This is a genomic window from Bradyrhizobium rifense (assembly GCF_008123425.1).
Taxonomy (GTDB): Bacteria; Pseudomonadota; Alphaproteobacteria; order Rhizobiales; family Xanthobacteraceae; genus Bradyrhizobium; species Bradyrhizobium rifense.
Genome location: NZ_VSSS01000026.1, coordinates 1 through 115,343, shown reverse-complemented (window position 1 = coordinate 115,343; position 115,343 = coordinate 1). Strand labels below are relative to the sequence as shown.

The 115,343-nt window shown below is 64.4% G+C and carries 81 protein-coding genes, 4 pseudogenes and 2 riboswitches (1 of these 87 running past the window's edge); of the genes and pseudogenes, 39 read left to right on the top strand and 46 right to left on the bottom strand.

Annotation, left to right across the window (positions count from 1 at the left end; genetic code table 11):
- Positions 1 to 626 carry the start of a dihydropyrimidinase gene (gene hydA, locus FXB40_RS16630; RefSeq protein ID WP_148773264.1) on the bottom strand. Its footprint begins 844 nt before the window's first position, so the window shows 626 of its 1,470 coding nt (coding positions 1-626); it begins with the start codon at positions 624 to 626; its stop codon lies beyond the left edge, outside the window.
- Positions 627 to 682: 56 nt separating this feature from the next.
- On the opposite strand from hydA (FXB40_RS16630), the gene FXB40_RS16625 reads away from it, so the two are divergent.
- Entirely contained in the window at positions 683 to 1,345 is a 663-nt protein-coding gene (locus FXB40_RS16625; protein WP_148773263.1) for an aspartate/glutamate racemase family protein, read from the top strand.
- Here FXB40_RS16625 and FXB40_RS16620 read toward each other — a convergent pair.
- Complete coding sequence (locus FXB40_RS16620) at positions 1,342 to 2,010, bottom strand: flavin reductase family protein (protein ID WP_187436944.1); 669 nt, start codon at positions 2,008 to 2,010, stop codon at positions 1,342 to 1,344. The genes FXB40_RS16625 and FXB40_RS16620 overlap by 4 nt on opposite strands.
- Positions 2,011 to 2,015: 5 nt before the next feature.
- Complete coding sequence (locus tag FXB40_RS16615; RefSeq protein ID WP_148773261.1) at positions 2,016 to 2,948, bottom strand: N-carbamoyl-D-amino-acid hydrolase; 933 nt, start codon at positions 2,946 to 2,948, stop codon at positions 2,016 to 2,018.
- A gap of 446 nt (positions 2,949 to 3,394) precedes the next feature.
- Between FXB40_RS16615 and FXB40_RS16610 the strand changes: the two genes are divergently transcribed.
- Entirely contained in the window at positions 3,395 to 4,528 is a 1,134-nt protein-coding gene (locus tag FXB40_RS16610) for an MFS transporter (protein ID WP_148773260.1), read from the top strand.
- Between the two features lie 13 nt (positions 4,529 to 4,541).
- On the opposite strand, the gene hydA (FXB40_RS16605) is transcribed toward FXB40_RS16610, so the two are convergent.
- The 5 genes from hydA (FXB40_RS16605) to FXB40_RS16585 are packed head-to-tail and all read right to left on the bottom strand — an operon-like array spanning position 4,542 to position 9,334.
- Complete coding sequence (gene hydA / locus FXB40_RS16605) at positions 4,542 to 5,966, bottom strand: dihydropyrimidinase (protein ID WP_187436928.1); 1,425 nt, start codon at positions 5,964 to 5,966, stop codon at positions 4,542 to 4,544.
- Between the two features lie 11 nt (positions 5,967 to 5,977).
- Entirely contained in the window at positions 5,978 to 6,709 is a 732-nt protein-coding gene (locus FXB40_RS16600; protein WP_148773258.1) for a maleate cis-trans isomerase family protein, read from the bottom strand.
- 9 nt (positions 6,710 to 6,718) lie between these two features.
- On the bottom strand, positions 6,719 to 7,495 hold the full coding sequence (locus tag FXB40_RS16595; RefSeq protein ID WP_148773257.1) for an ABC transporter ATP-binding protein: 777 nt from the start codon (positions 7,493 to 7,495) through the stop codon (positions 6,719 to 6,721).
- Complete coding sequence (locus FXB40_RS16590; protein ID WP_148773256.1) at positions 7,495 to 8,346, bottom strand: ABC transporter permease; 852 nt, start codon at positions 8,344 to 8,346, stop codon at positions 7,495 to 7,497. The genes FXB40_RS16595 and FXB40_RS16590 overlap by 1 nt, the downstream gene beginning before the upstream one ends.
- On the bottom strand, positions 8,330 to 9,334 hold the full coding sequence (locus FXB40_RS16585; protein WP_148773255.1) for an ABC transporter substrate-binding protein: 1,005 nt from the start codon (positions 9,332 to 9,334) through the stop codon (positions 8,330 to 8,332). The genes FXB40_RS16590 and FXB40_RS16585 overlap by 17 nt, the downstream gene beginning before the upstream one ends.
- A 164-nt stretch (positions 9,335 to 9,498) precedes the next feature.
- Here FXB40_RS16585 and FXB40_RS16580 point away from each other — a divergent pair, with 164 nt between their 5' ends.
- From FXB40_RS16580 to FXB40_RS16555, 6 genes are all read left to right on the top strand, one after another.
- Positions 9,499 to 10,248 (top strand): GntR family transcriptional regulator, encoded by a 750-nt coding sequence (locus FXB40_RS16580; RefSeq protein ID WP_187436927.1) that lies wholly within the window; start codon positions 9,499 to 9,501, stop codon positions 10,246 to 10,248.
- Positions 10,245 to 10,997 carry an aspartate/glutamate racemase family protein gene (locus FXB40_RS16575; protein ID WP_148773253.1) on the top strand — a complete coding sequence of 251 codons (753 nt, stop codon included), beginning with the start codon at positions 10,245 to 10,247 and terminating at the stop codon, positions 10,995 to 10,997. The genes FXB40_RS16580 and FXB40_RS16575 overlap by 4 nt, the downstream gene beginning before the upstream one ends.
- A gap of 69 nt (positions 10,998 to 11,066) precedes the next feature.
- Complete coding sequence (locus FXB40_RS16570) at positions 11,067 to 12,161, top strand: ABC transporter ATP-binding protein (protein WP_148773252.1); 1,095 nt, start codon at positions 11,067 to 11,069, stop codon at positions 12,159 to 12,161.
- Between the two features lie 30 nt (positions 12,162 to 12,191).
- On the top strand, positions 12,192 to 13,238 hold the full coding sequence (locus FXB40_RS16565; RefSeq protein WP_148773251.1) for an ABC transporter substrate-binding protein: 1,047 nt from the start codon (positions 12,192 to 12,194) through the stop codon (positions 13,236 to 13,238).
- A gap of 9 nt (positions 13,239 to 13,247) precedes the next feature.
- Positions 13,248 to 14,111 (top strand): ABC transporter permease, encoded by an 864-nt coding sequence (locus tag FXB40_RS16560; protein ID WP_148773250.1) that lies wholly within the window; start codon positions 13,248 to 13,250, stop codon positions 14,109 to 14,111.
- The gene (locus tag FXB40_RS16555; RefSeq protein ID WP_187436926.1) at positions 14,111 to 14,926 is read left to right on the top strand and encodes an ABC transporter permease; all 816 of its coding nucleotides are present in this window, start codon (positions 14,111 to 14,113) and stop codon (positions 14,924 to 14,926) included. Before FXB40_RS16560 ends, FXB40_RS16555 begins: the two co-directional genes overlap by 1 nt.
- On the opposite strand, the gene FXB40_RS16550 is transcribed toward FXB40_RS16555, so the two are convergent.
- Entirely contained in the window at positions 14,927 to 15,262 is a 336-nt protein-coding gene (locus FXB40_RS16550; RefSeq protein WP_187436925.1) for a hydroxyisourate hydrolase, read from the bottom strand.
- A gap of 26 nt (positions 15,263 to 15,288) precedes the next feature.
- Here FXB40_RS16550 and FXB40_RS16545 point away from each other — a divergent pair, with 26 nt between their 5' ends.
- Positions 15,289 to 16,485, top strand: a complete 1,197-nt coding sequence (locus FXB40_RS16545) for an MFS transporter (RefSeq protein WP_148773246.1) — start codon at positions 15,289 to 15,291, stop codon at positions 16,483 to 16,485.
- The gene (locus FXB40_RS16540; RefSeq protein WP_148773245.1) at positions 16,466 to 17,833 is read left to right on the top strand and encodes an amidase; all 1,368 of its coding nucleotides are present in this window, start codon (positions 16,466 to 16,468) and stop codon (positions 17,831 to 17,833) included. The genes FXB40_RS16545 and FXB40_RS16540 overlap by 20 nt, the downstream gene beginning before the upstream one ends.
- Before the next feature lies 1 nt (position 17,834).
- On the opposite strand, the gene FXB40_RS16535 is transcribed toward FXB40_RS16540, so the two are convergent.
- Complete coding sequence (locus FXB40_RS16535) at positions 17,835 to 19,268, bottom strand: PepSY domain-containing protein (protein ID WP_148773244.1); 1,434 nt, start codon at positions 19,266 to 19,268, stop codon at positions 17,835 to 17,837.
- Between the two features lie 12 nt (positions 19,269 to 19,280).
- Positions 19,281 to 21,635, bottom strand: coding sequence for a TonB-dependent receptor (locus FXB40_RS47935; RefSeq protein WP_187436924.1), 2,355 nt, complete (start codon positions 21,633 to 21,635; stop codon positions 19,281 to 19,283).
- 117 nt (positions 21,636 to 21,752) lie between these two features.
- A riboswitch (cobalamin riboswitch) is annotated at positions 21,753 to 21,954 on the bottom strand.
- Positions 21,955 to 22,026: 72 nt separating this feature from the next.
- Between FXB40_RS47935 and FXB40_RS16520 the strand changes: the two genes are divergently transcribed.
- Entirely contained in the window at positions 22,027 to 22,599 is a 573-nt protein-coding gene (locus FXB40_RS16520) for a histidine phosphatase family protein (protein WP_148773242.1), read from the top strand.
- Here the strand turns inward: FXB40_RS16520 and cobT are convergent.
- From cobT to cbiE, 7 genes are read right to left on the bottom strand one after another with little or no spacing between them, the layout of a single operon-like run.
- Complete coding sequence (gene cobT, locus FXB40_RS16515; protein WP_148773241.1) at positions 22,596 to 23,648, bottom strand: nicotinate-nucleotide--dimethylbenzimidazole phosphoribosyltransferase; 1,053 nt, start codon at positions 23,646 to 23,648, stop codon at positions 22,596 to 22,598. The two genes, FXB40_RS16520 and cobT, sit on opposite strands and share 4 nt — an antisense overlap.
- Positions 23,649 to 23,658: 10 nt before the next feature.
- Entirely contained in the window at positions 23,659 to 24,408 is a 750-nt protein-coding gene (gene cobF, locus FXB40_RS16510) for a precorrin-6A synthase (deacetylating) (protein ID WP_148773240.1), read from the bottom strand.
- On the bottom strand, positions 24,405 to 25,136 hold the full coding sequence (gene cobA, locus FXB40_RS16505) for a uroporphyrinogen-III C-methyltransferase (protein WP_148773239.1): 732 nt from the start codon (positions 25,134 to 25,136) through the stop codon (positions 24,405 to 24,407). The genes cobF and cobA overlap by 4 nt, the downstream gene beginning before the upstream one ends.
- Positions 25,133 to 26,443 carry a cobyrinic acid a,c-diamide synthase CobB gene (locus FXB40_RS16500; RefSeq protein WP_148773238.1) on the bottom strand — a complete coding sequence of 437 codons (1,311 nt, stop codon included), beginning with the start codon at positions 26,441 to 26,443 and terminating at the stop codon, positions 25,133 to 25,135. Before FXB40_RS16500 ends, cobA begins: the two co-directional genes overlap by 4 nt.
- Complete coding sequence (gene cobM, locus FXB40_RS16495) at positions 26,443 to 27,225, bottom strand: precorrin-4 C(11)-methyltransferase (RefSeq protein ID WP_148773237.1); 783 nt, start codon at positions 27,223 to 27,225, stop codon at positions 26,443 to 26,445. The genes FXB40_RS16500 and cobM overlap by 1 nt, the downstream gene beginning before the upstream one ends.
- Positions 27,222 to 27,590: a cobalamin biosynthesis protein gene (locus FXB40_RS16490; RefSeq protein WP_187436923.1), complete on the bottom strand. Its 369-nt coding sequence runs from the start codon at positions 27,588 to 27,590 to the stop codon at positions 27,222 to 27,224. Before FXB40_RS16490 ends, cobM begins: the two co-directional genes overlap by 4 nt.
- Positions 27,587 to 28,768 (bottom strand): precorrin-6y C5,15-methyltransferase (decarboxylating) subunit CbiE, encoded by a 1,182-nt coding sequence (cbiE, locus tag FXB40_RS16485; protein ID WP_148773235.1) that lies wholly within the window; start codon positions 28,766 to 28,768, stop codon positions 27,587 to 27,589. Before cbiE ends, FXB40_RS16490 begins: the two co-directional genes overlap by 4 nt.
- On the opposite strand from cbiE, the gene FXB40_RS16480 reads away from it, so the two are divergent.
- The gene (locus FXB40_RS16480) at positions 28,767 to 29,513 is read left to right on the top strand and encodes a cobalt-precorrin-6A reductase (protein WP_148773234.1); all 747 of its coding nucleotides are present in this window, start codon (positions 28,767 to 28,769) and stop codon (positions 29,511 to 29,513) included. The genes cbiE and FXB40_RS16480 overlap by 2 nt on opposite strands.
- Here the strand turns inward: FXB40_RS16480 and cobJ are convergent.
- Genes cobJ through FXB40_RS16445 form a run of 7 tightly spaced genes read right to left on the bottom strand, consistent with a single transcriptional unit; the run spans position 29,489 to position 37,390 of the window.
- The gene (cobJ, locus tag FXB40_RS16475) at positions 29,489 to 30,223 is read right to left on the bottom strand and encodes a precorrin-3B C(17)-methyltransferase (RefSeq protein WP_148773233.1); all 735 of its coding nucleotides are present in this window, start codon (positions 30,221 to 30,223) and stop codon (positions 29,489 to 29,491) included. The genes FXB40_RS16480 and cobJ overlap by 25 nt on opposite strands.
- Complete coding sequence (locus FXB40_RS16470; protein WP_148773232.1) at positions 30,220 to 30,951, bottom strand: precorrin-2 C(20)-methyltransferase; 732 nt, start codon at positions 30,949 to 30,951, stop codon at positions 30,220 to 30,222. Before FXB40_RS16470 ends, cobJ begins: the two co-directional genes overlap by 4 nt.
- 2 nt (positions 30,952 to 30,953) lie before the next feature.
- Positions 30,954 to 31,583, bottom strand: coding sequence for a precorrin-8X methylmutase (locus tag FXB40_RS16465; RefSeq protein ID WP_148773231.1), 630 nt, complete (start codon positions 31,581 to 31,583; stop codon positions 30,954 to 30,956).
- Positions 31,583 to 32,740 (bottom strand): precorrin-3B synthase, encoded by a 1,158-nt coding sequence (gene cobG / locus FXB40_RS16460; RefSeq protein ID WP_148773230.1) that lies wholly within the window; start codon positions 32,738 to 32,740, stop codon positions 31,583 to 31,585. The genes FXB40_RS16465 and cobG overlap by 1 nt, the downstream gene beginning before the upstream one ends.
- Positions 32,737 to 35,985 carry a cobaltochelatase subunit CobN gene (gene cobN / locus FXB40_RS16455; RefSeq protein ID WP_148773229.1) on the bottom strand — a complete coding sequence of 1,083 codons (3,249 nt, stop codon included), beginning with the start codon at positions 35,983 to 35,985 and terminating at the stop codon, positions 32,737 to 32,739. The genes cobG and cobN overlap by 4 nt, the downstream gene beginning before the upstream one ends.
- Positions 35,985 to 37,019 (bottom strand): cobalamin biosynthesis protein CobW, encoded by a 1,035-nt coding sequence (cobW, locus tag FXB40_RS16450; RefSeq protein ID WP_148773228.1) that lies wholly within the window; start codon positions 37,017 to 37,019, stop codon positions 35,985 to 35,987. The genes cobN and cobW overlap by 1 nt, the downstream gene beginning before the upstream one ends.
- Positions 37,016 to 37,390 carry a DUF1636 family protein gene (locus FXB40_RS16445; protein WP_148773227.1) on the bottom strand — a complete coding sequence of 125 codons (375 nt, stop codon included), beginning with the start codon at positions 37,388 to 37,390 and terminating at the stop codon, positions 37,016 to 37,018. The genes cobW and FXB40_RS16445 overlap by 4 nt, the downstream gene beginning before the upstream one ends.
- Before the next feature lie 96 nt (positions 37,391 to 37,486).
- A riboswitch (cobalamin riboswitch) is annotated at positions 37,487 to 37,706 on the bottom strand.
- Between the two features lie 39 nt (positions 37,707 to 37,745).
- Here FXB40_RS16445 and cobO point away from each other — a divergent pair.
- Both cobO and FXB40_RS16435 read left to right on the top strand, forming a co-directional pair.
- The gene (gene cobO / locus FXB40_RS16440; protein ID WP_148773226.1) at positions 37,746 to 38,381 is read left to right on the top strand and encodes a cob(I)yrinic acid a,c-diamide adenosyltransferase; all 636 of its coding nucleotides are present in this window, start codon (positions 37,746 to 37,748) and stop codon (positions 38,379 to 38,381) included.
- Between the two features lie 7 nt (positions 38,382 to 38,388).
- Complete coding sequence (locus tag FXB40_RS16435; protein WP_148773225.1) at positions 38,389 to 39,837, top strand: cobyric acid synthase; 1,449 nt, start codon at positions 38,389 to 38,391, stop codon at positions 39,835 to 39,837.
- Here FXB40_RS16435 and cobD read toward each other — a convergent pair.
- Both cobD and cbiB read right to left on the bottom strand, forming a co-directional pair.
- On the bottom strand, positions 39,826 to 40,791 hold the full coding sequence (gene cobD / locus FXB40_RS16430; RefSeq protein WP_187436922.1) for a threonine-phosphate decarboxylase CobD: 966 nt from the start codon (positions 40,789 to 40,791) through the stop codon (positions 39,826 to 39,828). The two genes, FXB40_RS16435 and cobD, sit on opposite strands and share 12 nt — an antisense overlap.
- A gap of 11 nt (positions 40,792 to 40,802) precedes the next feature.
- Positions 40,803 to 41,756, bottom strand: coding sequence for an adenosylcobinamide-phosphate synthase CbiB (gene cbiB, locus FXB40_RS16425; protein WP_187436921.1), 954 nt, complete (start codon positions 41,754 to 41,756; stop codon positions 40,803 to 40,805).
- A 121-nt stretch (positions 41,757 to 41,877) separates the two neighbouring features.
- Between cbiB and cobU the strand changes: the two genes are divergently transcribed.
- From cobU to bluB, 3 genes are read left to right on the top strand one after another with little or no spacing between them, the layout of a single operon-like run.
- Positions 41,878 to 42,381, top strand: a complete 504-nt coding sequence (gene cobU, locus FXB40_RS16420; protein WP_148773223.1) for a bifunctional adenosylcobinamide kinase/adenosylcobinamide-phosphate guanylyltransferase — start codon at positions 41,878 to 41,880, stop codon at positions 42,379 to 42,381.
- Positions 42,378 to 43,163: an adenosylcobinamide-GDP ribazoletransferase gene (cobS, locus tag FXB40_RS16415; RefSeq protein WP_148773222.1), complete on the top strand. Its 786-nt coding sequence runs from the start codon at positions 42,378 to 42,380 to the stop codon at positions 43,161 to 43,163. Before cobU ends, cobS begins: the two co-directional genes overlap by 4 nt.
- Positions 43,164 to 43,166: 3 nt before the next feature.
- Positions 43,167 to 43,799 carry a 5,6-dimethylbenzimidazole synthase gene (gene bluB / locus FXB40_RS16410; protein WP_148773221.1) on the top strand — a complete coding sequence of 211 codons (633 nt, stop codon included), beginning with the start codon at positions 43,167 to 43,169 and terminating at the stop codon, positions 43,797 to 43,799.
- 8 nt (positions 43,800 to 43,807) lie between these two features.
- On the opposite strand, the gene FXB40_RS16405 is transcribed toward bluB, so the two are convergent.
- The 4 genes and pseudogenes from FXB40_RS16405 to FXB40_RS16390 form a co-directional block, all read right to left on the bottom strand.
- Positions 43,808 to 45,502: a ShlB/FhaC/HecB family hemolysin secretion/activation protein gene (locus tag FXB40_RS16405; protein ID WP_148773220.1), complete on the bottom strand. Its 1,695-nt coding sequence runs from the start codon at positions 45,500 to 45,502 to the stop codon at positions 43,808 to 43,810.
- A gap of 6 nt (positions 45,503 to 45,508) precedes the next feature.
- Positions 45,509 to 61,871 (bottom strand): annotated as a pseudogene (locus FXB40_RS50395) (leukotoxin LktA family filamentous adhesin).
- A gap of 3,339 nt (positions 61,872 to 65,210) precedes the next feature.
- A pseudogene (locus tag FXB40_RS50390) lies at positions 65,211 to 65,747 on the bottom strand (leukotoxin LktA family filamentous adhesin); the annotation flags it as partial.
- Between the two features lie 173 nt (positions 65,748 to 65,920).
- Positions 65,921 to 66,688, bottom strand: a complete 768-nt coding sequence (locus tag FXB40_RS16390) for a hypothetical protein (protein ID WP_148773219.1) — start codon at positions 66,686 to 66,688, stop codon at positions 65,921 to 65,923.
- A gap of 286 nt (positions 66,689 to 66,974) precedes the next feature.
- Here FXB40_RS16390 and FXB40_RS16385 point away from each other — a divergent pair, with 286 nt between their 5' ends.
- Entirely contained in the window at positions 66,975 to 68,018 is a 1,044-nt protein-coding gene (locus tag FXB40_RS16385) for an ABC transporter substrate-binding protein (protein ID WP_148773218.1), read from the top strand.
- Positions 68,015 to 70,708 (top strand): hybrid sensor histidine kinase/response regulator, encoded by a 2,694-nt coding sequence (locus FXB40_RS16380; protein ID WP_148773217.1) that lies wholly within the window; start codon positions 68,015 to 68,017, stop codon positions 70,706 to 70,708. Before FXB40_RS16385 ends, FXB40_RS16380 begins: the two co-directional genes overlap by 4 nt.
- A 364-nt stretch (positions 70,709 to 71,072) precedes the next feature.
- Here FXB40_RS16380 and FXB40_RS16375 read toward each other — a convergent pair whose 3' ends face one another.
- Positions 71,073 to 71,984 carry a LysR family transcriptional regulator gene (locus FXB40_RS16375; RefSeq protein WP_148773216.1) on the bottom strand — a complete coding sequence of 304 codons (912 nt, stop codon included), beginning with the start codon at positions 71,982 to 71,984 and terminating at the stop codon, positions 71,073 to 71,075.
- Positions 71,985 to 72,114: 130 nt separating this feature from the next.
- Between FXB40_RS16375 and FXB40_RS16370 the strand changes: the two genes are divergently transcribed.
- Together FXB40_RS16370 and FXB40_RS16365 are read left to right on the top strand one after the other, a co-directional pair.
- On the top strand, positions 72,115 to 73,053 hold the full coding sequence (locus tag FXB40_RS16370) for a ring-cleaving dioxygenase (RefSeq protein WP_148773215.1): 939 nt from the start codon (positions 72,115 to 72,117) through the stop codon (positions 73,051 to 73,053).
- Entirely contained in the window at positions 73,050 to 73,670 is a 621-nt protein-coding gene (locus tag FXB40_RS16365; RefSeq protein ID WP_148773214.1) for an alpha/beta hydrolase, read from the top strand. Before FXB40_RS16370 ends, FXB40_RS16365 begins: the two co-directional genes overlap by 4 nt.
- Before the next feature lie 145 nt (positions 73,671 to 73,815).
- Here FXB40_RS16365 and FXB40_RS16360 read toward each other — a convergent pair whose 3' ends face one another.
- Positions 73,816 to 74,565, bottom strand: a complete 750-nt coding sequence (locus FXB40_RS16360; protein ID WP_148773213.1) for a phytanoyl-CoA dioxygenase family protein — start codon at positions 74,563 to 74,565, stop codon at positions 73,816 to 73,818.
- A gap of 640 nt (positions 74,566 to 75,205) precedes the next feature.
- Positions 75,206 to 76,189 (bottom strand): tRNA dihydrouridine(20/20a) synthase DusA, encoded by a 984-nt coding sequence (dusA, locus tag FXB40_RS16355; protein WP_148773212.1) that lies wholly within the window; start codon positions 76,187 to 76,189, stop codon positions 75,206 to 75,208.
- Between the two features lie 1,025 nt (positions 76,190 to 77,214).
- Between dusA and FXB40_RS16345 the strand changes: the two genes are divergently transcribed.
- Positions 77,215 to 82,581: a hypothetical protein gene (locus tag FXB40_RS16345; protein WP_148773211.1), complete on the top strand. Its 5,367-nt coding sequence runs from the start codon at positions 77,215 to 77,217 to the stop codon at positions 82,579 to 82,581.
- A gap of 9 nt (positions 82,582 to 82,590) precedes the next feature.
- Positions 82,591 to 86,556 (top strand): hypothetical protein, encoded by a 3,966-nt coding sequence (locus FXB40_RS16340; RefSeq protein WP_148773210.1) that lies wholly within the window; start codon positions 82,591 to 82,593, stop codon positions 86,554 to 86,556.
- 402 nt (positions 86,557 to 86,958) lie between these two features.
- Here the strand turns inward: FXB40_RS16340 and FXB40_RS16335 are convergent, their stop codons facing one another.
- The 7 genes from FXB40_RS16335 to FXB40_RS16305 form a co-directional block, all read right to left on the bottom strand.
- Positions 86,959 to 87,594 (bottom strand): response regulator, encoded by a 636-nt coding sequence (locus tag FXB40_RS16335; RefSeq protein WP_148773209.1) that lies wholly within the window; start codon positions 87,592 to 87,594, stop codon positions 86,959 to 86,961.
- 146 nt (positions 87,595 to 87,740) lie between these two features.
- Complete coding sequence (locus FXB40_RS16330; RefSeq protein ID WP_148773413.1) at positions 87,741 to 88,370, bottom strand: response regulator; 630 nt, start codon at positions 88,368 to 88,370, stop codon at positions 87,741 to 87,743.
- 89 nt (positions 88,371 to 88,459) lie between these two features.
- Positions 88,460 to 89,554: a sensor histidine kinase gene (locus FXB40_RS16325; protein ID WP_283812915.1), complete on the bottom strand. Its 1,095-nt coding sequence runs from the start codon at positions 89,552 to 89,554 to the stop codon at positions 88,460 to 88,462.
- A gap of 492 nt (positions 89,555 to 90,046) precedes the next feature.
- Entirely contained in the window at positions 90,047 to 91,309 is a 1,263-nt protein-coding gene (arcA, locus tag FXB40_RS16320; protein WP_148773207.1) for an arginine deiminase, read from the bottom strand.
- A gap of 26 nt (positions 91,310 to 91,335) precedes the next feature.
- Positions 91,336 to 92,769, bottom strand: a complete 1,434-nt coding sequence (locus FXB40_RS16315; RefSeq protein ID WP_148773206.1) for a basic amino acid/polyamine antiporter — start codon at positions 92,767 to 92,769, stop codon at positions 91,336 to 91,338.
- Positions 92,770 to 92,914: 145 nt separating this feature from the next.
- The gene (locus tag FXB40_RS16310; RefSeq protein ID WP_148773205.1) at positions 92,915 to 95,968 is read right to left on the bottom strand and encodes an efflux RND transporter permease subunit; all 3,054 of its coding nucleotides are present in this window, start codon (positions 95,966 to 95,968) and stop codon (positions 92,915 to 92,917) included.
- A complete protein-coding gene (locus FXB40_RS16305; RefSeq protein ID WP_430647508.1) occupies positions 95,965 to 97,020 on the bottom strand; it encodes an efflux RND transporter periplasmic adaptor subunit in 1,056 nt (351 codons plus the stop codon). Before FXB40_RS16305 ends, FXB40_RS16310 begins: the two co-directional genes overlap by 4 nt.
- A 371-nt stretch (positions 97,021 to 97,391) precedes the next feature.
- Between FXB40_RS16305 and FXB40_RS16300 the strand changes: the two genes are divergently transcribed.
- The 7 genes from FXB40_RS16300 (at position 97,392) to FXB40_RS16270 (ending at position 102,238) form a co-directional block, all read left to right on the top strand.
- The gene (locus tag FXB40_RS16300; protein ID WP_246207645.1) at positions 97,392 to 97,886 is read left to right on the top strand and encodes a Na+/H+ antiporter subunit E; all 495 of its coding nucleotides are present in this window, start codon (positions 97,392 to 97,394) and stop codon (positions 97,884 to 97,886) included.
- Positions 97,879 to 98,169, top strand: coding sequence for an MrpF/PhaF family protein (locus tag FXB40_RS16295; protein WP_148773204.1), 291 nt, complete (start codon positions 97,879 to 97,881; stop codon positions 98,167 to 98,169). Before FXB40_RS16300 ends, FXB40_RS16295 begins: the two co-directional genes overlap by 8 nt.
- A complete protein-coding gene (locus tag FXB40_RS16290; RefSeq protein WP_148773203.1) occupies positions 98,166 to 98,459 on the top strand; it encodes a monovalent cation/H(+) antiporter subunit G in 294 nt (97 codons plus the stop codon). Before FXB40_RS16295 ends, FXB40_RS16290 begins: the two co-directional genes overlap by 4 nt.
- The gene (locus FXB40_RS16285) at positions 98,456 to 99,400 is read left to right on the top strand and encodes an MnhB domain-containing protein (protein WP_148773202.1); all 945 of its coding nucleotides are present in this window, start codon (positions 98,456 to 98,458) and stop codon (positions 99,398 to 99,400) included. Before FXB40_RS16290 ends, FXB40_RS16285 begins: the two co-directional genes overlap by 4 nt.
- Entirely contained in the window at positions 99,397 to 99,735 is a 339-nt protein-coding gene (locus tag FXB40_RS16280) for an NADH-quinone oxidoreductase subunit K (RefSeq protein ID WP_148773201.1), read from the top strand. The genes FXB40_RS16285 and FXB40_RS16280 overlap by 4 nt, the downstream gene beginning before the upstream one ends.
- A complete protein-coding gene (locus tag FXB40_RS16275) occupies positions 99,735 to 101,513 on the top strand; it encodes a complex I subunit 5 family protein (protein ID WP_148773200.1) in 1,779 nt (592 codons plus the stop codon). The genes FXB40_RS16280 and FXB40_RS16275 overlap by 1 nt, the downstream gene beginning before the upstream one ends.
- 218 nt (positions 101,514 to 101,731) lie before the next feature.
- Entirely contained in the window at positions 101,732 to 102,238 is a 507-nt protein-coding gene (locus tag FXB40_RS16270; RefSeq protein WP_148773199.1) for a DUF1269 domain-containing protein, read from the top strand.
- A gap of 18 nt (positions 102,239 to 102,256) precedes the next feature.
- Here the strand turns inward: FXB40_RS16270 and FXB40_RS16265 are convergent, their stop codons facing one another.
- Positions 102,257 to 102,970 (bottom strand): Bax inhibitor-1/YccA family protein, encoded by a 714-nt coding sequence (locus FXB40_RS16265; protein ID WP_148773198.1) that lies wholly within the window; start codon positions 102,968 to 102,970, stop codon positions 102,257 to 102,259.
- A gap of 247 nt (positions 102,971 to 103,217) precedes the next feature.
- On the opposite strand from FXB40_RS16265, the gene FXB40_RS16260 reads away from it, so the two are divergent.
- The 9 genes and pseudogenes from FXB40_RS16260 to FXB40_RS16215 all read left to right on the top strand — a co-directional run.
- A complete protein-coding gene (locus FXB40_RS16260) occupies positions 103,218 to 103,442 on the top strand; it encodes a DUF6894 family protein (RefSeq protein ID WP_148773197.1) in 225 nt (74 codons plus the stop codon).
- A gap of 155 nt (positions 103,443 to 103,597) precedes the next feature.
- Entirely contained in the window at positions 103,598 to 105,037 is a 1,440-nt protein-coding gene (locus FXB40_RS16255; protein WP_148773196.1) for a basic amino acid/polyamine antiporter, read from the top strand.
- 307 nt (positions 105,038 to 105,344) lie between these two features.
- Positions 105,345 to 106,469, top strand: coding sequence for an AI-2E family transporter (locus tag FXB40_RS16245; protein ID WP_148773194.1), 1,125 nt, complete (start codon positions 105,345 to 105,347; stop codon positions 106,467 to 106,469).
- Between the two features lie 11 nt (positions 106,470 to 106,480).
- Entirely contained in the window at positions 106,481 to 107,074 is a 594-nt protein-coding gene (locus FXB40_RS16240) for a hypothetical protein (protein WP_148773193.1), read from the top strand.
- A complete protein-coding gene (locus tag FXB40_RS16235) occupies positions 107,075 to 107,554 on the top strand; it encodes a DUF992 domain-containing protein (RefSeq protein WP_148773192.1) in 480 nt (159 codons plus the stop codon).
- Between the two features lie 155 nt (positions 107,555 to 107,709).
- The gene (locus tag FXB40_RS16230) at positions 107,710 to 108,267 is read left to right on the top strand and encodes an HdeD family acid-resistance protein (protein WP_187436920.1); all 558 of its coding nucleotides are present in this window, start codon (positions 107,710 to 107,712) and stop codon (positions 108,265 to 108,267) included.
- Between the two features lie 523 nt (positions 108,268 to 108,790).
- A complete protein-coding gene (locus FXB40_RS16225; protein WP_246207643.1) occupies positions 108,791 to 109,030 on the top strand; it encodes a hypothetical protein in 240 nt (79 codons plus the stop codon).
- 58 nt (positions 109,031 to 109,088) lie between these two features.
- A pseudogene (locus FXB40_RS16220) lies at positions 109,089 to 110,328 on the top strand (efflux RND transporter periplasmic adaptor subunit).
- Positions 110,325 to 110,672 (top strand): annotated as a pseudogene (locus tag FXB40_RS16215) (efflux RND transporter permease subunit); the annotation flags it as partial. The pseudogenes FXB40_RS16220 and FXB40_RS16215, both read left to right, overlap by 4 nt.
- A 135-nt stretch (positions 110,673 to 110,807) precedes the next feature.
- On the opposite strand, the gene FXB40_RS16210 reads toward FXB40_RS16215, so the two are convergent.
- The 4 genes from FXB40_RS16210 to FXB40_RS16195 form a co-directional block, all read right to left on the bottom strand.
- The gene (locus FXB40_RS16210; protein ID WP_148773190.1) at positions 110,808 to 112,466 is read right to left on the bottom strand and encodes a methyl-accepting chemotaxis protein; all 1,659 of its coding nucleotides are present in this window, start codon (positions 112,464 to 112,466) and stop codon (positions 110,808 to 110,810) included.
- A gap of 86 nt (positions 112,467 to 112,552) precedes the next feature.
- Positions 112,553 to 112,873 carry a cupredoxin domain-containing protein gene (locus FXB40_RS16205; protein ID WP_148773189.1) on the bottom strand — a complete coding sequence of 107 codons (321 nt, stop codon included), beginning with the start codon at positions 112,871 to 112,873 and terminating at the stop codon, positions 112,553 to 112,555.
- A gap of 17 nt (positions 112,874 to 112,890) precedes the next feature.
- Positions 112,891 to 113,976 carry a cytochrome-c peroxidase gene (locus tag FXB40_RS16200; RefSeq protein WP_148773188.1) on the bottom strand — a complete coding sequence of 362 codons (1,086 nt, stop codon included), beginning with the start codon at positions 113,974 to 113,976 and terminating at the stop codon, positions 112,891 to 112,893.
- A gap of 211 nt (positions 113,977 to 114,187) precedes the next feature.
- Positions 114,188 to 115,162, bottom strand: a complete 975-nt coding sequence (locus FXB40_RS16195; protein ID WP_148773187.1) for a magnesium transporter CorA family protein — start codon at positions 115,160 to 115,162, stop codon at positions 114,188 to 114,190.
- Positions 115,163 to 115,343: the final 181 nt, after the last annotated feature.

Here is a 115,343-nt window from a genome sequence, read left to right as displayed (position 1 = left end):
GGCATCGTGTAGCCGCGCGCGAGCAGCCGCTTGACCATCCAGGCGATGATGCCGTGATTTTCGGCATGGGCGCACAACATCGCGCCAGACTGGCGCGCGGCGAGGAGAATATCGAGCAGCGGCTCGTCGTCGACCTTGAGCCGGTCGTACGTCATGAAGATCTTGATCGAGGCGTGCCCCTGCTTCACAAGCGCCGGAATGTACTCCTCGACCGTCTCCTTGGTCGCATCCGCGATGATCATGTGAAAGGCGTAGTCGATCACGGCGCCCTTTTTCGCCAGCGCGTGATAGTCCTCGACGACTTGTGGCAGCTTCATGCCGACGTGCTGGGCCGCGAACGGGATCACCGTGGTCGTACCGCCAAAGGCAGCCGACACGGTCGCGCTTTCAAAAGTGTCGGCATTCATGATGCCGGCGGCAGACAGCTGCTCGATATGCGCGTGACTGTCGACGCCGCCGGGCAGCACCAGCTTGCCGCGCGCGTCGATCTCGCGCTTGGCGGGCGGAAGCCCGCGACCGATCGCCGCAATGGTCTCGCCGGAGATGGCGACATCGGCCTCGAACACATCGGTCGTGGTGGCGACGCGGCCGCCGCGGATGATCAGATCGTAAGTGGGTTCAGTCATGAGGCACTCCATGATATGCCTGGGGCAAGTGATCGTAATTTCAAGGGAAGACCATCATGCCTCGGCCGCGCATTCTCGTCATCAACCCGAACTCCAATCCCATGGTCACGCAAGGGTTGGAAGATGCCTTGAAGCCGCTGGGTTTCGACGGTGGACCCGAGCTGGTCTGCCAGTCGCTGGCCGACGGGCCGTTCGGCATTGAAAGCCAGGCCGATGTCGATGGCGTCGCGATGCCGCTCCGAAAACTGGTCGAAGGCGACAACAGCTCGGCCGCCTTCGTGATCGCCTGCTACAGCGATCCCGGACTTCAGGTCTGCCGCGAAGGCACCGACCGCCCCGTGTTCGGCATCGCCGAATGCGGCGTGCTGACGGCGCTGGCCCGCGCCGAAACGTTTGGTGTCATTGCGATTGCGCAGCGTTCTATCCCGCGTCACATGCGCTATCTCAGGCAGATGGGATTGACCGACCGCCTTGCAGGCGAGCGTCCGCTCAACATGAGCGTCGCCGAAACTGCGTCCGGCGAAGGCACGCTGGCCAAGATGATCGATATCGGCCGTGCACTGCGCGACGAAGATGGCGCTCGCGCGATCGTGATGGGCTGCGCCGGCATGGCGCGCCATCGCCACCCGCTCGAAGACGCGCTCGGCATTCCCGTGATCGACCCGACCCAGGCGGCCGTCACCATGGCGCTGGGTGCGGTGCAGTTCTCGGCTCACTAGGCGTCCTTCAGCTCTTTGGCATCCTGCCGCGCCAGCCATTGCGCATGGCTCTCGCGCGCCAGCGCAAACGTGTCCCGCTGCGTCGTGTAGAGATTGCCGAACATGCGGCCGATCGGCCGGTAGGCGTCGAGATCGACATACATGTTGGCCTCGTCGACCAGGCCCTCACGCGCGTGAATCCGCAGGACCTCGCCGACCAGAAGCTCGCGATCGGGAGAGAAATTCAGCACGACATGGCGCCGACATTCGAGTGCGAAGGGCGCGGCGGCGAGGCGCGGCACCTTTACGTCGACCGAGGGAACCGTCGCGAGCCCGGTCGCTGCGACCTCGCTGTCACCGGACGGAAAGTCGACGGCACAATCGTTCATCGCCACCGACAGCGCCTCGTCCACCATGTGAACGACGAACTCGCCGTCGCGATGGATGTTGCGGGTCGTGTCCTTCGGGCTGTGATCCGGCTTGTGCTGGAGCCCGAGCACGATCAGCGCGGGGTTTTCTGAGAAGACGTTGAAGAAGCTGAATGGCGCAGCATTCACCGCTCCGCTCTCATCCAGCGTCGTCACCAGCGCAATCGGCCGCGGCACCACCACGCCGCAGAGAAGCTTGTAGCGATCGCGCGGATCGAGCTCGCGCAGGGAAATGCCCGATGGGCCCTTGTCCGCCATCGGCATCACTTCTCCGGCGGCGGTACCGCGCCGGTGCGGCTGGTGATCAGACCGTAATGCTCGATACGGCGGTGCTGCGCAAAGTTGAAGATCGTGGTTTTGCCGAAAATGGTGGCATCGAGGTCGCAAGCGTGAACCAGAACCTCGTCCTCCTCGCTCTTGGCCTCGGCGACAATCTCGCCATTGGGATCGACAATCAGGCTGCCGCCAAACAGGGGATGCTCGTCCTCGACGCCGGCCTTGGCCACCGCGACCACCCAGGTCGCGTTCTGATACGCGCCGGCCTGCACGGAGAGACGGTTGTGAAACAGGCGCTTCTCGACGCCCTCCTCGCTTCGCTCCGCATTCACCGACGGCGTGTTGTAGCCGATCAGCACCATCTCGACGCCCTGCAGGCCCATGACGCGATAGGTCTCCGGCCAGCGGCGGTCGTTGCAGATGGCCATGCCGATGATGCCGCCCAACTCGCGCCAGACGTTGAAGCCGAGATCGCCCGGCTCGAAATAGCGCTTCTCCAGATGCTGGTGCGACCGATTGGTGTCGTATTCCACATGGCCGGGCAAATGGACCTTGCGATATTTGCCGACAATCTTGCCGGACTTGTCGGTCAGGATCGCCGTGTTGAAATGATGGCCGTCGGGCGTCAACTCGGCATAGCCGAAATTCATCGCCATCTGATGCTGCGCCGCACGCTCGAACAGCGGCTTGCTCGCCGCGTTCGGCATCTCACGCTCGAACCAGATGTCGGCCTCCGCCCGATCCTCAGAATACCAGCGCGGGAAGAACGTGGTCAGCGCCAATTCCGGATAGACAATCAGGTCGGCGCCTTTGGCCTTGGCTTCGTCCATCAGCGCGATCATGCGCTTGATGACGGCCTCGCGGCTGTCGGCTTTCTGGATCGGGCCCATCTGGGCGGCGGCAACATTGACGATACGCATCAGCGAGTTCCTGATTTCTTGGCAAGTTTCCTGGCGAGGCTGGGGGATCGCAGCTTCAGGGGCGTGTCGGCGCGCGCAGCATAGCGCAGCCTTGCGCCGATTTGCCAGCCAAGCAGCTTTCATGCCGTACGCCTCCATTCCGCACCGTGCAAAAGCCGAACGGCCATGCGGAATCGTCGGACGTCATCCACACAAGTAATGGAGGCTCATTGCCTCCTCGTTATTGCGAGCGCAGCGGAGGCGACAGCGTCCCTTCTCCACACGCCTCAAACAGCAGATGCGCCTCAGTCTTTCCAATCGGGCTGCAAGCTTTCGAACGACATCATAATGATACAATTCGTCAACACACGGCGGCGGCGAAACTCTGGCGTTCACTCCTGGTTGATGTTTTAAGCACACGCCTCGCCCGCGATCGCGCGCTTCGCTTCCCTCCCGGAGCTTCACGAATGACATCAGCCGACCGGCCGGCGACGCGGCTCGCCACGCGCCTCTCGTTCCTGGTCGCCGGCTTCGGCCTTGCCTGCTGGGCGCCGCTGGTGCCCTTTGCGAAGGAGCGGCTCGCGGTCGATGACGCGGTCCTCGGCCTGCTGCTGCTCAGCCTCGGCATCGGCTCGGTCATCGCGATGACGGCCACCGGCATCTTGAGCGCACGCCATGGCACCAAGCCGATCATCATCGCGGGCGGAATCGGCCTCGCATTGGTCTTGCCCCTGCTGGTCGTCGCCGCCACGCCCCTGACATTGGCGATTGCCTTACTCGCATTCGGGGCTGCGCTCGGCTCCATCGATGTCGCCATGAACATCCATGCCGTCGAGGTCGAACGCGCGGCAGGACAGCCGCTGATGTCGGGCTTTCATGCGCTCTTCAGCATTGGCGGGTTCGCAGGCTCCGCGGTGATGACGGCGCTGTTGTCGTTTCATTTCGGACCGCTCGCGAGCGCATTGATCTGCTCCGTCCTGATGCTGATCGCGATGGCGCTTGCCTGGCCGCGCCTGCTGCGCAGGGCACAGGCGCAGGAGGGACCGCTGTTCGTGCTGCCGCACGGCATCGTGCTGTTGCTGGCGCTACTGGCGGCCATCACCTTCCTGATCGAAGGCGCGATGCTCGACTGGGGCGCGCTGCTCGTCATCGGCACGGGCCTCGTCAGCGCGGCGCAAGGGGGGATCGGTTACATCGTGTTCTCGATCGCGATGACCGTTGGCCGGCTCGGCGGCGACGCCGTCGTCGCGCGCATCGGCGATCGCGCAACGCTGGTCGGCGGAAGCCTGCTTGCCGTCGCGGGTCTTGCAGTGCTTTTGCTCGCGCCGAGCAAGGCCGTTGCCATCACCGGTTTCCTGCTCATCGGCCTCGGCGCCTCGAACCTCGTGCCGGTATTGTTCCGCGGTGCGGCGAGGCAGACCGCGATGCCCACGGGGCTCGCCGTGGCGTCGATCACCACCGCCGGCTATGCCGGTGTTCTGCTTGGCCCCGCCGGCATCGGTTTCGTCGCCCACGCCGCCGGACTGCCGATGGCATTCTGGATGCTCGCGGCGCTGATGTGCCTCGTCACTCTGTCGGCGCGGGCCGTAACCACAAAATAGAAACCATCTTCCGTCACACCAGGCTGGACTTGCCGCGGCTCAGCACCTCGCCCGCGCCCTTGTTGCCGACGATTTTGCCCTGCTCGTACACGACCCGGCCCCGCGCGATCGTCGTGACGGGCCAGCCGGTGACGTCAAAGCCTTCCCAGGGCGTGTAGTCGGAGCCGTGGTGCAGGTCGGCCTGGCGGATCGGTTTCGTGAGCTTCGGGTCCCACAGCACGATGTCGGCATCGAAGCCCACCCCGATCGAGCCCTTGCGGGGATAGAGCCCGTAGATGCGGGCATGGTTGGTCGCGGTCAGCTCGACGAACTTCTGAAGCGTGATGCGTCCTTTCGAGACACCCTCTGAGAACAGGATCGGCAGCCGCGTCTCGACGCCGGGGATGCCGTTCGGCACCCAACGGAACGAGGTGCGGGCATTCGGCGTCAGCTTGCCCTTGGGATCGTCGTAGCGGAACGGGCAGTGGTCGGACGAGAAGGTCTGGAACACGCCAGTGGTGATGCCTTCCCAGATCGCCTGCTGGTTCTCGACATCGCGCGGCGGCGGCGAACAGACATATTTGGCGCCTGATATGTCCATGTTCAGGCCCTTCATGTCGTCGGCCGTCAGCGTGATGTATTGCGGGCAGGTTTCGGCATGCACCGGCAGGCCGCGCTGCTGGGCCCAGCGTATCTGCTCCATCGCCTCGCGCCCGGAGACGTGGACGATCATGATGGGAACGCCGATCACCTCGGCATGGCTGATGGCGCGATGCGTCGCCTCGCGCTCGACGGCCTGAGGCCGGGAGACGCCGTGGTAATAGGGCGCGATATGGCCTTCACGCTCCAGCTTCGACGTCAGGAAGCGGATGGCGTCATAGCCCTCGCAATGGACCATGACCAGCGCCTCCTCGCGGCGCGCGACATCGAAGACCTCGAGCAGCTGCTTGTCGTTGAGCACGAGGTCGTCATAGGTCATGAACACCTTGAACGAGGTATAGCCGTCCTTGACCAGCGCCGGAAGCTCCTGCCCGAGCACGACGGCGGTCGGATCGGAGATGATGAGGTGAAACGCCGTGTCGATGTAGCATTCACCCTCCGCAAGCTTGCGGTAGTTCTCGACGCAGGTCCGTAGCGACGTCCCCTTCTCCTGGAGCGCGAAGGGCAGCACCATGGTGTTGCCGCCGGCGGCGGCCGCGCGCGTCGCCGAGGCAAAATCGTCGGCCATCACCACGTCGGGGCCCTGGGCCTGGGAGATGTGGACGTGGCTGTCGATCCCGCCCGGCAGCGCCAGCAGCCCCGACGCGTCGATCTCGCGCGGCGCGCCTTCGATGCCGTCGGCAATGGCGACGATCCGGCCGTCGCGAATGCCGATATCGGCGCGAAACTCGTCGCTGGCCGTCACGATGGTGCCGCCGCGAATGGCGAGATCGAGCTGCGTCGCTTGGCTCTGAAGCACTTGTGTCTCCGTCACTTCATCATTGCTGATGTCTGGAATATCCGCCCCCACGGCGCAAGGGCCCCGATGTCGCCGCCGGCGAGGCTCAGGCTCCGCCACAGCGTGACCGCGACAGAGTCGAGCACGGCGATATCCAGCTCCCGTTCGAGCGAGGCGGCAAGCGCGGCGCCGTCGAGATTGGTGCAGAGGATGACGACGGCGTCGGCGCCCTCCGCCGCCACCGCGCGGATCATGTCGGCGATCGTCGCGGGCGCGACCTCGCCGAAGGAGAAATTGTCGCGCAGGCCGAGATGTCGCTCAGCATGCGGCGCGATGCCCTCCTCAGCCCAGACATCGGCGATGCGACGCTGCACGTCATCGGTATAGGGCGAGACGAGGCCGACACGCTTGGCTCGAAGCGCGCGGGCGGCGTCGATGCAGGCGAGCGTCGAGGTCGTCGCCGGCACGTTTGCCCGCGCTGTGATCGCCTCGCAAAGGCTCCTGTCGCGGCTGATGCCGAGCCAACTCGCCGACGTGCCGTTCCAGGCGATCGCGTCGACCTTGGCATCAGCCAGCAGGTCAGCGGCCGGCAACATCACCGAGGCGTCGAACTGGCTCAGCGCCGCGGCATCGAGCGCGATCTCGGTGACGCGGAAACGGGAGAAATGGGCGGTGACATCAGTCACGCCGTGCAGCATGGCGCTGGTCGCGGGCTCCAGCACCGAATTGGAGGACGGCGTGATCATGCCGAGACGCTTGCGCATGGCCCTACCCTACGACGCCTGCGCAAGGCGCGTCGACTCCTCCCGGATCAGGGACAGGATGCGGCGCTTTGCGTCGTTGAATTCGGGGCTGGTGATGTCGCGCGGGCGCGGCAGGTCGAAATTGACGGCCTCACGGATCCGGCCCGGCCGCTTCGTCATCACCACGATCTTGTTGCCGAGCACCAGCGCCTCGTCGACGCTATGAGTGACGAACACGATGGTGCAACGGCGTTTCTGCCAGATCGCGACCAGCTCTTCCTGCATTTCGAGCTTGGTCTGGGCGTCGAGCGCGGCGAACGGCTCATCCATCAGGATCACGCTCGGGTTCATCAGAAGCGCGCGGGCGATCCCGACGCGCTGGTTCATGCCGCCGGACAGTTCGGAGGGATGATGATGCTCAAAGCCGCGCAAGCCAACGAGATCGATGAACTCCATGGCCCGATCGTACCGCTCGGCCTTGGCGACGCCCTTGAGCTTGAGGTGAAAGGCGACATTGTCGATCGCCGTCAGCCAGGGCATCAGGGTCGGCTGCTGGAACACGACGCCGCGATCGGAGCCTGGTCGTTCCACCTGCTTGCCGTCGACCAGCGTCCGGCCGGAGGTCGCCTGCTCGAAGCCGGCGATGATGTTCAGCAGTGTCGACTTGCCGCAACCTGACGGGCCGAGCAGGCAAGCGAAGTCATTGGCCTCGATGTCGAGATTGATGTTGTCCAGCGTCAGCAGGTCGCGACCGCGGCGCTTGTCGGAAAACACCTTGACGATGTTGCGAAGCTCGATAGCCGCCATCAGCCCGCCCTGCCCTGTACAGTGGTCGTCGTCTGCCAGCGCAGCGTTCGCGCCATGATCGCCTTGAGGCCGAGGTCGGAGAGATAGCCGAGCAGCCCGATCGAAATCATCGCCGCGAGCACGATGTCGTAGCGAAGGAAATAATAAGAATCCCACAAGACGTAGCCGAGGCCGCTCTTCACCGCAACCATCTCGGCCGTGACCGTCAGCATCCAGGCTGATCCGACCGCGATGCGTAACCCTGCGAAAATCGAGGGCAGCGCAGCCGGCAGCACGATGTCGGTCAGCATCTGCCGTTGGCTTGCGCCCATCATCGCGCCGGCACGCACGAGATTGTGGTCCACCGTCTTGACGCCGTGAATGCTGTTCATCAGCACGGGAAAGAAGGCGCCGAGGAAGACCAGGAAGATCGCCGGCTTGTCGGCGATGCCGAACCAGATGATCGCCAGTGGAATCCAGGACACTGGCGGGATCGGACGCAGCATCTGGAGCGTCGGCTCCAGCGTCTTCTCGAACAGGCGCGACCAGCCGATCGCGACGCCGGCAAGGATTCCAAGCAGGCTCGCCAGCGCAAAGCCGCCGAAGACGCGCAAGGCGCTGGCGAGCGCATCGCGCAGCCAGTGCCCGGAATAGGTCTGCGTGGTCTCATCGAACCCGAACACCCAATCACCGAGCGCATGCAGCACCGCGCTCGGCGCCGGCAACAATGCCGGCGGCAGAACGCCGCTGCGGGCAAAGGCTTCCCAGCCCGCGATCAACAGTGCGGGGACGACGACGCGTTCGAGCCCCTGAAACAGCCGGGTCAGCCGGAACGCCGGCTTGGCTGGAGCTGCGTCAGTAACCGAGGTCATTCTTGGCTTTTCCCGTGGCCTGCTCCAGGAACGAATAGTCCATATTCTTCTCCGCTTCAGCGGAGACGTCCTTCGAAATGTATTTGAGGTCGCGCATCATCGCCGCGATCGCGAGCGTCTGCGAACGATGGATCGCGGGATCGGGCGAAGCATTGTTCAGCGCCTCGGTCGCGACCGTCTTGTCGAGGCCGGTGAGCTTGTTGATGACGTCGATCCACGGACCCTTGTCAGCGACCAGCTTGTTGTCGAGCTCGACCACGGCGGTGACGACGCCCTGAACGCCGGCACGCTGGCTCGCGATCACGTCGGACCGGGTGACGATGAGGTTCGTGAGATTTCCGGCTGCCTGGTCGTAGGGCAACACAAAGTGCTTGCCTGCGCCGGCGAGCCGGATCTGCGAAGCAAACGGTTCGACCGAGCAGATCATGTCGACCTCGCCACGCTGGAGCGCCGCGAGGTGATCGGATGGATTTGGAATGTTGATGAACTGGATGTCCTTGTTGGGATCGACACCCTGCTTGAGAAATGCGCCACGCATGTGAATGTCCTGCGCGTTGCCGCGAGACGCTGCGACCTTGAGCGGCTGGCCATCGCTCTTCCCCTTGGCAACCATCGCCTTGAACGCGGTCCAATCATCAGGCGGAAGGTTCAGCTTCGTAGACGAGAGGCATTCCGAGCCGCCGTTGATCTGGCCGGACACGGCGACGACGTCAAAACCTTTGTCGAGCGCGGTGATGTAGTGCAGGTAGGTAACCTGCGCGACGTCGATGCTCTTCGATATCAAAGCGGTGAGGACGTCATTGCCCGAGTTGAAGCCGGTGGCCTCGACCTCGACATTCTTGGCCATGCCCGGGATCAGCGACATCGGCAGGCAATGCGCACATTTGGCGTAGCCGAGCTTTATCTTCGCGGTCTGCGCGGAGGCGAGATCGCTTCCACCAAGCAGCGCCGCCAGCATCATCAGGCCCAGTCGCAAACTCGTCCGCATCGCTTACTCCGTTTCGAAGGCGCGACATCTCGCGCATCGCGCAAGATCATCCGTCGCTCTTCGCCGCTGCGCAATCCGCTTTTGCATGCTGCATACAATTTGCGCGGTATGCATTTGTTTTCAGCCAGATGCGTCGATATTTTGGGCAAGCCAGAGAGCGGGAAATGGCTAAGATCAATTTGAGAAGCGAGGCACGCGTGCAGCCAAAATCGGAGGCGCCGAAGGGGCGAAAATCGCCCAAACTCAAGCGGATGGGCCTGCATGAGCGCGCGGCCGCGCGGATGCGCACGATGATCATTCGCGGCGAGCTGCCGCCGGGATCGCAGACCCAGGAGACCAAACTCTCGAAGTCGCTTGGCGTGTCGCGCACACCGCTGCGCGAGGCGATGAAGGTGCTCGCCGCCGAAGGATTGATCGAGCTGCGGCCGAACCGCAGCCCGCGCATCGCAAGCCTCGCGGTCGACGGCATCTCCGAATTGTTCGAGGCGCTGGCCGGCATCGAGCGACTTGCCGCAGAGCTCGCCGCGGCGCGTGCCACCGAGCGCGATCTTGCCCGCTTGCGCACGCTTCAGACCCGGATGGAGGGTCATCACCGTAGCGGCAAGCTCGACGACTACTTCGCCATCAACGGTGATATCCACACCACCATCGTCCGTATGGCCCGCAACACGCCGCTACGCGAGGCGCATGAGACGCTGATCACCCGCGCCGAGCGCGCGCGCTACCTCGCCCTCGGTGCCGACCGCCGCTGGAGCAATTCGGTCGACGAGCACGCCGCTATTCTTGCCGCGCTCGAGGCGCGCAACGGCGAGGCGGCCGGCCGCCTGCTCGGCGCTCATGTCGCACGCACCGGCACGGCGCTGCTCGAAGTCCTCGCCAAATCCCAACCCAGGCAGAAGGCGTCGCAATCATGAAGCTTCTGCTGCTCAACCCGAACACCAGCACCGAGGTCACCCGGCTGATGACGGGCGTCGGACAGCGCGCGGCGTCTCCCGGCACCGAGCTGATCCCCTGCACCGCGACGCGCGGCGTGCCCTATATCTCGACGCGCACCGAGGCCCAGATCGGTGGCGCCATTGCGCTGGAGATGCTGGCCGAGCAGCAGCGGAACGTCGACGCCGCAATTATCGCAGCCTTCGGTGACCCCGGCCTGTTCGCCGCACGCGAGACCTTCGACATTCCCGTGGTCGGCATGGCGGAAGCGGCGATGCTCACGGCCTGCATGGCCGGGCGCCGCTTTGCCATCGTCACTTTCGCACAGGCCTTGGGGCCCTGGTACGAGGAATGCGTCCGCGCCCACGGGCTATGGGAGCGCTGCGCTGGTATCCGCATGCTCGATACGCCGTTTCAAGCGATCTCCGAGGTCGGCACCGAAAAGGAGGATGTGCTCGTCGATCTCGCGCATCGTGCGATCGTCGAGGACGAGGCCGACGTTCTGATCTTCGCGGGCGCCCCGCTTTCGGGCCTCGCCGAGCGCGTCGCCGACCGGGTCCCCGTCCCGGTGGTTGATCAAGTGATCGCCTCGGTGAAGCAGGCCGAGGCGCTAGTTGCGCTGCGCCTGCGCAAGGCCACGGCGGGGACGTTCCGAAGGCCTGCAGCCAAGCCAACCATTGGTCTTGCCGAGGTGCTCGCCGCCCGGCTCGAGCATCGCGACAACGCGTGAGAAGGGTCGGACCAGAGATGCGAGGGCACGAGACTTGCTTTCTTTCCGGGAAGAAGGGGAGGCAACACCATGGCTGACACGCCAGGCGGGCGATCGCTCGTCGTCGACGCGGTGACCCACCGCTATCCAAGCGGCGCGCTTGCCGTCGAGAACATCAATCTCGACATCAAGGGTGGCGAGATCATCGCACTGCTCGGGCCCTCCGGCTGCGGCAAGACGACGCTGCTGCGCATCATCGCCGGCTTCATCGCACAGACCCAGGGGCGGATCATCATCGGCGACGACATCGTCGATGCGCTGCCGCCCAACCGCCGCGCCGTAGGCATCGTGTTCCAGAACTACGCGTTGTTTCCGCACCTCTCGATCAGCGAAAATGTCGGCTATGGCCTCGCCGCTCGCGGCGTCGACAAGGCGTCGCGCCAGCGTGAGGCACAACGGCTGCTCGAACTCGTGCAGTTACCCGCGATGGCGGAGCGGCTGCCGCGGCAGCTCTCCGGTGGCCAGCAGCAGCGTGTTGCGCTCGCCCGCGCGCTCGCAATCAAGCCGTCGATCCTGCTGCTCGACGAGCCCTTTGCTGCGCTCGACAAGAATCTGCGGCTCGACATGCAGATCGAGGTCAAGCGGTTGCAGCGCGTCTCCGGGATCACGACGCTGATCGTGACCCACGACCAGGAAGAGGCGCTGTCGATGGCCGACCGCGTCGCGGTGTTGAGCCACGGCAAGCTCGAACAGTTCGGCACACCATCTGACGTCTACGACCGTCCGCAGACCCTGTTCGTCAACACCTTTGTCGGCTCCAGCAACCGTATGCCGGGCGTCGTGGTCTCCGCGGACCGCACGGCTGCAAAGGTACGGCTCGATGCCGGCGCGGAGATCATCGCGCGGCCGGCCGGCGGCACCCTTAGCGAGGGTGGCCGCGTCACCGTGTGCATCCGCCCCGAACATCTGCAATTCGTCGGCGACGAGACCGGCTTTGCCGGCGTGGTCGGCATGTCGCTGCCGCTCGGGGCGACCGTCGTGCACGAAGTGACTACCGCCGACGGCTCCGGCGTCAAGATTTCCCAGGCGCGCATCGGCGAGACGCGCGCGCTGGAGAACGGTGCCGCGGTGCGCCTCGCGCCGCTGGCCCCGTCGCTCGCCAACGCCTTTCCCGCAACGCTTTAGATCCAGTCCATAGTCCACAGGGAGTTCGACATGATCCTCAACCGCCGAAGCCTGATGACCACCGCGCTCACCCTCGGCGCCATGAAGGCGTTTCCGGGCTTGAGCTACGCCCAGGCCCGCCCACTGGTGTTTGCGACCTTCACCGGAAGCTGGGAGGAAGCGCACAAGGCCGTGCTGGTGCCGGCGTTCCGCAAAGCCAATTCGGACGCGGCGATCGTGCTCGATCCAATGCTGTCGGTCGACCAGATCGCGAAGATCAACGCCGCCAAGGCCAATCCGCCGATCGACGTCATGCTGCACGATCCCGGTCCGGCGCTTGTGGCGATTGGCCAGGATCTCGCAGAGCCCTATCCGGTCGAGAAGAGCGCCTATTACAAGGACCTGATCACCGAGGCGCAGGAGCCGATGGGCCCCGCTCCGTTCTTCCAGGTCGTCGGCCTCACCTATAATCCGGAAGCCGTCAAGACGCCGCCGACCTCCTGGGCCGATCTGTGGAAGCCGGAATTCAAGGGCCGCGTCGGCATCACCAACCTCAATTCGACGCTCGGCACCGGCTGGCTGGTCGAGATCGCGAAAATGCGTGGCGGCTCGGAGGCCAATGTCGATCCAGGCTTCAAGGCGATCGAGGAGCTGAAGCCCAATCTCGCCGCGGTCGCCGCCAATCCCGGTGCGCTCGCCACCCTGTTCCAGCAGGGCCAGATCGACATCTCGCCCGGCAATTTCAACGCCATCCAGATCCTGAAAGCCCGCGGCGTGCCGGTCGAGTTCGTGGCGCCGAAGGAAGGCGCCATCGCCTTCAAGACCACGATCCACATCGTCAAGAACTCGCCCAATCGCGAGCTCGCCTTCAAGCTGATCGAGGCATCGCTCAGCCCGGAAGTGCAGACCGCGCTGATGAACTCGCCCTATCTGATCGTGCCGACCAATTCCAAGGTGGCGATGGGCGGCGAGATCGCGCGCGTGCTTGCCAAGGACACAGCCGAGCTGAAACAGAAGTTCGTGTTCCAGGACTGGAAGAAGATCAACGAGCAGCGCTCGACCTGGATCGAGCGCTTCAATCGCGAGATCAAGATCTAGAGGCGTCGCATGGGCACAGCACCGGCATCACGGGACGTGACGTCCTACGGAATGGGATTGGCAGCGCCGCTGGCGCTGTTCTTCCTGGTCTTCTTCGTGGCGCCGCTGCTGCAACTGCTCTGGCTCTCACTGCACAACGACACGGCCGGGCTCCATTGGGGGGTCGGCCAGTACCTGCATTTCCTCACCGATCCCTTCAGCCTCAGCGTACTCGGCTCGACGCTATTGCTGGGTGCCGAAGTGACCGCTGTCTGCCTCGTGCTCGGCTTTCCCATCGCCTGGCTCTACCAACGGGTCGGGCCACGGCTGCAGACCGTTATCATCCTGATCGTGCTGCTGCCGCTCCTGACCAGCGTGGTGGTGCGCACCTTCGCCTGGATCGTCATCCTGGGCCGCCAGGGCATCATCAACGCCACGCTGCAATCGCTCGGCATCATCGATACGCCGTTGAAGCTGCTCTACACCCAGTTCGGCGTGGTGATCGCGCTGGCGCAGGTGCAGATGCCACTGATGACACTGCCGCTGATCACCGCACTCGGCCGCATCGACCCCAATCTCGACGACGCCTCCTGCTCGCTCGGCGCCGGGAGCTGGCGCACTTTCTTCAGGATCGTGCTGCCGCTCTCACTGCCGGGCGTGATCGCCGGATGCACGCTGACCTATGCCGCCGCGATCACCGCCTTCATCACCCAGTCGCTGATCGGCGGCGGGCAGATGCTGTTCATGCCGATGTATCTCTATCAGCAGGCGTCCACACTGCAGAACTGGCCGTTTGCGTCTGCGATCTCGATCATCTTCCTGCTCGCCGTGCTCGCAGTCGTCTCCGTCTTCACCACGCTCGGCCGCATGTCACGCGGCTATGGAGGCGCGTGATGAACGGACGCAAGCGGACCCTTGAAGCGATCAGCTTCGAATTCGTGATGACTGTCATCGCGATCATTGCGCTGATCATCATCATTGCGCCGTCGCTGGTGGTGCTGATCGTTTCCTTCACCAGCGGCTTCTCGCTGAGATTCCCGCCGCCGGGTTATTCGCTGCGCTGGTACGCCGAACTGTGGGATGCCTGGCAGCTCCACTTCGCGGCAAAGAACAGCCTCATCGTGGCGCTGTGGGCGACCTGCCTGTCGATCGTGCTCGGTGTCGCGGCGGCACTCGCGATCTCGCGGTCACAGAAGCTGTCGGCGCGGCTGCTCGATTCTCTCTTCATGTCGCCGCTGGTGCTGCCGGCGCTGGCTTTTGGTTTGGCTGCGCTGATGCTGTTCTCGCTGGTCGGCCTGCCGGTGTCGCCGCTGACACTGGTGATCGGCCACACCGTGGTCTGCGTCCCCTATGTCGTCCGCAACACGGTCGCAGCTCTTGCCCAGCTCGAGCCGACCTTGCTCGAAAGTTCGGCCGTGCTGGGCGCGAGCCGCCTCTATACTTTCCGGCGTATCGTGCTGCCGCTGATCCGGCCTGGCATCATCGCAGGCGCCTTCATCGCCTTCATGTCGTCCTTCGACAACGTGCCGGTTTCGCTGTTCCTGCGCGATGCCGCAACCGACATGCTGCCGATCCGGATGTGGCAGGATCTCGAGGGCAAGCTCGACGTCACCATCGCTGCACTGTCGAGCGTGCTGATCATTGCCACAGTCGTGCTGGTTGCGGTCATGGAACGCGTGACGGGCCTGTCGCGGCGGCTGACGAACTGATCAGGCGCCGCGGAACAGCGAATAGCCCCAGCGCGTGAACTTCAGCGGCAGATGAAAATGCTCGTTGACATCCTTGATGCGGAAGCGGAACGGCGTCACCGTGAGAAAACCGTCGCTGTCGCCAAAGAACTCGCCGAGATGAAACAGCACCTCGTACTCTCCGGCCGTCACGCCCGCGCCTTGCGCGACGGGATGATCGAGCACGCCGTTGGCGCCGAGCCGCCCGTCGGCGATGCGCAGCGAATCCGGATCGATCCGCCAGATCTCGACGCGCAGCCCCTGCGCAGGCCGTCCGCTCGCTACATCGACCGCGTGAATGGAAATGCCGCCTGCCACGATGTTCCTCCCATGAGCACAGCGCCATGGTAGACGCAAACGCGCCTCTTCGGCCAGCGCCCGCATTGCTACCTGCCCTGGGGGCGATGACCTGGCTTCAGGCGCTGGTTGCGCTCGCGCTGTTTGCGCCGGGCGTGGTCGCACCGCGCGCCCATATCGAGGTCTGGCAGCTCTCGATGTTCTCATGCGCGGTGTTCGCCGTCGGCATCCCCGCCTCGTTCTGGGGCGGCGGTTTTATTGCCCGCATGGGTTCACTCCGGATCGCAAGCCTCTGTGCGGCGGCCATCGTCGTCAGCATGGCGCTGGCCTCGCTGGGATCGACGGCCGCACTGCTCGCCGCCGGCCTTTGCCTTGGCCTCGCCTTCGGGCCCGAGACGCCAGCGAGCGCAGCCCTGCTTTCGCGGCTCGTGACCGCCGAGCGCCGTGCCTTCGTCTTTTCGGTGCGCCAGACCGGCAACCAGATCGGTGCCGTCTGCGGCTCGCTGGCGCTGCCTGCGATCGCGATCGCGTTTGGCCCGGCGTGGTGCTACGCGGCGGCCGCGGCCAGCGCGCTTGTGGCGATTCTGCTGTTCGAGGGGTTGCGACCGATCTATGCCGGCAAGATCGTCCCTCCCCCAGAACTTAACCTCCGCGCGCGACTAGCGCTGGTGACTGCGGATAAGCGCATCGCGATGCTGGCGTTGGCCTCGATGCCGTTCAGTGCGATGCAGGTCTCGCTCAACACCGTCTTCGTCACGCTTGGCACAAGCGAGCTTGGCCTGAGCCATGTCGAGGCCGGCATAGCGCTCGCCTGCGCGCAAGGAGGCGGCTTGGTCGGCCGGCTCGGCTGGGGTTTTGTCGCCATGCGCCTCAATGCCCCACGCATGGTGCTCGTCGTGATCGGCCTTGGCATGGCCTTCTGTGCCGCGCTGCTCGGCCTCGACGGTGCCTCGCTTGGCCCCAGCGGCCAATTCGCCATTGCCGCGCTGTTCGGCCTCACGGCGTCGGGCTGGAACGGTGTCTTTGTCGCCGAAATCGCGCGCCTCGCACCGCAGGACAGGATCGGCGAGACCACGGGCGCCGTCCTGACCGCATCCTATGCAGGCCTGTTGGCCGCGCCGGCGCTGGTGTCGATCCTGGACGGTGCGGCCAGCCTTGGCGCGGCCTTCTTCGCCTTGGCGTGCCTCGCGCTCTGCGGCACAGTGGCGTTGATCTGGGGAGGCCATGACAAAACCGGCACATAGCGCGCGCGACATTGCGGCCGACGTCAGCGCCGGACGGATCAGCGCTGTCGAGACTGCCAAAGCCGCCCTCGCCCGCATCGAGGCCGCGAAGGCCTTGAATGCGGTCGTCACGATCGATCCCGCACGCACGCTCGCCGATGCCGCAACGGTCGATGCACGCCTGCGCGATGGCGAGACCGTGTCGCTCGCCGGCGTTCCCGTCATCGTCAAGGACAATATCTGGGTTGGCGGCTGGCGCGTGACGCAGGGCTCGCGCCTGTTCGCCGATTTCATCGCGCCGCAGGATGCGATTGCGATCGAGCGGTTGCGCCGCGCCGGCGCTGTTGTTGTCGGCATCGGGGCAACATCCGAGTTCGCCAGCAAGGGCGTCACGACCTCGCCGCTGTATGGGCCAACACGGCATCCGCAAAATCCCGCACTGACGCCCGGCGGCTCTTCGGGCGGACCCGCCGCAGCCGTCGCCGCAGGCCTCGTCCCGCTCGCGATCGGCACCGATGCGGGCGGCTCCAGCCGCAGGCCGCCGGCCCATGTCGGCGTTGCCGGCTTCAAGCCGTCCTACGGCGCGATCCCGTATGGGCCCGGTTTCGCCGAACCATTCTTCGGCCTCTCCGTCATCGCGCCGATCGCGGCCGATGTCGCCGATATCGCGCTGGCGTTCGAAGCGATGGCCGGCGTCGATGCGCGCGATCCGGATTCAGCGAACATCGCGCAAGATGCCGTTGACATCTCCGGCCTGCGCATCGCGTTTTCGCCGCGTCTCGGGCTCGACGCCGCGGTCGACGATGTCGTCGCGAATGGGCTCGCCTCCACGGTTGCGCGTCTCGCCGCGGCGGGCTTACCTATCGCACAACGCGATCCCGTCTGGCCGCCGGGTACGACGGAAGACGCGATCATGCCGCTTCAGCACGCGGGCCTTGCCGCTCTCTACGGCGATGCCTTTCGCAAGGATCCCGCCGTCTTCGATCCCGATATCGCCAAGCAGATCGAGCGCGGACTCGCCTGGTCAGGCAGCGATGTTGCCCGGGCGCTGATTGCCAGCACGTCGATCGCCCATGCGTTTGCGGCCTTCTTCACCGAAGTCGACGTGCTGCTGGCCCCGACGGTGCCCTGCGTCGCCTGGCCGTTCACGCAGCTTGGGCCCGACATGATCGGCGGCCGCCCGGCGAGCCCCCGCGGGCACGCCGTGTTCACGCCGTTCGTCAATCACGCCCGGCTGCCGGCGATCTCGATCCCCTGCGGGCGTGACAAGGCCGGACTTCCCTTCGGCCTCCAGATCATCGCCCGGCGCGGACAGGACCGCACATTGCTGTGCGCGGCGCGATATATCGAGGCGCTGCTGCGGGCGTAGTTCACGTTACGAAGGTCGCCCGCAAACGCCGCCAGCCGATCACGATGCCGGTGACGGAGAACACCAGGCCAAGCGCGCAAAGCCCGACGATCAGGACATCGCGCAGGCGCGGATGCGCCATCAGGGCAGGGAAATCGAGCGTGTGCAGCGCGCTGTAGAACCAGCGATAGGCCCGCCGCGAAGCATCCAGCCGTTGCAACACACTGCCGTCGGCGCCGTCGATGTCGAACCAGAGATCGCCGCAGCGGACGCGGTAGACCGGCGTGCCGGGAACGATGGACCGAGCGGGATAGTCATCGTTATCGGCGACCACAGACGCTGCGCCGCAACCCGCCGCCAGACGCGTCGTCAGGCTGAGAACGTCCTGCTCATCCAGGAACGCCATCTGCCGGTCGCGGGCGGGCTCTCCCGCTCCGGTCAAGGTCTGGCTGTTAAGGCCGGTCCGGTCGCGCCGAAAGACACAGCCGTTGAAGGCAAACCATTCGACCTCGCGGACCGAGGACGGTAAGGACTGTTGATCGAGGGATGGAGCCGCGCGCCAGTCCGGCACGGCATTCGTCGCGGCCGCCTCGGTCGGGGTCAATTGCCCACGCGAAAACAGCCGGCCGTGATCCATCGAGAGCCAGCCGCTGAAAATCCAGGTCAGCACGAAAGCGGTCGAAACGAGACCGATGATGTGGTGCAGGGCGTGCCAGCCGCGATAAGGCGATGAGATAAGGCCTCCTCGAATCCTGATCCTGATGATCCCAAGCACCGCCCCCAGCACCGCAGAGATCAAGGCCACCAGCGATAGTGTCGAGACGACCTGGTCCCACATCGACCAGTTGCTCCTGAGAACCGTCGGATAGATCCAGTGCAGAACGCTGCCGGCCCAATTCCATCTCCGCTCGCTGCGGATTGTATCCAGCACAATTTCGCCGGTGCGCGACGAGACATAGAGCTCTGTTCCGGCCGCATCGCCAAGCGCGACACGAAACAGGGGCCGATGTCGATCAAAGCCGTTGGGAACGCTCCATTGATCATAATCCGCGCGCGCGACGATCGTGGCGTTTGCGGCATTGAGCCCGCGTTGGCGAGCATAACCTTGCGCAATAGCGAGCGCGACATCGGGAAACTCCACCGATGCGTCGGCCCCATCTGACGCATGGACCGCCCGCACATGCGATGGACCCGACACCACATAGACCGGCCCGTCGCTGCGCTGGATCAGGCGAACGCGCGTGGCGTCCGTGATCCTGCTGGCGGCGATTGCGTCCGCGACCACCACGACCGCCTGCGTGCGCTCCACCGGCGCGAGCCCACCAAAGCGTTCCGTTTCCGTCATCGACGGAAACGGAACGAAGTGCATCACGATTCCACTCGCGAACCACATTGCGAACAGGAGGCAGAACGCGATCCCGAGCCAGCGGTGCAACAGGATGATCGCGCCCATCATATGGTCAGCGCCCTACCATTTGAACGCTGCGGAGATCTCGTAGGTCCGCGGCGCGCCCAGCAGGATCTGGTCGGGATAGAACGGATCGCCCCAGATCGCGTAGCGCTTGTCGGTGAAGTTGCGCACCCGGAAGGTTACGCGGGCCTGGTCGACCGCATTGAACACCGTCTTGGGGATATCGACGAAGGCGTAGACATCGCCGACGGTGTAGGCATTCATGGTCACGGTGTTGGCGTCACTGTTGTAGCGGTCGCCGACATGGCGGCCGGTGATGCCGACCTCGACAGGCCACGGCGTGAAGAAGCGCCAGGACGCGCCGGCATTGGCGACGATGCGCGGCACGTTCGGCGGTGTGTTGCCGGAGAACGAGCCGCCGACGAAATCATAATCGGCATAGCGCGCATCGACATAGGCGATGTTGCCCCAGAGACGCAAAGGCTCGATCGGGCGGATCGATCCGGCAAGCTCGACACCCTTGGATTCCTGCCGTCCCGCGATGTTGAGCGTCATGCCGCCGGCCGCCGCATAGACATTCGTGCGCACGATATCGTAGGCCGAGAACGACCACTCCGCCCTGTTGTCCCAGAGCACATGCTTGACGCCAGTCTCGTAGGTGCGCGCGGTCGTCAGGTCCAGGTTCTGGGTCGGAGCAAGCAGGAAGATATTGTTGGCCGAGACGTCCGCGCCGGTGGCGTATTGACTGAAGAAGGTCAGGCCCGGAACGGCCTCCCAAGTGTAGCCGATGCGTCCGGTGACAGGCGCCCAGGATTTCGAGAAGGGGAAATTCGCGTTCTCCAGACCGCTGACGTCGGTCGAGTTGCGGTCGAGCCCGATATGTTCGACGCGCAGGCCGCCAATCAGCGAGAAGGTCCGCGTGAGCTTCAGCCGGTCCTCGAACGACAGAGCCTCATTGTCGATACGCGCGGTCTGCTGCTTGGTCGTCAGCAGGCCGTAGAAGCCGCGGTTGGGATCAACGAGATCAACGGAATCGCCTGGAAAGTTGGCGGCACCCGGCCTGACGAAGTCGAGGTAGCTCGACGACAGCGTCGTGACGAGGCGATTATCGAAGCCTGCGATGTTCGCATCCCAGGTCAGGTCGGTGATGTTGCCGACCAGGCGCTGGCTGTGCGCGACATAGAAGCGGCTGCGATCCACCAAGTTCGTCGCGGCGTTGAATGCCTCGACCTCGTTGTTGAACCACGAGCGCTCCGCGCCGTAGGCATAGGCCTGGCTCTTCAGCGTCAGGTCGGGAGCAAGCTTCAACTCGAAGCCGCCGCGCAGCCAGACCTCCTGCGCCACGTTGCGATTGTCGAGCACGTTGTAATTGGTGTTGAAGGTTCGGTCGTCGATGGTGATCGGCCCGAGATTCGAATTGTTGGAGGCGACATAGGTGCCCGAGACAATGCCGGCCGTCGCATGCGAGCCGCTGAAGGCCACCGGCACCAGTGGCGCGCCCCAATAGGCCTTGGAGCGGTCCTCGCGGTACTCGATCGCGCCCCAGACCTTGAGGCTGTCGGAGATGCGGTAGTTGAGCTGGCCGGAGACGTCGAGCGTTTTGGTGTTGGTGTCGTCGGCAAAGCCGTTGAGCGTGGAGCGGCTGACGTCGAAGCGGTAATCGAGGCCCTCGACATTGGTGCTGCCGCCGGAGCCGTAATGCGCGCGGAACGAATTGAGCGAGTCCCAGGAAAAGTCCGCTTCGTTCCGGATCGCCCCGGTGTGCGGCTGCTTGGTGACGAAGTTGATCGCCCCGCCGGCGGCGCCTTCGCCCGAGATCAGCGAGGCCGGGCCTTTCAGGATTTCCACGGCTTCGAGATTGGCCGTGTCCATGATCCGCGAGGTCGTGTTCTGTGGGCCGATCTTGATGCCGTTGTAAAGCGTGTTGATCTGGCTGTTGGTGAAGCCGCGCATCGAGAATGCCGACGGCTCGGCCGGATTGTCGCCGGCGGTGACGCCAACGGCTCCTTGCGCCACGTCGGAGACGGTGCGGTAGCCTTGCTCGCGGATGGTCTCAGCGGAGATCACCTCGACAGTTGCGGGCGTCTCGCGCACGGTCAGGCCGAGGCGCGAGGCGCTTTCGGCGACCGCGTTGCTGTTGAGCGGAGTCGGCGCCGCAGCGTTCGGCACGACCGGTTTTGGCGCGGCCGCTGCCGCGGCGGCCCTGCGCGCTGCCGTGCGGCGTGCGCTTGCCGCGTCCCGGCCGGCTGGCTTGGCCTGCTTGCGGGATTGCGGCGGCGAGACCTCCACCGCAGGCAGGGGTTCGCGCGCCTGCTGCGCCAAGGCAGCTGGCATGTCGATAGCGACAAAAGGCGTGAGCGCGGCGGACGCCAGCAGGAAACGGCGTGGTCGTACAATATGGATGGAAGACACGGTCTTGGACCTCGGTGTGACGTCAGTGGCACGTCACCGCGAACCAAGGTCCCATCTTCCGGCTGATAAGCCTTCCGACGAAGCCGAATGTCTGTACTCCCCGACCGACATCTTCGCGTGTGACCACGGCTGACGGCAGGTCTCCTGGCTCGCGGGTCGTGACCACTTCGTCGCCTTCCCGGGACCGAGGACCCAGTGGCTTCTGACGAAGGATTCACCGCTTACAGTTGCGGGGGCAGCCGCGGCATTGGGGACAACATCCCCGCACCGCATTCCCTTTTCATCCCCTCTCGGGGAAACCGTCAAAGTCATCTAGGGTTACGATCAAGACAGAGTCAATGTACAAGCTGCGGCGTTATTGCCACAGCGACCAACTTCTTTGGAGATCTGCATGGAAGGTGAGACCTTCCTCTGGTTGATCCGGCATGCGCCGGTCGACGGCGTCAAAGGGACGATCCACGCCGCCGACGCGCCAGCCGATCTCACCGATCGCGCGCAGCTGGAGGCGTTGCGTCGGCTGCTGCCGCGGGATGCAGCGAGCTATGCCAGCCCGGTGCGACGCACGGTCGAGACGGCGCGCGCGCTGGGGCTTGAGCCCGAATTGGTGCCCGAATTCGGCGAGCAGGATTTTGGCGACTGGACCGGCCGGCGGCATGACGAGCTCGCTGCTCGCGGCGGCGAGGCCTATGCGCAATTCTGGAGCGATCCGGCGCGCGGACGGCCGCCGGGCGGCGAGAGCTTTGAAGATCAGGTCGCGCGCGTCCGGCTGGGTCTCGCGCGGATCGGCGCAGGTCACGCGACGCTCGTCGTGCATTCCGGCACGATCCGTGCCGCGCTCTGCATCGCGCTGGATCTGACGCCGCAAGCGGCCTTGCGCTTCGTGATCAATCCGCTGTCGCTGACCCGGATTGATCGGCTCGCGACAGGCTGGCGCGTCGTGTCGGTCAATCAGCGCGCGGCCTAGGACGGCCGATCCGGCACATTGGCCTGCGCGAACGTCGCCATGTCGTTGTGAAGGGCACAGGCCGATCGCACCAGCGGCAGCGCGATTGCGGCGCCCGATCCCTCACCGAGCCTGAGATCGAGGCTGATCAGCGGCTGCACGTTCAGCGCGCGCAGCACCAGCCGATGCCCCTGCTCCGCCGATTGATGCGATGGCAACAGGAACGGCTGGCACGACGGGTTCAGCCGCACGGCCGCGAGCACGGCAACCGAGACAATAAAGCCATCGATCAGCACGGGAATGCGCGCCTGCGCAGCCGCGATGATCGCGCCGGAGATCGCCGCGATCTCGAGGCCGCCCACGGCGCACAGGATCTTTTCGGGCGCTGCCCCCGCAACGCCATGACGCGCGATCGCCGCATCGATCACGCGCGCCTTGTGCGCACGGCCCGCCGCATCGACACCGGTACCGCTGCCCGCGATGTCCTCGGCGCCGATGCCGAGCAGGCTCGCGGCGATCGCCGCCGAGGCCGTGGTGTTGCCGATGCCCATCTCGCCGAAGATCAGCAGATCAGGCTGATGGGCCTTCGCCCGCGCCACGGCGCGCTGGCCGGCCTCGAAGGCGAATGCCAGCTCGGCGAGCGTGAGCGCAGCCTCGACGCTGAAATCGCGAGTGCCAAGGCGCGGCTTGTCCGTGACGATGCCCGGCATTGCCGCCTCGGCCAGCGTGCCGGCATCGACCACCTCGAGGGTCGAGCCGAGCTCGCGCGCCAGCACGGAGATCGCGGCACCTCCGGAGGCAAAATTCGCCATCATCGCGATGGTCACGGCCTGCGGATAGGCCGACACGCCCTGGGCGACGACGCCGTGATCGCCGGCGAAGATGATGATCGGCACGCGTGCGGCGCGAGGGCGTTCGGTCTCCTGCAGGCCGGCAAGCTCGATCGCGAGCTGCTCGAGCCGGCCGAGCGCGCCGGTCGGCTTTGTCAGTTGCGCCTGCCGCGCGATCGCGGCCTCGCGATGAGCGGCGGAGATCTCGGGGCATTTCTGAGTAACCCAATCAGGGAGCATGCTGCCTCGCTTACGGCCTGCGCTTGAGAATGTAACTGTCCATGATCCAGCCGTGTCGCTCGCGCGCGGCCTGTCGCGATGCGACGATGCGCGCCCCGACCTCGGCCAGCGCGCCGGACATGATGATCTGATCGGCCATGCCGAGATAGGCGCCCCACCAGATGTGCAGGCCTTCCGGATCGAGCGACTGGAACGCCGTACCGCCGTCGAGCATCACAACGACCGTATCGACGCCCACCGGCCAGCCGCCTTCGCGCAGGCGGCGTCCCGTCGTCACCAGAAACGGCTCGCCGATGTCGTTGAGCGGCAGCGCATGCGCCGCGCACAGCGCCTGGATCGAGGTGATGCCGGGCACGACCTCGATGTCGGGCAACGGATTGAGCCGCCGCGCAATGCGCAGCGAGGAATCGTACAGCGAGGGATCGCCCCAGATCAGCAGCGCGACCTTGCCCTCACCGCCGAGATGATCAGCGATCGTCTGCGACCAGGTCGCGGCGACAGCGTCGTGCCAATCGTCCACGCCCTTGCGGTAATCGGCTTCACCCGCCTCGCGCACGGGTAGATCGAACTCGGCGATACGCGTCTTGGCGTTGGTGAGCACATCGGCGCAGATCGTCCGCCTGAGATCGGCAAGATCGGATTTTGCCGACCCCTTGCGCGGGATCAGGACGAGATCGGCGGCGTTGATCGCGTCGATCGCAGCGCGCGTGAGCTGCCCGGGATCGCCGCAACCGATGCCGATCAGGGAGAGCGTCATCATGACGATCCGCCCTTCGCCAGCGCGCCGAACATGATCACGGCCGCCGTGGAAGCAGCACCGCCGCGCGCGAGCTGCTCGGCAAGCTCGGCAATGGTGGTGCGCACCAGCCGCTCGTCGGTACGGCCAAGCGATTCGGCGAACAGCGCCGGAGTGCTCGCTGAGAGACCATGCTCGACCAACTTCGCGACCAGCGCCGGAAAGGTGCGCCGACCCATATAAACCACGGTCGTCGCATCGGGATCGGCCAATGCCGCCCAGTTCAAATTCTGCGGCAGCTCGCCGGTGACATCGGCCCCGGTGACGAACTGCACCCGGCGCGAGGTATGCCGGCGTGTCAGGGGAATCCCGGCTTGCGCGGCGGCGACGCAGGCCGAAGTCACGCCCGGAACGATCTCGTAGCCGATGCCGGCCTCGCGCAGCGTCTCCAGCTCCTCCTCGAGTCGACCAAAAATGCCGGCATCGCCCGACTTCAGCCGCACGACGCGTGACCCCGTGGCGGCGTAGTCGATTAGCAGGCGGTTGACGTGATGCTGTTTCGTTGACGCCCGCCCTGCCCGTTTCCCGACCGCGACGAGATTGGCGCCCGGGCGCGCCAGGTCGAGGATCGCGCCCGAGGCAAGATCGTCGTAGAGCACGACGTCGGCCTCACGCAGCCGCGCGGCGCCCTTGAGCGTGAGAAGCTCGGGATCGCCGGGACCGGCGGAGATAAAGGAGACAAAGCCGCTCACCGGTCCTCCGCGATCAGATGGAAGAACGTGCCGGTGGCGTGGCCGCGCCACGATCCGGTCTCGGCGATGACGGAGCCTGTCGCATCGTGCACGACCGCCAGCGGCGTATCGGGCTGGACGACGATCGTCGAATAGTGGAATTCATGACCGCGCAGCCGCGCACCAACCTGATGGCCCGGCATGGGTGCAGCGAGCGCGACGAGACGATAGCCCAGATGCATGCGGCGCTTGGCAAAGCTCGTCTCCAGTCCGAGCAGGCCCGTCATCTCGTGACTGATACCGTCGGCATCGGTCAAAGCCGTTCCCAGCACCATATACCCCCCGCATTCGCCGTGCACGGGTCGTGTCTCGGCGAAGGCGCGCAGGCCATCGCGGAAGCGCGCATTGGCGGCGATCTTGCCGGCATGAAGCTCGGGATAGCCGCCGGGCAACCAGCAGACGTCGGCGCTTGCGTCAGGCGCTTCATCCGCAAGGGGCGAGAATGTCGAGATCTCCGCGCCCGCCGCGCGCCAGGCTTCCAGCATATGCGGATAGACGAAGGAGAACGCGGCATCGCGGGCGAGTGCAATGCGTTGCCCCGGCGGCGTCACGTTCAGGCCGTTCGCCGCTGGTTGCACTGACCACGCGGCTGCGGCTCGCAGCACCGCACCGAGATCGACATGCTCTGAGACAAAGCGCGCGGCCTCGTCGATCAGTTGTCCGATCTCGGCCTGCTCTTCGGCCTGCACCAGGCCGAGATGCCGCTTCGGCAGACTGATCTCGGCATGACGCGGCAGCGCGCCGAACACGGCAATACCAATGTCGCTCAGCGCGCGACGCACGAGGTCCTCGTGACGGGGGCTCGCGACGCGATTGAGCACCACGCCAGCGAGGCGCACGCCGGCGCGATAGTCACGAAGCCCTGCGGCAATCGCCGCCGCGGTCTGCGCCTGTCCGGAGGGGTCGATCACGAGCACCACCGGCCAGCCCAGCATCTCCGCGATGTCGGCGGTAGCGCCCGTGCCGGAAACACCGCGCGCCGCGACGCCGTCGAACAGGCCCATCGAGCCCTCAGCGAGCACGATGTCGGCATCGGTGCCACGGCTGACGAGATGTTCGATCGTGGCGCGGTCCATTGCCCAGCTATCGACGTTGACGGAGGCGCGGCCTGTGGCGGCGGCATGGAAGGCGGGATCGATGTAGTCGGGGCCGCTCTTAAAACACTGCACGCGCAATCCGCGATGGCGCCAGGCGCGCGCGAGCGCCAGCGTCAGCGTGGTCTTGCCGACGCCGGAGGCGGGCGCGGAGATGACGAGGCCCGCCGGCATCACGACGCCTCCGGAAAACGCGGCTCGGCACCAACCGGCCGGTAGCGGCGGTCGTAATCGGCGGCGTAGAGCCGGCTCTCGTCAAAATCCGCAGCGCCAAGCGTCTTGCCGACCAGGATGAGTGCGGTGCGCTCCATCTCGGCGCCAACGGCCGCATCGAGCGTTGCCAGCGTAGAGCGGACAATGCGCTGGTCCGGCCAGCTCGCGCGCCAGACGATCGCGACCGGGCAATCTGCGCCGTAATGCGGAATCAGCTCGGCAACGACCTTGTCGAGCAGATGGATCGACAGATGAATGGCGAGCACCGCGCCGGTCGCGGCGAACGCAGCGAGCTTCTCGCCCTCGGGCATCGCGCTGGCGCGGCCCGGCGTGCGCGTCAGCACCACCGACTGGGCAAGACCAGGCAATGTCAGCTCGGCCTCGAGGGCCGCCGCGGCCGCCGAGAACGACGGCACGCCGGGCGTGACCGTGAAGGGAATGCCGAGTGTGCGCAGGCGGCGGAGCTGCTCGCCCATCGCCGACCAGATCGAGAGGTCGCCGGAATGCAGCCGCGCGACGTCCTTGCCCTCGACATGTGCGGCAGCAATCTCCGCGACGATTTCGTCGAGCGACAACGGCGCGGTGTTGACGATGCGCGCGCCGGGCGGGCAATGCGCCAGCACGCCTTCGGGCACCAGCGAGCCCGCATAGAGGCAGACCGGACAGGCGGCGATCAAATCGCGCCCGCGCAGGGTGAGAAGATCGGCGGCGCCCGGCCCGGCGCCGATGAAATGCACCGTCATGGGCCGTCTCCTTCCGCGATCGCTGCGGTCGCGGTGCGATCCTGCGAGACCGCGCGCGTTGCGATGAGCCGCGCACGTGGTCCGGCCGCGGCCAGCGCTGCCGCTTCGGCGACCGATCCCGTGCCGAACTTCTCGGTGATCAGCTGCGACTGCGTCGGCGTCGCGATACCGGCCAGCATTTCCGCAGGGACGGCCCTGATCGGAACGCCAAACTCGCGCGCGAGCAACTTCAACGCCTCTGAATCAGCCTTGTCGCTGACGGTTGCCACGGCCGCGAGGCCGTCGGCACCACCGGCCGCCGCAAGCGCTTCGCGCAATGAGGCCAACGTGACATCCTTTTTGAATCCGAGCCCGGCGACCTTCATCGGACCGCACTCCACTGCACCACCGGTCGCGTCGCCTCCCAGGACCGATAGCGGCCGAGCGGAGCGGCATGTGCAATCTCGACTCGCATCAGATCCCCACCGTGGCGCTGATGCAGCTCGCCGAGCAGCGCTTCCGTCTCCAGCGTCACGGCATGCGCGACCAGCCGCGTCCCGGGCACGATGCGCGACCAGACGGCATCGAACATTGCGCCGTCGAGGCCTCCGCCGATGAACACGGCATCCGGCGCATCCAGCCCGGCGAGAGCATCGGGCGCGTTCCCCGCGATGACGGTGATCCGGTGCGCCAATCCGAACTCCGCTGCATTGCTGCGGATATTCGCCACGCGGTCCTCACGCGCCTCGACGGCGATCGCCGTCCCGCCGCACAGCGCCCATTCGACCGAGATCGAGCCGGAGCCGGCGCCGATGTCCCATAGCGTGCTGCCGGGACATGGCCACAGCGCCGAGAGCGCCAGCGCGCGTACCGGCCGCTTGGTGATCTGCCCGTCGTGAGCGAAGAGAACGTCCGGCAGGCCCGAGCTGCGAGACAGACCCTGCGCCCCCTTCGCCTCCAGCGCCACCGCGACCAGCTTTCCGGTGGAAGCGCGCGCATAGCTCTCGGCGCGATACTCACGAACGCTTTCATTTGGTCCGCCGAGCGCGGCGAGAGCCCAGAAGGTCGAGGCGCCCCATCCACGCTCGCTCAGCCACCTTGCGAGATCGCCGGCGGCTTTGCCGTCTCGCACCAGGCAAATGATCCGCGCGCCCGGCGCAAGATGCGGCACGAGGCGCTCGAACGGCGCGGCATGCAGACCGAGGCAGACGGCGGATTCAAGCCGCCAGCCCAGCCGCGCGGCGGCAAGCGAGAACGTCGATGGCGCGGAATATGCAACCCACTCATCAGCTGCCAGCTTCTCGGCGAGGCCTGCGCCGGCGCCATACCAGAACGGATCGCCGGAGGCGAGCACTGCTGTCGGCCGGCCACGGCGGCTCAACACGACCTCTGCGTCGAACGGCACCGGCCATGCGCGGCCGCGGCTTCCCACATCCGCAAGCGCGAGATGCCGTTCACCGCCAAAAACGGTTTCCGCGTTGGACAGCGCCTTTCGACTTGCATCGGACAGCCCGGCAAGGCCATCTTCGCCGATACCGATGATGGTCAGCCAGAGATCAGCCATGACGCGCGCCCTTATACTGGGCGGAATTGCCGATGCGAGCCTGCTCGCCGCGGAGATCGCGCGCGCAGGCATCGATGCCGTGTATTCCTATGGCGGCCGCACCCGCGCGCCTGCCGATCAGCCGCTGCCGATCCGCATCGGCGGCTTTGGTGGCGCGAGCGGACTTGCCGATTACGTCAGGCGAGAAGGCATCACGCATGTGATCGACGCGACGCATCCCTTCGCGGCCGAGATGAGCCGCAATGCCGTTGAAGCCTGCGCGCAAACCGATACGCCTCTGATCGCGCTCGAACGTACGCCATGGGCCAAAGCGCCGGGCGACAACTGGATTGAAGTCAGCGACGTCAACGCCGCGGTGGCCGCCCTTCCCGAAACGCCCGCACCTGTGTTCCTCGGCATCGGCCGCCAGCACATCGCGCCGTTCGCGGCGCGGCCGCAGCACGCCTACACGCTGCGCTTCGTCGATCCGCCGGAAGCGCCCCTGCCCTTCGCTGCCGATGTGATCGTATCGCGCGGACCGTTCACACTCGACGGCGAGTTGGCGATGATGCGCACGCAAGGCATCGCGTGGATCGTGGCGCGCAATTCCGGCGGCGACGGTGCGCGCGCCAAGATCGATGCCGCCCGTAGGCTCGGCCTGCCCGTCATCATGATCTCGCGACCAAAATTGCCCGAACGGCTGCGGGCGGAGAGCGTCACTGAAGTGATGCAGTGGCTCGATCATCGCACGCCCCTCGGCGCATAGACCCAGCGGCCGACACGGCGCGTCTGCGAATTGCCGACGATGACGAGCGTGCGCATGTCGGCCATCTCTGATGTCGCGTCGTTCAGCGTCACGGTCGCGATCTTCTCGTCAGGCGCGCTGATCGCGCGCGCGAAGATCACGAGGCGCTCACCGCAGCCGGCTTCTTTCAATACCGCTAGAGCGCGGCCAAATCCTTCCGGTCGGCTCGCCGAGCGCGGATTGTACAGCGCAATCGAAAAATCCGCTTCCGCGGCAAGCCTCAGCCGCTTCTCGATCACCGCCCAGGGCTTGAGATTGTCAGAGAGATTGATCGCGCAGAAATCGTGGCCGAGCGGCGCACCCGCGCGCGCCGCGGCGGCCAGCATCGCAGTGATACCCGGCAGCACGCGGATCGGCAGATCCTGATATTGCGGCGCCTGCTCGAGCGCCTCGAATACGGCCGAGGCCATCGCAAACACGCCGGGATCGCCGGAGGAGACGACGACGACCTGCCCGCCTTCGGCAGCCAAGCGCAACGCTTCGGCTGCCCGCTGCAACTCTTCCCGGTTGTCCGACGGATGCAGGGTGAGACCGGTCCGCGGCGGGACGCGCGCGACATAGGGCGCATAGCCCAGAATATCGGTCGCGGCGGCAAGCGCGGCGGAGACCTCCGGCGTCACCAACGCATCACTGCCCGGCCCGAGGCCCGCGATGGTCAGTGTGCCCTTCATTCGGCGGCGTCCGGCAGCCGGCCCTTGCCGTGCACGAGCACGATCGCAAAGTAAGGACAGTCGGCGGCGTCGATGTCGGCGAGCCGCACGACGCGCTCGCCCGGCATGGTGCCCCGCTCGACCAGCCAGGCATCGTCGAGCCGGCCGGCGGACGCAAGCGCACGGCGCACCTTTGCGAGATTGCGGCCGGTCTTCATGACGACGAGCGCATCGGAATCGCGCATGCGGCGTTCGAGCTCGGACTCAGGGAGCGTACCCATCAGCACCGTCGTCACGTCGTCGCCGAGCGCAATCGGCTGACCAACGCCATTCCAGCAGCCGACCATGCCGGGAATGCCGGCGATCACCTCGATCTCGACGCGGCCCTGCAGGCGCGTGTGCAGATGCATGAAGGAGCCGTAGAAATAGGGATCGCCTTCGCACAGCACGACGACATCGACGGCGCGCGCCAGTCGCGCCAGGCGCTCGGCCCATTCGTCGTAGAAGCCCGCGAGCAGCTGGACATAGTCAGGGCTATCGAAAGCAATCTCGGTCGTAACCGGATACTCCATGGGATATTCAGCGACGTCGCTTCCGAGCATGCTCTCGACGATGCACCGCGCCTGGCCCGGCCGGCCCTTCTTGCGGAAATAGGCGACGTGCTTTGCGCCGCGCACGGTGCGATCGGCGCGCACGCTCATGAGATCGGGATCGCCGGGGCCAAGACCGCAGCAGATGATGCGCCCCATCGCTATTCGCTCCGGCTTGCGAGCGCGTTCACGGCAGCGACCGTGATCGCGGAGCCGCCGAGGCGGCCTTCGACCGTCAGCGCCGGTACAGGCGGATCGGCCATCAGCGCTGCCTTGGATTCGGCCGCACCGACGAAGCCAACGGGGCAGCCGATGATTGACGCTGGCCGCGGGCAGTCGCGATCCTCGAGCATGTTGAGAAGATGAAACAGCGCCGTCGGCGCATTGCCGATCGCGACGATCGCACCGTCGAGATGCGGGCGCCACAGTTCCAGCGCCGCGGCAGAGCGCGTGTTGCGCATGGACTGCGCCAACGCAGGAACAGTCTCGTCACTGAGGGTGCAGATGACGGCGTTGGCCGCAGGCAATCGCGCGCGCGTAATTCCTTCGGATACCATGCGGGCATCGCACAGAATCGGCGCACCCTTCTGCAACGCCGCGCGTGCGGCGGTCGCCATGCCCTGCGTGAAGCGGATATGCGCCTCAAGTCCTACCATGCCGGCGGCATGGATCATCCGGACCACGACCTGCTCTTCGTCCGGTGTGAAACGCGCCAGATCGGCCTCGGCCCTGATGGTCGCGAAGGATTGCCGGTAGATCGCGGCGCCGTCGGTCTCGTAAGCGTGCGGCATCAGTGTCCTCCCATCAGGATGGAGGGATCGCGAACGATGTCGTCGCGGTCGAGCCCGCGCAGGATAGGCTCGTCGCGAGTCGATCCACCGCGCACGAGATCGAATCCTGCACCCGTCGCCACCAGCGTGATCGCGGCCGAACCGGAGTGAGCACAGCCCTTGGCGCAGCCTGAGACGTGAAGCCGCGAAGCCGCGCCGATATTCGGCGCGAGCGCCGCGGCCAGCGCGCGGGTGTCGGCATGGGCCTCACGGCAGCGCGGCGCGCCGCTGCAGGCAATGACGCGCAGCGCCGGATCGTAAGCCTCGGTGATCAGGCCGGAAGCGGTCGGCATCGCCCGCTTGCCCTCGCTCAAGACCATGCGCCACGGCGTCATCCGCAACGCATGTCCGCAACCGGACAAGCGATTGAGCGTCGCATGCGGCATCTGGCCGAAGGCGACGCCGACCATGGCGCCTTGCGGATAAAGGCCGGGGCGCGCGGCGGCCATGATGGGTGCCGGCTCCGCCTCGCCGCGCAGAGGCTCAGGCAATTCTGCGCCAGCCGCAAGGTGCGTTGCCATGCGGCCGCTCCTCGCGCCACCGGAGGCGGCGAACCAGCTTGCGACAGCGAGTGCGGTTGCCACGGCCTCGCCGCGCGCGACGGTGCGGCCAAGCCTTGCACCATCCGCGCGCACGAGGAGACCACCGGCAGCGTCGCGCTCGATCCGCACATCGGCGGAGTTGCCGGCGAGCACGCGCGACTTGCCGTCATCGATGGCGAAGCCAAACTTCGTCGGCACCTCGAGCATGGAGTCCGCCAGCACCTCTTCGAGCTCGGCCGCAAGCGCCTGGGTCTCGTCGCCATCGTGCCAGAACGGCATGACCAGGATGTTCCGCCGGGATTCGGTGTCGGCGTCAGGGTCGAGCAGCGTCAGTTGCGCGAGACCGTCAAGCAGCAGCCGGTGGCTGCTCTCGCTGACGCCCCTGATCTGGAGATTGGCGCGGCTGGTCACGTCGATCAGACCATTGCCGTGGCGCTCGGCGAGATGCGCAAGCCCTGCGGTCTGGGCCGCATCGAGCCGGCCGCCGAACGGCCGCACGCGGACCACGAGCCCGTCGCCCGATTGCATCGGCCGCAGCGCGCCGGGACACCAGCCCTTCACCGAAGCCGCGCTCATGACGCCTCCTTCAGCGCAGCCGCAATCGAATTGCGGCGCGTCCGCCAGAGCGAGGCCTCATGCAGGCGCGTGAAGCACATCTCCATCGCAGCCAGCGCCGCCGGATTTTCGTGGGCCATGAAGGCACGGACGTCGGCGTCACCGAGCGTCGCGTCGTAGTAGAGATCGAACAGATGCGGCGGCACGGCGCCGGCCAGATGGGCGAAGGCGGCCATGTGCTCCAGCGTCGCGGTGATCTCGGCCGCACCGCGAAAACCGTGGCGCATCATGCCGGCGATCCAGCCCGGATTGGCGGCGCGCGCGCGGACCACGCGCGAGATCTCTTCGGTCAGCGTGCGCGCGTGCGGCTCGTCGGGGCGGGTCGTGTCGAGATGATAGAGCGATGGCCCGGCAGCACCGAGATGCGCTGCAGCTGCCGCGATGCCGGCCTCATGCGCGGCATAGTCGGCGGCGAGCAGCAGATCGGTTTCCGGCAGATCCTGGACGTGAACGAAAGCATCGGCGGAGGCGAGCCGCTGCTCGATGCCGGCGCGATCGGGTTTGATCTCGCCATTGGCGGAGAACGCCCAGGACGATGCCGACAGCCAGGCTTCGCCGGCCGCATCGCGCGTCTCGGGCGTGAAGGCATCCGGGATTGCCGAGAGGCCGACGCCGTATTGTCCGGGGCGTGGCGCGAACACGCGCGAGGCGCGGTGGCGATAGGGATTTTCGTCACCTTCCTCGTCGCGCGATGCCAACGCCTCGGCGGCGGCTTCGAACAATTGCGCAAGGCCTGCGAAGACATCGCGGAACAGGCCGGACACCCGCAGCGTCACGTCGATGCGGGGACGGCCGAGCTCGGCCGGCGCGATGATGTCGTAACCGGTGACGCGGCCGGAGGCGTGATCCCAGCGCGGCGCAAGACCGGCCAGATGCAGCGCCATCGCGAACTCCTCGCCCGCGGTGCGCATGGTCGCCGAGCCCCAGAGATCGACCACGAGGCCTTTCGGCCAATCGCCGTGATCCTGAAGATGACGGCGCAGCAGCTCTTCGGCGAGTTTGATCCCTTGCGCATGCGCCGACGGCGTCGGCACTGCGCGCGGATCGACGGCGAAGAGATTGCGGCCCGTCGGCAGAACATCGCTGCGACCGCGATAGGGCGAGCCGGATGGGCCCGGCGCAACGCGCTTGCCCGCGAGCGCAGCACGCAACGCGTCCCGTTCGGCCTCGCCGCAGGCGCCGCGACTGAACACGTGCAGGCCGTCGCCGAACTGGCTTTCCTTGAGATCGCAGACGAAGCGATCGATCCGGGGGATCGCTTCGGCTGGTGCAGCCGAGGCATCGAGCCCGAGATCGTCTTCGAGGCCGGCAGCGCGCGCCTCATCGCGGATCGCGGCGATCAGGCGCCGGCGGCGGCCGGGATCGAGACCATCAGCGGTCGAGTATTCGTCGAGCAGACGTTCGAGCCGGCGCAAACCTTCCGGCACCGCGGATTGTTCGAGCGGCGGCGGCAGATGGCCAATGGTGACGGCACCGATGCGCCGCTTGGCCTGCGCGGCCTCACCGGGATCGTTGACAATGAAGGGATAGATGACGGGCAGATCGCCGATCAGCGCTTCGGGCCAACACGCGGATGACAGCGCCACGGATTTTCCCGGCAGCCATTCCAGCGTGCCATGCGCGCCCATGTGCACGACGGCATCAATCCCCTGCGCACGGAGCCAGAGATAGAAAGCGACATAGGCATGGCGCGGCGTGCGGGCGAGATCGTGGTAGTCGGCATCGCGCGTGGTCGCATCGCCACGCTCGGGCTGGACTGCGATGATCGAGTGACCGCACTGGATCGCAGCGAAGTGGATCGCGCCATCGCGGTAGTTCGGATCGCTCTCCGGCGCGCCCCAGGCTTGCGCGAGATCGTCCTGCAGGACCTGCGGAAGGCGCGATAGCGACGCCCGATAATCGGCGACGCTCCAGGTCAATTGCTGCTTGAGCAGTGTCTCGCCAAGCGCTTCAACGGGTGCAACATCGAAGCCGGCTTCAGTGAGATCGGACACCAGCGCTTCGACCGAAGCGAGCGCGTCGAGACCGACCGCATGCGCGATCTGGTGCGGGCGGCCCGGATAGTTTGAGAGCACGATTGCCAGCCGCTTCTCTGCCGCCGGCGTCTCCGCAAGCCGCCGCCAGGCCGCAACGCGCGCAGCCACTGCCCTCACGCGCTCCTCATCCGCCCTATGGGCCAGATGCGAAAATTGCAGATCGGGATCGCGCGTCGCAGCCGATTTGAAACTCACCACGCCCGCGAACAGGCGGCCGTCGACCTCGGGCAGCACCACATGCATCGCGAGATCGCCGGGCGACAGGCCGCGCAGCGACTCCGCCCAATCCTCACGCCGCGCCGATGAGAGCGCGACCTGGAACACCGGACATGACGCAGCGTCGAACGGCGTCGTGCCATCGTCGCCCATCGCCGAGAACGCCGTCGCATTGACGATCGCCGCCGGAGGATTTTTTGCGAAATACGTCCTCAGCCAATCCGAGACACCTGCGGCCTTCAGCGACGTGACGAACACACCATGAGCGTCAAAGCCCCTCTCGCGCAAAGCAGCGATCAGCGCATCGACCGGCCCCGTGTCGGCGGCCGTGAGATAGGAGCGATAGAACGCCACCAGCGCATGCGGCTTCCCTTCGCTCGCCGCCGGCGCGGCGATCACACCGCGTGCGGGATCGTAAAAGCCCATCTCGGGAACGGTTATCTCGCCGACGACCGGCCCGGCGTAGAGGCCCGAGGCAAGCGCGAGCTGCGCGATCGCGGCTTGCGCCGCAACGGGACCACCGGTGTCGCAGAGAACTTTCAGCCGGCGCAGCGTCGAGACCGGCAAGGTGGAGTATGCATCGAGCCGCGTGTCGTCGCGGCCATCGGCCGGCAGCACGGCGAGCACGATGTTGCGGTCTTTTGCCAGCTGCTGGAGCGCCGCGAGCCCATACGGCCAATAGGACTCACCGCCGATCAGCCGCACCAAAATGCCGCGCGCCCGCGACAGCGTGCGCTCGATATAAGTATCGACCGAGAGCGGATGACGGAGTTCTGCGAGGTTCGCCAGCCGCAGCGACGGCAGGCTGTTGCGGCCGCGCCGCCAGCCGGCCGCGAACGCCGCAAGATCGGAGTCCGAGTACGAGAGCACCACGAGATCGGCCGGGTCCTGGCCGATGTCCCTTGGCGTCGCGGTCTCTTCCAGACCGCGGCTCTCGCGGAAGACGACGTGCATCAGACTCCCAATCCCGCCTTGATCGCGGCCTCGTCGATATCGCCGTGCTCGCCGATCACGACGAGCTTTGATTGCCTGTTGCCCGCGCCCCAGGGCTTGTCGAACTGGTGGCGCACGCGCTCGCCGACCGCTTGCAGCAACAGTCGCATCGGCTTGCCTGCGACCGCGATGTAGCCCTTGACGCGCAGCACGTTCTGTTCGCGTGCCAGACGCTGCACCGATGCGACCAGTGCATCGATGTCAGTGACCTCAGGAAGATCGATCACGACCGAAGCAAAGTCATCGTGCTCGTGGTCCTCCTCGCCATCATGATGCGAGGGACGCGCGGCGAGATCGTTCTCGGCGGCGGCGCCGAGGCCGAGGATGACGCGCGCATCGATGGCGCCGTCAGTGATCGGCAGCATCGGCACGCGACGCGGCATCTCGGCGGTGATCAACGCCTTGGCGGCCTCGATGCCGGCTGCGCCCGCGAGATCGGCCTTGGTCAGCAGTACGATGTCGGCACAGGCAATCTGGTCCTCGAACACTTCCGACAGCGGCGTCTCGTGATCGAGATTCTCGTCCGCCGCGCGCTGCGCTTCGACCGCATCCGGGTCCGGCGCGAAACGGCCGGCGGCGACAGCCTCGGCATCGGCGAGCGCGATCACGCCGTCAACCGTGATGCGCGAGCGGATCTCCGGCCAGTCGAACGCCTTGAGCAGCGGTTTTGGCAGCGCTAGGCCCGAGGTCTCGATCAGGATGTGATCGGGCCGCACCGGGCGCGCCAAAAGCTTCTCCATGGTCGGGATGAAATCGTCCGCGACGGTGCAGCAGATGCAGCCATTGGCGAGCTCGACGATGTTCTCCTCCGGGCAATTGGCATCGGCACATGACTTCAAAATCTCGCCGTCGACGCCCTCGCTGCCGAACTCGTTGACGAGCACCGCGAGCTTCTTGCCGTTGGGATTGGCGAGCAGGTGCTGGATCAGCGTCGTCTTGCCGGACCCGAGAAACCCGGTGACGACAGTCACAGGGACTTTTGCAAGCGAGTTCATTCGGCGGCCTCCGGCAACACGGCAATGGGGGGAATGCGGGCAAGCGACTGCTTGCGGAAGATTTCGGGGCGGCTGCGCCAGGGCACGAGGCCGTCGGGCGCGGCGGCATAGGCGGCAGCGCCGGCGACCACGTCCTGCGCGTTGGCATCCGAGAGGCGGCCGTAGACATAGGACCAGCGGCCGGGCGCGCTGAGCGCGACCGAGCAGCCCTGGCTGCATGCAGACAGGCATTCGACGGGAACCACATTGACGCCCTCGGGCACGCCGGCCTCGAGGATCGCACCGTGAAGGCGCTTGCCGGGCGCGACCTCGCCTTCGCCAAGCGTCTGGCCGGCGCGGCAGGTGATACAGACGTGCAGTGTGACCGTCATCGCCTCTTCCAGAAGTATCAGCGGGAGGCGAAGAGGCCCACGAACCGTTCTTGCGAAGGCCCGTATCCCCGTCGCGGAACACCCCGTCCGCCGGTCCAAAAATCGTCCGCGCTGGCAGGTCTCCCGGCTTGCGGAGCAGGGTTTCCCCTTCGATCCCCGCCTTCCCGATCCGCAAGTGGGATCAGTGGCTTTGGGCATCTCTCCGGTCACGGTCGCGGGGGCGGCTGCAGTTTGGATCCAAATCTTGCCGATTCGGACCCTATCGCATTCCCTCTTCGCCTGTCATAGGACAGGAACCAACGCCGGGCCACCATTTGCCCCCGGCCGCCTCTTGTCAAGCCGAAGGACCCGTCAGATGACGCCTGAACCGGATACCCAAACGGCCGAGGAAAACGACGCCAGGCACGCCGCGAAAATGGCGAAAATCAAGGCCGCCCGCGACAAGATCATGGCGACCAAGAGCGGCGAAAAGGGCCTCATCATCGTCCACACCGGCGCCGGCAAGGGCAAGTCGTCCTCCGCCTTCGGCATGATCGTGCGCTGCGTCGCCCATGGCTTCCCCTGCGCCGTCGTGCAGTTCATCAAGGGCGCCTGGGATACCGGCGAGCGGCGCCTGCTCACCGGCCATTTTGGCGAGCTCTGCCAGTTCCACGCCATGGGTGAAGGCTTCACCTGGGAGACGCAGGACCGCGCCCGCGACATCGCGGCCGCGCGCGCCGGCTGGGACAAGGCGAAGGAGCTGATTCTCGATTCCAGTCTGCGCATGGTCGTGCTCGACGAGATCAACATCGCGCTGCGCTACGACTATCTCGACATCGCGGAGGTCGTCGATTTCCTGAAGACCTCAAAGCCGCCGATGACGCATGTCGTGCTCACCGGGCGCAACGCCAAGGACGAGCTGATCGAGATCGCCGACCTCGTCACCGAGATGACGCTGGTGAAACATCCGTTCCGCTCCGGCATCAAGGCGCAAGCCGGCGTCGAGTTCTGAAGACACGATGGCGCGCGCATTAATGATCCAGGGGGCCGGCTCGGACGTGGGCAAATCGCTCATCGTCGCCGGCCTCGCGCGTACCTTCACGCGGCGTGGCCTGCGCGTGCTCCCGTTCAAGCCGCAAAACATGTCGAACAATGCGGCCGTCACTGTCGATGGCGGCGAGATCGGCCGCGCCCAGGCGCTGCAGGCGCTGGCGGCAGGCGTCGAGCCGCACACCGACATGAACCCGGTGCTGCTCAAGCCCGAGACGGATGTCGGCGCACAGGTGATCGTGCAGGGCAAGCGCATCGCCACCGCGCGTGCGCGCGAATATGCGGCGATGAAGCCTTCCTTGATGGGCGCCGTGCTGGAGAGCTTCGAGCGGCTGAAGGCGCGTTCTGATCTGGTGCTCGTCGAAGGCGCCGGCAGTCCGGCGGAGGTGAACCTGCGCAAGGCCGACATCGCCAATATGGGCTTTGCGCGCAAGGCCGATGTGCCTGTCGTGTTGGTCGGTGATATCGATCGCGGCGGCGTCATCGCGCAACTCGTCGGCATCAAGACGGTGATCGATCCCGACGATGCCGCGATGATCCAGGGATTCGTCATCAACAAGTTTCGCGGCGATCCCACGCTGTTCGACGACGGCTACAGACTGATCGAAGCGAAGACCGAATGGCGCGGCCTTGGCGTGCTGCCCTGGTTCGCGCGCGCCGGCGAGCTGCCCGCCGAGGACGCGCTCGGCCTGAGCGACGCGCGAAAACCCGGCCAGTGCAAGATCGCCTGCCTCGCGCTGTCACGGATCGCCAATTTCGACGACCTCGATCCGCTGAAACTCGAACCGGGTGTCGACCTCGTCATGGTGCGTCCGGGCGAAGCGATTCCCGGCGACGTGCGTCTCGTCATCATCCCCGGCTCAAAGTCCACCCGCGGCGATCTCGCCTTCCTGCGCGCACAGGGCTGGGACATCGATCTGCTCGCGCATCACCGCAGGGGCGGCCATCTGCTCGGCCTCTGCGGCGGGTACCAGATGCTCGGGGGCAGCGTCGCCGACCCTGATGGGATCGAAGGACCCGCGGGCGACACGCCGGGCCTTGGTCTTCTGGATGTCCAGACGGTGATGAGCCCGCAGAAAACGCTGACGCGTGTTACGGCGGTGCATGCGGCGACGGATCAACCGATCCAGGCCTACGAAATTCACATTGGCCGTACCGACGGATCCGATTGCGCACGGCCATTCGCGAAACTGAACGGCGCGCCCGAAGGCGCGATCTCGCGCGATGGGCGCGTGCAAGGCAGCTATCTGCACGGCCTGTTCACGTCGGACGACTTCCGCAGGGCGTACCTCGCAAAGCTCGACATTCCCGCGGGCGAAGAGCCCTATCATGCGCGAGTCGAAAGCGCACTCGACGCACTCGCCGATCACATCGAAAAGCATCTCGACGTCGAAGGCTTGCTCGCGCTAGCGCGCTAGGACCTCGGCAAGGCGCGACCATTCGGCCTCCGCGCCCGGAAGTCCAAGGCGCAGCCATGTCGGTTTTTGCGCGAAGGCGCGGGACCAGATCTGGCCACGCGCCAGCTTTTCCTGTGCGGCAAGCGCATCGGGCGTCTCGTAGAGGCGAAACAGGGGCGCGCCGCCAACCAACCGCCAGCCTTGCGACTGCGCCATCTCGTCGAGGCGAACGCAGTCGCGCGCAAGCCGCGCTGACGTCGCCTCGGCCCAGGCATCGTCACGCAGTGCGCGGCAGCCGATCGCGATCGCAGCTCCGGAGACCGGCCACGGACCTGACGCCGCCGTGAGCTTGCCGATGTCAGCCGCATGGCCGATCGCGAAGCCGAGCCGCAAGCCGGCAAGACCATAAAACTTTCCGAACGAGCGCAGGATCAGCAGCCCCGGCCGTCTCGTTTCCGAAGCGAGCGAGAGCTCGGGAACGGCATCCGCAAAACTCTCGTCAATGACGAGGCGACCGACGCGCGGCAGCAGCGCGAGCAAATCCTTCGGCGCGTAACGGCGGCCGTCGGGATTGTTGGGATTGACGACGATGGCGAGGTTCGCCCCCGCCAGCGAATCGAGCGCCCTCACCTCCTCGACCTCCCACCCTGCGGCCGAGAGAACGGGAGCATATTCGTTATAGGTCGGCGCGAGGATGCGTGCGCGACCGCGCGGCGCAAGCTGCGGCAACAATTGAATGGCAGCTTGCGCACCGCCCATCGCGACGAGCGGTGCGCTTGTGCGATAGGCATGCCCTGCAGCCTGATGCAGGGCGTCGATCTCGGATCTCGACGGCAACGCCTGCCAATGATGCGCGTCGAGCTCGCCCACGGGATAAGGCAGCCGGTTGATCCCGGTCGACAGATCGATCCAGTCCTCCGCGCGTCCGCCAAAACGCTGCTGGGCCAGATCGAGATTTCCACCGTGCTCGCGCATGCCCTGTTCTTTCACGCGAAGGCCAGGATCGCAAGGACGCCTGCGAGCAGCAGCATGGCGCGGCGGTAGACGGTCAATCCTTCAACGATGTCGGCAGCGAGCGGATCGCGCGCGCCTTCATTGAGCCAGGGCTCGTCGGTGGTGCTGCCGTGATAGATGCGGGGGCCGCTGAGCCGCACGCCGAGCGCTCCCGCCATCGCCGCCTCGGGCCAGCCGGCATTGGGCGAGCGATGCCGACGCGCATCGCGCGTCATGCACGACAGCGCCTCGGATCGCTGCTGTGCGAGCAGCACGAAGAGAAAGCCGGTCAGGCGGGCCGGAATGAAATTCGCGACATCGTCGATGCGCGCGGCGGCCCAGCCAAAAGCTTCGTGCCGTTCGCTGCGATGACCGATCATGGAGTCCAGTGTGTTGATCGCCTTGTAGCCCAAAATGCCCGGCAGGCCGAACAGCGCACCCCAGAACACCGGGGCGACGATGCCGTCGGACGCATTCTCCGCGAGGCTCTCGATCGCCGCGCGCGCGATGCCGGCTTCATCGAGCGCGGCGGGATCGCGGCCGACGATGCGCGAGACCGCGTCGCGCGCGGCGGCGATGTCGCCGCCCAGCAGAGGATTTGCGACGACCGCGACATGATCATGCAGCGAGCGCAGCGCGACCAGCGGCCAGGCCAAAGTGCCGACCAGCACGATTCCGATCCAGCCCCCAGGAAGCAGGAACCGAAGCAAGGACTGGAGCAGCCAACCGAGCGCAACCGCGAGCGCAATCACCAGAAGCGCGCCGGCGACGCCGGCAGCGCGGCGGAGTGCCGGTGGGTCAGCCTCGCGATTCCAGCCGGTATCGACGGCGGCGATCAGCCGACCCAGCCAGGTCACGGGGTGGCCGATCCGCGCAAGCAGTTTTGACGGCCAGCCCAGCAGGGCATCCACCGCCATCGCCACAACCATCGCGCCCGCAAAACCCACACCTGCCTCCTGTCCCGCCCCTGTTGCGCAAACCGAGGGGCGAGCGCAAGCCCCCGGGTGCCCGATTTCGGCTTTGTCTTTGGCCGCGATTGGTGATTAGTCAGGCCCACAGGAGACTTTTATGGCCGTCATCTTGATCACGGGCGGAGCGCGATCGGGCAAGAGCAAGCGTGCGGAAACGCGCACGCGCGCCTTCCCCGGGCAGCCCGTCTATGTCGCGACGGCCGAGGCGCTCGATGCGGAAATGGACGCGCGCATCGCAAAACACCGCGCGCGCCGTGGGACCGACTGGATCGAGCGCGAGGTGCCGCTCGATCTCGTGTCCGCGCTGGTCGCAACCGACGGCGGCGGCGCGCGGCTCGTCGACTGTCTGACGCTGTGGCTCTCCAACCTGATGCATGCGGAGCGCGACTGGGACCGCGAGGTGACCGAGCTCGCCGCCGCCCTGCCCCACCTCGCGAGCCCGGTCGTCTTCGTGACCAATGAGGTCGGCCTCGGCATCGTGCCCGACAACGCATTGGCGCGCAGCTTTCGCGACGCCGCCGGGATCATGAACCAGACCATTGCGGCGACCGCCGACGAAGTCGAGTTCGTCGTCGCCGGCCTGCCGATGAAACTGAAATGACGCCGCGCGCCGACATTCTAAAAGACGTTGTCGCCGATTTCAGGATCGCGGCGTCCTTCGTCACGATCGTGCCGGTGGCATCGTCGAAGCCGACCGGCGACGGTGACATCGCGCGCGCGACCTGGGCACTGCCGATCGCGGGATTGCTGGTGGGCCTTGCAGGCGCTGCGGTCTACGCGCTCGCGAGCAGACTGGGACTGGCACCAGGCATGGCCGCGCTGCTCGCTCTCGCCGCAACGACCCTCATCACCGGCGCGCTGCACGAAGACGGGCTTGCCGACACCGCCGACGGCCTCGGCGGCGGACGGACGCGCGAGCGCAAGCTCGAGATCATGCGCGACAGCCGGATCGGCAGCTATGGCGTCTGCGCGCTGATCCTGTCGTTCGGCCTGCGCTGGAGTGCGTTGGCCGCAATCGCTAATCCATGGGCCGTGATGCTGGCCTTGTGCGCAGCCCACGCTGCGGCCCGCGCAGGCGTGCCGGCCTTCATGTCACTGGTCACCCCGGCGCGTCCCGACGGGCTCTCCGCGCGCGCCGGATCGCCGCCGGGCCGCAGCGTGGCCATCGCCTTCGCCGTTGGAACGCTGGCGCTCGCCCTTGCGCTCGGACCGGCCAAGGCGCTGGTCGGCCTGGTCCTGCTGTCCCTTGCCGGGCTGATCCTGGCGCAGCTTGCCATCCGTCAGATCGGCGGGCAGACCGGAGACATCCTCGGCGCTTTCGAGCAGGTCGGCGAGATCCTGATCCTGCTGGTGGCCGCAGCCTTCCTTCACGCGGGAGGATGATCGATGGTCGAGTTCGACGACACCTTCCGCCGGCAATTGCGCGAGCTGTTCGTGTGGCGCCGCGACGTGCGCCGCTTCCGCTCCGATGCGCTGCCCGACGGCGCCGTGGAGCGGCTGATCGAGACCGCCTGTCTGTCGCCGTCGGTCGGCCTGAGCCAGCCGTGGCGCTTCGTCACCGTCGATGATGCGGCACGGCGCCGCGCGGTGATTGACGATTTCAGGGCGTGCAACGCCGACGCGCTGAATTGCTATTCCGGCGAGCGCGCCGCGCGCTATGCCGCGCTCAAGCTCTCGGGCCTCGAACAGGCACCTCGCCATCTCGCGATATTCGCCGACAAGGCGAGCGACATCGGCCACGGCCTCGGCCGTGCGACCATGCCGGAGACCACCGAATATTCCGTGGTCGCGGCGATCACCGCGATGTGGCTCGCCGCACGCGCCGAGGGGATCGGGCTCGGCTGGGTCTCGATCCTCAATCCGGAGCGCATCCACGGCGTGCTCGACGTGCCCGCCTCCTGGAAATTCATCGCCTATCTCTGCATCGGCTACCCCGAAGCGGAGTGCGATCAGCCCGAGCTCGAGCGGGCGAAATGGGAGCACCGGCGAGGTGCGGACGAATTCACGCTGCGGCGGTAGAGCGCGTCCTAAGACTTGCTCTTGTCGGCAATGGCCGCCACAGGCGTGGCGCTCTTCTGCTTCTCGAACATCAGCAGCGGGCGGAAGATGACGCGGCCATAGGCCTCGTAGTGATGCTGGGTCGAGACCGCCATCTTCAGTGGCGTCGCGTAATTGGCCTCGAACGTCATGAACTGCGCATACGTCCAGGAGAAGCCGACGCCGACCGATGCCAGTTCCGTGACGCCGGGGAACGTCGAATACACCGCACCCATGTCAGTGAAGATGTAGGTGTCAAATCCCCTCAGCCATTGCGACCAGTTGTAGTGCAGCTCGGCATTGAAATAATAGCCGCTGTCGCCGGACGCGGCGTTAGTCGGATAACCGCGCACGGTGGTGGGACCACCGATCGTGAAGATCTGGTCGCCCGGCAGCAGCTTCTCCTGCGTGTACTGCCAGCTTGCGAGCACGTTGGTGCTGAAATTGGCGGGGCCAGCGGTGCTGGTCGCGAGCATCGTGCCGGTATAGGTGTTGAACGTGCGATTGTTGCCGAGCACGTGGTCTTGCCATTCGATGTAGTTGACGGCGGGCGAGACCGTGATCGAATAGGTGTTGCCGGAATTGGTCACGGAGACACCTGCCGTGGCCTTGTCGTAATGGTCGTCGGTCACCGCGACGGTCGAGAACCGGCTCACCGTCTTGCCTTCGGTCTCGGCGGCGTTGAGCAGCACCAGCCAATTCTGCGTCACCCAGACCGGCTGGCTGAAATTGACCGCGGCCTGGCTCGACCGTCCCGTGACGTCGAGCGCAACGAAGGGCCCGTCGATGATCTTGATCTTGCCTTCGGTATAGCTGACGCCGGCGCGGCCGCCCCAGGGGTTGACCGGGATGCTGTAGGCAACGTTGCCGTTGAGGTTGCCGTCGGAACGGACGCCGTAAAAGGTCAGGCGGTCGTCGACGCCGAACAGGCCGTGGCGCTTGTAGAAGGTGCCGCCTTCCCAGCGGCCCGTATTCTCCGCGGCCTGATTGTCGACGAAGAGCTGCCAGGTGTCGACCGGCGGCTCGATCACTGCAAACTGCAGGTCGGTCAGGCCGAAGCTCGCGCCGGGCTGGAGCAGCGCCTTGATCTGCACGTCGTTGGTCCGGTTGAACCAGGTCACGTCGCGATTGAGTTTGGGAACGTCGAGGACCTCGCCTTCCGGTTCCTTGACGCGCTGGAGGATGTAGTCGGTGCGGGTCTGCTTGTTGCCCTCGATGGTCGTCTTCTGGAGCCGACCTTCGGTGAGCTTGATCTTGACCGTCCCGTCCTTGGGATCCTGATCCGGCAGAGTCGCGATGCCGGTCACGATGCCGCGCTCGGTGTAGATCGCATTGATATCGGCGACGATCTGCAGCAGCGCCGCGATGTCGACGTTCTTGCCGACATATCTCTTCGCGATCTCGTCCAGCTCGGCCGGCGTGATGAATTTGGATGAGTCGAATTCGAGCTTGCGCAGGCGGAATTTCGGACCGCCCGGCTTCATCAGCGGCGACTTCTCACGTGCACCGCCGATCACGGCCGGACCGTTCAGCTTGGGTGGCTCACTCTGCTGTTCGATCTGGCGGCGTTGGCGGTCGATGTCGTTCTGGATCGCGCCGGGATTGATCGACGGCACCTGCGCGCGCGCGGCGACGATGCTCGACGCTGCAAGCCCGATCCCCAGTGCTGGCCCCAGAACCCGCATCCCGACCTACCACGCCTCCGCGAGGCGACTCACCGCCGGCTTCGTCATTGCACCAATTGCAGCATCCTTCCAGCCCGGGCGCCCCGTGCGCTGCCCCTGGTGGCGCAGCTTGCGCATGTCGCTGAGCCCTTCGACGTTCACGGCGGGACCAAACCCGATGGTCTCGACCGGCCGCGGCGTCAGCAATGCGTCGAGCCGTGCATGGCCGGAGAGACCGAGTTGGTAGAATGTTCCCGCCCCGCTCTTCTGCGCCAGCCAGGTGTCGATGCTCTCATAGCCCTCGCCATCGACGGCGACGTTGCGCGCCATGCTGGCGCCCGTGTAGCTGCCGCAGCAGGCGTGGCTCGAACCGTAATTGGAGACTGTTGCCGAGATATCACCGGTGTAGAACACCACATAGGCGTTGGTGACGTTGGCGTTGCCGACCTGGCTCAGCGTGAACACGCCGTCCGGCTGGTAGAGCTGAAGCGTCGGCCCGTTGCTCGGCGCCAGCGTACGGTTGTTCAGCAGCACCTGCTCGGTCGCGGTGGTGAGCAGGAGCTGGCCCGGGACGTAGCCGTTCAGGATCGTCACGGAGTGCGCATCGGTCAGGAAGTTCGCGTCCACCACCCTGAAGTTGTTGACGATGATGGTATCAGGATCGATCGAGATGTTGGCATACTTCGCGACGCCGCCATTGTAGCCGGTGATGTTCAGGATCAACGGAACCGGTGGGTTCGAGCGAACCTGCTCACCCCGGACGGTGATGGTGTCGGCGGCAAGGTCGAGCTCCCTGACCACGCTGACCCAGTTGATGGTCAGGTCACCCGACGAGGTCATCTTGACGACATCGCCGCTGATCCGGTCGAACGAGACCGACCCGGCTACATCGAAACGGGTATCGCCGTTGGCCGTGATCGATCCGCCGTGGAGCGAGCCGGTGTCGGACTTGACGATGAGCTCGCCGGCATCGCCCGGGATGCCCGTCGTGGTGAGCTGGCTGAAGATGATGTCGTCGTGGGCATGCAGGGTCTGCGTGCCACCGCTGATGGCGGTACCGAGGGTGATCCCTCCGGCCGTCGCAGTGATGTCGAGTGTACCGCCGACGTTGAGGTTGTCCCACTTGACGACGGTGCCCTGCAGGAGCGCGTTGCCGGTCGAGGCCGTGAGGTTATGACCCATGTTGGTGCCGGCGGCGATCAGCTTCGCCGAGCCGTTGGCCGTGACCGAACCCAGCGTCGGCACGCCGCCTGACATCACCGTCTGCGCCAGGATGAAGCCGTTGTCGGCGGTGACGTTGACGTTGCCGACGTCGCCGTTGATGCCCGTCGCCGTCAGCGCGTTGAAGGTCAAATTGTCGTGGGCGTGGATGGTCTGCGAGCCCCCGCTCTGCGCGGTCTGCAAGGTGATGCTGCCCTGGCCCGCGGTCGCGCCCAGCGTCGTCGCGACGTTGAGGACGTTCCAGTTGATCGGGCCGCCGGCGGTCAGCAGGCCTGAGCCGGTCGTCGCCGCAAGCGTGTTACCGGTGATGGTCGTGGCGGCCAGCAGCGTCGCCGAGCCGTTGGCGGAGACCGAACCCAGCGTCGTCACCCCGCCTGACGTCACGGTCTGCGCCAGGATGAAGCCGTTGTCGGCGGTGACGTTGACGTTGCCGACGTCGCCATTGATGCCCGTCGCCGTCAGCGCGTTGAAGGTCAAATTGTCGTGGGCGCGGATGGTCTGCGTGCCGCCGCTCTGCGCGGTCTGCAAGGTGATGCTGCCCTGGCCCGCGGTCGCGCCCAGCGTCGTCGCGACGTTGAGGACGTTCCAGTTGATCGGGCCACCGGCGGTCAGCAGGCCTGAGCCGGTCGTCGCGGCAAGCGTATTGCCGGTGATGGTCGTGGCGGCCAGCAGCGTCGCCGAGCCGTTGGCGGAGATCGAGCCAAGCGTCGTAACGCCGCCCGACGTCACCGTCTGCGCCAGAATGAAGCCATTGTCAGCGGTGACGTTGACGTTGCCGACGTCGCCATTGATGCCCGTCGCCGTCAGCGCGTTGAAGGTCAAATTGTCGTGGGCGTGGATGGTCTGCGAGCCTCCGCTCTGCGCGGTCTGCAAGGTGATGCTGCCCTGGCTCGCTATCGCGCCCAGCGTCGTTGCGACGTTGAGGACGTTCCAGTTGATCGGGCCGCCGGCGGTCAGCAGGCCTGAGCCGGTCGTCGCCGCAAGCGTGTTGCCGGTGATGGTCGTGGCAGCCGACAGCGTCGCCGAGCCATTGGCGGAGAGCGAGCCCAGCGTCGTCGCCCCGCCTGACGTCACCGTCTGCGCCAGGATGAAGCCGTTGTCGGCGGTGACGTTGATGTTGCCGACGTCGCCGGCATTGCCGGTGGAAGCGAGCGCGTTGAACGTCACGTTCTGGCTGGCGTGGATCGTCTGCAAGCCGCTGCTGCTGGCGGTCCCGATCACGATGCTGCCGTTGGCGGTGACGGCGCTGAAGCTGCCGCTCGCGCCCACAGCCGTGCCCGCGGCCACCTGGTCGAGCGTGAGGCCGCCGGTGCCGAGGATGTCGACGATGCCGTTGACCGCCGAGAGCAGGCTCGCCTCGGTGTCAGTGAGCGCCTTCAGGTAAACGTGGCCGGCGCTCGCGCTTGCCGAGAGCCGCGCCGCGCTGAAGATGAACCGATTCGTCGCGGTGCCGATTCCGTTCGACGCGCTCAACGAAAGTTCGGCGCCCGAGCCGGACGCGACGAACTTGGTTTGGCCGTCGCCATTGTCGAGGATCGCTCCGAGCGAGGCGACGCCGCCGGCGGTGACGATGATCGACGGCGCGTTGCCGGCCGCGGCATAGGACTGCGACGAATTCAGCTGACCGATCGTCGCATCGCCCGTGGTCGTCACCGAAATCGTCCCGGCAGCGTTGATGGCCGAATAGGCGCCCATCGACAGCGTCGCGGCCACCAGCGTCACCCCGCCGGAAGTGCTGGTCGCAACCACCGGCGCGGTGCTGGTGCCGGCGGTGAAGGTGATGCCGCGGTTGGCAAGGAGCTGCATCAAGCCGTCGCTGGTGAGGTCGGCATTGATGGTGAGCGCGCCGCGCGCCACGTTCAACGTCATCGCGCCGCCCGCCGTCAGCGATCCATAGGCACCGCTGGTGCCGACCCCCATGTCGCCGGTGACCGCGAGAAGGCTGAAAGCGCCGCCCGCAGAGCCGGTGACGGCGCCGGAGATATTCACCTGCAGCGGCTGGAAGGTCGAGCCGTTGAAGCCGATATTGCCGCCGGCGCGCAGGTCGAGGTCGGTGCCCAGAATGTGGATTGCGGTACGGTCCGAGAAACCGGCCTCGCCGTAGATGCTGCCGGTCGCGGCGAGCTGAATCTCGTTGCCGGCAGAGATGTTGCCGAGGATGAGATCGCCGGTGGTCTGCTTCACATAGATGCCCTGCCCGGACGAGACCTGGTCGAGCTGGTCGTTGGCCGGGCTGGCAAAGGCGATCTGGATCGCATTCGCGTTGCTCGCGGGATTGCTTCCGGCGGCCCCGGGCGCGCCGATATTGCCGTGCTCGGCGATCAGGGTCAGGTTGGCGATATCACCTGAGATCACGGGCACGCCGGTCACGCCGGCGGCAGCGGTGATGCCGGTCACGGCATCGAGCTTGACGTCGCCGCGGCCGGTCACCTGGATGCCGTTAGCCTGCGCCGCCGCGATCGGGCCGTAGCTCGCGGTGACGCCGCCGAGCGAGAGGCTGTTCTTGCTGCCGAGATAGATGTTCGACAACGCGTTGGCCGAGATCGCGGTCGGGTTGTCGAGGAGGACGAGGTTTTGCTGCGACAGGCTGACCGTATAGGTCACGACATGGGTCGTCGGATCCGTGGTCGCGCCGACGGTGAGCTGACCGGGACCGGCCGAGGAGAGCAAAGCCCTCTGATCCGTGGTCAGCGACGAGGAATCGACGCTGGTGAAGGTGAACGTCTGGGGCGCGGCCGAATTGCCGACCGAACCATGCGGCGCGTAGAGCATGATCTGGCTTGCGCTGATATTGGCCGCAACGTTCGTGTCGATCGGCGGCGGCGCCGCGCCGACGGCCGACGACGAGACCGTGTAGGCAAGCTGGCTCTGCGTCCACTGCGCGCCCGCGGTAATGATGCTGTAGACCGTCTCGGTCGATGCGAGCGTGTAGGTATAGTTCGCATTGTAGGCATTCAGCGCCGTCTGCAGCGCCGCGTTGCTCGGCAGCCGCTGATTGGCGGTCGCCACGCCGTCGAACAGTTTTGCGAACAGGGTCGTCGACAGCGAGCTGCCGAACACGGTCGCCAGCGGATCTGCGGGTGCCGCGCCGGGCAAGGTCGCCAGCGAGCTCTTGAGCTGGTCGGTGTTGATCTTGCCGAGCAGGAATTGATCCCTCAGGAACCGCGTCGTGGCCTCGATTTGCATGTCCGTCGTCGTGACCCTGGAAGGATCGATGCCGAGCTTGGCCGCCACCTGCGCCCTCAACACCGTCAGACCCACCGAGGTCGGGTTGTAGGTGCTGCCGTTCGCGAAGGCGATGTTCTTGAGCTGGAAGTAGTCGTTGTAGGCCGACGTGACCATGGACTGGTAGCTGTTGACGGCGGCGGTGGCGGGGTTGCCGTTGAGCAGGTCGAGATTGGCCCAGACGGACTGGAGATGCGCGCTCTCCGCCGCGGTGATGCCGGCGGCCGCGCGGCCGTTCAGGATGTTGGCCTGGTTGCCGTCGGAGCCGGCCGCCTCCAGGAAGATCGGACCGCCGGTCGACTGGACCGTGCCGAGGCGCAGATCGCCCTTGGACTGGACGATGTAGGCGCCGGTGGCCGAGGAGCTGTCGAGAACCCCGCCATCGACGGTGCCGTTGGTCTGAACCGTGCCCGTCGCCTGGATCACCAGCGGATTGATGTTGGTCAGCGTCGACGCGCCATTGACGACGCTGCTCGTCGCTCCGATCGCACCGGCGGCGGAATCGATCTCGATATTCTTGCCGATCACGACGGGGTTGGTGATGTCGTAGGGGGACGCCGAGTTGATGTCGCCGATGGCCGAGAGGAAGACGCTGCCCTGCGGCGCGTGGCCGGTGACGGTCGGGGCAACCTTCACCTGGTTGATCGAGAGCGCGCCGATCGCGGCGATCGAGATGTCGTGGTCGATCGAATTGGCGGTCAGGCTGCCGCCATAGAGCTGCACCTGGACCGGTGTCCCGTTGGCGCCGAGCGTGCCGATGCCGCCCGGCGCCGACAGGCTGACGCTGGTGCCGGAGATCACCGGGTTGTTCGCGTTCGCGCCGACCGTGATCGACGAGTTGGCGCCGGTCGCCGTGAACGAGGTCGTGCCCTGCTGGTTGTTGACCGACCCGTTGAGGACGATGCTGGAGTTCGAAGTGACCGCCACCGTGCTGGTGCTGCCGCCGTTGAACTGGATGTTGATCGGGTTCGACGCCTTGACCGTGTTGGTCAGCGTCAGGGTCAGGTGCGTGTAGATCTCCTGGTACCAGTTGAACTGGGAGTCCGCGCCGCAACACGCGTTGGAATGGGTGTTCTGCCCGTTGTTGCCCGGCCTGCTGTCGTTCGGAGTGTAATAGCTGCCGGTCGCGGTGACGACTTCCTGGTAGTTGGAGGCCTGCGTACCGGACACCAGACTGACCGTGCGGTTCCAAGGATGCGCGCCGGTATAAGTCCAGCCGTAGTCGAACTGCGTGCTGGTCGGCGAACGATCCAGCGTCGCCGTGTCGACCCACTGATAAAGCATATTGGCCTGCGGCGCGTACTGGACACCCGCCGTACCGCTGACACCGGTGAGCATCGAGCCGGTGTACTGGTTTGCATCGACGCTGTTGGTCACATAGGTCGACACCTGCTGGCCCGCCGCAGCGGTGGGATCGAACACGTACCACTTGGTCTGCTGCTTGAGCTGATCGACGATCTCGATCACGCTCGGGGTGGTGACGCCGGTGTTGATGGTGTTGGTGACGAGTTGCAGGCCGGTGCTGTTGTTGACCGTGACCGTGCCGGCGCCGCCGTTGATCACGAGCTTGCCCTGCAACTGGCCGTCCTGGGTCGAGGTCGAGATGATCTTGCCGTTCAAATAGATGTAGCCGCCCGAGCCCTGCACCACGCTGTTCAGGACGATCTGGTCGGTAAGAACGTTGTACTTCGCCCCGATCGCGGCGTCGCCAGTGCCCGAGGTCGTCAGATCGCCAACCGGGATGTCCCAATAGACGCCGTGCTGCGCATTGGCCTGGGCCTGGGCAAGGCCCGTGCCGCTCTTGAGAATGTTGATGTCCCTCAGGGCGTTGCCGCCGATGTTGACCGAGTAATTGCTGCTCGAGCCGCTCTGGAGGGTGCCGTTGATGTTGATCACGGACGCCGAGATGATGATCGCCTTGCCGATGATCTGCGCATCGTTTTGAGGCTGGACTCGCGGCGCAGCCGCGGTGACCGGCGTGATCGCGGCCGGCTGGATGTTGATGACCTGGAAGTAGGCATCGCAGTTCGCACAATTGAACGGGGTGGAGTATGTGCTCGTACCGTTGGTCGTGCCGCTGTAGACTCCCTGGCCGTCATAGTCGTGCTGATGCCACGGAGCGGTCGTGATGGTCTGCGTCGTCGGACCCTCGATGACTGCGAGCGTGGCGGGGTACGGCACGCTGCCGGCGTTCTGATTTCCGTCGCCTGGCGCGCCCTGGCCCGCCGGCAGGAAGATCGCCGAATAGAGCGAGGTGCCGTCGAAATACAGATCCAGCAGGCGCGCGGTGAAGATCGTGCTGTTGGCGGCCGTTTGCTGAACGCCGGTATTGCCGTCGACGCAGCAATAGTAGAAATACGGGTGATTGCCGCCCCCGGCGATGTGCGGGCTGGTCGCGTAATCGCCGTAGGCGCCAAGATAGGTCGCCGCCAACATCACCGCCGTCAGCGTGTCGTTGTCACCCGGCTTGAATTCCGTACTCGCCCATTGATCGGCGACGGTGCCGTTGGTGTCCTTGAAGCTCCCGAGACCGCCGAGGAAGGTGAACGAGCCTTTGGGCACCACCATCTGGATGGTCGCGGCATTCATGGCCTGCGACGCGACAACGCTGCCCGAATTGTTGGTGATCTTGAGCACGCCGTTGTCGTTGATGATGGCCCCGTCCAGATAGATGTCAGGCGTGCTGGTGAGCGCGTTGCCGTTCTGGTCGACGGCCTGGCCGGTGACGGCATCCAGGCGGTTGTAGGTGGCCGAGATGTCGATCAGCGGCGACGCGCTCGGCGTGGCGGTGAAGGTCACGTTGGAATGCGAATCCGGATCGACATGATCGATCTGGCGATAGGTGATGTTGCCTCCGCTCACATTGGTGATCGTGAGGTTGTTCAGGTCCATGAAGTCGAGACCCTTGTTCTCGATCTTGATCATCGGCGAGCTGCGCGCGATGACGGCCGGCGCAGCGGGATTCGTGCCGCTGTTCCCGGTCAGCTTCTGCGCCAGGATCGAGACGTTGCCGGCGGATACCAGCATGTCGCCGAGCGCGAAGGCGTTACCCGCAGCGTCGGTCGTAAAGGGCGCCTGCTGGATCAATGTGTTGATCTGGCGCTGGATGTCGCCGGTCGGATCGGTCCCGGAGGGCGACATCGCGGCCGGGTTCGCGATCGATGACGTCGCGAGCCTGGAGCGGATTTGCGCCGCGGTCAGGCCGGTCAGCGACACCAGCTGGTTGACGATCAGCTGGTAGGGATTGAAGCTGGGGACGACGGTGTACTGGACCGTCTGGTGGTTCCAGCTCATCACCGGATTGAAGTGATTGACGTCGGAGACGTATTCGAGAACCGATGAGCCGCCGTTGGTCAGCGACGAGTAAGGACTGGTTGTGCTCAAGGTCGGCGTGGTGGCGCCCAGCTCGATCGTGATCGTCACATCGTCGTTGATGCCCGCCACCACCAGGCCATTGAGCGCGACATCGCCGGTTCCGCTGGTGTGGCTGTGGTTGTCGCTGTTCTTGGCGCTGAAGATGTCCAGATACGGATTGTAGTTGCTGCCGTTGCCGGCGGCAGTGACCTGCGCCTGGGTTGCTCCCAGGAAGATGTTTTGCACGCCGAGCACGCTCGACGTGTTGGCGAGCGTCAGGCTCGTGGTGTCGTCGGCATTGGCCGTGCCGCGGTACAGGGCCTGTCTCTTATANNATCGGAACAGCGGTGTTGTTGTAGACGACCGTCGTCGCCGTCGCCTGCACGCTGCTGAAGACACTGCCGTCGCCGGCGAGACCCGCATAGATGGTGATATCGCCCCAGGCCTCGACCTTCGCGTTGCTGCCGACGTTCACGGCCTGGTTGGCGTGAACCCAGCTGTTGGTGCTGGCGCCGACGCCGGCGATCGCGCCGTAGAGACTGGCGTTGGCATTGTTGGCCGCCGCCATCTTCGCGGCCGTGCCGACATAGATCCTGCCTGCGCTGAAGAGCTCGCGGGCATTGATGTTGACCTGGAGCGTGGCATTCGCCGTCATGTCGGATTCGGCGCCGCCGCCGGCGAAGAAGCTCGCCGTGGCCAGGCTCACCGTGTCGTTCGTATTCAGCGTGTTGTAGGCTTCGATGTTGATCACCGCGCTCGTTGTCCGCGGATCGGCATTGAGGCTCAGGACCGTTCCGGCGTCGATATTGGTGGTCACGGTCTGGGTGACGGTCGAGTTGCTGAGCGCTGCGGCGCCCGAGAACATGCCGCCCGAACCCGAACGTGCACCGCCGCCGGCCTGGTTGACGATGTCGTTGGAGATGACATCCATGTCGCCGCCGGCCGAATTGATGATCAGGTGCGTGCCGACCTCGGCGGTCGTGTCCGTGGTGATGGTGTTTCGCGCGCTGCCGCCGGCGACGCCGGCGGTGGAGGCCTGGTAGGCGTCGCCGCTGGCGGCATAGTTCGTGGTGTGCTTGGCGCGGATGTTGAGGCCGCCGAAATAGAGCGTGTCGTCGGTCAAGTTGCCGTCCATCCGCGCCTGGGTGGTTGCGGTCGAGCTGGTGGTCGCCACCGCCGCGGCACCGGCATAGGTGCCGCCCGCGCCGACGATGGCATTGGCGACGTTGGCATCGACGCCGGTCGCGGTGATCTGGAGAGCACCGATGTTGGACGCCGACGTGATCGCGCCCGCCCCGAGATAGGCGTAGGTGTGCGCGCTGGACGATACCTGCGCGACGCTCGCGCCCAAGGCCAGGAAGCCGGTCGAAAGGCCGGTCGCCTCCGCGTACTGGGCGCTGTCGTTTTCGGCTGCAATGGTCACGTTGGCGTTGGGAAGCGTAATTCCGGTCCCGCCATAGGCGTTGACCGTCGCGTTCTCCGAAGCCTTGGCGCGGCCGCCCTCGGCACCGATCAGCGATCCGCCACCACCTGCGAGGGCCCAGGCGTAGGTCGTCGTGCCGCCGGTCGGGACCAGCGCCATGGCCGCCACGGAGATCGCGCCGCCCGAGAAGATGGTGTTGTCGCCGATATCGGCCGTGACCTGGGCGCCGACCGTCGACTGGGCGATGGCGACGCCAACCGCACCGCCGCCGACCGAGACGCCGATCGCGCTGCTCGACAGATTGGGCGTGATCGACGCCGACACCAGCGTGCCGGCCCCGGTCGCGGACGTCGCGATCGTGGAGCCCGGGCCGATATCGGCGGTCACGCTCGAATTCTCGTGGGCCTCGGCGTCGGCACCGACGCCTGCGACGATACCGCCGCCGAGCGCCGTTGCCGTCGTGGTCAAGGTGCCCGCGCCCTGTGCGCCGACCGCGAGTGTCGAGGTATTTATGTTGGCACCCTGCAGCACATCTGCCGAGACCGTGCTCGACCGGCTCGCCGTCGAGATCGAGGCGCCAACCGCCGCGGCGCCGGCGGTGACACCGCCGGTGAAGACGATCTGGGTCGTGGAATCCTGCGCCATCACGGCGACACCGGCGCCGCCCGTCCCGGTCACGGAGCCGCCGAGCTCAGCCGTCACGTGATTGGAGACGTTGCCGATCGCCACCGCGGCATCCGCGCCGAAGTAAAGCGCAGCGCCGCCGGCGATGGCCTCGGTGTTGATGGTCTGACCGGCATAAGGCCCGGTGCCGGCGTCCTTGACCACCGCCGCAACCATGACGGACGGCGCGGTGACGGCCGAGCTCAAATTGGCGGTCACACGGCTGTTGACGCTGGTGTAGCCGATGCCTGCACCGATGCCGACATTCTTGGCGAAGCCGGCGCCGAGCAGATACATCTTGGTCGCGTTGGCGCTGGTGGCGCCGACATTGACCTGCGTGCCCACGGTGGTGCCGCCCGCGATCTGCGCCGTGACGCCGTCGGCACCGCCGACCAGCACGGTGCTGACGTCGTAGGTCGAGGTGACATGGGCGTTGTTCGGATTGCCGGCGGTGCCGCTCGCCACCGCATCGCTGCCGTGCGAATTGCTGGTGCTGTTGTTGACCGCCGTGATGGTGCCGGCGTTGTGGCCGTTGTTGTCGCGTTGGTCGAGTTGCCCGGTTTCCTGGATCTGGGTGTCGGAATCGGCCGTGTTCTCGCCGATGATGATGACGCCGACCGTCGCACCGATGCCGACGCTGCCGCCGATGCCCGCGGTGACCGCGTAGGACAGCACTTCCTTGGTGCTGAGCGCGCTGACATTGATCGCGCCGGCGGAGTTCAGGCTGCTGTTGACGCTTTCCGCAATGGTCTGGCTCTTGAAGACCAGCACGTTGGCGGCCGCACCGACGCCGACGCCGGAGCCGCTGGCGCCGATCGCGAGCGCGCCGGCGATCTCCTTGATCGCGACGTCCTCGTTCGCGATGATGGTGACCGCGCCGGCCGCGCCACCCGTGGGCGACCGCAGCGTGGTGTCATAGACACCGGCGATGGTGGTGTTATTGGCGATCTCGATATTCGCCATGCCGGCGATCGCGGCCGATCCGGTCGCGAGCGAGCCGCCGACCGAATAGGCCTGGAAGCGATCGACCGTGTTGGCCTCGACGTCGAGCGCGCCGCTCAGATTGAGCGCGGTCGTGTGCGTCGTGCTGCCGCCGTGATAGTAGAACTCGTCGCCGACATAGGCCTCGGTCCGGTTCGCCGAGACCTGGACCAGGAAGGCCGCGGCGACCGCGGCCTGGCTGCCATAGGCCGCCGAGCCGCCCGCCGAGTAGATGGCGGTGGTGTCATTGGCATTCACGGTCAGCGACGACGCCGTCATCGCACCGCCGTCGACATAGGCCTCAGTGGTCGCGGTGAAGATGTTCAGAGCGACCGAGCCGGTGTTGAAGCCGATGCCGATCGAGGACGCATCCTGCTCGGCATTGGCCTTCACAGTGACCGCGCCGACCGTCGCGGACGGTGTCGCCGAAAGGCTGCCGACGGTCGCATTGGTGATGGTGGCCATCGTGGTGCGCGACATCGTCGTCGAGATGATGGTCGCGCCGCCACCGCCGTTGCCGGTTGGAGGCACGATGCCGGCGCCGAACGCGCCCGAATAAGAGAAGCTCGAGGCGGCGACGTCGATCTGCGGCAGTAGGCTCGCACTGGTGAGGCGCGTGTCGATGCTGGCGCCGTCGATGTAAGCGTTGGTCGACCCGCTCAACACCGAGGTGATCGGGTTGATCATGATCGAGATGCCGGTGCCCGCCGAGATCGTCATGACATTGGTCACGACGGCCTGGTGCGAGCTCGCCACCACGGCAAGGCCCTTCACCGTATCCTGGGTCTCGCTGAGGTTGGGCGTGCTGTCGGTCGGCGCCTGGAAGCCGCTGAGATCGCTCGCGTGCGCCAGCGTGCCGCTATTGACCGACAACGTGTCGCTCGAGCTGGTTCCGAGCGCGTCGACCTTGGTGCTCGATCCGCTGATATAGGCCGAGGTGCTGCCGGTGATCTGGTTGGTCACGATCGAGCCGGCGCCGCCGGCCGGGCCCTTGGAGATCGAGAGCGCGCCGGCGGACACGACGATGTTGTCCGAATTGTTGGCGATCACGCCGACATTGTTGTTGGCCGTGACGTCCGCCCCGCTGGTGATGCTGGCCGTGACGTTGGTGCCCAGCAGGTTGGTCGCGACCGATCCGGCGAGGCCGATCTGCGAGGACAACGCCACGCCGACGGCGACCGTCGAGATCCTGCCGTTCGAAGTGGCGCTGACCACGGCGTCGTTGCTGGCGAGCACCTTAGCGCTCGTGACGTTGGCGTTGAGCTGGTTGTCGATCTCGCTATAGACGATGGCAAGACCGCCGGCGCTGCCCTGGGTGGACGCTCCCGCGACCGCCGCAGTCGAGGTGATCGCAGAATTGTCGAGCGCCTGTACGGTGACGTTGCCCGCGCTCACCACCGTATCGGAGGTGGTCGAATTGGCGTCGCCGATGGCCGCAGACACGTTGTTCTTGATGGTGCTGATGACGGCGCCGCCCTGTCCGGCAAACTGTCCGGTCGACAGACCGAATCCGACCGCAACGGACTGGATCTTCGAGGAGTCTTCCGCGGCAACCAGCACGTTGCCGCTCGTCACGGTCATCAGGGTCTTGGTGACGTAGGCCGAACGCGTGGCGCTGATTTCGTCGACGACGATGGCGATGCCGATATTGTTCTTGCCGGCCTGGATGATGCCCGCAACCGACGTGATCGCGGCTCCGGGTCCGGCGCCGACACCGCCGTTGAGCGCGGCTCCGCTGAAGTCCACGCAAGCCTGCGACCCGCTCGACGTCGTGCAATTATCATGCGCCAGCTGGCCGTGGTTGGTGGCGCGCACCAGCGTGCCGAGCGCATCGTCCAGCGAGGCGATATCGACACTCTCGGCGCTGACGGTGACGTTTCCGCCCGAAGCCGTGATGGTGCTCGAGCTGATATAGGCCAGCACGGTCGGGCTGATCTCGCTGATGACCATCGACCCGGCCAATCCGTTTTCGGCGTAGCCGCCCGAAGCGCCGCCGGCCGCGATCACGCTGGCGTCGTCGCCGATGACTGTCAGCGCGTTGAACCCCGTCACGGTAGAACCCGAGATATGCGCATCGACGGCGTTGCTGCCGCCGGGATTGCGGATCTCGGCATAAGTCAGCGCCAGGCCGGCCGCGTTCTTGTCCCCGTTGAGGTAAAGTGAGCCACCGCCGATCGCGATATTCGAGGTCTGGTACGCGTTGACATTGGCTGCGTTCGCGGTGCCGCCGCTCACGCCGGTGATGGTCGAGTTGTCGATATAGGCGGTCGCCGAATCCGAGATCGAGCCGACCGAAGCCGATACCGAGGCAGCGAGGCCGCTGCGCGTCGCGGAGAGCGCGATCGCCACCGCCGTCAGCGAACCGCCGCTGAGCGCCCGGACGTTGACGGCCGTTTCGTCCGAAACCGTCGAATTGGCGATGTAGGCCGTGGTCGAGTTGCTGGACAGCGCGATCGAGATCGCACCGGCGATCGCGGCGCTGGTCGCGCTCCCGCCCGCAAGGTTGAGCGCGCCGGAGCCTGAGCCGTTGGTGGTGATGGTGTCGTTGAGTGCCTGGACCTGGATGACGGGCGCGTCCGTGGACGTATAGGGACTGCCGCTGTTGACGGTGACGCCCTTGACGTAGGCCGAGGTGTCGAGCGACGTGGCCGAGACCGCGGAGCTGCCGGCGATGTCGATGCTGAACTTCGAGGTGCCGTTCTTCTTCGCGGCGGCCTGCTTGGCCACTTCGAGGGCGCCCAATCCACCAAAGGGCGGCGACTTGTAGAGTGCCGTTGCCTTGCTGACATAGCCGATCTGCGCGAACGGATCGGATTCCACCGCTGCGACCGCGGCAACCGTGACCCGGCCCGCCGTCGCGGCGTTGACCTGCAGGCTCTTGGTGGTCACGTGACCGCCCGAACCGCCCAGGGCGTTCGGATCGTCGGTCGCAAAGGGCCCGCCCACGATGTCGTTGCGGTTATCTCCGATATAGGCGGCGGTGTCGGCGAGCGCCGTCATGTAGGCGGCGGAGACGCCGACGCCTGAGGTGGTGCCGAGCTGGATCGCGCCCGACAGCGAGAACAGCGACACGTTCTGGTTGGCCGATATCTGCACCGAACCCTGCGAGATGACGGTGGCCAGCGAACTGATCGAGGCGTGGGTCGTGTTGTCGATGGAGGCCATCGACAGGATGCCGTTCAGCGCCCCGCTGCCGGCCGACGAGCCGGACGTCGGCGCGATCGCGAACAGCAGGTCGGTTGTATTCGCGGTCACGCTGACGTCGGTCTGCGAATCCAGCGTGGCGCCGGAGGAAACGCCGGCAATCGTGTTGCTGGTGGACTGGATCAGGTTGAGCGTTCCGCCCGCCGCCGTTCCCGGGCTGTCGGAGCCCGGCAGCAGCACCAGCGGCCCGAACACGCCGCCGATGTCGATCGACGTGTTGTAGGTGTAGGCCGAAACCGTCAGCGCCGAGGCGAAGCCCTGCGCAATGGTCACCCCGTCGATGTTGTAGGCCGCCGTCGCCGTCCAGGCGGGCGTGCCCGTCGTACGGGTCGAATACAGTTGCGCACCGCTGCCGACCCAGGCCGTGGTGTTGTCGGTCAGGCCGAAATAGGCGAACGAGCCGGCGGCGGAAACGGTGCCGCCGCCGCTGGAGTTCGCGTTGGCATAGGTGGTGACGATATTGTTGACGACGCCGAAATTGGCGTTGAGATGGTTGAGCGTGTCGCTGAGACCGTTCCACTCCTCCCAGGAGTTGGTGTTGGGTATGGTCGTCAAGGCCGCGACGCCGATATCGGCCGCGTGGATGACCACGTTCGACCCGACATAGGCGTTCGAGTTGTGGGTGTACTCGCCGAAGGCGACTGCGACGGAGATCGCAAATGCAGGACCCTTGTCCGCGCTGCTGACGTTCACCGTCGAGGAGGAATTGTTGCGGATCCGGTCGTCGATCAACTGGCTGACCACGGCGACGTCGCCGGACGTGTAGACCTGCGGCGCCGACCCGCCGTTCGTGGCTGCGATGGCGGCGTTGGCCGATTCCGACGTCGTCGCAAGCGCCAACGATCCCGCGACCTTGAACGGCAGCTTGATGTCCGTAATCGGCGTCAGCAGCGTGCTGGCCACACTTTGGAAGCCCGTCGACGCGCCGGCCGCGCCGTTGACGATGGCGCCGAGCAATCCGGGCGATCCGAGCGTGACCGATGCGCTCGTCGCGTTCTGGGCAATGTCGGAAGCCGCGGCCACCAGGAGGTTGCCGGTCTGGTTGGCGCCGTTGCTGCCGAAATTGGCGCCCATCGTCGCCGTGGTCGCGACATTGATGTTGCTCACCGCAACGGCGCCCCCCATGCCGCCGGCGTCGCTGGTGCTCAACAGCGGGTTGAATCCGAACGCCGTCGCACTGACCGAGAAGTTGCTGAAGTTGTTCGCGGAGACCTGAAGTCCCTGATTGCCGCTGGAGATAGTCGCGCCCGAGTTGACGGTCGCTTCGGTCTTGATGTTGGCGAGACCGACCGCGGTTGACGCCAGGTATAGACCGCCTGTCGTGACTGCAAGCGATGACACGTTCAATGTGGTGTCGGTGGCTGCGCCGACCAGAATGCCCCCGCCCGCGCGGATCGAGGCGCCGGATGACACGATCGTCGAGACGTCGGCCGTCACGTTGCCGATGACGACCGCGACGCCGAGCGGCGACAATATCCCGGCTGCAATCACGGGATCTTCGGCGTCCTGGGTACCATGCGCGGAAATCAGCACGTTGCCGCTGCCGTTGATGTCGGCGTGACCCGTGATCGCGACTTTTGCGACCGTATTGGCGGCGACGTATCCGCCGTTGATACCGCCGAGGTTCGCCGCCACAGTCGCTCCGGCCACCATCACGAGATCGCCCACGATCGTGCTCGTCAGATTCGAGGTGGCAGTCGAATTGGCCTGAATGGTGATGTTGGCGCCGGTGATCTTGCCGTCGACGGTGATACCGGTGGTCGCGCTAGCCGGCCCCGACAACAGCGTCTGGCTGGCGGTCGCGATCAGGCTGACATCGCCGCTGGTGAAGCTGGTTCCGTTGTTGATGACCTGCGCCCTGATTTCGGCATTCTGCATGACCGAGATCGACGGCGCGCTCAGCGAGATGCTGTGCACATAACCCTGGGAGAAGCCGGAGCCGTTCAGGAGACGTGTATCGATGACGCCTCCGGAATCGATGGTGATCGAGTTGTTGCTGCTGATCGAGAACGTGCTGAGGCTCGGCATCGCCAGGATCAAATTGGCGATCGTGTCATTGCTGACGAACCCGGTCCTGTTCGCGTTGGCGTCGCCGGTGGGGCCGATATAGACGTCGTCCTGATCAAAGCTGAAGCCGACCGTACCCGCAATGACCTGGGCGCCGGGTGCGACCGAAAACGCCTTCGACGAAAACGCGATCTTGACGTTGCTGCCGCCATTGATCACGGCGGTGGAGCTCAGGGACGTGGTCCAGTCGCCGAGCGACGACAGGACGAACGTCCCGCCCGCCTGCATCGCCGCGATATAGCTCGCGATCACGTTGTTCGACAGAGTCCCGTTCGACCCGTTGTTGCCCGAGCTATTGTTGACGTTTTCACTGTTCCAGAAGCTGAAGCGCACGCTGCCGCCGGTGTCGACGAGCAGCGCCGCCGTGCCCGCGACGTCGATACCGCCGGCAGAAAGCGCGATTCCGCTGCCCTTGACCGTGCCATTGATCGTCAGCGCGCCGCCCGTAGGCGGGTCCGGCAGGTTGAGCGGATTGTGGATGGGATCATTGATGAAGGGAAGCGAACTGGCTGCGATCGAAACGGTGCCAGACCGGAAGGTGGTCCCACCCGCATTGGCGGCCTGGGCGTCGATCACGGCACCCGCGGCAACGGTCACCGCGGCCGCTGACAGCGAGACGTTGATACCGTTGGCGGTCGCGTGGGAGTTCGCGTCCTTGCGCGTACTGTCGATCCTGCCACTGGCATCGACGGTGAGCGAGGTTGTCGCCGAATCCGGGGTGAGCGCCGAAATCGAGATCGCCCCGACGCCGTGCAGCGCCGCAATATAGCGCGCAATGGTCGCGTTATCGATGAAGCCTGCCGCGCTCGCATTGGCGTCGGTAGACGCGTTCCCGATGTAGACGGTGTCGGTGCTGGTCAACTTGACCTGCGATGCCGTCAGTTGCAGCGGCGTCTGTGCGGTGATCGTCGCGCCGCCATTGTAAGCGGCGTTGACTGCGAGCGTGCCGGTGCGACCGGCATTGAGCAGGATCGTATTGCCAGTCAGGGTGGTATTGCCGCCGAACGAGATCAACGAGCCCGCCGTCAGGTTGACGTTACGGGCCGCCCCGGCGGCGACGCTGCCGCCGTTGTCGACGTACAGCGAATTGGTCGCGGTCAGCGCGAACGTGCTCGAACCGGCCAGCGAGGCGAGATAGTTCGCGATCGTCGCGTTGCTCAGGAATACGGTGCCGGCGGGCGGCGCGGTGCCGTTCGGATCGTTGGACGGCCCGACATAGATCGTCCCCGCCCCCGCGTTGAACGTCACGACACCACCGTTGATCGTGCCGGCGCCGGCGGTAATGTTCGATGCCGAGAGCGTGATGCTTCCCGGCGTATAGAAGGTCTGACCCGAGACGTTGCTGACGTCGGTGCGCAGGCTGGCGCCGCTCTCGATCGCGATCGTCGGCGCCACCAGCGCGATGTTTCCGGATACGCCTGACGAATGTCCGCTGGCCGCGTCGAAATGACGGAGGTCGATCACGCCGCCGTTCTTCACCGTGATCGAAGATGCAGCACTCAACTTCAGCGTGCCGACCGAGCCGCCCGCGGTCGACAGATAGCCGGCAATGGTAGCGTTGGTCAGGTTGACGGCCGCGTTGGCGGCATCGCCGACCACCATGTCGGCCGAGCTGGTGAGATTGAGGACCGAGGTGACCAGTCGGAACGACGGCGAGAGCACGGTGCCGCCGGTCACGCCGGCGTTGATGGTGACGGTGTCGCTGTTGATACTGACGCTGTTGCCGGTCACGCGGCTGTTGCCGGCCAGCGAGATCGACGTCCCCGCCGTGAGCGCCACGCCGGCAGCGCCGCCGGCGATCACACCGTGCGCATCGACCGCGAGGCTATCCATCGCCGACAGTGTCATCGCGCCGTTGCCGCCGAGGGCTGCGATATAGCCGGCGACCGTGGCGTTGGAGATGAAGCCGGGATTGGACGCATCGGCCGCATCCTGGGTGGGATCGCCGACGATCACCGCGCTGCGCTGAATGTTGTAGATGACGGAATTCGCCGAGAACTGCGCCCCGCTGGCCACACTGATGGTCGGCGCCTGCAGCTTGATCGCGGCCGTACCATCAGGAACGGAGGCACCGATCCTGGCCGCAGCTCCGACGCCGACCGAGGTGCCCGCCATCAGCGTGACGTTGGAGCCGGTGATCGATCCGTTGGCGGTCACGGTACCGTTGCTGACAGCGGTCGCATCGAAGGTGACGGCGCCGGCGACAAAGGTGTTGCTGCCGGAGTTGATTGCGCCGGCCTGGATCTGGCTGCCGGCCGCGGCCGTGATGCTGTTGGCCGTGATCGTGACGTCGCCGGAATCGCGCAGCGCATTGCCGTCGGAATCGCGATTGCGGGTGTCGATGATTGCGGTGGCATTCAGCGCCACCGAGCTGCCCGCCAGCGCGACGCTGCCGCCGGAGAGCAGGCCCGCCACCGTCACCGCACCCGGCGCGCCCGATGTCGCGTCGAGGGTGATTTTGCCGGCGCCGAACATCACGTCCGACGTATTGACCGATTGCGCCAGCACCTGACCGCCGGACGCGATGGTGATGGTCGGGGCCCTGAGCGCGACGTCGAGCGACTTTCCGTTCGACACGCCGTCGCTGCCGAGCTGGCGCGTATCGATGATGCCGGTGCCGTCGACGGTCAGGGCGGTGGTCGCGCTCACCGTGAGGTCGCCCAGTCCGCCCATCGCCGCAGAGTAGCGCGCGACGGTGGCATTCGAGATGAAGCCCGCCGCGTTGCTGTTGGCCGAACTGGTGCCGTCGCCCACGACCACTGTGCCCGTGCTGGTCAGCATCAGATGCGCTGCGATGAACTGCAGCGCGGTGTTGGTCACCATCTGCGCGCCACCATTGGCGGCAGCGTTGACATTGATGGTGCCGCTCGCCCCGGAATCCAGCAACACCGTATCGCCGCGCAAATAGCTGCCGGCCAGCAGGGTCAGCGTCGGCGCACTCAGCGTGACATTGACGCCGCCGGTGCCGCCGTCGACCCGGCCATGCTGATCGATCGTGATCGAATTGCTCGCCGACAGCGTGAAGGTGCCGGTGCCGTTCAGCGCCGAGATCGCAGCCACGACCGTCGCGTTCGACATGTTGACATTGGCATCGCCCTGGGCCGCGTCGCCGACGATGATATCGACGGGATCGAGGACCAGCGTGCCGTGCGTGCCGTTCGGCGCGGCCAGATTGATCTGGACCTTGTCGCCGATATCGAACTTGCCGTCGGCGCTGAGGTCGACCAGACCGCCATTGCCCTTGGCCGAGCTGGCATTGATCCTGGCGCCGCTCTTGACGGTCAGGTCGCCCTGGGTCTTCAGCGTGATGTTGCCGGCGTCGGCGGTCTTGCTGGCGGTTGTGAGCTTCGCGTTCTTGCCGACCTCGATGCTGTTGCCCGCCGTCACGGTGACGTTGCTGGGCGTCGTGGTCTTGCTGCGCGCGGTCAGCCGCCCGTTGACCGTGGCGTTGTTGACGGCCCCGATATGGATAGAGCCGTTGCTCACGGTGATGGCGCTGGCGCTGCGCAGGCCCTTGGAATTGACGGAGGCTGCGAACTTCGCGGCGTGATCGAGATTGGCGATGTCGCGCTGGCTTGCGCCGCCGACCAGCACGTTCTGCCCGGTGAGGCGCACGCCGTCGATGGCATTGATCCGGCCGTAGATCCTGACATTGCCGTCCGGCGAAACCGGGAACGAGCCCGCCATCAGATTTTCGACCGCCGTGCCGTTGATCGCCCCGCCCGGGCCGATCAGGCTGTCGGTGAACTCGCGCGTCGGCGTCGAGACGTTGAGGCTGCCGGTGTTCACCGTGCCGCTGCGGCCGACGATGAAGCCCTTGGGATCGGCGAAGTAGACGTTACCGCCGATGGCACCGTTCATGTAGGAGTTCAGCGTGCCGTTGACGTAGACCGGCGCGTCGCGAACGATGTTGACGAGGTTTTGCGTGCCGGTCGGCAGCTGCAGATTGACGGTGTTGCCCTGCCCGACGCTGAACTGCGAGAACGAGTTGAAGGCGTTGGCGCCCGACACCGTCGACGTCGTGACGTTGGTGACGCCGCCGGCGGTCTGCAGGGCCGTGCCGGTGCGGCCGTCCGGAACGATGACGTTCGGCGTCTGCGCCTGAAGGCGGACGCTGAACACCGGCATGAAGACCATCTGCATCGCGCAAAGCAGTGACATCGAACGGAAGCGTGCAAGTCCTTGCAGCATCCGTTCGTTGTTGTCTCGCCTCGCAGATGGTCTGCGCATTTCAGATCCTCTTCATCGGCATTGGCGCCGATCCACAACCGGGTGGGAGAATGATGTGAGACGGTCCGTGATCAGAACTGGCCGGGCGGAAGCTTGAAGACGTCGGGGCTCTTGGCGTCGGCGACGTAGAACAGCAGCAGGCTCGTCGGCGTGAGCACGCGCTGGTTGTTCTCCTTGTTCTCGAACGTGCCCTGGAGCAGCAGGATCACCGAATGATCCTTGGCGTCGCTGCCGCGGAACATCACGATGCCGCCGTTGACGGGCATGTTGACCGCGATGGAGTCGGGCTTGAAGCCCTCGCTGAGGAAGTGCGCGCGCAGGATGTTGGCGTTGGAGAACAGCTTCTCCGCCGTCATCGCCGCATCGGTCCCCTTGGACCAGACCGCACCGATCTGGATCAGCGACTTGGACTTGTAGCCGAACACGTAGGAGAGCTCGGCGGTGCCGCCGTTCGGCAGCAGATCCGGAACGGACAGCAGCACGCTGTGGGTCAGCTCGGACGGATTGTCCTGCGACTTGATCGCGTCGGCCTTCGGGTTGAAATCCTTGGTGATCGCCGCGCGCACGTCGGCCTCGTTCGTGCCGAACTTGGCGGAGCGGAAGCCGTCGATCGCCTTGATCTTGTCGTCGGCGGGCGCCGTGGCGGCCTCGCTCGACGCCGCCGGTGCCGCACCGGCAGGAGCTGCTGCGCCGGGCGAGGCACCTGCCGCGACCGCCTTCGGCGCCGCCGCGGCCTTCTGCTTGGGCGTCACGCCTTGGGCGCCTTGAGCCGCCAGCGGCCCGGCCGCAACTGTGGTGAGAAGGCCGACAAGGGCCGGAACGAGGTAGATTTTGCGCATCATAAACCTTCGAAACAAACCTGAAACAACAGCTCAAAAATCGGCAGTCACGAGATCGGCTTCCCCGAACCGCCGTCCGCAACCGAGACGGAAATGTTGCAATGCCAGAAGACCTTACAAAGCGTCACGGAGCAGACATCGACCGAAACAGCGAGTCAGGTAGCAATACGGTATTGGACTGCCCGTGGCTGCGAATGAGCGTTCATAGGCGCATTTTTTCATCAATTGTCGCCGCCAGGCTTTCGCGTTATGCACAAGGTCAGGGACAACTTTTGCGAAACATTTCATGATTGAGCGGCTCGCTCCTGCCCGCGTTGTGCCGGCGGTCGCCCGCCGCGACTTCATTCGCCTTGCGGGCGCAACTGCCGCGGGCTTCTTTGCGCTTGGCGCAACGTCGGATCGCATGCGGGTAGTCGCCTCGATCACCAGCCTGTCGCTGGACGACGAGTTGACCAGACGAAGCATGACCGAAAGCCCGACCACGCGCCTCGGTGCGCTGATCGGGGGTCTGAGACAGCGCGGCTGGGTCGAAGGGGTCAACTACCGTTTCGAGGTCCGCTCGAGTTTCGGCGGACCGGACAAGATGAAGGCCGCGGTCGCGGAGCTCATCGACCTCGGGCCCGATGTCATCCTCACCGGCTCGACCGTCGAAACCGCAGCCGTCATGGCGGCCACCAAGACCATCCCGATCGTCTTCGCGACATCAAACGACCCCATCGGCAATGGCTTCGTCCAAAGCCTCGCTCATCCCGGCGGCAACGTCACGGGCTTCACCAGCAGCACCGCCGAGATGGGCGGCAAATGGCTTCAGCTGATCAGGGAGGCCGTGCCGGATATCCAGCGCGTCGGTGTCCTGTTCAACCCGGCGAGCACGCCTCGCGCCGGGCGCTTCTACCTCGACTCCGTCGAGCAGGAGGCCGCGGCCGCAGGCGTGACCGTGGTCCTCACGCCGATCGGCACGGCCGCCGAAATCGACGGCGCTATCGGCCGCTTCGCCGAGCCGCCGAAGGCGGCGATGATCTCGCTCGTCGACAGCTTTCTGGTCGTGAACCGGCAGGCGATCGTCGCGGCGACCGCGAAATATCGCGTGCCGATGATCTATCCGTTCCACTACTTCATGGATGCCGGCGGGCTGATGAGCTACGGGCCGACGCTGGAGGTGCGCTCGGCCGATTATGTCGATCTCATCCTGCGCGGCACCAAGGCCGGCGATCTCCCGGTGCAATCGCCGCGGAAATACGAGCTCCTGATCAACCGCACCGTTGCCAATGCGCTCGGGCTGACGATCCCGTTCACGCTGCTGGTGCGCGCCGACGAGATTCGCGAGTGAACGAGGCGGTCGACCAGGGACATTCGCGGACGCCTCCCGGCCGGCTGTTTCGCAAATATCTCTACTCGATTGTCACCCTCGCCTTTGCCGCGCTCGCCATCAACACCGGCTTCGACGTCTGGTTCTCCTATCGCGAGCAGAAGCAGCTTCTCGCAGCGACCCAGCGCGAGCAGGCCGCGAGCGCGGCCATTCAGATCGGCCAGTTCATAGGCCAGATCGAAAACCAGATCAGATGGCTCGCCCGCCTGCCCGCAGAACTCTCGACCAATGAAGACGAGCGCCTGAACGCCATCCGCCTGATGCGCCTCTCGCCCGCGATCGCCGAATTGACCGAGCTCGATGCGCAAGGCCGCGAGCAGGTGCGCGTGTCGCGCCGTATCGCGGACAGGATCGGCAGCAACGAGGACCACTCCTCCTCTGCCGCCTTCCGCGGCGCCAATGAAAGCCTGGCCTATTACGGGCCGGTGTACTTCTTCGGCGACACCGAGCCCTTCATGACCATCGCCACCCGCGGCATCGGCCGCGAGCCCAACGTCGTCATAGCCGAGGTCAATCTGCGCTTCATCTGGGACCTCGTCGCCGGGATCAGGGTGGGCAACACCGGCAAGGCCTATGTGGTCGATCGCCTCGGCGTGTTGATCGCGCATCCCGATTTGTGGCCGGCGCTCCGCCGCAGCGATCTCTCCCGGCATACCGATGTGCGCGCCGCGCTCGACGGCGTCGGCCCGCCCGCCGGCGGCCTGATCAAGGAGGATTTTTCGGGACAACGCGTGCTGTCGACCTATGCCACGGTCCCCTCGCTCGGCTGGCTGGTGTTCGTCGAGCTTCCGCTCAGCGAGGCCTACGCGCCGATCTACGCCTCGATCGGACGGTCGACGTTCCTGCTGATCGCACTCCTCGCCATCGCCACCCTGGTGTCGCTCTGGCTCAGCCGGCGCATGACCGTGCCGATCCAGATGCTGACGCAGGGCGCGCGGCGGATCGAGAGTGGCGATCTCAAACTGCGGCTCGCGATCAGGACCGGTGACGAGCTCGAGGCGCTCGGCGACCAGTTCAACCGGATGGCCGCGCATTTGCGTGAATCCTATGCGACGCTGGAGCGCAAGGTCATCGAACGGACCTCCGAGCTCGAGAAGGCGCGCGATCACGCGCTTGCCGAGCACGACGCGGCCGAGCGCGCGCGCAGCGTCGCGGTTGCGGCCAACGAAACCAAATCGCGCTTCCTCGCCGTGGTCAGCCACGAGCTGCGCACGCCGCTCAACGGCGTCATGGGCGTGCTGCAGCTGCTCGACGACGGCCGCCTCGGCGAGGTCCAGCGCCGCCACCTCGCGACCGCGGCAGCCTCTGGCGAGACGCTGATCGCGCTGGTCGACGCCATTCTCGAATACGCCCGCCTCGAGGCCAGCACTGAGGCGCTCGAGACGCGCGACTTCCGTCTCGACCAGCTGATCGAGACCGCGGCCGATCTGATGCGGCCGCAAGCCTTCGGCAAGGGATTGAGCTTCGACCTCGCCCGCGATGCGACAGTCTCCACCTCCGTGCACGGCGATCCCGTCAGGCTCAATCGCATCCTGCTCAATCTGATCGGCAACGCCATCAAGTTCACCCCGAGCGGCGGCATCTCGCTGAGCGCGACAGCCGAACGGCACGACGATCATGCGCTGCTTCGCCTCGTCGTTCGTGATACCGGCATCGGCATCGCGCCCGACATGCACGAGCGGATTTTCGAGGATTTTGTGCAGGCCGACGACAGCATTGCGCGGCGGTTCGGCGGCACCGGCCTCGGACTTGCGATCGCGCGCCGCCTCACCCGGCTGATGCGCGGCGAGCTGACGGTGGAGAGCACGCCGGGCAAAGGCAGCGTGTTCACGCTTCTCGTTCCACTCGGCCACGCCGCCAGCGGCGTCGCACAAGGCGCGATCGCGCCGCCATCGCGGCAGCGCCACGTGCTGCTGGTCGATGACGACCCCGTCAATTGCGAGGTCGGCGAAGCCATCTTGAACCGGCTCGGCCACCGTTCCGCGATCGCGAGGAACGGCGCAGAAGCGGTCGCGCTCGCCGGCAACCAGCCGTTTGACGTCATCCTGATGGATCTGCACATGCCCGACATGGATGGCGTGGAGGCGGCCGTGCGCATTCGACAGCTTCCGCTGCAGCCGGTGCCGCGGATCATCGTCGTGACCGCCGACGTGTCGCGCAGCACCCGCGAGCGGCTCGCAGGCGCCGGGATCACCAGGGTCGTCAGCAAGCCGATCCTGATCAACGCCCTTCGCGAGGCGATCGAGGATGCGCCAGAGCCTGGCGCGACCGACGCACCGCTTGCGCCCAGCGCATTGATCGACCGGCACTTTCTCGACGACCAGAAGGAGCTGCTCGGCGCCTTGCAGATCACGAAGCTTCATCGTCTGCTGCAGGAGACCAGCGAAAAGCTGATAGCCGATATCAACGCGGCCGCCGCGGCCGGCGATCACAAGCAGCTTGCGCGATACGCGCACCAGCTCGGCAGCGCGGCGAGCGCGCTCGGCCTCGTCCGCCTGTTCGATCGCTGCCATGACATCGAGCTGACAGCGCCATCGATGTCACCCGACGAATGCCAGAGTGCGGCGCGCGAGCTGGCCGCGCTTCGCGCGGCGTCGATGAGCGCGCTGGACGATCTGCTCGCGCCCGCCGAGCCGCGCGCGGTCAGCTAGATATTCCCTTGGTATGACGATGCGCGAAATTGAACTCGATGCCAGCAGCTGGAAAACTGCTAAAGATTTTCCGCTAGCGCTTAAGACGGCAATAGGAGCGCCGGAATGGCATGGCGATATTGTGGGAGCGTTTCTAGACTCGATCTTTGGAGGTGGGATGCCCTCAAACCTCCCTATGTGATCATAGTCGTGAACGCGATCAATTTGGCGCCCGAAGTGAGGGAGATGGTTCACGATTTTTCATCTGCGATTGCGGAGACACGAGCGCGTAGGGCTGCGCGCATTGGTGAGGATGTTGCGGTTCGGCTCGATATCGAGAACTAAGGGAAACGCGGTTGCGCGCCAATGGGGCCGCGCCCTGTCCTCATCGCGTCTGCCCGCCCCCCTCTTCCTCATGCCCAAAACGCTCAACCAGAAAATCGATGAACAGCCGCACCTTCACCGACAGATGCCGCGTCGGCGGATAGACCGCATAGAGCGCGAGCGGCGGCGCGGAATACTCATCCAGCACCGTCCGCAGTTCGCCCTTCCGCAGAGCCTCCGCGGCGATGAATTCGGGTAGCAGCGCCAGCCCCCTGCCCTTGATCGCGACGTCGCGCAGGACCTCGGCATTGTTGACGCAAAGCGACCAGGCCGGCTGGATCCAGTGGTCGCCGTCGCGGCCTGTGAGCTTCCACTGATTGCCGGTGAGCAGGAAGCCGTAGGTGAGCGAGGCATGCTCGCGCAGATCCTGCGGATGCTTTGGTGTGCCGTGACGCGCAAGATAGTCCGGCGATGCGCAGATCATGCGCGGCACGGGCACGATCTTGCGCGCAATCAGGCTGGAGGACTCCAGCTCCGCGATCCGCAGCGTCACGTCAAAACCATCCTGGACGGGATCGAGCAGATCGTCGCTGAGCACGATCTGCAGCTGAAGCTCAGGGTATTGCTTCATGAAGTCGGCTAGCACAGGCCCGAGGCGCATCGTGCCGAACGACATCGGCGCATTGACGCGCAACAGTCCCCGCGGCGCCGACTGGGCCTGCGCCACCGCCTGGTCGGCGGCCTCGATCTCCGAGAGGATGACGACCGCGCGCTCGAAATAGCGCTGGCCATTCTCGGTCGGGCTCGCATGCCGCGTGGTCCGGTTCAAGAGCTGGACGCCGAGGCTCTCCTCGAGGTCGGCGACGTATTTGCTGATCGCCGAGCGCGACAGCCGCAATTGCCGGCCGGCCTCGGCAAAGCTGCCGCTTTCGACCACTTTGACGAAGGCCCTGAGGCTGGCGACCTTATCCAAGGCCCAGCCCCCGCGATTGTTTCCAAATCGTAGACATAGACGTCATATTTGCATGGATTGTCTCCAATCCAAAGCAGAACGATATTTCGCTCCAGAGCAAGACGGCTCCCAAATTTCTGGAGGACGACAAATGTCTGGACTGCACCACGTCACCGCGATTGCCGGCGACCCCATCCGCAATTTCGGCTTCTACACCCGTGATCTCGGCCTGCGCTTCGTCAAGAAGACGGTCAATTTCGACGATCCCGGCACCTACCACTTCTATTATGGCGACGAGACCGGCCGCCCCGGCACCATCCTGACCTTCTTCCCGTGGGCCGGCGTGTCGCCCGGCCGTCGCGGCGTCGGCGAGACCCACCAAACTGCGTTCCGCGTGCCGCAGCGCTCGCTCGGCTACTGGACGCAGCGCTTCATCGAGAAGGGCATTGCCTATGAGGCGCTTGAGAAGCGCTTCGGCGAATCCGTGCTGCCGTTCACCGATCCCGATGGCATGGCGCTCGCGCTGGTCGGCATTCCCGGCGCCGAGAACGAGCCGGGCTGGAGCAATGGCGACGTCCCGGCCGAGCATGCGATCCGCGGCTTCCACGGCGTGACACTGCTGCTCGACAGCGCGGCCAAGACGGCCGCCGTCCTCACCGACGTGTTCGGCTTCAAGGAGACCGGGCGCGAAGGCTCGGTGATCCGCTTCAAGGCGCCGGGCGATGTCGAAGGCAGCGTCGTCGACATCTACGAAGCCAAGGGCTTTCTGCGCGGCCATCAGGGCGGCGGCTCGGTGCACCACATCGCGTTCCGCGCTGCTGACGACGCCGAGCAGGGCAAGATGGCGCAAAAGCTCGTGAGCAATCACGGCTTGCACCCGACCGAGCAGAGGGACCGCAACTACTTCCGCTCGATCTATTTCCGCGAGCCCGGCGGCGTGCTGTTCGAGATCGCGACCGATATCCCCGGCTTCGCCGTCGACGAACCCGTTGCGACGCTCGGACGCGACCTGAAGCTGCCAAGCTTCCTCGAACAGCATCGCAAGCAGATCGAGGGTGTGCTGCCGAATCTGGAAGAGACCGCGTCATGACCGACTTCATCCATCGCTACGAGCCCGCGACCAACGCGGGCTCTCCACCCCTGCTGCTGCTCCACGGCACCGGCGGCGACGAAAACGATCTGCTTGGGCTAGGCAAGATGATCTCGCCCGGCTCCGCCCTGCTCTCGCCGCGCGGTCGCGTGCTCGAGCACGGCATGCCGCGCTTCTTCCGCCGACTTGCCGAAGGCGTGTTCGACGAGGAGGATGTGCGCCGACGCGCGCTCGAGCTCGGCGCGTTCGTCGCCGACGCCCGGAAGCAATACGGCATGACCGCACCAATTGCGGTTGGCTTCTCCAACGGCGCCAACATCGCGGCCGCGCTGTTGCTGCTGAAGCCGGACGTGCTGGCAGGCGCGATCCTGCTGCGCGCGATGGTGCCGCTGTCCGATCCGCCCAAGGCTGAGCTTGGCGGCAAACCCGTTCTGCTGTTGTCCGGGCAGGCCGACCCGATCGTGCCGGCGAGCAATTCGACCAAGCTTGCGGCGCTGCTGTCGGAAGCAGGCGCGCGTGTCGACCACAAGGTCCTGCCATCAGGCCATCAGCTATCGCAGGCCGACGTGACGCTGGCCCGCAACTGGATCGGCAGCGTCGCCGCCGAGGCGGCCTGATCTAACCAGGGCAAGCACAGAAACTGGCGAGCCGTGCAGCTTCTGCTGGGGCATACGAAGATCGAGAGCACTGTCCGCTACCCAGGCGCGACAAAACCGATTTGAGGAAGGACGGGCTAACGACCCGCCCTTTCCCGACAGATAGTTACCGATGGCGGTTTAGAGCCATTCGTGCAGGCTCAAATTCCAGCAGCGGATCCCGTACACAGTCTCGCCATCTCGTCCGATGGCCTTCCGCCTGAAGACGGAAATAGACGACGCGCCGGACCACCGCAGAAGTGTTTCCACCCATATTGTGGCCGAGCAGGTAGTTGCCAAGAAAGAGATCGCCGGCCCGTCCCAAGACCTGTTCGGGCGACTCCATTGGGTAGGTCGGGTGTTCGATATCGAACAGCGCGTCGGGCCCGTGCTTGCAGAGATAGGACGCAGCAACGTTGTGCGAGCCGGGCCAGATCCAGAGATTGCCCATATCGGACGCGGTTTGCTCGGTCAGGAATATGCCAGCCAGCAAGGTGAACGTTCCGGGGCGTCCGCTTGGCTCAGTGATTTTGAGCCCATCGATATGCGGCCCACCGGGTCGATGATTCCAGACCGGAATATTTATCGAGACCTGAAGTTGCTCGAGCTTGGCCAGGGCCAGCGGCGCGATCAGGCTTTGGACGATCTCCCGGGCACTCGTCTCTTGCAGCAGAGCGACCAGCGGATCGGTGTCGGCCGGATTCTGTTCCCAATAGAAGTGAAACCCGCAACGGTCAGCCGGAGGCGGATTTTGTTCGACCAACCGGTCGATCCGCTGCATCGCCGTTTCGACCAGTGTCGGTGGGACGACGTTAGGAATAACCACAGAGCCGCGTTCTGCGAATCTGCGCAGATGGTCGTCGTTTAAGGGGGACATGACAGAGCTTTCTCTACGTGCCAGCACCTACGGCCCGTCGTGCGGGACAGCGAGGTGTGGTCGATTCGATCGGGAAGACGCCGCTCGCAAGCACATGGCGCGCGAGGACGATCTCCAATTCCTGCCCGCAAAGGCGCGGACGAGCCGTTAGCGGCCCAACAGGAAGAAAACCGAAGCGATGTTGAGAGTGCTGATCATCATGGTCCGAACATTATCAAAGCGGCGCACCGACGCAAGCCCTCGACGTCTCGATCAAGCTTGCGGCCCGAAGGGCCTCCTCACACTCAACCCTCATCACAATCGCAATACCAGACGACGATAACTCGCGGCTGGAATCGCGACTGCGATCATTCTCGCATAAGCACCCGTCGGTGGCACCCAAGCGAATGGCCGGGCGCACTTGGCGTCCTGCCACAGTGCCGTTTCGAGAGCATTCTGATCACAGAATGAATGTTCGCCCCAGTGCGACCCAAGGCTCAGAATGTCCGCTTGGCGTCACTGGCACACTTCGTGCGCAATAGCGCCAACGTCAGCTAAGGGACCCAACAGGCGACATGGCTGAGGCGGTCAACAAGCGAAGGTCCAACGTTCAAAGTTTCGCCGGTTATACTATTTTCGCATCGGTTTGTAGCAACCCCAGCTAGGCAGCCCGCGCTTCGCCGATTTTATCAATGGCGTCCCTCAAAACACTTCCGCCAGCTTCTGGACGCGTGCCCTGTTCGGCGAGATAGCGTCGGAAAGCGCGCGCGCCTGGCACGGCATGGAACGCACCGACGAAGTGGCGTGTGATGGCATGCAGCCGCGTGCCGCGGGCGAGCTGCGCCTCGATATAGGGCATCATCGCCTCGAACGCGTCCTGCATGGTCGCGTGCGGTGCCGCCTCGCCGAAGAGGTCGGAATCGATCGAGAGCAGCCGCCACGGCTCCTGATAGGCGGCGCGGCCGAGCATGACGCCGTCGACATGTGCAAGATGCGCCTTCGCTTCCTCGATACTCAGAACGCCGCCATTGATGATGACCGGCACGTCGGGCATCGCACGCTTGAGCCGATAGACGCGATCATAGTCGAGCGGCGGGATGTCGCGGTTCTCCTTCGGGGACAGACCGTTCAGCCAGGCCTTGCGGGCATGCACGATCAGAGCGTCGCAGCCAGCGGCCACGACAGCACGCGCAAGTGTATCGAGCGCGATTTCGGGGTCCTGGTCATCGATGCCGATGCGACATTTCACAGTGACGAGAATGGACACCGCGCTCTTCATCGCGTTGACACATCTCGCAACGAGCTCCGGCTCCGCCATCAGGCAGGCACCGAAGCGACCATCCTTCACGCGATCAGACGGGCAGCCGACATTGAGATTGATCTCGTCATAGCCGAACTCTTCGCCGATCCGCGCAGCTTTCGCGAGCTCGCCCGGATCCGACCCGCCCAGCTGAAGTGCCACCGGATGCTCGACCGGGTCGAACCCAAGCAGCCGCTCCCGATCACCATGAATGATGGCGCCGGTCGTCAGCATCTCCGTATAGAGCAGCGCCCGCTTCGTCAGGTGACGGTGGAACACCCGGCAGTGCCGGTCAGTCCAGTCCATCATGGGTGCGACGGAAAAGCGATAGTCTTGATATTCCAATTACTTATCCTATCCTTACAATGGACTAGAGCAGGAACAAGTGCACACGTGTGCACTCCAAACTAGCCAAAATTGCACACGTTTGTACCGCATTTGATCTGTCGGTGCACACGTGGCGCACACGAAATCCGGGAGGAGTGCACACGCAATGCCGACCTTTACGAAACTAAAGTCAGGAAGCTGGGCGCGTTCAGGTCAGGAGAAAGAACGAGTATGTCGCAAACACCTTTATCCGGCGACGGGACGCCGAGGAGTGGGCCATTGACGTTGAACGCTCGATCGACCGAGGCACTCCGATACAATGCGGCCGCGATATCGCTGGACACAATGCCCAATGCCACAGGCCCATGTTGAACGGCACCAACGGCCGATCGAGCAATGACGCAAACACGAATCCTTGCGCATTCAGCCTGCCGCTCACCGTGATTATTCCCAGACGTCAATCGTCGCGGGCTGGATACGCGACGAGATCAGGATGATCTAACCGGCTTTCTATCTCGGGCAGATGTTTGGCGAGAAGAAGCGCCTGTTTCATTCCTCGCTGCAGTTCTGACGTCGGGGCAGACAGACGCTCTTGGCCTCGGCGCGAAGAGACAGGGAGTACAATCAGTTCAATTCCGCTTTGGCCCGGGAGCCGCGTCTCTGTCGATGTAGCTCGCTTGCCACAGTCGGGAGGATTTCGATCACGGCGGCATTTTAGCCATTATTGAGCATCAATCGTCGAACACAATTTGTGCGTTACCTCGGCAAAGAGTTCTATCGTGATAGTCGGCACCTGCAATGGGCTTCGTCACCAATCGGCAAAGGCAATTGTAACTTTGGCTTCTATGGCGGTGCTCGCTGTTTGCAAAGAGCTGGCTCGGCCTTACGTTTCTCAGCCTTTCAGGACGGGCTATGTTATCGCGGGTTGTTTGAGTCAATAATTCATCGTGTTCACCGTCAGTTCTTTACGATTCACTTGATACGACCAAGCGCTCCCGGCCCGGTTCCGTTCTGCATTTTTCGATTATTCGAAAGGGTGACAAATGGACAAGGACGCTATCCTGACGCGGCTGCACAGCCTCACGGGAAGTCTCAAACCGGCGCCCGGCTCGAGGTCAGACGAGCTCCCGTTGCTCCAGCGCAGCCTGCTCGAACAGCTCGCAATGAATCCCGACCTCGCCGTCTCCGGAAACCGCACCCGCCAGGAATTTACCCAGCCAGCCGCGCACGCGGAGACTTCGTCAGACTTCAGTCGTTTGCTCGATCAACTCACCGCCCAGGCCGCCACGCAGGCTCCAACAGTCACACCGCTCGTCTTTCGCCGCGAAACCGTCTTCAAGAGCAGCCTCCTCGGAAACTCGGTTCCATCGTGGGGTTCCGGCCTTGCTCCAACCCGAACCTACGGACCCTTTCTCGATGAGCGCGGCCTCCAGATCTGGTTCGATTTCTTCTTTCCCACCCGCGCAGTTCAGGTCTTCCAGCAGGGCAGCACCACGCCCATTCTTGTGCTGCCAATTCGCGGCCTGCTCGCCGGGCGGCAATCCTTTAACGTCGAGGCCGGCAGTGCGTGGATCGCTTCCGGTCTGATCGCCACGACCCCAGCCCTCGCCGGCTATTACACCGGTCTCAAAATTCGCGGCGGGACACTCGACCTCTCCCAGTCCGCCGCCATCACCGCCGGGCACATTGTCATCCCGGCTTTGGCCGCGCTGAACCTACATCTCGATCTCGACCAGAACGCCGCGCCTACGGCGCCCGCCAATGCCGGCCTTGATGCAGCCCATACCAAGGTCAGCATGCCGCAAACATTTCAACTCCGGGTTCCGTCGGCAGGCAACAGCATCACAGCCAGTAACGCCTCCTGCACGGTTTTCGGTTGCGAGGTCGACTTTCAGATCCGCAGTACGCCTTCGGCCTGGATCGCTTCGATCGGTCAGATTCTGGTGTCTTATTCAGCGAAATGCAACAGCGAAACGCCGGACACCTTTAACGTCAACACCTCCGAATCCACCCTGTGCTCGCTTTCCGGCCGCGCGAAGTTCGACGTTTCCTGCGGCTGGCTTCTGCCGGCCGCCAAAATCGATCCGGCGCAACTTGGCCGGGCCGCCGGCACCGGCGCTATGTGCATCAGCCTTGCCAAGGGGCTCTCCGCCGTCTGGCAAGGCCTCACCGGCCCCGGCACGTCTCTCGTTCACCCTGTCATCATTGTCGAACCCGGCCTCGTCACCACAGTGGATTTCTTTGCCAGCAACGTCTACGGCAGACAGAAATGGCTCCTCTGGAAGAACGCCCGTGGCAGGCACCACTCCGATGTCACGCTCCGCTTTGGCAAAGCCTTCCCGTTTATCTTCATTAGCTCCGCGCTGAACAGCGAAAGCGTTTTCTGCTTCTGCAGCTATACCTCCGCCTTCGATCGTCCGGTTGATGCCAACGGCGCGCCCTTCCGCCTCGAATCCTCCGTCGCCTTTGCCGGCATTCTACAAACCGGCAAAGAACTTCAGGCCCTGTTGCTCGACACCGACACGCTGTTCGACGGCAATACCAACAAGCCCGATGCGTTTGACCACTTCTCCCTCGCTCTGCGCAACGCTTTCTTCGATGTCAGCCGCCCCTACAGCTTCTTCCTCACCGGCAAACTCGAAAACGAAAGCCAAATCACCAAAGGCGCAGTCACGTTGCATTTTGGCGTCTATCGCTATTACCCGACTTTGCCTGACCCCTACGTGGCCAGCTTCACCGCAGCCCTGTTTGCGCGGCCCGGCACTCGTACGTTCAGCGCTCGTGGTTTCAACGAACTAGTGAGCGCCCTGGCTGGCTTTATCAAATGGCCCAACCCCGACGTGACCAGCCGCGCCGCCGAGAACGAAGCCGGCGCTCCGGATGATCCTGCCAACGTCTATTTCCGGATCGTTCCGCTCGATCACCTAGCAGTCGTATCAGCACTCGAAGCCGGCCCGCCCGATCCACAAGTCGAGTTTTTCGGCACGACAGTCCCTGTCGCTGAGGCGCCCCGCAATTTCCAGACCGGCGTCCGCACCTTCAACGCACCTCTTAGCGCCGTCGAAATCGCCCTGGAGCCGATCACAACCCTTGCACCCGTCACCCAAGCGGCGCCTCTTCAATCGCGTGCGAACAGTTTTACCGCGCCGGCCCTGCTCCCGATAACGTCAAATACCATAACCGCGGAACAAATCGGGTCGGCAGTGGCCCGCCTCGAAGCCAATCCATTACTCGCGCACATTCAGGACAAGGCCTTTCAAGTCAACCAAACCCTCAACGTCGCCGCGCCCAATCAAGCGTTCGCAGTGGAGGCCGCGTTCGCCGCCACGGGAACCAGCGGCACCTTCACTAATTTCCCGGATCGCACACTCTTTGGTCGCAGCCTCTTCCTGCTGCTCGACGTCTCAAGCAACGCCGACCAAATGGGCGTGAGCTTCGGCACTTCCATCCACGTCGACCGCGATCCTAACGGAGAAACCAGCTTCCGGACAGTCGGAACCAGGGCGCCCGCCGCAAGCATTGGCAACAGCTTTCCACTGCAAATCGACAACATGGACGTGGTCGCCAACGCGCAAAACCTTCGCGTCGTCACTCTACCGCAAATCTCCTGGGAGCCGCTCTTCAACATCCCGCTTGCCGAGCCGTACGACGCCACCGATTCCATCACCACCGCCCCTGGTCCGGTCGTATTTGACAACGACGGAATTCCCACAATCATTGCATCGACCAGCCCTTTTCAAGCGCCCGTCGCGCCGTTACCCGCAACCCGTCACTTTCTGAAAGAGTTCAACGACAAGAACGTGCCGCGTTCGATATATGCTGCGTTCACGTTGCCCTTCGGAATGGAAGCCGAGGCGAGCTTCAGCCGCAGCACAAAAGGCCATCCTGAAGATTGGTCCCGGCTTCACTTCAACCAGCCGTACTTTCCACAGCTTCACGGTGGGTTCCAGATCAAGGCCCAGGCGCCCGCGTCATCTTCCACCAAAATGAGACCCTTTTTTCCCGGCGCAACGATCCAACTCGGCGACAACCTGAAATGGGGATTCTTCGGCGTGTCTCTCACCGGCGGCGCGCTGGGAAAGACCGTCGGCGGTATCTTCAATCGCGAATTCGCCCCCTCCGGCAATAAGCCGCGCGTGCCCGTCGAACAGATGGAAATCTCCGGCTACGGGGCCTCCATATTCAGCCATTGGCTCGATCAGGATGCGGCCATCGCCCAAGTCAGCCAGGCTTCGTTCGATGTCCTGGTCGGCCGCACCGCGCACGAAGTTGTGCAGGTGCGAAGCATCCTCTTTCCATTCGGCGTCCATGTCGTCCGCACCATCACGTTCACAAGGTCGTCCAACGGCTACGTCTTCCGCTCCGACTCCGGCTGGAAGGCCGAAAGCGATGGCTTCTACGACTTCAGCTACAAAATCGGCTTCGATTCATTCCCGGAAGTTGACGTCCCCAAGCCCTATGTCGTGCACAAGCAGCCGGTAAAGGGTGTCTCGAATGTTCGGGAAATCAAAGACAATCCCGATGCCGGCTCCTTTACTTCGTCGTTTAAACTGAACGACCCCGGCCTGCCGCCACAAGTGACAGGGCTCGACTTGGCCCACCTGAGAGAAATTTTCAAACAGGTCAACAGCAACAGCGACACGCTCGGCGTTGAGATGCAGGCCGTGCTTTTCGACGCGGACGTGCACTTCGACAACGTGGTCAGTGGCGGCGTAAAAGATCCGGTCTACGGCGATTTCAAGGTGCAGTCCCGCAAGATGCTGGGCTACGTCCAGGTCGCTCCATCCTCGATACTCATTCCCGCCCGCGTTTTCGCCGACCTCCTGAACTTCCAATCCGGTTCGCTCGGCGGCCCGGTCGACTGCATTGTCGATATCGCCCAATCCGGCCAACGGATGCGGATCACACGGGCCGACGTCAACCCCGCAGTCGATGGAGCCGGAGTCCCCAATTTTGCCAGCGCCGCGCGCGGCTCCCTGATCCTGCCCAAAGACGGCTCGTGGTCGGTGACGAAGCAACAGACCAATACCGGCGACGTGAAGCCGGTCGAAGAAGGGCAGAGCGTTCCTCTCATCAAGCCGGACGGTTCGGCCAACTACAAAATCGCCAACCCCGCCGACATCGTCGTGCCCACAGCCTCCGGAGTGAACTTCGGCGTCCTGCAATCCACTGGCACCCAAAAACTGCTGTTCAACCTGCCGCAGTTCTCGCCCGGCGACGCCAAACTCAAGAGCGAAGAGACCTATTTCGCCGATGCCTACAAGCTCCTCAACTCGAAAAGCGTTTTCCCCAACATCGCCAACGCACTCCAGCTGACCAACGCCGAGAAAGAAGTCAATATCGTCGGCGAAGGCCTCATGAAAATGTCCGATCGGACGGTCGATCTCGGCTCGCTTCTCCCCAGCAGCTACGAATACGCCTTCATTGATGAACCGAACATCCTGAAAGTCTACGCGCAGTACAAGAGCACCGGCGGCGCGAACGGCAAGCTCAAGCTGGGTATCGATTCAACGGCCGCCCTGGCCGACCAGTGGAAAGCCGCGCTTTCCAGTATCCGCGTCATTGTCGATCTCGGCCCTTTCAAAGAGCTGATGTGGGTCGATGGCAATTTCAATGCTTCCAGCGGCGTCGATTCGCAGTACGACAAACCGAATCTGCAATTCGGCCCCGTACTCCAGCCCGTTGTCGACATCCTCCAGATTCTCGCCACTCTCACCGGCAACGACTTCGACAAAGGCATGGATGTCGGCATGAGCAACTCCCCCGATAACTGGGAGTACAAGTTCAGTTGCTCAAAGGAAATTCCGGTCATCCAGTTTCCCAGTCCGGAGGAACTGACCCTCGACCCGACACCGCCGCTGAAACTCGAAGCGGGTTTGAAAGTCGGCTTCTACTTCAACGAAGTCTTGTCCATTCCTACCGATCTCAAGCAACTCGTCCCGGCAGCCGGCGCTTTTGTCGACTTTCAAGGTGGCCTGCACGTGATGTGCTTCTCCCTGCAGGTCGCGAGTATCTATGCCGTCGGTCAGGTCGACCTCGGTATTGCGGCCGATACCAAAGCCGGTATCGCCCTGCATATGAAGTTCGGCTTTGGCGTGGAGATCGTTGTCGGCTTGCCGGTCGTCGCCAATGTCTCCGTTCTGTACATGGTCGAAGTTACAGTCGGCATCAGCACGACCGACCTCGATGTCGGCGCCATGATGTTATTCCGCGGTTCGGCTGAAATTCTGGGTGGCCTGGTCGGGATCTGCATCCAGATTGAGGCCGGTGGATCGATTCACCGCACTTTCGGCGCCGATGCCCATACCGATTGCATCGCCCAGGTCACTTTCTCCATCGACGTGACCCTGCTTTGGGTCATCGACATCCATGAGTCCGACTCGTGGCAGGAATCACGGCAAATCGCTTAGGAAAACGTCATGCAACTTGCACCTGAAAAGCTGCGAATTTTGACCTTTCCGCAACGCATCGAAGGCGATCTGCTGTCTGTCAACGCCCTTCTGATGCCAACTCAGCGCCTGCTGAACGCGACGGCGCCTTTCCCCAGTCAGTTGAACCCCGGGGCCAACATTCAACTGCCGAATTTCATTGCGGTGACACCAAAACTGGAACTCCGGGCAGTGAAAGGGCTGAGCTCGTATCCTTTCTCGGACGGCACCGTCCTAGCCGCGGAAGGCGTCACGGTGCAAGCCGTACCCGCTCCGTTCGGGGTCCCGCCGTCTCTTCCGGTGCTCTATGAAGCAATGGCGTCGCAGTTCAAGCTCGACACCTCTCTGGCCACAAAAGGAGCCGGCGCGCCCCGCGCCGACAGCGACGGCATACGAAAGTACCTGCCGAAATCCTATCGGACAGCCTTCAATTTCACACTGCCCCGCACCGAATTCGCCAAGACCGACGACAGCTACCATTGCGCGATCCGAAAGTCCCCGGCTCCCGACCCGACTTTCAAGCAATCCACCGACGATGTGACCTGGGGCCGGGTCATCGCCTTTTGCCTGCGCCAACCCGACCTCGCCGCCCGGGTTGGTCTACTCTACCGACTTACCCTTCCGATGGGAGACCCCGAATACTTCAAGGACGGCGGCTGGGTTTACTTCAATCTTCTCAACCCGGCCGACTATGGGATTGGCGTTTCGGCAGAACTCAGGGAATACGCCGCTCGAATCCCCGCTATCGATTCGCCGCGCCAGCTCTTTGCCCCGCTGCTGTTCCCAGTCGTACCTGGTCCTGCCCAGCCCAATGGCAACTTCGATACGCTGAAGATCGAAGCATCCGACTATGACGACGGCTTTGCCAAGATTGTCCACGCGGCTCAGCCCGTCAGCGCCAATCTGCTCGATGAAGAGCCCGGCGGTCTCCACGTCCAGAAGGACATGGGCATCCGCCTCGGCTGGGACGATGAGCAACTTCTCATCTGGCAGAACCGTCAGGTACTCTCCGATCCCACAACTCCCGGCGCGCGCATCGATGCACCGCTTGGCGTCTTTACCTATCGCCTGGATGTGCGCACGAAGAATCAGGCCGACTGGAGCTCGCTGGTCCAGATTCGTAACCGCAAACAACTAACGCTCGCCGGTCAATCAGTCAGTCCCGCGAAGACGCCCCTCGAAACCGGGGTTCAGGTCTATCCCGTAAAAATCAACGCCGGAATCGACACCGCCTACTGGCTGCCCAGTTACTTCACGCAATGGTACGGGCCCTCCCTCGTGTTGCCGGATACGCAGGCCGCTCAACTGGATGAGAGCGGCGCGCTCGCCAATCCCGGGAGTTACCACGACGCCAATATTCCGGCCCGTCCGGATCAAAAAGGCGATCTCTATGAGCCGATCCTTCCCAAAAACGTCGAGCTGAAATACGGCAAAGAATACGAGTTTCGCGTTCGCCTGGGCGATCTTTCCGGCGGCGGCCCCCTCGCGACCGACAAGGAACTGAACGATGCGCCAGCTACCAGTTCCTCCATCGTCTTCAAACGCTACGTCGCGCCGAAACAGCTGGAGGTCGTTCCAGAGGACCCGCAGCTCGATTCCAACACCACCATCTTTTATGAGGGCGATACGTTTGGCGTCTCGCGCCCGCGTCTAGGTTATCCCGCGCTCCTCTTCACGGAGATGGACAGCAAGGATGCTTTTCAGAAGCTGCTCGATGACAAGGCCTTCCTGCACACCGGCAAGACCGGAAAAGAGACCATTAAAGAGCAGCGTGAAGTCAGTTACTTCGATCCCGACGTTGACCGCATCCTGGTCGTCGTCGAATTGAAGACCCTCCTACTCGATAATCTGGCCTCGCTGAACCAGCGCGAAGCCTTTATTCCTCTCTATACCACGTTCCGCGACTTCCCGAATGATCCCGAAGACATCTTTACCCTGCAACTCGAATATCGGGACGCCAACGTCATCCAGTTCGGCAACAAGATCGATCTGGGCGACCTGAACCTCTCGCAAGCCGACATCGATAATGGCGTTTCGATTGTTCTGCCTACATCGCGCGACGTCCGCATCACGTTATATCCGGTTGCCTCGGACAAGGCGGATTCACCGGAGTACTTCGGATTCGCAACAACGCAATTTGGCGATTCATTCGTGCGTACCGGCGAGCCGGTTCAGTTCTTCGTTCGGCAAGACGCGCAGGCAGAGCGGAACTTCTTCCGGCGCGACCTGGAATCCAGGCAACTCCAGGCGATTTACCTGCAACCCGATCCTCCGCAGGTCAACAACCCGGAAAGCGTCGTGGCGTTCGCCGTAGAGGGCAAGGAGATGAGCCAAAGCACTTTGATGCAGCGCCTCGCGACCCAGCTGGGTGTAGACTTCAAAGGCCTGAGCCTGATCGGCAGACCCGGCGAGCGCACCCAGTTCGGCTGCAGCGGCCGGATTCGCAACACCATCGCGCCTGACAATTCATCGCTAACATTTGCCACGCAGGGCGAGCTTCTGAATCACTGGTTGTGCGTCACGTCCTTCACCATCGAACGCGACTGGACCTGGGATGGGTTGAGTGAAACCGGCATCACCGTCAAACGCCACAAGCAGTTCACCGGTGAAGCCGCTACCGTCGTTGATGAAACCGTTGGTTACATACAACTGAAGAAAACAGCGAGTCGCGTTGCCACCAGCAACCCCGACCGCAGCCACGCCCGCATCATCTTCATCGATGCCGTCGAGCCGAAGAAAGATACGACTTTGGCATCGACTCTCGCTCACCCGTTCCCCAACACGATCGATGTGTCGTACACCCTGGTGCCCAACTTCATCGCCGCTGTAGATCCGCAATCGTCCATCGACGAAACCACGAACCGGGACGTGCAATTGCCGGTGACCAGCATTCCTTCGCAGGTATTGGAAGTGAAGGCCGCGGGGATCGCGCTTTCGCCCTACCGGCACAACGCCGCCTACTCGGAGACCGCCGTTCGCCAGCGCTATCTCTGGCTGGAATTTTCCGAGCCGGTCAAAGATCCCAACGACAGCTGTTTCGCGCGCGTCCTGACCTACTCTCCCGATCCGTTGCTGACGTACCCCAGTCCAGATCAGTTGTTGGTTCGCCAGGACGACCCGCCACTGGCCATCGATCCCGAACTGATCCGCGTCATCACCAAAGGCCACGGCAACGACAACGCGGGAATCGACGCCATGCAGCCCATGGTGGGGGAAACCTCCAATCCGGACCTCCCGGCTATCAAGGTCAGCCCGGTTCATTACGTGCTCCCGCTGCCTCCCGGGCTGCACAATGAATCCGGGGAGCTACTCGGCTTCTTTGTTTATGAGTTGCGCGTCGGTCACACCGACCTCATCTGGTCGACGGCGCAAGGACGATTCGGCCATCCGACCAGAGTGAATGGCGTGCAGCACCCCGCTCCGCCGCTGAAGTGCCTGGTCGACCGGACTCCTGCCGGGCTCTCGGTGACGGCACAGTATGCGCCCGCCTTGTTCGGAGGCCGCAACATCGCCAGTCGGCCGCCGAAAACCGAGATATGGTGCATGTTGTACGCCCAAGTCCAGCAAGCCGACGCCAAACAGGCCCGCAATATTCTGCTGGCGGAAGCCCGGGCCGAATACGTGGATGCCTCCCGACAATGGAATGTATCGACGTTCCTGAAACTCCGATCCGGTCTGCCTGCGCAGGTTGCCAACAGCGTCGATGTGAATCTCGACGCTCCTGCAACCGGCATTGCCGCATGGTCCGAAGACGAGATTCAGCAACTACTCGGTCAATTCTACCTTGGTCGCACGACGGGTGTCAGCGTACTGGCGGTCGAGATGATGCCGCGCTACGACCAGTACATTATCTTCGGCCACGAGACGGATACCTCCGTTCGTCCCCTTTCCCAGCAACTGGGCCAATACCGCATCCTACGAACTTCGCCTCTGGTGGCCGCCCCGGAGATATGTTGAGGTTCACACATCGGCAACAAATCCTCGGGTGTTCATCCCCCTAGAGCATGATGGGTCGCAACGGCCTCACCGCGTCCGTACCTGCTCCTGCTGCGCACCGCTATCCGCCGGTGGACTAGCAAATTCAAGAAAGCAACGTCGACGAGAAAAAGTTTTCCTAAGACGTACGACCTGGCAAAAAGCGATCGAAGCAGCCGCGGCCCCAAACCCTATCGCGGTCATCTTCGCTGGCCGCGGCTCGTACCCCCGACATCGGCAATCTTTACCGTGACAGTGAAGAGCCTACCAAGCGGCGAGGACTGCGCGGGATCGACCAACTTTGCGACAGCCGCGGCACATCCGAGCATTATGCGTCCAATATGGATCTGCACAGCGTCCATTCCAAGACAACAGCGGAGTCTCTCAGGGTGCGACCAGTTTCTTGCGGATGGCGTAGCGGACCAGTTCGGCCGTCGACGACATCCCGAGCTTGCGCATGGCCGACGCACGATGGGTCTCGACGGTCTTCACGCTCAGCTTCAAAATGGTGCTTATGGACCTGTTGGTATGTCCTTCCGCAATCAGCTGGACCACGCTCTGCTCACGCGACGTCAGCAGCATGTCCGATTTGTTCAGCTTGTTGAGCTGGTAGTCATGGAGCAATTTCTCCAGCAAAACGCTGGTGAAATAGGGTCTGCGGTCAAGCAGCGCCTCGATCGCGGAAATCAGGTGTTTCCTTGCATCCGACTTGAACAAGAAGCCACGAACGCCCGCCAGAATGGCTTCCGTCAGCAGTTCTTCATTTTCATGCATCGTCAGGATCAGCACCTCAGTGCGAAGACGGAGCGACCTGAGGCGGCGGCCGACCTCCAGCCCGTTCATGAGGGGCATCGAATAGTCGACGATCACGATGTCCGGCCTCGTCTCCAAGGCCAATGCGACGGCCTGCTCGCCGTTGGTCGCTTCCCCGACAACGATCCAGTCGGAGCGCGTTTCAACGATCGCGCGAAGTCCGGAACGCACGACCTCATGATCATCCGCAATCAAGACGCGTTTCACGGCCTCATTCTCGTTTTCCGGCCGCAATCGATCGAGATCAGCGGCGGCCGCAAAGTCGGACGATCATACCGATCGCGGTTCGAGGCGTTATCCTGCAAAACCCTGAGATGGCCCCGGCGAATGTATCGAACTGGCGGCAACCGCCGTCATGCCTCAACCAGTCGTGCGCGGACGGCGTATCTGACGAGGCCTGCAGTTGAATTCACGTCCAGCTTGCGCATCGCAGCCGCCCGATGCGCCTCGGTCGTCTTGACGCTGAGGTTCAGGATCGCACTGATACCCTTGTTACTATAGCCTTCAGCAACCAGTTTGACGACAAGCTGCTCGCGTGGAGTGAGCCCGCGGTGCCCGTCCGCATCGCCCCCCGGTCCGCCATTCAGCTCATTCCGGCAGCTTTCGGTACAGAACCGCTTGTGCACCAGAAGCGAGTCGACGGCCGCCAACAGCAATTTGTTTGCGTCCGATTTGGCCAGGAATGCGCGTGCACCGGCCTCGAACGCCTGCTGGGCGAGGAGGCCGGAATTGTGCACGGTGAAGATCAGGACCTCCGTCTGCAGCGGATATTCCCGGATCCGCCGCGCAACCTCCACGCCCGTCATTCGCGGCATGGAGAAGTCGACGATGGCGACATGAGGCCGGTTTTCGATTGCCGCGGTCAGCGCCTTGCTGCCGTCGTTCGCTTCGGCGACCACCTCCCAGTCCGCGCGCTGTTCGAGCACCGCGCGCAAGCCCGATCGCACCGCCTCGTGATCGTCCGCGATAAGAAAACTTTTCATGGCAGAGCACTCCAACGTCGTTTACACGGCGGCTCGGCCTGAAACACGGCCGTTTCCATCTGCCGCCGGTGATCAGTGTTCTTCTTCCCTCATGGTGTGCCTGCGTGGGCTCTCGTGACGGTGGGGGCCTTTCGCCGGCCGCGCCTGTTTGCCGCCAGGCTATGCGGAAACACCGCGCACAGGACGGTGCCGGAGCGCAGCGTTGCCGAGGCGGAGCTGATGTCGAGCGAACCTCCGATCTGCTCGAGTCTTGCCCTCATCGCGGGAATTCCAACGCCGATCGAGATTGCCCTGGCGCCCTGCTTGGCGGGGTCGGCCCAAAGCCCGCGCCCGTTGTCGCTGATCGTCAGCCGGAAATGGCTGTCAGTCGCGTCAAAGACGATCTTCACCTCCGTCGCTTTCGCATGGCGAAATACGTTCGTGAGGGCTTCCTGGATGACCCGCAACAATGAGCATTGCGTCTCGTGAGGCAGGCGATCGACGTCGGATACGATCCGGGTTGCGACCCCCAACGAGGTGCGCGCCGCGAATCCGCCGGCGTATTGCTCGATCGTGGCTTTCAACCCGTCGATCGTCAGGTTCTGCGGGTGCAGCAGATAGGCAAAGGCACGGATCTCCCTGATTGCCTCATCGATCGACGCATCGATCTCGTCGCAGAGCCGCTCGGCCCCGACCGGATCGCCGAGGTTAAGCCTGATCCGCATCAGGCCAAGGCTCGCAGCAATCAAATGCTGACACGTCGAATCATGGAGATCGGACGCAATGCGCTGCTGGATATCCTCCTGAATGGACACCAGACTGAAGCCCATATGGGCGTCGTCCATTGCTCCGGCGGCGTTTTCGAAAGCATCCCTGCGCGCGACGCGATGGCCGCCGATGAGCCGGACCACGCCACCGGCCGCGGGGTCCACGACCGGAACCACGGTCGTCTCCATGTTCTGCCGTTGGCCGCCAAACGCGAGGGGATGGCGAATCCTGACCTCTGATCCTTCTGCGAGGCACGCGCGAAGGGCCTCACAGACGGACCTGGCGTCGTCACTGCTCATGCAGCTGGAGATATCCATCTCCCGGATGTCTTCCGACGAGATCCCGAGATGGGACTCCAGCGCCGGATTGATCCCCTCATAGACGAAGCGCCCTCCGGGCAAAGGGCGGACTGCGAAGAGCAGATCGGTTGAGGACATCCAGTACAGGCGGTCGCTGGCTTCTTCCGGACCAAGTCGCAGCCACCCTTTGACGCTGGTTCGATTCGGTTCGCGGGCTGGAGAGCTATGTGGCTTCACTGTACGCGCTCACTCTTCTCGAGTGACGCCCGACGTGGAAACTCAAGATATTGAAGCTCGATAGATTGAAGCTCGATATATTGAAGCTCTACATCGAGAGTCGCCGCCCGGCGGCGTAGGATCAGACAACGCGCGACCTTGCGGTCGAGCCACTATACACCTTTGGGTGAATTGCACCACAAGGTAGTATCGTCACCGGATTGAAATCTCGAATCTGTGAGATGAGAGCCGGACGCAACGAATATGCAGTTTGTGCCCGATCGTTCTAGCTGTGAAAACTCAAATGCAAGACAACAGATACTAAAGTGCGTTAGTGGCTCTTGTCGCTGCTCGCGCCGCAACGGCGCGCTGCCGTGAGACGCGGGTTCCCACGGCCGAGCCCACTCGATCCGCCTAGTAGTCCACCGCGTCCCTGATGATCGGGCAGGTCATGCAATGACCGCCTCCCCGGCCCCGCCCCAGTTCCGCACCGACGATGGTGATCACCTCGATGCCTTCCTTGCGCAGCAAGGTGTTGGTGTAGGTGTTGCGGTCATAGGCGTACACCACGCCCGGGGACGCGCAGACCAGATTGGCGCCGCTGTCCCACTGCGTCCGCTCGCGCATATAGGCGTTGCCGCCGGTCTCGACCACGCGCAGCTTCTTCAGGCCAAGGGCTTCGGCCACGACATCCACGAACGGCTTTTCGTCCTTCCGCAGTTCGAGGCCGGCCGCATTGTTCGCCTGCCGGTAGGAGAAGGCCGTGATGTTGTTGACGATGTCCGGATAGAGCAGCACGCAATCGCGATCGGCGAAGGTGAACACCGTATCGAGATGCATCGCGGCGCGGAGCTTGGGCATGGCGGCCACGATCACGCGCTCAGCCACCTTCTCCTTGAACAGGGCCGCCGCAACCTGGCTGATCGCCTGCCGCGAGGTGCGCTCGCTCAACCCGATCAGGACGTTGCCCTTGCCGATCGGCATGACGTCGCCGCCTTCCAGCGTCGCGAGACCGTGGTCCCGCGTCGGATCGCCCCACCAGACGTTGACCTTGCCGGCGAAATCCGGATGGAACTTGTAGATGGCGGTCGCGAGGATCGGCTCCTCGTGCCGGGCGGGCCAGTAGAGCGAATTGAGCGTGACACCGCCATAGATCCAGCAGGTGGTATCGCGCGTGTACAGCGTATTGGGAAGCGGCGGCAGCAGATACTCGGTCATGCCCGCCGCCTCGCGGACAAGCTTCAGCATCTCTCCGCCATGGGCGTCCGGGAAGTCATGGGTCGAAACGCCCCCGACCAGCGTTTCGGCGAGATCGCGTGGCTTGAGGCTTTCGAGATAACCGCGAAGCTCGTCCACCAGGCCGAGACCGACCTGGTCGGGGACGACCTGATTGTCGAGGATCCACTTCCGGGCCTCGGGGATCGCGACCGTTTCGGTCAGCAAATTGTGCATCTCGACGACTTCGATACCGCGGTCGCGCATCTTTTGCATGAAGTCGAAATGGTCACGCTTGGCGTTATCGACCCACAGCACATCATCGAACAGCAGGGTATCGCAATTGGATGGCGTGAGGCGCTGATGGGCGCGGCCAGGCGAGCAGACCAGGACCTTCCGCAACTGCCCGACCTCTGAATGGACACCAAAGGGAATCGAAGTGTCCGATGCCTGCTTTGCCATGGGAGTTCTCCCGGGAGTTGCCCTGCCTAGATGGTGATGTAACCGGTGGCCAATCCGTGGATTCCGACAGCGGCGCCGACGGCGGCTGCGATGAAGATGCCCCACTCGACTGCCGAGAAGACCCTCGCCTTCTGTTCCAGGCGCGCCCAGAAATAGAGTGCCGTGCCAGGCGCGTAGAGGATCAGGGACAGCAGCAGGAACTTCATTCCGGCCGCATAGATCAGGAATAGGGTGTAGACGACTGCGATGCCGGTAAAGATCATGTCGCGGGTTCGGTCACCGCCGCTCTTCTCGTAGGTCTCGCCGCGCCTGGCGAGCAGAAGGCCGTAGGCTGCGACCAGGAAGAACGGAATGAGTGACATCACGCTCGTCAGATTGAGCATCAACGCGAACGCATCCTGCGACCAATACGTGCTGATGACGAAGAGCTGAACGATCACATTGGTGAGCCAGAGCGCCGCAGCCGGCACCTTGTTCGCATTTTCCGTGCCGAACAATGCGGGCATATCCTTGGTTCGCCCAGCCGCGGAGAGCACCTCGGCGCAGATCAGCGACCAGGCGAGATAGGCCCCTAACACCGAAACCAGAAGTCCGACGCTGACGAAGATCGCGCCCCAATGCCCGACAACTGCCTCCAGCACCGTCGCCATCGACGGCTGCCGCATGCCGGCGATGTCGGCGCGGGGAAGCACGGCATAGGGCAGCATGGTCACGAGCACCATCAGGCTCGTCACGATCGCAAACCCGAAAATGGTCGCAGCGCCGACATGCGCGCGCTCCTTGGCGTAGCGCGAATAGACGCTGGCACCCTCGATGCCGAGAAAGACAAACACCGTGACAAGCATGGTGGCACGGATCTGCTCGAACAGACTCTTGTCCGGCATGCCCTTGCCGCCCCAGAAATTGGCGCCAAACAGGTCCGCCTTGAATGCAGTGGCCAGGATGACGATGAAGACCAGGATCGGCACGATCTTGGCGATGGTGACGATGGTGTTGATTGCGGCCGCCTGCTGGACGCCGCGCAGGATCATGAAGTGGAACAGCCAGATTCCGATCGAGGCGACGATAATCGCGGTCACCGTGTTACCATCCCCGAAGACCGGAAAGAAAGCGCCCAGGGTCGACTTGATCAGGACCCAATAGGATACGTTGCCGATGCAGCTGCCGATCCAGTATCCGAATGCCGACAGGAAGCCGGGATAGTCGCCAAACCCCTCCTTGGCATAGGCGTAGACGCCGGCATCGAGCTCGGGCTTTCGCTCGGCCAGCGTCTGGAACACCCGCGCAAGGGTGTACATGCCGCCACCGGCAATGCACCAGGCAAAGATGGCGCCGAACGGACCGGTGGCGATGCCGAAGGTTCTCGGCAGCGAGAAGATGCCCGAGCCGACCATCGAGCCGACAACCATCGCGGTCAACGCGAACAGCGAGAGCTTTTGGAGTGATGGTGTCGCAGCCATACGAAGACCCCGCGGCAGGCGCGTGCGCAACATTCGGGCCGTTCGACTTGCCCGGCAGACTGCACCATGCGCCCTGAACGGAGCCCGGAATATCAGGTGATTACCTAGTCGAGGGTCAGGATTCCCCCTCGCTGGAAACGGCCACTCAAGACGACGATGGAGCGGAAGCCCCCTTGTCCCCGAACCAGGTCACGTACAGCGTCGGCAGGAAGACCAGCGTCAGCAACGTCGCAACCAGAAGGCCACCCATGATGGCGACGGCCATCGGCCCCCAGAACACGGTTGGAGCAATCGGGATCATGCCGAGAACGGTCGACACCGCCGTCAGCATGATGGGACGGAAGCGCGAACTGCTGGCATCCACCGCCGCCTCCCACGGGCTCTTGCCCTGCGCGCGCTCCGCATCGATCTGGCTGATCAGGATCACGGCGTTCTTGCTGATCATACCGAGCAAAGCGAGAACGCCGAGAATGGTGACGAAGCCCATGGGTCTGCCCGAGAGCAACAGCGCGGCAACGACACCGATCATCCCGAGCGGCGCCACGCTGACGACCATGAATAGCTTCGGAAAGCTCTGCAACTGGATCATCAGAATCGTGAACATGACGAACAGCATCATGGGCACCACGGCGAGAACCGACGCCTGCGATTTCCGGCTCTCTTCCACGGTCCCACCGACGGCCACGCCGTAGGATGCAGGAAGCGTCGCCCTCAGCTTGTCGATGGCGGGCGAGAGAGCGTCGACCACCGTGTCCGGCAGCGTTCCACCGCTGATGTCGGCACGCACCGTCAGGGTCGGGACACGGTCGCGTCGCCAGATCAGGGGATATTCCTGCTGATATTCGAACGTCGCAAGCTGGCTGAGCGACACCGTCCTTCCGCCGGGCAGCGGCACCTGAAGCGTCCGCAGGTTGGTGAGCGAGATGCGCTGTTCATCGATGGCCCGGGCCACCACGTCGACCAGATAGATGTCGTCGCGGACCTGGGTCACGGTTGCGCCTGATATCACGGTGTTCAACACGCTCGATATCGCCTGCGAGCTCAGCCCAAGACGACGGGCCTCATCCTGATCGACGCGAATGCGCAGCTGCCGCTCCGGCTCCATCCAGTCAAAATTGACGCCTTTGGTCCTGGGATCTGTGGCAATGATCTGCCCAACCCTGAGCGCAGTCTCGCGGACGCGTTCCACATCGGGCCCGGTCACGCGATATTGCAGCGGCCATCCGACCGGGGGGCCGAGGCCGAGCGGCGCAACCGACGACACGGCACTCGGAAACTCCTCCGCGAGAAGACGCTCCAGCTTTGCGTGCAGGCGCTCGCGCGCTGCAACGTCCTTTGCCACGACAACAGCCTGCGTGAAGAAGCTGTTCGGAAGCTCTGCGTTGAGCGGAAGGTAGAAGCGGATTGCACCGCGCCCCACATTGGTGCTCCAGTGACCGACGTCCGGATCGCCGACCAATGCCGCATCCAACCGTTTCGCTGCCGTCTCGCTGGCAAAAATCGACGCATTCTGCGGCAGGCTGATATCCACAAGCAATTCGGGCCGATCGGACGCCGGAAAGAACTGCTGCTGGATCAGCGGAAACGCAAGGACGGACGCCACGAAGAGCGCCAGCGAGATCGCGATCGTCAACCACTTGGCGCGCATCGCAAGCGTGAGAAGATTCCGATAGAAGCGGAATATCCTGCCGGGCGCAGCGGAGCTCTCCTGCTTCGGCGGCACAAGAATGACGACGCCCAGCAGCGGCGTGAAGATCACGGCAACGAACCACGACACCAGGAGCGCGATCGCGACCACCGCAAACAGCGAGAACGTGTATTCGCCGGCCGAACTCGCGGCGAAACCGACCGGAATGAAGCCGGCGATCGTCACCAGCGTTCCCGCCAGCATGGCGAAGGCATGGCTGCGGTAGGCGAACGTCGCAGCCTCGACCTTGCTGGCGCCTTGTGCCAGCCGATTGAGGGTTGAGTCGGTGGTCGTCATCGCATCGTCGACCAGCAGTGCGAGCGCGATGATCAGCGCGCCCAGCGATATCCGCTGCATGTCGATGCGGGCCATCTCCATGATCGGAAATACGATGGCCAGCGTCAACGGGATGGCCAGCGCGATGATGAGGCCGGGACGGAATCCGAGGCTGATGAAGCTCACGACCATGATGATGGCGATCGCCTGCAGGAGCGACGTCATGAATTCGCCGATCGCGCTTCCGACCACAACGGCCTGGTCGGCGACGAGACTCGGCTCGATTCCGATCGGGAGGTCGGCGGTGATCCGCGCCATCGCGTTCTTGATGTTCCTGCCGAGCGCAAGAATGTCGCCGCCATCGCGCATTGCGATCGCGAGCCCGACCGCCGGCTGGCCGTTGACCCGGAACATCGGCTGCGGCGGATCCACGTAGCCGCGCCGCACCTGCGCGATGTCGCTCAGGCGAAGTGTGCGACCGCCCGCAACAAAATTAACGCTGGCGATGTCCTGCTCCGACTGAAAGCTGCCGGACACCCGGATGGAAATGGTTTCCCGGCCTGTCTGGATCGTGCCCGCGGGCCGGACTATATTTTGCGATTGCAGCGCGGCGAGCAGAGTCGACCGGTCGATGCCCAGGGTCGCAAGCTCCTGCTTGGAGAATTCGACGAAAATCACCTCGTCCTGTGCGCCGAGCAGCTCGATCTTCGACACGTCCGGGACCTGGAGCAACCGGGAACGGATGTCCTCGACATAGTCCCGCAACTCCCGCTGGGTGAAGCCATCGCTGGTAAAGCCGTAGACGATGCCGAACGTGTCGCCGAAGTCGTCATCGAAGCCCGGACCGATAACCCCCGCGGGCAGCGTGTGGCGCATGTCGCCGACGCTCTTCCTGACCTCATACCAGGTATCGGAGACCTGCCTCGCGTTCGCGCTGCCCTTCAGGTTGACGAAGATCGTGACGAGACCTGCCTGGGTGAAGCTGCGCAGGAAGTCGAGATGAGGCGTCTCCTGCAATCGGCGCTCGAGCCGTTCCGTCACCTGCTTCATCGTCTCTTCAGCCGTTGCCCCCGGCCAGGCCGCCTGAACCACCATGGTCTTGATGATGAAGGAGGGATCCTCGTTTCGGCCAAGCCGGAAATACGCCAGGCAACCGGCGATCACGGCAACGATCATGACATAGACGACGAGCGAGCGATGCTTGAGCGCCCATTCGGAGAGGTTGAGTCCGGTCATGGCCCTGACCCGAGCACGCGCACCTTCTGGCCCGGATGAATCGCCTGAACGCCCGCGGTGACGACGACCTCCCCGGCATCCAATCCCTGCGAAATGATGACCTGCGCCTGGTCGAAGCGCAGGATATCGACATTGCGCGCCGAAACGAGGTTGGTCGAGGGATCGACGATCCACACGGCCGGCTGTTGGTTGATCCGCGTCAACGCGCTTGCCGGTATGTCGATCACCGGTCCGGAGCTGGTTTCGACGCGTCCATTCACGGTCGCACCGAGACGCATCGCGGCCGGCGGATCCGTCAGGCCGACCTTGACCTCGAACGTGCGGGTAACAGGGTCAGCTTGCGCCGCGATCTGACGAATGCGGCCTCGCGCCGTGACCTTCGGATCATCCGTCAGGCTGACGGTGACCTGCATATCGCCTGGCGCCGCTCTGACCATCTGGGCAGCAACGTCGAAGACCGCGTCGCGGCCGTCCTGTCTTGCGATCCGCGCGATCATTTGCCCGGCCTGAACGACCTCGCCGGCAGCCGGCCCTGTCGCGGTGATCTTGCCCGGCGCGTCGGCGCGCAACTCGGTGAAACCGACGAGGTCGTGCGCAGAACTTAACTGCGCCTCCGCCGCCTCGACCTGCGACTGGGCGGTCTGTCGTGCTTGCGTCGCCGCCTCGAAGTTGGCCCGCGTTGTCCACCCTTGTGCCAACAGGGTCTCCTGGCGTTCGTAATGGTTGCGTGCCTGCGTCAACTGGCCCTGCGCAGCGGAAAGAGCCGCCTTCGCCTGCCGCAATGCACTCAGCTCGTTCTGAGGCTCCAGTTGTGCCAGCACCTGCCCGGCCTCAACCCTGTCACCGATCTTGGTGTCGTTCGCAATCAGACGTCCCGCGATCCGGAAGGCGACGCTCACTTCGTCTTCAGCTTCGATGCGACCTGTGAAGGTCAGCGGCACCAGGCTCTCGCGCTTTTCGATCGTCGTGGTCCGGACCGGACGCGGGGGCGATTCCTTCGTTTCGGTTTGGCGTCCGCATGCCGCCAGACTCAGCACGGACAAGGCTACCATCAGCGTCAACGCGAGGACTTGCCGAGATGTGGTTCGGCGGCCGTGCATAGCCATGTGCCCTTCGAGTTCCGGAAAAAATGTGGCCGGGCAGCTCGGTTTTCCCGAGGTTGCGATTTCGCAGCATCGCTCCCCTGCATTCTTGTCCAAGGGATCGGCCGCACACATCGGTAAATCTACCCGGTGTGGCCGGATGCAATCGCGGTTGCCGCGGAGTCCAGACGCGGGCAAACGACTGGCCCATCCGCAAACAACGCGTCCGGCAGAGCTCTAGGGAATTCCCGCCCCCCGATCAGGCGATCACCCGATATCGCCGGTCCTCTCAAGAGCGCACCGTTTTGTGCTCAATAACAGGATCCTCAGGGAGACGAGATGTGCGTGCGCACGTCACAGCCGGAGTTCCCTGGTGGAGCGCGGCTTCCCGAGCGGCATGGTTTCTTTGCCTCTGGCTCGTGCTTGCCGGCGCCGCCCTCGATGATATTCCTGCTGCAATCATCGCTGTCGCCGCGGCAACCTGGACAAGCCTGCGTTTGCTGGAGCCTGGCACCGCACGGCCCTCGCCTCGCGCCATCTGCCGTTTGACGTTGCTCTTCATGTACCACTCCGTCGTTGCCGGAGCGGATGTCGCAAGGCGCGCACTCGATCCCCGGCTGCCGCTGCGCCCGGGATTTGTCGCGTATCCAACCGGTCTGCCGCGTGGCCCGCGTCGTAACGTCTTCGCAACGCTCACCAGCCTGCTGCCAGGCACCGTGCCGGCCGGAGGGGACGAAGCGCAGATCCTCTATCACTGCCTCGACGTCGAACAGCCCGTGGTTGAGGAGCTTGCCGCAGAGGAAGTTGCCTTGGTTCGAGCGCTTTACAATGACTGAGTTTCTGACAGCCGCGGTCGGCTTCGTCCTGGCAATGCTGGCACTTGGGCTGGTGTCGATCCTGCGTGGTCCTGGAGACGCTGACCGCATGATGGCGACGCAGTTGATCGGGACCGGAGGAATTGCGGCACTGCTGCTGCTCGGCACCGTAGCGGATGTACCCGCCGCAATCGACGTCGCGCTGACTTTGGCGCTCCTCGCCACCTTCGCTTCCATCGCGTTCGTCAAGAAGGGGCTTCCCCGGTTCGAAGCCGACGGGACCGCATCAACGGAGGGCGAATGAGCCTCGTGCGCGACATGATAACGATTGCGGCAGTGTCGGCGGGCGCGTTCTTCTTTCTGGCCGGTACCGTCGGCCTCCTTCGCTTTCCCGATACGCTGACGCGCCTGCACGCGCTCACCAAAGCGGACAATCTCGGCCTGGGTCTCGTCGTGCTCGGATTGCTCCCGCAAGCAGGGGGGCTTCGCGACGGGCTGAAGCTGGTCAGTATCTGGCTGCTCGGACTGCTCGCGGGGGCGACGGTCTCGCAACTGATTGCGCGTGCTGCGCGCCATGGCGAATCGACCAGATGAGCATCGCGACGGTCTTCGAAATCGTGCTCGCCGCGGTCGTGCTGGGCCTCGGCATCTGGACAATCGTCGTGCGTGAGACCTTTTCGGCGACAGTCGGTTTCGTTGCTTATGGACTGCTGGTGGCTCTCATTTGGGTGCGCCTCGACGCTGTCGACGTCGCGCTGACCGAGGCCGCAATCGGCGGGGGGCTTGGTGGTGTGTTGCTGTTGGGCGCGGCCGCGCGATTGCGGGATGCCGACGTGATGGCGGCGGAAACGCCGGGTAAGGTCGTGCGGGCGAGCGCGGCAGCCCTATCGGTGCTCACGACCGCGGCGCTGGCCGGCGCGGTCCTGCTGTTGCCCGATCCGGCTCCGACGCTTGCTCCGGCTGCTGTTGCCAATGCCTGGGCAACAGGTCTGTCCAACTCCGTCACCAACGTGCTCATGGCGTTCCGCGCAATGGATACGATGCTCGAGAAGGTCGTACTCTTGCTGGCCATTATCGGCGTTTGGTCGCTTGCACCTGACAGCGCCTGGGGCGGCCGTCCGGGACCGCGCCACCAGGCCGATCCAGATGGCGTTCTCGCCTTTCTTGCACGGCTGTTGCCGCCGGTCGGCATTGTCGTCGGGATCTATATCCTCTGGACCGGCGCCGACCACCCCGGTGGAGCATTTCAGGGCGGCGCGATTCTCGCGTCCATGTGGCTGCTGACCATCATTGCCGGATTGGCGGACACGCCGCCCGTGAGCCGTCGATGGCTACGGTTCATCCTCGTTGCCGGGCCCTGCCTGTTCCTGGTCGTCGGCCTCGTCGGCCTTCTGTTTGGCGCCGCATTCCTCTCCTATCCGCCAGCGCTGGCCAAGCCACTGATACTTGGGATCGAGGTCGCCATGATCCTGACGATCGCGGCAACCCTCGGCCTGCTGCTCGCCGGCGCACCGGAGCGGAGCGCGAAGCCATGAGCGGCACAACGGTGTTCGGATTGTGCGCTGCTGCCGCGGTCGGACTTGGGCTCTACGGCCTGATCACGAATCCGCAGCCGCTTCGCAAGATCATCGCCTTCAATCTGCTCGGCAGCGGCGTATTCCTTCTGTTCGGCGTCGTTGGACGGCGGGGGGCAGCAGCGGGTCTCGGCAATGATCCGGTGCCCCAGGCTTTGGTGATCACCGGGGTCGTCGTCGCATTTTCTGCAACGGCTCTCGCGATTGCCCTGCTGCTGCGGCTGTTCAAGGCCGCCGGCTCTGCCACACTCAGTTCCGCGCCCATGCGCGCCGACCCCGATCCGTCCGGTGACTGATGCTGCCCCCTGCCACAGTGCCGGATGCGGTGACGACCTCATGCGGATTCCTGCTGGTGCTGTCGATCGCAGTCCCGGTCGCAGGAGTCTTGCTGGCCTTTGTGCTCGGCGATCGTTGGGTCCGGCTTGTCGCGTTCACGATCATCCCGATCGTCCTGGCGATTGTCGCGGCTACGGTCCTGGTCCTGCCGCAGAGCAAGGGCCCCCTCGTCTATCTGCTGGGCGCCTGGACGCCCCCGTTGGGCGTCGCGCTTCGTGCCGACGGATTGTCAGCAGTGATGCTCGCGGCAACCGCCGTCGTGATCTCTGCAGTCTCCGTGTTTGCGGTTGCCGATTTTCGTCCCACGGCGGCCGAACCGCGTGCACCATTCGCGTTCTGGATCCTGCTGCTGGCGATCTGGGGGGCGCTGAACACGATCTTTGTCGGTGGAGACCTCTTCACGCTTTATGTTGCCCTGGAATTGCTGACATTCGCCGCGGTGCCGCTGGTCTCGCTGGATGGCCGCCCGGAGACACTGCAAGCGGCGCTACGGTATCTGCTGTTCGCATTGCTCGGCTCCGTGCTCTACTTGCTCGGCGCGGCACTCCTCTATGGCCGCTATGGCACATTGGATATCGTGTTGCTGTCGTCCCGGATCGGAGCAGAGCCTGCCTCGCTCGTCGCGGCGGCATTGATGACATCAGGTCTTCTGGCCAAAACCGCGCTCTTTCCGCTGCATCTCTGGCTGCCGCCTGCCCACGCAGGCGCGCCAGCCGCCGCCAGTGCGATCCTGTCCGGCCTTGTCGTGAAGGGATCCTTCTTCATCATCGTGCGGCTCTGGTTCCAGGTGATGCCCGGGCTGCTTGGTTTCGCGGCCACGCAACTGCTCGCCGCGCTGGGAGCGGCGGCGATTGTGTTCGGAAGCGTTCTTGCCTTGCGCCAGGAGCGACTGAAGCTCCTGATCGCTTATTCGACGTTGGCCCAGATCGGGTATCTCTTCCTGATGTTTCCGCTTGCGCTCGACGCTTCGGGGTACCTCGAGAGCGGCGAGGCCCTGGCGGGCGGCCTGCTGCAGGCTGCCTCTCATGCCACCGCGAAGGCGGCGATGTTCATGGCCGCCGGATCGATCTACGCCGGGCTCGGCCATGATCGCATCACGGGGCTCCACGGTGTCGCGCGGGTCCTGCCCCTGAGCGTCCTGGCCTTCGCTGTCGCCGGCATCGCGCTGATGGGCGTACAGCCGAGTGGCGCGTCGCTCGCGAAAGACCTGTTGCTTCAGGTTGCGACAGAAACCGGACAGTGGTGGTGGGCGGTCGTGCTCCAGGCGGGCGGCATCTTCACAGCCGCCTATGTCGTGTTGGTCCTGGCTCATGCGCTGGCGTCATCTGACAAGTCAGTTACGTTGATTGGCCCGGCATCGCGCCCTCGCGACATCGCAGCGCTCATCCTGGCGCTCTGCTCGCTATTGCTCGGCCTCGTGCCCTGGGAGCCGTTTCTGCCGGTCCCATACGATTCGACGTCAAGTCTCTTCGGCCCCGGGACGTTGTTCAAATTGCTCTTGCCGGTCCTGGGGGGCGTGGTCCTGGCAATCCTGCTCAGCCCCTGGCCGCATCCGCTTGCGTCTTCGGCGCGCTGGAAGGTCGCCACCAGAGTGCTCGATCCATTCCGACGCATTTCCCTTGCGTTCGGCAGCCTTGTCGAACGGGGCAACAGCGTACTCTGCGAATGGCCTGCGGCAAGCATCTCCCTTCTCGTGCTGGCGCTGCTGTTTGGCGCGTTGATGCTTGTGGCCACGTAGCGGGCACACACATGGGCCCAAGAACTTGGGCCAAGAACGGGTCGAGAGTTCCCTCGGGGCCGAGATCAGGAACATTCATCCCCACGCCTGAGGGTTTTCTCCGATGCCGCGCCAGCGGACCGACGGCTAATCTCGGCAGTGCATTCGCCAGTGGCACCAGCGCATCGATCTTGCGCATGAGTCCTGGCCAGCGGAGCTCGATCCAGCAGGAGGTTTCTATGTCCGATCTCGTGGCGATCGTGTACCCATCCGAGGCGGAGGCCGAAGACGTGCGTCAACGACTGCTCAGGCTGCAGAAGGAATACCTGATCACAATCAGCGACGCAGTGATTGCCGTGAAGACGGATTCCGGCGGCATCAAGCTCAATCAGCTCGTCAACACGACGGCAATGGGCGCGATGACCGGAAGCTTCTGGGGCCTCCTGATCGGCGTGATATTCCTCAATCCTATTCTCGGTGTCGCGGTCGGCGCGGCATCAGGCGCGCTCGGCGGCGCGCTGTCCGATTTCGGCATCGACGATGCCTTCATGAAGGAATTGTCTGCCTCGCTCCACCCCGGCAACGCAGCCTTGTTCGTCCTGATCAAGAACATGACTGCAGACAAGGTGCTGAAGGAGATCAAGTACGCCGGGGGGACCGTGCTGAAGACGTCCCTGGATGATGCCAAGGAACAGGCCCTGCGCGACGCGCTCGCAAGCGCCGCCGCGGAGCGGCCGGCGGCCTGAACGGCCGCCTTCGGCCGCTCAGCGGCGGCTGCCGACCAGGCGCAGCAGCATCATGAACAGGTTGATGAAGTTGAGATAGAGCGACAGGGCTGAAATCACGGACTTCCGGCCCGCCGACGTTTCATCGTCCCCGCGGTCGTACATCGCCTTGATCCGCTGCGTATCGTAGGCCGTGAGCCCGGCAAAGACGCCGACGCCCACGATCGAGATCAGCCAGTCGAGTCCGGTCGAGCGCAAGAAAAGATTCACCAGGCCGGCGATGATGACGCCGACCAGGCCCATGAACAGGAAGGTGCCGAGCCCGGAGAGGTCACGCCTTGTGGTATAGCCAAAGACGCTGAGCGCCCCGAACGTCGCGGCGGCGATGAAGAAGACGCGCGTGATCGAGGCGCTGGTGTAGATGTGGAACAACGTCGAGAGCGACACGCCGACCAGTGCTGCATAGATGAAGAACAGAAGCCGCGCCGTCGACACCGACAGGGTATTGATGCGCGAGCCGATGAAGAAAACCAGCCCCAGCGGCCCCAGGATGAAGACCAACATCAACGGGCTCTGCAGCAATGCGGGACCGGTGAGCTGATAGGTCAGCCACGCGACGACGGCGGTCACGCCGACGCCGGCAGCCATGTAATTGTAGATGCGCATCATGTAGTCGTGCAGTCCGGCATCCAGCGCGATTGCGCCGCCGCCGGTCGCGCCTGAGGCCGTCAGGTTCTGATCATAGTTTGACATTGCTCGTCTCCTCGCAGAGCTCGCGGACTGAGGCCACGCTAACCTTCGGGCTCAGGGGACGGCATTGGACAATCACCCGAGTGCCGACGGGGAAACCACCCTATGCGCTGCAATTTGCCAGCGTCCGCGCCCCGCCATTACATTTCGGCAATTTGGAACCGTCACTGGCGCATCCTCCTTTTGGAGGGGGCCCCTTACACGTTTGTCACTTGGAAGCCGGCTGCGGTACCGGCCTAATCCAGCCGGTATGCGCTTCTACTTTCATATCGTCGACAAGTACGGTCTCTCTCCCGACGGGACCGGATGCGAACACGCCGATCGGGATGCCGCCGCTCTGCATGCCCGACGCATTGCGGCCGAGCTCGCGAAGGCCGGCGAATTCTTCCGCTCCGGCGTCGTGCTGGTCGCGGCCAGTCGCGAGCCGTCATCCATTCCCGATCAAGGCCCGACTGCCCTCGCTGCAAAGGCCTGAAGGCGAGGCGCGAACGGCCGGCACCGGCCGATTTCCTGCCCTTGCTCCCTACAGAGAATCCCTGATGTGCGGGCCGGGAAGCTGCCTCTAAGGTCTTCGCCAGGGTTGGCCGGCATCCATGCCAGCCTCATCTCGGATTGGAAGGCCGTCTCGTCATGGCTCCGTCGTCGAACGAGGCCGATCAAAAGCTCTCCCGCAGCGCGCTCATCGCGCTTGTGGTCGGGTCGATGGTCGGTTCCGGCATCTTCGCATTGCCCGCCTCGTTCGGCCGATCCACCGGTGCACTCGGGGCCATGATTGCCTGGGTCATTGCAGGCACCGGCATGCTCATGCTGGCCTTCGTGTTCCAGTCGCTGTCGCGCCGCAGACCGGACCTCGATGCCGGCATCTATGCCTATGCCAAGGCAGGATTCGGCGAATACGTCGGCTTTGCTTCGGCGGCCGGCTATTGGATCGGCTGCTGCCTCGCCGACGTCGCCTGTCTCATCCTGATCAAGGCCACGATCGGGCAGTTCTTCGCCGTCTTCGGCGACGGCACGACCGCGACGGCGATCGCGTCGGCATCCTTGTTGCTGTGGGGTGTGCATTGCCTGGTTCTGCGGGGCATCAAGGGAGCGGCCGCGCTCAACACGATTGCGACCTACACCAAGATCATCCCGATTCTGGTGTTCATCGCCGTGGCGGTTGTCGTCATGGCCCCGGAGTTGTTCCGGCAGAATTTCTGGGGAACGGAGCAACCGGGCGTAGCGACGGTTTCCGCGCAGGTCCGCAACACGATGCTGCTCACCGTGTTCGTGTTCGTCGGCATCGAGGGGGCGAGCGTCTATTCCCGCTATGCCAAGGATCGCTCGGACATTGGCATCGCGACTGTCCTTGGCTTTCTAACTGTTCTCTCGCTTCTCGTCCTCGTGACACTGTTGTGCTACGGCGTGATGCCGCGACAGGAGCTCGCGGGCCTTGCAACGCCGTCCATGGCCGGCGTCATGGAGGCGATGGTCGGCCGTTGGGGGATCATCTTCATCAGCGTGGCGCTGCTGATCTCGATCCTCGGCAATTACCTGTCATGGTCGCTGCTCGCGGCCGAGGTGCTGCATTCGGCGGCCGTCAACCGCACCATGCCGTCGTTTCTCGCACGCGTGAACAAGCACCAGGTTCCTGTCGGTGCGCTCTGGCTTACCAATTGCGTCATCCAGGCCTTCCTGCTGGTCACCTGGTTTGCCGAATATGCCTTCACGCTCGCCTTGAAGATGACGAGCTCGATGACGCTGATTCCGTACTTCTTCGTTGCGGCATACGGCTTGAAGCTGGCGTATGGCGGCGAGACCTATCACGGCAGCGGACGCGCCCGCATCCTCGACGGGATCCGATCCGCGGTCGCGACAGTCTACGCCGCCGCCATGATCTTCGCCGGCGGCCCGAAGTTTCTGTTGCTGTCGGCGATCCTGTACGCGCCCGGGACGCTGCTGTTTTTCCTGGCCAAACGCGAACGCAAGGAAGCGGTCTTCAAGCCGTTCGAAGCCGTCATGTTTGCAGCGCTCACGATCGCCGCATGCGCCGGCGTCTACGCGCTGGCCGTCGGAGTCATCGCGATATGAGTCCTTGTCCTTGATCACACGGAGGCGAACATGAACGTCCGGGCTGTGTGCGCCGTCTTGATCTTGGGCGGATTGTCAGCGGCGGCTGTACTTCCGACCCCGTCGCTGGCCCAGTCCACCGAAACCGGCGTAGCCGCGCCAAAGGAGAGCGCCGCGCCAAAGACCGCAACACCCAATACGAATACGAACCCGACAAAGCACCGCTACTGGCGCCACCGCGGCGGAAAGCATCCGCACTTTGGCAGCCGGCGCGTCCGCACCTAGGTAGCCGGCAGGCGATAGTCCACTCCCGCGATGGGACGGATCCATGAGCGATTCCAGGACAGGACCGGAGAGGCTCCGCGACGTCTTTCCACGCGACGGTTCCGCTGACCAGCCGGAGACTAACGCACGGCGCAGCATTCTCGCGACCGGCCTGACCCTGCTCGCCGCATGCGTCTGCCTGTTTCTGGTGTGGCAGACGGTCTCGAGTCTGCTGCTCATCTTCGCAGGAGTATTGTTTGCCGCTTTTCTGGATGCTGCCGCAAGAGCGCTGGCGCCGGTCCTTCCGTTCAATCGCGCCTGGCGGCTGACGCTGGTCCTATTGCTGTTCTCCGCCTTGTCGGGATTTGGGCTTGCATGGGGCGCGGGCAAGCTGCCGGAGCAGACGCGCCTCCTGCTGAAGGTCATGGACAGCCAGCTCGACGTCCTGCAGCAGCATCTCCTGACCTACGGCGTTGACCTGCTTGGTCCGGAATGGGGCCGCGACTTTGCGCAATGGCTGTTATCGGATCAGGGCCGTTTTCTCAGCCATGCTCAGTTCGTGCTCGGCGGAGCATCGAGCCTTCTGACCGGCGCGCTGGTGATCATGTTCCTCGGGATCCTGTTTGCGTTCGATCCGACCGGTCACCGCGAGAGCCTGGTCATGCTGGTGAAGCAGTCCTACCGCGCGCGGACAAGGGACGTGATGGACGAGATGGGCAACGTCATGCGGCTGTGGTTCGTCGGACAGCTGATCCGCATCATCCTCATGACGCTGTGGGTCTGGGTCGCACTCTATCTCATCGGGCTGCCCGGACCTTTCGTGCTCGGATTGCAGGCGGGCCTGTCGAATTTCATTCCTTACCTCGGACCTATCGTGGCCGCGATTCCGATCGCACTCGTCGCGATGCCGCTCGGCAGCCCCCTGTTGATCTGGGCTGTCGCCATCTACACCATCATCCAGTCGGTCGAAGGCTATGTGATCGGCCCGCTGATCCAGCGTCAGGCGGTCGAAATTCCTCCTGCCTGGACGCTGGTCGCGATCGTCCTGCTGGGCGCGCTGTTCGGCGTCCTGGGCATCGCGCTGGCCATGCCGCTGGTCGCGATCGGCCGCGTCGCAATCATCCGATTCTACGTCGAGGACTACCTCGGCGACGACCACGAGCAGACGTTCAACAGCGGTAGATCGTGAGTGGATGGCCCATGAATGAGATCGATGCGCAACGGAACGAGGGCGCGGAGCCGCCCTCGCCTCAATCCGGGATGGCTCGCTTCCTGTGGCAGCAGCTTCCTTATGTCGTCGCGCTGGTGCTCGCCATCGCAGGCGTCGCCTATACCAACGTCTCCCACCAGCCTCTCGTGGGCTACTGGGAATTCCTGGCGCTTGCCATCTGCGTGGTCTGCGTCGTCACCAAATGGCCAGAGATCCAGGGCAAGGAGGCCCAGCTCCGATTGATCTGGACACAGGCGCTGCACTGGGTCGGCGTCCTGGTCACGATGAACATCATGCTGGTGTCGGGCGTCCAGCAGTTGCTTCCGACACCGGCAACCGGCCTGGTCCTGCTGACGTTACTCGCACTCGGCACCTTCCTCGCCGGCGTCAGCCTGCTGTCCCTGCAAATCTCCTTCCTCGGCCTTGCGATGGGCGTGGCCGTCCCGGCGATATCCTGGCTGAAGCAGTCCGTCTTCTTCTTCCTGCTGGGCGCGGTCCTGCTGATCGGCCTCGGCATCACGTTCTGGCTTCGCCAGGACCGCCGGCCCGCGACCTCGGCCGTGAACAACGAGATGGAGGCATGAATGCGAATGATACGGTTTCTCTCCATCGGCGCGTTCGCCTTGGTTTGCGCCGCCTCGCCCGCCAGCGCCGACACATTCCGGGTCGGCAGACTTTTGTGCTTCAGCACGCCGCGCGTGGGGCTGGTTCTCGGATCGGCGCAAGCGCTGCGCTGCGTGTTCTACACGGGAAGACCGCCTCGCCAATACATCTATGAGGGACGCATCAGGCGCGTCGGTCTTGACCTTGGTGTGACCTCGGCAGGCACCTTGTCCTGGGCGGTCTTCGCCAAGAATTCGCGTATCGGCCCCGGTGCCTTGCGAGGTAACTATGTGGGAGCGAGCGGCAATGTCGCATTCGGCCCGAGCCTCGGGGCCAACGTCCTGATTGGCGGCTCGCGCCGGAGTGTCATGTTGCAGCCGCTGTCGATCGAGCGAGCGATCGGGATCAATCTCGCGGCAGGCGTGACCAACTTGACGCTGGGTCCGCGCGGGCGGCGATAGTTCGCAACGATGAACGCGCGCGCGATCGATCGACGCCAGCCGGATCCATGCGAACATTCCCGCCCCGCGGCTCAGGGTTTCGTCGGATGCCGAATTTGCGGGGTCAGAGCTACCTTCCCGAGCGTGCCGATCATTGCGCGGATCAGGAGAATGGCATGACAGTCTATGACAGCCGGTCCGGCATCGAAGCTCTGGGCCCTCCTCCACTGTGGGTCTGCGCTCTCCTTGGCATCGTGATGGTCGCCGCCGGCGTCGCAGCTCTCAGTGACGTGGTATTCGCGACCATCATCAGCGTGAAGCTGATCGGGCTGACGGCGATCGCGGCCGGCGCGTTCGAGATCATCCATGCCTTCTGGACCAAGGGATGGGGCGGCTTCCTGTGGCAGATCCTGCTCGGCGCGCTCTATCTCGCGTTCGGGCTCGTGCTGCTCACCCAGCCGGCTTCGGGCGCCCTGATCCTGACCTACTTCCTCGGCGCGTTGCTGTTCGCATCGGGCGCCATTCGTTGCGTGCTGAGTTTCGCCCATTGGCGACAGAATGGCTGGATGATGCTGATCTCCGGCGTCTTCGCATTGCTCGCCGGCGTGCTCATCCTGTTCGGCTTCCCCACCATCAGCCTGTGGGCCCTTGGATTTCTGCTTGGCGTCGACCTGATTTCGCACGGCCTCGCGTGGCTGCTCTACGCGCTTCAGTCCGTGCGGCGGACTGCGTAACAAAAGAGGAGAAGATGATGGACACGCCCACCCGTCGAGCTTTCCTTGGCCTTGCTCAGAATGCCGTTGCCGCCGCAGCGATCGGCGCCATCGGTATTCGTTTCATTGAGGCTGCGGAAGCGATGCCGATTGCCCACGATCTCGGCCAGGCCGGCGAGCCGTCGGAGTTGCTGACGCAAGCTCAGTGGTGGGGACCGTCACCCGCTCCCGGTTGGGGACCTGGTCCGGGCTGGGGTCGACCACGCTGGCAGGCGGGGTGGTGGGGACGGCCCGCTCCCGCCTGGGGGCCTGCCCCGGGCTGGGGTCGACCGTCGCTAGTCTGGCAAGCGCAGTGGGGACCGCCGCCACGTCCGGGCTGGGGGCGTCCGCCGCCGCGCAGGCGCCGCTGGGTCTGCTGGTGGCATCGCGGTCGTCGTCATTGCGGATGGCGGTGGCGCTAGGAACGCTTCTCGGAGCTCAATCCGCGGGCGGCAGATTTGTCACGAAGGCTGTACAAGCCCGAACCCACGCGATGGAGGCAATCGTGCGCTACACGAATCAATGGCTCCTTGCGGCCGTGCTGGCTCTTCTCGTCGTGGCAACCTGGTTCTGCGTGTCGGTATGGCGAACAACTCCATCAATGCCGCTCTACGGCAACATCATCCTGGGAGGGGCTGCAATTCTGATGCTGGTGGTCGGCTGCGGCCTGATTGCGCTGATGTTCTATAGCCGTCACAAGGGCTATGACGAGCCAGCGCGCAGCAATCGGACGCAGCGGAAGTAACGAGGCGCCGGTGAAGCACTGACCCGGCCGGCTCTAAGCTTGGAGCAAGGAGCGGACAATCAACCTTGCTGGCGTCTCGATCAGGCTGCTAGCGGCAAGTCTCTTGACGATTACCGCCGGCGGGGCGGCCCGGACACAATCTAACCCGGCCGGGCCACCCGCGGTCGGCGTCGTGGAAGCGACCAGGCGGCCGATCACCGAGAGCAGTGAGTTTCTTGGGCGGATCGAGGCGATCAATCGAGTCAACGTCGTCGCTCGCGTGACCGCATTTCTGGAACGGCGCGTGTTCGAGGAGGGCGCCGAGATCAAGACAGGCGATGAGCTCTATCGGCTCGAGCGTGGTCCCTTCGAAGCGGATCTCGCATCGAAACAGGCGCAGGTGGCGCAGCTCCAGGCGACGCTTGAAAATGCCAAATTGACGACCGAGCGCGCCCGGACCCTGCTCGGAGGCCCCGCCGGGCAACAGTCCACCTACGACGCGGCGATCGCGAACCAGCGCAGCCTCGAAGCCCAGGTGCAAGCCGCGCAAGCCCAGGCCCGAGCCTCTCAGATCAACCTCGACTACGCCCTGATCAGCGCGCCGATCGCCGGCAAGATCGGACGCACGGCGGTGACGGAGGGCAACGTCGTCGGTCCAAGCTCGGGCGTGCTGACCACCATTGTCAGCCAGGACCCGATGTATGTCATCTTCCCCGTGTCGGTGCGTCAGGGGCTGGAGCTGCGGGAACGCTACGGGCCGCAAGGCGGCCTGGAGGCCGTGGTCATCAGGCTGCGGCTGCCGACGGCCGCATGTACGGCCAATCCGGCAAGCTGAATTTCGTCGACAACACCATCGCCCAGAACACCGATACGATCATCGTGCGTGGGGATCGGCAATCCGATCCTGCGGGCTCCCTCGGCGGCCGGCGTCACCGTTCACGAGTTGACCGACGGCGAGTTCGCCACCGTCGTGCTGGAGGGCGTCCAGCCGGTCGAGGTGCTGACGATCCCGCGCTCCGCTGTGCTGTCCGATCAGCAGGGCGATTATGTTCTCGCTGTCGGCGCCGCCAACAAGGCCGAGCAGCGCCGCATCCAGCTCGGGCAATCGACCGCAACCATCGCCGCCGTGATCGCCGGACTTGCGGCCGGCGACAAGGTGATCGTCGAGGGCCTGCAGCGGCGCGTCCTGGCCAGACCGTTTCGCCGGGACCGCAAGTCCGCTGATCCTGTCGAGCATGAAGGCCGCCGCAGACGGCACGGCTCCGCAAGCGGATCACGCCGGCTCCGGCAAGACGCGCCCGGCGGACGACAAGCCATGATGTCTGTCGTCTTCATCGATCGTCCGCGACTTGCGATGGTGATCGCCTTCATCATCACCATTGCCGGCGCGCTGGCGCTGATGCAGATCCCGGTGGCGCAATTTCCGGACATCGTGCCGCCACAGGTCACGGTCTCCGGCACCTTCCCCGGCGCATCCGCCGAGGTCGTCGAGAGCAGCGTCGCCCAGCCCTTGGAGGCGCAGATCATCGGCGTCGACCGCGCGCTCTATATGAAATCGACCAGCGCCAATGACGGCAGCTACACACTGACGGTTTCGTTCGCGCTCGGCACCAACCCCGACATCAATACCGTCAATGTCAACAATCGCTGTGCCCCGTGCCTGCCCGTCGACAAGCTCGCGTAAATCTAGAGCGCCGATAATCCCCGCGGCGGCCTGCGGCGCACCGTCTTCGAACGGTCCGCCGCTGCTTTCACTTGAACCAGCCGGGCCACGGCCGGCACACGCCTTGACGACGGCCTACGCCGCGACGTTCGACAGGAACCGATCCACCGACGAACGGAGTTGGGTTGCCTGGCCGGAAAGATCATGCGCCGTCGCAAGAACCATATCGGCCGTCTTGTTGGCGTTGTCGGTCGCCTCCGCCGTTCCGGCGATGCTTCGCGCGACCATGGCGGTGCCTGCGGCCGCCTGTCCGATATTCCTGGATATCTCGCCGGCCGCTGCACTCTGCTGGCTGACCGCAGCTGCGATCCGCCCCGTGAAACCGTCGATGTCGCCGATGATCAGCGCGATGGCGCCGACATTCTCGACCGCCTGCCGGGTTGCCGACTGCACCTCGGTGATCTGGGACGAGATCTCCTCCGTCGCCTTTGCCGTCTGCGTCGCTAGCGCCTTGACTTCCGAGGCGACGACCGCAAAACCCCTGCCCGCCTCTCCGGCGCGTGCGGCTTCGATCGTGGCGTTGAGGGCCAACAGATTGGTTTGGCCGGCGATGGTCCTGATGAAGCCGACCACCTCGTCGATCTGCTGCGCGGCGCTGGCCAGCCTGCCGATCGTCTGGTTGGCGGCTTCCGCCATGCCGGAGGCGCGCTGCACGATCGTGGTGGCATCAGCAAGCTGGGAGGTGATCGCCTGGACGGATTCGCCGAGCTCTGTCGCAGCCGTCGCCACGGTCTGAACGTTTGCCGATGTCTCATGCGCGGTCGACGCCGCCTCGTTCGATTGCGCGCCGGCGACCCGTGAGGTCGAGGCGAGGCTCTGCGCCGTGTCCGTCAACTCGCCGGTCATGCGCGCGGTATGACTCAACACGGTACTGAAGGCGGCACGGAAAGCGTCGATCTCGGCTTCCATGCGTTGCCGGCGATTGGTCTGCTCGGCGCTGCTCTGGTCCTTGGCGGTAATCACGGCAAGATCCTCATCGGCGCGGGTCTTGAGACTTGCCTGCATGACGGCAAGCGACTTGAGAAGACGGCCGAGCTCGTCACTGCGACGGACCATGATCTCGTCTGCGAAATTGCCGGCCGCCACGCGTTCGGCGACCCGCACCGCGGCCGAAATCGGCCGGCTCATCGAGTACGAGAAGGCAAGCGCGATGATCAATCCGATCGCGACGGTGCCGACGGCTATCGACAGCATCGTCGTTCGCGCCGATTCCACGGCTCCCTCGGCCGCCGTGCGATAATCATATCCGTAGGCCGCAACGAGCTCGACGAGATCGTCGATCGACGCCATCAGGCGGTCGCCCTGCTGTGCCAGCACGAAGCTCGTCGGGATCTCCGTCACCCCGCCGGGCGACGGCTTCAGCACCTTGAGCACGGCACCCGACCAGTCCTTGAGCTGGGTCTCGACCTTCTCTCGCGTGGCGGTGACGGTGGCTGAGGCGACGCGCTCGCGCACCACGTTCAGGTCTTCGGTGCTGCCGCGCACCAGCGCTTCGAATTGCGCGACCAGTTCGCTCGAGCTGCCGGCGACCAGGCCACGCTGGAGTGTGAGACGCGCCTCGTGAAGCCCGGCATGGGCGGAACGCGCGTGGTTGATCCCCATCAGCGGGCCGTCATAGAGACGGACGACCATGTCGCCGGAGCTCCCGATCGCGCGGATGCCATAGAAGGCGATACCGCAGGCGAGCAGGACCACGACGGTGAAGGCACCGAAAATCTTGTAGCGTATCGACATTGTCAATCTCCGGTGCCTTGGTAGAGCGTTTTCAAGCGAAGTGGATGCCGGTTCGCGTAAAGAAAACGCGTCAAAACAAGTGTCGACTAATCAGTCACCTTGACCATCATCTTCATGCGCGGATGAATGGCGCAGATCACCTGCACATCGCCCGCTTCCTTGAAGGTGACATCCGTCGAGGTGCCGGGCGCCTGCGATCCCAGATTGAACTCGTTGCCCTTGGTGGCGGACATGATGTTGTGCGGAACGCTGTCGTCATTCAGGAAGGTGACGGCATCACCTTTCTTGATCGAGACGCTCTCGGCGGAGAAAACCCGCCCCTGCTGGTGGATCACCTCGGTGGCGGCATAGGCGCCCACCGAGAAGCCGGCAACGATCACGCAAGTAAACAAAGCGATTGTGCGCATGAAAATATCCTTCGAGTTCAGCGTGGCAGGACCGGAACGGCCGTGGGTTCGAGATCGCTGGTTAGCGTCTTGAGGAATGCGACGAGTTCGGCCTTCTCCTGCGCCGTCAGCCCGAGCGGGCGCATGAGATCGGATCGGCTGGGACGGTCCACGCCGCCATGGTCATAATGATCGATGACAGCTTCGAGCGTGGCGAGCGAGCCGTCATGCATGAAAGGACTGCGACGGTTGATCTCGCGCAGGCCGGGCGTCTTGAACGCGTGCTGCATCTTGATGACTGCGGGAAGATATTCGCCGCGGCCGATATCGCTGCTCGGCAGGCCGATATCCTGAAAGCCCTCATTGGTGAAGTTCCAGCCCTCGTGGCAGGCGGCGCATTGCGCCTTGCCGTTGAACACCGCGAACCCGCGCTTGGCCTGTTCGGAGATGGCCTTTTCGTTACCTTCGATCCAGACGTCGAACGGCGCGCGCTCCGAGACGACCGTGCGCTCATAGGTGGCGATCGCTTGCGCCAGCGTCTTGGCCTTGATGCCCTGCCCGGGAAAGCTCGCCTCGAACATCGGCTTGTATTCGGGAATGCTCGCCAGCCGCGCCATCAGATCGTCGAGCTTCATGTTCATCTCGCCAGGCGACTGGATCGGACCGAGCGCCTGATCTTCCAGCGTCGGAAGCCGTCCGTCCCACATGAAGATTGCGCTCCAGGCGGCGTTGACGATCGTCGGTGAATGGCGGCCGAGCTTGGCCATGCCGTGACCGACACCGACGGCGAGCCCGTCGCCCCAACCGAAACCCGGACTATGGCAGCTGGCGCATGACTGCGCGGAAGTCACCGACAGGCGCGTGTCGAAATAGAGCTTCTTGCCGAGAGCAGCCTTCTCAGGCGTATACGGATTGTCCTTGGGAAATGGGATCGAGGCGGGCCTGCGGTACTGCGCCTTCAGTGCGTCGATACCGCTCGGCGCTTTCTGGGTGATCTCGACCTTGCGGCTTTCGCCGACTACGGCGGCGCCATAACCGATCGTGCTGAAGCCGAGAGCGCCGAGCACCGCCGATGCGACCGTTCCGGCAACAATGCACGAGCGATAGGAGCCGGGCGCCGGCATGCAAATTCCCCCCAAAAGGGTGTCATTTGCGACACCGAAAAATCCGTAGTGAAACGGGTACGCTCAGAAACATGATGAACGTATCGGCAAATCATTAAATAAAAGTGGCGCGGCACTGTCGGTTTTCGGCAATTCCGCAAGCAATAAGTGCAGGAAGAATCGGCAACAACCGGGGAGTTGCGCGGTAAACGACCGAGCGGTCGTGTCGCATTCACTCGAACCAGCCGCGCCGCTTGAACCAGATCAACGGCAGCACGCCGCTGGCGATGATGGCGAGCAGCGACAACGGGTAGCCGAACGTCCAGCTCAGCTCCGGCATGTTCTTGAAGTTCATGCCCCAGATGCCGACCAGGATCGTCGGCGGCACGCCGACCACCGACACGATCGTCAAAATCTTGAACAACTCGCTCTGCTGGATGTTGATGAAGCCGAGCACCGCATCGAGCAGAAGCTGGATCTTGTCAGACAGTCGCGTCTCGTAATCGCTGAGCGAAGCGACATCCTTCGAGACCGCCTCGAGGCGCTTCTTCGACGCCGCCGTGATCCATTCGCTCCCGACATTGTCGGCATAGGATGCAATACGCCCGACGCCGAGCAGGACATCGCGTGCCTTGGCCAGGCGATCGGCCAGCTCGCCGACGTTCTCCAGCGCCTCGCGCATCCTGCGGCTGGAGCGAACCGGTCGCCTGGTGCGAATGAGACCGCCCTTGAAGACGCCGCGCGAGAGTTGGTCGACCTTCGCGCCGAGGTGCTCGAGAGCATCGGCGCCGCGGTCGATCATGGCCTCGAGCAGGCTGGTGAACACGCACATGCCGTTCTCGAGACTGTCGTCGGAACCGACGCGCTTGCTGATCTGGTCGAAGATCGGCAACTCTGCAAAGCGCACCGTCACCAGCACATGCGGGCCGATGACGAACCCGACCGGCGTGATCTCGGCCTCGTTGTCCTCGTTGAGCCGGACCGCTGGTGTGCTCAGATAGAGCGTGCCGTGCTCGAGGATCAGGCGGCTCGACGCCTCGATCTCGCTGAGCGATTCCTCGGACGGAATCCGTATCTTGAGCATTCGCTCGACGAACTGCTTTTCTTCCGCGGTCGCGTTCAGGAGATCGGCCCAGATGATCTCCGAGGGCATTTCGGCGCCGATACCTTGCCAGTCATCGGACGGCCACCTGTGCAGTTTCAGCAATGACCGAACTCCGTTTGCCCTCGCGCCGGCTCGCACGGCATGCGGCCATCCTGCGCCGGGCTAACGCATGAGGGTTCCAATCGTTCAACGTCGGGGATCAACAGAAGCGGCGCTCTCACATGATGCGGGCGGGGCCTTCTCCGATGATGCCATCATGCCAGTGTTTTGCCCGACCAGGCTG

Excerpts from the sequence above, each read along its gene's own strand:
- FXB40_RS16315 (WP_148773206.1), bottom strand. The coding sequence starts at position 92,769 with ATGGCTGCGACACCATCACTCCAAAAGCTCTCGCTGTTCGCGTTGACC.
- cobU (WP_148773223.1), top strand. The coding sequence starts at position 41,878 with ATGGCCGTCATCTTGATCACGGGCGGAGCGCGATCGGGCAAGAGCAAG.
- FXB40_RS16405 (WP_148773220.1), bottom strand. The coding sequence starts at position 45,502 with ATGCGGGTTCTGGGGCCAGCACTGGGGATCGGGCTTGCAGCGTCGAGC.
- FXB40_RS16360 (WP_148773213.1), bottom strand. The coding sequence starts at position 74,565 with ATGTCCCCCTTAAACGACGACCATCTGCGCAGATTCGCAGAACGCGGC.
- FXB40_RS16610 (WP_148773260.1), top strand. The coding sequence starts at position 3,395 with ATGACATCAGCCGACCGGCCGGCGACGCGGCTCGCCACGCGCCTCTCG.
- FXB40_RS16305 (WP_430647508.1), bottom strand. The coding sequence starts at position 97,020 with ATGGTAGCCTTGTCCGTGCTGAGTCTGGCGGCATGCGGACGCCAAACC.
- FXB40_RS16255 (WP_148773196.1), top strand. The coding sequence starts at position 103,598 with ATGGCTCCGTCGTCGAACGAGGCCGATCAAAAGCTCTCCCGCAGCGCG.
- cobN (WP_148773229.1), bottom strand. The coding sequence starts at position 35,985 with ATGCACGTCGTCTTCCGCGAGAGCCGCGGTCTGGAAGAGACCGCGACG.
- FXB40_RS16500 (WP_148773238.1), bottom strand. The coding sequence starts at position 26,443 with ATGCCGGCGGGCCTCGTCATCTCCGCGCCCGCCTCCGGCGTCGGCAAG.
- FXB40_RS16625 (WP_148773263.1), top strand. The coding sequence starts at position 683 with ATGCCTCGGCCGCGCATTCTCGTCATCAACCCGAACTCCAATCCCATG.
- FXB40_RS16560 (WP_148773250.1), top strand. The coding sequence starts at position 13,248 with ATGGGCACAGCACCGGCATCACGGGACGTGACGTCCTACGGAATGGGA.
- FXB40_RS16480 (WP_148773234.1), top strand. The coding sequence starts at position 28,767 with ATGACGCGCGCCCTTATACTGGGCGGAATTGCCGATGCGAGCCTGCTC.
- cobT (WP_148773241.1), bottom strand. The coding sequence starts at position 23,648 with ATGCTCCCTGATTGGGTTACTCAGAAATGCCCCGAGATCTCCGCCGCT.
- cobM (WP_148773237.1), bottom strand. The coding sequence starts at position 27,225 with ATGACGGTGCATTTCATCGGCGCCGGGCCGGGCGCCGCCGATCTTCTC.
- FXB40_RS16280 (WP_148773201.1), top strand. The coding sequence starts at position 99,397 with ATGAGCGGCACAACGGTGTTCGGATTGTGCGCTGCTGCCGCGGTCGGA.
- cobF (WP_148773240.1), bottom strand. The coding sequence starts at position 24,408 with ATGATGACGCTCTCCCTGATCGGCATCGGTTGCGGCGATCCCGGGCAG.
- cobW (WP_148773228.1), bottom strand. The coding sequence starts at position 37,019 with ATGAACTCGCTTGCAAAAGTCCCTGTGACTGTCGTCACCGGGTTTCTC.
- FXB40_RS16295 (WP_148773204.1), top strand. The coding sequence starts at position 97,879 with ATGACTGAGTTTCTGACAGCCGCGGTCGGCTTCGTCCTGGCAATGCTG.
- FXB40_RS16435 (WP_148773225.1), top strand. The coding sequence starts at position 38,389 with ATGGCGCGCGCATTAATGATCCAGGGGGCCGGCTCGGACGTGGGCAAA.
- FXB40_RS16200 (WP_148773188.1), bottom strand. The coding sequence starts at position 113,976 with ATGCCGGCGCCCGGCTCCTATCGCTCGTGCATTGTTGCCGGAACGGTC.
- FXB40_RS16365 (WP_148773214.1), top strand. The coding sequence starts at position 73,050 with ATGACCGACTTCATCCATCGCTACGAGCCCGCGACCAACGCGGGCTCT.
- cobG (WP_148773230.1), bottom strand. The coding sequence starts at position 32,740 with ATGAGCGCGGCTTCGGTGAAGGGCTGGTGTCCCGGCGCGCTGCGGCCG.
- FXB40_RS16370 (WP_148773215.1), top strand. The coding sequence starts at position 72,115 with ATGTCTGGACTGCACCACGTCACCGCGATTGCCGGCGACCCCATCCGC.
- cobJ (WP_148773233.1), bottom strand. The coding sequence starts at position 30,223 with ATGAAGGGCACACTGACCATCGCGGGCCTCGGGCCGGGCAGTGATGCG.
- cobS (WP_148773222.1), top strand. The coding sequence starts at position 42,378 with ATGACGCCGCGCGCCGACATTCTAAAAGACGTTGTCGCCGATTTCAGG.
- FXB40_RS16265 (WP_148773198.1), bottom strand. The coding sequence starts at position 102,970 with ATGTCAAACTATGATCAGAACCTGACGGCCTCAGGCGCGACCGGCGGC.
- FXB40_RS16245 (WP_148773194.1), top strand. The coding sequence starts at position 105,345 with ATGAGCGATTCCAGGACAGGACCGGAGAGGCTCCGCGACGTCTTTCCA.
- FXB40_RS16465 (WP_148773231.1), bottom strand. The coding sequence starts at position 31,583 with ATGCCGCACGCTTACGAGACCGACGGCGCCGCGATCTACCGGCAATCC.
- bluB (WP_148773221.1), top strand. The coding sequence starts at position 43,167 with ATGGTCGAGTTCGACGACACCTTCCGCCGGCAATTGCGCGAGCTGTTC.
- FXB40_RS16585 (WP_148773255.1), bottom strand. The coding sequence starts at position 9,334 with ATGCGGACGAGTTTGCGACTGGGCCTGATGATGCTGGCGGCGCTGCTT.
- FXB40_RS16230 (WP_187436920.1), top strand. The coding sequence starts at position 107,710 with ATGACAGTCTATGACAGCCGGTCCGGCATCGAAGCTCTGGGCCCTCCT.
- FXB40_RS16310 (WP_148773205.1), bottom strand. The coding sequence starts at position 95,968 with ATGACCGGACTCAACCTCTCCGAATGGGCGCTCAAGCATCGCTCGCTC.
- cobD (WP_187436922.1), bottom strand. The coding sequence starts at position 40,791 with ATGCGCGAGCACGGTGGAAATCTCGATCTGGCCCAGCAGCGTTTTGGC.
- FXB40_RS16345 (WP_148773211.1), top strand. The coding sequence starts at position 77,215 with ATGGACAAGGACGCTATCCTGACGCGGCTGCACAGCCTCACGGGAAGT.
- FXB40_RS16390 (WP_148773219.1), bottom strand. The coding sequence starts at position 66,688 with ATGCGCAAAATCTACCTCGTTCCGGCCCTTGTCGGCCTTCTCACCACA.
- FXB40_RS16590 (WP_148773256.1), bottom strand. The coding sequence starts at position 8,346 with ATGACCTCGGTTACTGACGCAGCTCCAGCCAAGCCGGCGTTCCGGCTG.
- arcA (WP_148773207.1), bottom strand. The coding sequence starts at position 91,309 with ATGGCAAAGCAGGCATCGGACACTTCGATTCCCTTTGGTGTCCATTCA.
- FXB40_RS16490 (WP_187436923.1), bottom strand. The coding sequence starts at position 27,590 with ATGAAGGTCGCCGGGCTCGGATTCAAAAAGGATGTCACGTTGGCCTCA.
- FXB40_RS16330 (WP_148773413.1), bottom strand. The coding sequence starts at position 88,370 with ATGAAAAGTTTTCTTATCGCGGACGATCACGAGGCGGTGCGATCGGGC.
- FXB40_RS16570 (WP_148773252.1), top strand. The coding sequence starts at position 11,067 with ATGGCTGACACGCCAGGCGGGCGATCGCTCGTCGTCGACGCGGTGACC.
- cbiE (WP_148773235.1), bottom strand. The coding sequence starts at position 28,768 with ATGGCTGATCTCTGGCTGACCATCATCGGTATCGGCGAAGATGGCCTT.
- FXB40_RS16540 (WP_148773245.1), top strand. The coding sequence starts at position 16,466 with ATGACAAAACCGGCACATAGCGCGCGCGACATTGCGGCCGACGTCAGC.
- FXB40_RS16385 (WP_148773218.1), top strand. The coding sequence starts at position 66,975 with ATGATTGAGCGGCTCGCTCCTGCCCGCGTTGTGCCGGCGGTCGCCCGC.
- FXB40_RS16580 (WP_187436927.1), top strand. The coding sequence starts at position 9,499 with ATGGCTAAGATCAATTTGAGAAGCGAGGCACGCGTGCAGCCAAAATCG.
- FXB40_RS16600 (WP_148773258.1), bottom strand. The coding sequence starts at position 6,709 with ATGCGCAAGCGTCTCGGCATGATCACGCCGTCCTCCAATTCGGTGCTG.
- FXB40_RS16235 (WP_148773192.1), top strand. The coding sequence starts at position 107,075 with ATGCGAATGATACGGTTTCTCTCCATCGGCGCGTTCGCCTTGGTTTGC.
- FXB40_RS16270 (WP_148773199.1), top strand. The coding sequence starts at position 101,732 with ATGTCCGATCTCGTGGCGATCGTGTACCCATCCGAGGCGGAGGCCGAA.
- FXB40_RS16470 (WP_148773232.1), bottom strand. The coding sequence starts at position 30,951 with ATGGGGCGCATCATCTGCTGCGGTCTTGGCCCCGGCGATCCCGATCTC.
- FXB40_RS16545 (WP_148773246.1), top strand. The coding sequence starts at position 15,289 with ATGGTAGACGCAAACGCGCCTCTTCGGCCAGCGCCCGCATTGCTACCT.
- FXB40_RS16275 (WP_148773200.1), top strand. The coding sequence starts at position 99,735 with ATGCTGCCCCCTGCCACAGTGCCGGATGCGGTGACGACCTCATGCGGA.
- FXB40_RS16520 (WP_148773242.1), top strand. The coding sequence starts at position 22,027 with ATGGAAGGTGAGACCTTCCTCTGGTTGATCCGGCATGCGCCGGTCGAC.
- FXB40_RS16205 (WP_148773189.1), bottom strand. The coding sequence starts at position 112,873 with ATGCGCACAATCGCTTTGTTTACTTGCGTGATCGTTGCCGGCTTCTCG.
- cobO (WP_148773226.1), top strand. The coding sequence starts at position 37,746 with ATGACGCCTGAACCGGATACCCAAACGGCCGAGGAAAACGACGCCAGG.
- FXB40_RS16615 (WP_148773261.1), bottom strand. The coding sequence starts at position 2,948 with ATGCGTATCGTCAATGTTGCCGCCGCCCAGATGGGCCCGATCCAGAAA.
- FXB40_RS16340 (WP_148773210.1), top strand. The coding sequence starts at position 82,591 with ATGCAACTTGCACCTGAAAAGCTGCGAATTTTGACCTTTCCGCAACGC.
- FXB40_RS16285 (WP_148773202.1), top strand. The coding sequence starts at position 98,456 with ATGAGCATCGCGACGGTCTTCGAAATCGTGCTCGCCGCGGTCGTGCTG.
- FXB40_RS16240 (WP_148773193.1), top strand. The coding sequence starts at position 106,481 with ATGAATGAGATCGATGCGCAACGGAACGAGGGCGCGGAGCCGCCCTCG.
- FXB40_RS16290 (WP_148773203.1), top strand. The coding sequence starts at position 98,166 with ATGAGCCTCGTGCGCGACATGATAACGATTGCGGCAGTGTCGGCGGGC.
- FXB40_RS16535 (WP_148773244.1), bottom strand. The coding sequence starts at position 19,268 with ATGATGGGCGCGATCATCCTGTTGCACCGCTGGCTCGGGATCGCGTTC.
- FXB40_RS16575 (WP_148773253.1), top strand. The coding sequence starts at position 10,245 with ATGAAGCTTCTGCTGCTCAACCCGAACACCAGCACCGAGGTCACCCGG.
- FXB40_RS16260 (WP_148773197.1), top strand. The coding sequence starts at position 103,218 with ATGCGCTTCTACTTTCATATCGTCGACAAGTACGGTCTCTCTCCCGAC.
- FXB40_RS16620 (WP_187436944.1), bottom strand. The coding sequence starts at position 2,010 with ATGGCGGACAAGGGCCCATCGGGCATTTCCCTGCGCGAGCTCGATCCG.
- FXB40_RS16445 (WP_148773227.1), bottom strand. The coding sequence starts at position 37,390 with ATGACGGTCACACTGCACGTCTGTATCACCTGCCGCGCCGGCCAGACG.
- FXB40_RS16565 (WP_148773251.1), top strand. The coding sequence starts at position 12,192 with ATGATCCTCAACCGCCGAAGCCTGATGACCACCGCGCTCACCCTCGGC.
- FXB40_RS16555 (WP_187436926.1), top strand. The coding sequence starts at position 14,111 with ATGAACGGACGCAAGCGGACCCTTGAAGCGATCAGCTTCGAATTCGTG.
- FXB40_RS16210 (WP_148773190.1), bottom strand. The coding sequence starts at position 112,466 with ATGTCGATACGCTACAAGATTTTCGGTGCCTTCACCGTCGTGGTCCTG.
- FXB40_RS16595 (WP_148773257.1), bottom strand. The coding sequence starts at position 7,495 with ATGGCGGCTATCGAGCTTCGCAACATCGTCAAGGTGTTTTCCGACAAG.
- FXB40_RS16325 (WP_283812915.1), bottom strand. The coding sequence starts at position 89,554 with ATGTCCTCAACCGATCTGCTCTTCGCAGTCCGCCCTTTGCCCGGAGGG.